At 46.5% G+C, this 90,944-nt stretch carries 75 protein-coding genes and 1 pseudogene; 50 read left to right on the top strand and 26 right to left on the bottom strand.

Annotated elements, in window-relative coordinates:
- The 5 genes and pseudogenes from E2B99_RS01730 to xth all read left to right on the top strand — a co-directional run.
- A pseudogene (locus tag E2B99_RS01730) lies at nucleotides 1-115 on the top strand (IS5/IS1182 family transposase); the annotation flags it as partial.
- Nucleotides 116-168: 53 nt separating this feature from the next.
- The gene (murB, locus tag E2B99_RS01725; RefSeq protein ID WP_430981435.1) at nucleotides 169-1,176 is read left to right on the top strand and encodes a UDP-N-acetylmuramate dehydrogenase; all 1,008 of its coding nucleotides are present in this window, start codon (nucleotides 169-171) and stop codon (nucleotides 1,174-1,176) included.
- A 114-nt stretch (nucleotides 1,177-1,290) separates the two neighbouring features.
- Nucleotides 1,291-2,244, top strand: coding sequence for a YdcF family protein (locus E2B99_RS01720; protein WP_240687688.1), 954 nt, complete (start codon nucleotides 1,291-1,293; stop codon nucleotides 2,242-2,244).
- The gene (locus E2B99_RS01715) at nucleotides 2,244-3,287 is read left to right on the top strand and encodes an alpha/beta hydrolase (RefSeq protein ID WP_134243269.1); all 1,044 of its coding nucleotides are present in this window, start codon (nucleotides 2,244-2,246) and stop codon (nucleotides 3,285-3,287) included. Before E2B99_RS01720 ends, E2B99_RS01715 begins: the two co-directional genes overlap by 1 nt.
- A 144-nt stretch (nucleotides 3,288-3,431) precedes the next feature.
- On the top strand, nucleotides 3,432-4,202 hold the full coding sequence (gene xth, locus E2B99_RS01710) for an exodeoxyribonuclease III (RefSeq protein ID WP_134243268.1): 771 nt from the start codon (nucleotides 3,432-3,434) through the stop codon (nucleotides 4,200-4,202).
- A 45-nt stretch (nucleotides 4,203-4,247) separates the two neighbouring features.
- Here the strand turns inward: xth and E2B99_RS01705 are convergent, their stop codons facing one another.
- The 3 genes from E2B99_RS01705 to E2B99_RS01695 all read right to left on the bottom strand — a co-directional run bounded on the left by E2B99_RS01705 (nucleotide 4,248) and on the right by E2B99_RS01695 (nucleotide 6,359).
- Complete coding sequence (locus tag E2B99_RS01705) at nucleotides 4,248-4,871, bottom strand: OB-fold-containig protein (protein WP_166738957.1); 624 nt, start codon at nucleotides 4,869-4,871, stop codon at nucleotides 4,248-4,250.
- Nucleotides 4,872-4,948: 77 nt separating this feature from the next.
- Entirely contained in the window at nucleotides 4,949-5,269 is a 321-nt protein-coding gene (locus E2B99_RS01700) for a Rieske (2Fe-2S) protein (protein WP_134243282.1), read from the bottom strand.
- Nucleotides 5,270-5,342: 73 nt separating this feature from the next.
- A complete protein-coding gene (locus E2B99_RS01695; protein ID WP_134243266.1) occupies nucleotides 5,343-6,359 on the bottom strand; it encodes an adenosine kinase in 1,017 nt (338 codons plus the stop codon).
- A 402-nt stretch (nucleotides 6,360-6,761) separates the two neighbouring features.
- Here E2B99_RS01695 and E2B99_RS01690 point away from each other — a divergent pair, with 402 nt between their 5' ends.
- The gene (locus E2B99_RS01690) at nucleotides 6,762-9,704 is read left to right on the top strand and encodes an insulinase family protein (RefSeq protein WP_134243265.1); all 2,943 of its coding nucleotides are present in this window, start codon (nucleotides 6,762-6,764) and stop codon (nucleotides 9,702-9,704) included.
- 214 nt (nucleotides 9,705-9,918) lie between these two features.
- The gene (locus tag E2B99_RS01685; protein ID WP_134243264.1) at nucleotides 9,919-11,127 is read left to right on the top strand and encodes a phospholipase A; all 1,209 of its coding nucleotides are present in this window, start codon (nucleotides 9,919-9,921) and stop codon (nucleotides 11,125-11,127) included.
- A 73-nt stretch (nucleotides 11,128-11,200) separates the two neighbouring features.
- Here the strand turns inward: E2B99_RS01685 and ilvA are convergent, their stop codons facing one another.
- A complete protein-coding gene (ilvA, locus tag E2B99_RS01680) occupies nucleotides 11,201-12,745 on the bottom strand; it encodes a threonine ammonia-lyase, biosynthetic (RefSeq protein ID WP_134243263.1) in 1,545 nt (514 codons plus the stop codon).
- 106 nt (nucleotides 12,746-12,851) lie between these two features.
- On the opposite strand from ilvA, the gene rpiA reads away from it, so the two are divergent.
- Together rpiA and E2B99_RS01670 are read left to right on the top strand one after the other, a co-directional pair.
- A complete protein-coding gene (gene rpiA, locus E2B99_RS01675) occupies nucleotides 12,852-13,523 on the top strand; it encodes a ribose-5-phosphate isomerase RpiA (protein WP_134243262.1) in 672 nt (223 codons plus the stop codon).
- A 6-nt stretch (nucleotides 13,524-13,529) separates the two neighbouring features.
- On the top strand, nucleotides 13,530-14,246 hold the full coding sequence (locus E2B99_RS01670) for a SprT family zinc-dependent metalloprotease (protein WP_134243261.1): 717 nt from the start codon (nucleotides 13,530-13,532) through the stop codon (nucleotides 14,244-14,246).
- Here the strand turns inward: E2B99_RS01670 and E2B99_RS01665 are convergent.
- Nucleotides 14,243-15,991: a hypothetical protein gene (locus E2B99_RS01665; protein WP_134243260.1), complete on the bottom strand. Its 1,749-nt coding sequence runs from the start codon at nucleotides 15,989-15,991 to the stop codon at nucleotides 14,243-14,245. The genes E2B99_RS01670 and E2B99_RS01665 overlap by 4 nt on opposite strands.
- A gap of 146 nt (nucleotides 15,992-16,137) precedes the next feature.
- Here E2B99_RS01665 and argC point away from each other — a divergent pair, with 146 nt between their 5' ends.
- The 6 genes from argC (at nucleotide 16,138) to E2B99_RS01635 (ending at nucleotide 22,015) form a co-directional block, all read left to right on the top strand.
- The gene (argC, locus tag E2B99_RS01660) at nucleotides 16,138-17,190 is read left to right on the top strand and encodes an N-acetyl-gamma-glutamyl-phosphate reductase (protein WP_134243259.1); all 1,053 of its coding nucleotides are present in this window, start codon (nucleotides 16,138-16,140) and stop codon (nucleotides 17,188-17,190) included.
- A gap of 188 nt (nucleotides 17,191-17,378) precedes the next feature.
- On the top strand, nucleotides 17,379-18,137 hold the full coding sequence (locus E2B99_RS01655) for a DUF6776 family protein (protein ID WP_134243258.1): 759 nt from the start codon (nucleotides 17,379-17,381) through the stop codon (nucleotides 18,135-18,137).
- A gap of 53 nt (nucleotides 18,138-18,190) precedes the next feature.
- On the top strand, nucleotides 18,191-18,733 hold the full coding sequence (clpS, locus tag E2B99_RS01650; protein WP_134243257.1) for an ATP-dependent Clp protease adapter ClpS: 543 nt from the start codon (nucleotides 18,191-18,193) through the stop codon (nucleotides 18,731-18,733).
- Between the two features lie 8 nt (nucleotides 18,734-18,741).
- On the top strand, nucleotides 18,742-21,036 hold the full coding sequence (clpA, locus tag E2B99_RS01645; protein ID WP_134243256.1) for an ATP-dependent Clp protease ATP-binding subunit ClpA: 2,295 nt from the start codon (nucleotides 18,742-18,744) through the stop codon (nucleotides 21,034-21,036).
- A 71-nt stretch (nucleotides 21,037-21,107) separates the two neighbouring features.
- Nucleotides 21,108-21,443, top strand: coding sequence for a YnfA family protein (locus tag E2B99_RS01640; RefSeq protein WP_134243255.1), 336 nt, complete (start codon nucleotides 21,108-21,110; stop codon nucleotides 21,441-21,443).
- Between the two features lie 92 nt (nucleotides 21,444-21,535).
- A complete protein-coding gene (locus tag E2B99_RS01635; RefSeq protein ID WP_134243254.1) occupies nucleotides 21,536-22,015 on the top strand; it encodes a DUF4265 domain-containing protein in 480 nt (159 codons plus the stop codon).
- Between the two features lie 82 nt (nucleotides 22,016-22,097).
- Here the strand turns inward: E2B99_RS01635 and E2B99_RS01630 are convergent, their stop codons facing one another.
- Together E2B99_RS01630 and E2B99_RS01625 are read right to left on the bottom strand one after the other, a co-directional pair.
- A complete protein-coding gene (locus E2B99_RS01630; protein ID WP_134243253.1) occupies nucleotides 22,098-22,847 on the bottom strand; it encodes a YebC/PmpR family DNA-binding transcriptional regulator in 750 nt (249 codons plus the stop codon).
- Nucleotides 22,848-23,056: 209 nt separating this feature from the next.
- The gene (locus E2B99_RS01625) at nucleotides 23,057-23,605 is read right to left on the bottom strand and encodes a DUF6231 family protein (RefSeq protein ID WP_240687687.1); all 549 of its coding nucleotides are present in this window, start codon (nucleotides 23,603-23,605) and stop codon (nucleotides 23,057-23,059) included.
- Nucleotides 23,606-23,643: 38 nt separating this feature from the next.
- On the opposite strand from E2B99_RS01625, the gene E2B99_RS01620 reads away from it, so the two are divergent.
- The 5 genes from E2B99_RS01620 to E2B99_RS01600 all read left to right on the top strand — a co-directional run bounded on the left by E2B99_RS01620 (nucleotide 23,644) and on the right by E2B99_RS01600 (nucleotide 27,944).
- Nucleotides 23,644-24,495, top strand: coding sequence for a DUF2797 domain-containing protein (locus tag E2B99_RS01620; protein WP_026470448.1), 852 nt, complete (start codon nucleotides 23,644-23,646; stop codon nucleotides 24,493-24,495).
- A 46-nt stretch (nucleotides 24,496-24,541) separates the two neighbouring features.
- A complete protein-coding gene (locus E2B99_RS01615; protein WP_134243252.1) occupies nucleotides 24,542-25,198 on the top strand; it encodes a potassium channel family protein in 657 nt (218 codons plus the stop codon).
- A gap of 271 nt (nucleotides 25,199-25,469) precedes the next feature.
- Nucleotides 25,470-26,759: a TrkH family potassium uptake protein gene (locus tag E2B99_RS01610; protein WP_134243280.1), complete on the top strand. Its 1,290-nt coding sequence runs from the start codon at nucleotides 25,470-25,472 to the stop codon at nucleotides 26,757-26,759.
- A gap of 163 nt (nucleotides 26,760-26,922) precedes the next feature.
- Nucleotides 26,923-27,153, top strand: a complete 231-nt coding sequence (locus E2B99_RS01605; RefSeq protein WP_134243251.1) for a hypothetical protein — start codon at nucleotides 26,923-26,925, stop codon at nucleotides 27,151-27,153.
- 200 nt (nucleotides 27,154-27,353) lie between these two features.
- Complete coding sequence (locus E2B99_RS01600) at nucleotides 27,354-27,944, top strand: zeta toxin family protein (protein ID WP_240687685.1); 591 nt, start codon at nucleotides 27,354-27,356, stop codon at nucleotides 27,942-27,944.
- 30 nt (nucleotides 27,945-27,974) lie between these two features.
- On the opposite strand, the gene E2B99_RS01595 is transcribed toward E2B99_RS01600, so the two are convergent.
- Complete coding sequence (locus tag E2B99_RS01595; protein ID WP_134243250.1) at nucleotides 27,975-28,775, bottom strand: class I SAM-dependent methyltransferase; 801 nt, start codon at nucleotides 28,773-28,775, stop codon at nucleotides 27,975-27,977.
- 380 nt (nucleotides 28,776-29,155) lie between these two features.
- Between E2B99_RS01595 and pepN the strand changes: the two genes are divergently transcribed.
- Nucleotides 29,156-31,789 carry an aminopeptidase N gene (gene pepN, locus E2B99_RS01590; protein WP_134243249.1) on the top strand — a complete coding sequence of 878 codons (2,634 nt, stop codon included), beginning with the start codon at nucleotides 29,156-29,158 and terminating at the stop codon, nucleotides 31,787-31,789.
- A 164-nt stretch (nucleotides 31,790-31,953) separates the two neighbouring features.
- A complete protein-coding gene (locus tag E2B99_RS01585; protein ID WP_134243248.1) occupies nucleotides 31,954-33,171 on the top strand; it encodes a low temperature requirement protein A in 1,218 nt (405 codons plus the stop codon).
- 102 nt (nucleotides 33,172-33,273) lie between these two features.
- Here the strand turns inward: E2B99_RS01585 and E2B99_RS01580 are convergent, their stop codons facing one another.
- Complete coding sequence (locus E2B99_RS01580; protein WP_134243247.1) at nucleotides 33,274-34,449, bottom strand: benzoate/H(+) symporter BenE family transporter; 1,176 nt, start codon at nucleotides 34,447-34,449, stop codon at nucleotides 33,274-33,276.
- Between the two features lie 86 nt (nucleotides 34,450-34,535).
- On the opposite strand from E2B99_RS01580, the gene E2B99_RS01575 reads away from it, so the two are divergent.
- Nucleotides 34,536-35,003: an RDD family protein gene (locus tag E2B99_RS01575; RefSeq protein ID WP_134243279.1), complete on the top strand. Its 468-nt coding sequence runs from the start codon at nucleotides 34,536-34,538 to the stop codon at nucleotides 35,001-35,003.
- A 96-nt stretch (nucleotides 35,004-35,099) separates the two neighbouring features.
- Here E2B99_RS01575 and tal read toward each other — a convergent pair whose 3' ends face one another.
- From tal to E2B99_RS01560, 3 genes are all read right to left on the bottom strand, one after another.
- Nucleotides 35,100-36,155 (bottom strand): transaldolase, encoded by a 1,056-nt coding sequence (tal, locus tag E2B99_RS01570; protein WP_134243246.1) that lies wholly within the window; start codon nucleotides 36,153-36,155, stop codon nucleotides 35,100-35,102.
- 377 nt (nucleotides 36,156-36,532) lie between these two features.
- Nucleotides 36,533-39,694, bottom strand: coding sequence for an efflux RND transporter permease subunit (locus E2B99_RS01565; protein WP_134243245.1), 3,162 nt, complete (start codon nucleotides 39,692-39,694; stop codon nucleotides 36,533-36,535).
- Nucleotides 39,694-40,938, bottom strand: a complete 1,245-nt coding sequence (locus tag E2B99_RS01560; protein WP_134243244.1) for an efflux RND transporter periplasmic adaptor subunit — start codon at nucleotides 40,936-40,938, stop codon at nucleotides 39,694-39,696. The genes E2B99_RS01565 and E2B99_RS01560 overlap by 1 nt, the downstream gene beginning before the upstream one ends.
- Nucleotides 40,939-41,076: 138 nt before the next feature.
- Here E2B99_RS01560 and pheA point away from each other — a divergent pair, with 138 nt between their 5' ends.
- The 12 genes from pheA (at nucleotide 41,077) to rnhB (ending at nucleotide 58,108) form a co-directional block, all read left to right on the top strand.
- Entirely contained in the window at nucleotides 41,077-42,198 is a 1,122-nt protein-coding gene (gene pheA, locus E2B99_RS01555) for a prephenate dehydratase (protein ID WP_134243243.1), read from the top strand.
- Between the two features lie 94 nt (nucleotides 42,199-42,292).
- Nucleotides 42,293-43,423 (top strand): histidinol-phosphate transaminase, encoded by a 1,131-nt coding sequence (gene hisC, locus E2B99_RS01550; protein WP_134243242.1) that lies wholly within the window; start codon nucleotides 42,293-42,295, stop codon nucleotides 43,421-43,423.
- Nucleotides 43,423-45,738: a bifunctional prephenate dehydrogenase/3-phosphoshikimate 1-carboxyvinyltransferase gene (locus E2B99_RS01545; protein WP_134243241.1), complete on the top strand. Its 2,316-nt coding sequence runs from the start codon at nucleotides 43,423-43,425 to the stop codon at nucleotides 45,736-45,738. The genes hisC and E2B99_RS01545 overlap by 1 nt, the downstream gene beginning before the upstream one ends.
- 149 nt (nucleotides 45,739-45,887) lie before the next feature.
- Complete coding sequence (locus tag E2B99_RS01540) at nucleotides 45,888-46,454, top strand: 1-acyl-sn-glycerol-3-phosphate acyltransferase (RefSeq protein ID WP_134243278.1); 567 nt, start codon at nucleotides 45,888-45,890, stop codon at nucleotides 46,452-46,454.
- Between the two features lie 499 nt (nucleotides 46,455-46,953).
- Nucleotides 46,954-48,732 (top strand): AAA family ATPase, encoded by a 1,779-nt coding sequence (locus E2B99_RS01535; protein WP_134243240.1) that lies wholly within the window; start codon nucleotides 46,954-46,956, stop codon nucleotides 48,730-48,732.
- Between the two features lie 18 nt (nucleotides 48,733-48,750).
- Complete coding sequence (locus E2B99_RS01530) at nucleotides 48,751-49,194, top strand: hypothetical protein (RefSeq protein ID WP_134243239.1); 444 nt, start codon at nucleotides 48,751-48,753, stop codon at nucleotides 49,192-49,194.
- A 243-nt stretch (nucleotides 49,195-49,437) separates the two neighbouring features.
- Nucleotides 49,438-53,370 (top strand): ATP-dependent RNA helicase HrpA, encoded by a 3,933-nt coding sequence (gene hrpA / locus E2B99_RS01525; RefSeq protein WP_205669621.1) that lies wholly within the window; start codon nucleotides 49,438-49,440, stop codon nucleotides 53,368-53,370.
- Between the two features lie 197 nt (nucleotides 53,371-53,567).
- Entirely contained in the window at nucleotides 53,568-54,683 is a 1,116-nt protein-coding gene (locus E2B99_RS01520; protein WP_134243238.1) for a beta-ketoacyl-ACP synthase III, read from the top strand.
- 210 nt (nucleotides 54,684-54,893) lie between these two features.
- Nucleotides 54,894-55,178, top strand: coding sequence for a hypothetical protein (locus E2B99_RS01515; protein ID WP_134243237.1), 285 nt, complete (start codon nucleotides 54,894-54,896; stop codon nucleotides 55,176-55,178).
- 330 nt (nucleotides 55,179-55,508) lie between these two features.
- Entirely contained in the window at nucleotides 55,509-56,681 is a 1,173-nt protein-coding gene (gene lpxB / locus E2B99_RS01510) for a lipid-A-disaccharide synthase (RefSeq protein WP_134243276.1), read from the top strand.
- Between the two features lie 90 nt (nucleotides 56,682-56,771).
- Complete coding sequence (locus tag E2B99_RS01505) at nucleotides 56,772-57,383, top strand: GNAT family N-acetyltransferase (RefSeq protein ID WP_134243236.1); 612 nt, start codon at nucleotides 56,772-56,774, stop codon at nucleotides 57,381-57,383.
- 152 nt (nucleotides 57,384-57,535) lie between these two features.
- Complete coding sequence (gene rnhB / locus E2B99_RS01500; protein WP_134243275.1) at nucleotides 57,536-58,108, top strand: ribonuclease HII; 573 nt, start codon at nucleotides 57,536-57,538, stop codon at nucleotides 58,106-58,108.
- 66 nt (nucleotides 58,109-58,174) lie between these two features.
- Here the strand turns inward: rnhB and E2B99_RS01495 are convergent, their stop codons facing one another.
- The 4 genes from E2B99_RS01495 to alaS all read right to left on the bottom strand — a co-directional run bounded on the left by E2B99_RS01495 (nucleotide 58,175) and on the right by alaS (nucleotide 63,438).
- Nucleotides 58,175-58,447, bottom strand: a complete 273-nt coding sequence (locus E2B99_RS01495; protein WP_134243235.1) for a hypothetical protein — start codon at nucleotides 58,445-58,447, stop codon at nucleotides 58,175-58,177.
- Nucleotides 58,448-58,909: 462 nt separating this feature from the next.
- Nucleotides 58,910-59,149: a carbon storage regulator CsrA gene (gene csrA, locus E2B99_RS01490; RefSeq protein ID WP_026470470.1), complete on the bottom strand. Its 240-nt coding sequence runs from the start codon at nucleotides 59,147-59,149 to the stop codon at nucleotides 58,910-58,912.
- A 249-nt stretch (nucleotides 59,150-59,398) separates the two neighbouring features.
- Nucleotides 59,399-60,679 (bottom strand): aspartate kinase, encoded by a 1,281-nt coding sequence (locus tag E2B99_RS01485; protein WP_134243234.1) that lies wholly within the window; start codon nucleotides 60,677-60,679, stop codon nucleotides 59,399-59,401.
- 110 nt (nucleotides 60,680-60,789) lie between these two features.
- Nucleotides 60,790-63,438 (bottom strand): alanine--tRNA ligase, encoded by a 2,649-nt coding sequence (gene alaS, locus E2B99_RS01480; protein WP_134243274.1) that lies wholly within the window; start codon nucleotides 63,436-63,438, stop codon nucleotides 60,790-60,792.
- Nucleotides 63,439-63,822: 384 nt separating this feature from the next.
- On the opposite strand from alaS, the gene prmB reads away from it, so the two are divergent.
- The 4 genes from prmB (at nucleotide 63,823) to E2B99_RS01460 (ending at nucleotide 68,103) form a co-directional block, all read left to right on the top strand.
- The gene (prmB, locus tag E2B99_RS01475; RefSeq protein WP_134243233.1) at nucleotides 63,823-64,833 is read left to right on the top strand and encodes a 50S ribosomal protein L3 N(5)-glutamine methyltransferase; all 1,011 of its coding nucleotides are present in this window, start codon (nucleotides 63,823-63,825) and stop codon (nucleotides 64,831-64,833) included.
- 15 nt (nucleotides 64,834-64,848) lie between these two features.
- The gene (gene aroC, locus E2B99_RS01470; protein ID WP_134243232.1) at nucleotides 64,849-65,940 is read left to right on the top strand and encodes a chorismate synthase; all 1,092 of its coding nucleotides are present in this window, start codon (nucleotides 64,849-64,851) and stop codon (nucleotides 65,938-65,940) included.
- Between the two features lie 226 nt (nucleotides 65,941-66,166).
- Nucleotides 66,167-67,339, top strand: coding sequence for an MFS transporter (locus tag E2B99_RS01465; RefSeq protein WP_134243231.1), 1,173 nt, complete (start codon nucleotides 66,167-66,169; stop codon nucleotides 67,337-67,339).
- 59 nt (nucleotides 67,340-67,398) lie between these two features.
- Complete coding sequence (locus E2B99_RS01460; RefSeq protein WP_134243230.1) at nucleotides 67,399-68,103, top strand: hypothetical protein; 705 nt, start codon at nucleotides 67,399-67,401, stop codon at nucleotides 68,101-68,103.
- Nucleotides 68,104-68,156: 53 nt separating this feature from the next.
- On the opposite strand, the gene accC is transcribed toward E2B99_RS01460, so the two are convergent.
- The 3 genes from accC to aroQ all read right to left on the bottom strand — a co-directional run bounded on the left by accC (nucleotide 68,157) and on the right by aroQ (nucleotide 70,541).
- Nucleotides 68,157-69,527 (bottom strand): acetyl-CoA carboxylase biotin carboxylase subunit, encoded by a 1,371-nt coding sequence (gene accC, locus E2B99_RS01455; protein WP_134243229.1) that lies wholly within the window; start codon nucleotides 69,525-69,527, stop codon nucleotides 68,157-68,159.
- A 53-nt stretch (nucleotides 69,528-69,580) separates the two neighbouring features.
- Nucleotides 69,581-69,991 carry an acetyl-CoA carboxylase biotin carboxyl carrier protein gene (locus E2B99_RS01450; RefSeq protein ID WP_134243228.1) on the bottom strand — a complete coding sequence of 137 codons (411 nt, stop codon included), beginning with the start codon at nucleotides 69,989-69,991 and terminating at the stop codon, nucleotides 69,581-69,583.
- 88 nt (nucleotides 69,992-70,079) lie between these two features.
- Nucleotides 70,080-70,541 (bottom strand): type II 3-dehydroquinate dehydratase, encoded by a 462-nt coding sequence (gene aroQ, locus E2B99_RS01445; protein ID WP_134243227.1) that lies wholly within the window; start codon nucleotides 70,539-70,541, stop codon nucleotides 70,080-70,082.
- A gap of 690 nt (nucleotides 70,542-71,231) precedes the next feature.
- On the opposite strand from aroQ, the gene E2B99_RS01440 reads away from it, so the two are divergent.
- Nucleotides 71,232-71,924 (top strand): MgtC/SapB family protein, encoded by a 693-nt coding sequence (locus tag E2B99_RS01440; protein ID WP_134243226.1) that lies wholly within the window; start codon nucleotides 71,232-71,234, stop codon nucleotides 71,922-71,924.
- Between the two features lie 95 nt (nucleotides 71,925-72,019).
- Here the strand turns inward: E2B99_RS01440 and E2B99_RS01435 are convergent, their stop codons facing one another.
- The 4 genes from E2B99_RS01435 to E2B99_RS01420 form a co-directional block, all read right to left on the bottom strand.
- Nucleotides 72,020-72,466 carry a hypothetical protein gene (locus E2B99_RS01435; RefSeq protein ID WP_134243225.1) on the bottom strand — a complete coding sequence of 149 codons (447 nt, stop codon included), beginning with the start codon at nucleotides 72,464-72,466 and terminating at the stop codon, nucleotides 72,020-72,022.
- Nucleotides 72,467-72,796: 330 nt separating this feature from the next.
- Nucleotides 72,797-73,714 carry an ornithine carbamoyltransferase gene (gene argF, locus E2B99_RS01430; RefSeq protein ID WP_134243224.1) on the bottom strand — a complete coding sequence of 306 codons (918 nt, stop codon included), beginning with the start codon at nucleotides 73,712-73,714 and terminating at the stop codon, nucleotides 72,797-72,799.
- Between the two features lie 228 nt (nucleotides 73,715-73,942).
- Complete coding sequence (locus tag E2B99_RS01425; RefSeq protein ID WP_134243223.1) at nucleotides 73,943-75,226, bottom strand: TolC family protein; 1,284 nt, start codon at nucleotides 75,224-75,226, stop codon at nucleotides 73,943-73,945.
- The gene (locus E2B99_RS01420) at nucleotides 75,223-75,876 is read right to left on the bottom strand and encodes a TetR/AcrR family transcriptional regulator (protein ID WP_134243222.1); all 654 of its coding nucleotides are present in this window, start codon (nucleotides 75,874-75,876) and stop codon (nucleotides 75,223-75,225) included. Before E2B99_RS01420 ends, E2B99_RS01425 begins: the two co-directional genes overlap by 4 nt.
- Before the next feature lie 193 nt (nucleotides 75,877-76,069).
- Here E2B99_RS01420 and E2B99_RS01415 point away from each other — a divergent pair, with 193 nt between their 5' ends.
- The 9 genes from E2B99_RS01415 to sohB all read left to right on the top strand — a co-directional run bounded on the left by E2B99_RS01415 (nucleotide 76,070) and on the right by sohB (nucleotide 86,654).
- Complete coding sequence (locus tag E2B99_RS01415) at nucleotides 76,070-77,236, top strand: HlyD family secretion protein (protein ID WP_134243273.1); 1,167 nt, start codon at nucleotides 76,070-76,072, stop codon at nucleotides 77,234-77,236.
- 174 nt (nucleotides 77,237-77,410) lie between these two features.
- On the top strand, nucleotides 77,411-78,955 hold the full coding sequence (locus tag E2B99_RS01410; protein ID WP_134243221.1) for a DHA2 family efflux MFS transporter permease subunit: 1,545 nt from the start codon (nucleotides 77,411-77,413) through the stop codon (nucleotides 78,953-78,955).
- 127 nt (nucleotides 78,956-79,082) lie between these two features.
- On the top strand, nucleotides 79,083-79,967 hold the full coding sequence (gene prpB / locus E2B99_RS01405; RefSeq protein WP_134243220.1) for a methylisocitrate lyase: 885 nt from the start codon (nucleotides 79,083-79,085) through the stop codon (nucleotides 79,965-79,967).
- 2 nt (nucleotides 79,968-79,969) lie between these two features.
- On the top strand, nucleotides 79,970-81,097 hold the full coding sequence (gene prpC, locus E2B99_RS01400) for a bifunctional 2-methylcitrate synthase/citrate synthase (RefSeq protein ID WP_134243219.1): 1,128 nt from the start codon (nucleotides 79,970-79,972) through the stop codon (nucleotides 81,095-81,097).
- A 239-nt stretch (nucleotides 81,098-81,336) separates the two neighbouring features.
- A complete protein-coding gene (locus tag E2B99_RS01395) occupies nucleotides 81,337-83,499 on the top strand; it encodes a malate synthase G (RefSeq protein WP_134243218.1) in 2,163 nt (720 codons plus the stop codon).
- A gap of 213 nt (nucleotides 83,500-83,712) precedes the next feature.
- Nucleotides 83,713-84,624, top strand: coding sequence for an NAD(+) kinase (locus E2B99_RS01390; protein WP_134243272.1), 912 nt, complete (start codon nucleotides 83,713-83,715; stop codon nucleotides 84,622-84,624).
- Nucleotides 84,625-84,675: 51 nt separating this feature from the next.
- Nucleotides 84,676-84,960, top strand: a complete 285-nt coding sequence (locus E2B99_RS01385) for a YeaC family protein (protein WP_134243217.1) — start codon at nucleotides 84,676-84,678, stop codon at nucleotides 84,958-84,960.
- Between the two features lie 199 nt (nucleotides 84,961-85,159).
- Nucleotides 85,160-85,585: a hypothetical protein gene (locus E2B99_RS01380; RefSeq protein ID WP_134243216.1), complete on the top strand. Its 426-nt coding sequence runs from the start codon at nucleotides 85,160-85,162 to the stop codon at nucleotides 85,583-85,585.
- A 103-nt stretch (nucleotides 85,586-85,688) separates the two neighbouring features.
- Nucleotides 85,689-86,654, top strand: coding sequence for a protease SohB (gene sohB / locus E2B99_RS01375; protein ID WP_026470491.1), 966 nt, complete (start codon nucleotides 85,689-85,691; stop codon nucleotides 86,652-86,654).
- A 422-nt stretch (nucleotides 86,655-87,076) separates the two neighbouring features.
- Here the strand turns inward: sohB and E2B99_RS01370 are convergent, their stop codons facing one another.
- Together E2B99_RS01370 and E2B99_RS01365 are read right to left on the bottom strand one after the other, a co-directional pair.
- Nucleotides 87,077-87,790, bottom strand: coding sequence for a type 1 glutamine amidotransferase domain-containing protein (locus E2B99_RS01370; RefSeq protein ID WP_134243215.1), 714 nt, complete (start codon nucleotides 87,788-87,790; stop codon nucleotides 87,077-87,079).
- 158 nt (nucleotides 87,791-87,948) lie between these two features.
- The gene (locus E2B99_RS01365) at nucleotides 87,949-88,965 is read right to left on the bottom strand and encodes a glycosyl transferase family protein (protein ID WP_134243214.1); all 1,017 of its coding nucleotides are present in this window, start codon (nucleotides 88,963-88,965) and stop codon (nucleotides 87,949-87,951) included.
- A 192-nt stretch (nucleotides 88,966-89,157) separates the two neighbouring features.
- On the opposite strand from E2B99_RS01365, the gene E2B99_RS01360 reads away from it, so the two are divergent.
- Nucleotides 89,158-90,300, top strand: coding sequence for an acyl-CoA dehydrogenase family protein (locus E2B99_RS01360; protein ID WP_134243213.1), 1,143 nt, complete (start codon nucleotides 89,158-89,160; stop codon nucleotides 90,298-90,300).
- A gap of 70 nt (nucleotides 90,301-90,370) precedes the next feature.
- On the opposite strand, the gene E2B99_RS01355 is transcribed toward E2B99_RS01360, so the two are convergent.
- Nucleotides 90,371-90,944, bottom strand: a 574-nt coding sequence (locus E2B99_RS01355; RefSeq protein ID WP_134243212.1) for an IS30 family transposase, incomplete at its 5' end; no start/stop codon positions are given.

Genomic DNA, 90,944 nt, shown 5'->3' with positions numbered 1-90,944 from the left:
TTTTGCGAGACTAAAACATTTCCGTGCTATTGCAACCCGATTTGATAAGCTTGCACGAAATTATCAGTCTATGATTTACATTGCTTGCATGTTGATTTGGTGTAAAGCCAAATGAGGACACGCCCTAGTTTTTTTGAATTGGTTTTTTTGAATTGAGTATCCCGAATGTTGCAGTGTGAACAAAACGCCAGTCTAAAACCGTTTAATACTTTAAGCCTAAACAGCACAGCACGGTATCTGGCCAGTGTAACCACAGAAGATGACTTGCTGGCTATTTTGCAATCAGTCACTGCAAAGCGGTTGCCGATTTTTGTTTTATCAGGTGGTAGCAATGTTCTGCTGTCCGAGTTTATAGATGCGCTGGTGATCCGGCCTTTGCTGCGCGGCATCCGGGTTATTGCCGAGAACCCACAGCAGGTACTGGTTGAGGTCATGGCGGGTGAGGAATGGCATCCGTTTGTGCAATATGCGCTGGCTCAGGGCTGGTACGGGCTCGAAAATCTGTCACTGATTCCGGGATATGTGGGGGCGTCACCCATTCAAAATATTGGTGCTTATGGGGTGGAAGTCAGCCAGTATATTCATCACATTAAAGCATGGCATCTGCCAACAAGGCGCTGGCATATCCTGCAGCCAGCGCAGTGCCAGTTTGGCTACCGTGATAGTATTTTCAAGCAACAGCCAGGTGACTGGATCATTAGCCGGGTAGTGTTTTGCTTAAGCAAGCAGCCCCATCTTGCGCTAAATTATGGCGATGTACGTGAACAGGCCGGGTTACATCCAACCCCGGAATCGGTAGCAAAAGTCATTATCCAGATTCGTCAGGCCAAATTGCCAGATCCTAAAAAGATTGCAAATGTGGGCAGTTTTTTTAAGAATCCGGTCATTGATATTGCCCACTATGAACAGTTAAAACATCATTATCCCTTGTTAGGTTCTTACCCGCAGCCCAATGGGCAGGTCAAGGTGGCAGCAGGCTGGCTGATTGATCAGGCTGGCTGGAAGGGCAAGAGTATTGGTAGTGTAGGAATGTATGAAAAGCAGGCGCTGGTACTGGTCAACCGGGATATTGCTTCGCTGGCTGATGTGCAGCAGGTAAGTAAAGCCGTTCAGGATTCGGTATTCCAGAAATTTTCAATCCGGCTCGAGCAGGAACCGGTTCTGGTTAACTTTTAAACGTTAATAATGATAAAATGAGGAACTATGACAACAGCAGTATCGTGGCCTAAACGAACAATAAAGCGGCTGGCAGCCCTTGCATTGTTGGTGGTTGCCGTTGTGCTATTTGTTATGAGCCCATTTTATGCGCGCGCTATTCTGTGGGGTCTGAACAAAATCCCGGTAACGGTCAATCAGGTGGCTGCGGCCAGCCAGAAAGGCGATGGCCGTATTGAGGAAGTGGATCAGCCTGAACCGGGCTCACCAGAATGGCAACAACAGCAGCAGCAAATTGCTGAGCAGCAGGCGCAACAGTTATTAAAGGAATTTGATAAGCAGGAAGCCGCACAAAAAGATCAGCAGTCTGAGGATTCTGCCAATGGCACAACAAGTGAGAGTGCAGATGACAATACAGATAAAGCACAGAATGTCCCCAGTCTGGCAGAAACACTGGCCAAATTGCAGGACGATTATTTACAAGATAGCAGTCAGGTGCAAAAACAGTCTCCAAATACAGCTAGCAACCATGTTGGCAGTAATAAAGCAGCAAAACAGAATACAGCAAAAAAATTAACTAAAAATCAGGCGCATGTGATTGTGGTACTAGGCGGTGGATTAGGTCGTGATGCCATGCATAATATTGTAGTCAATGCCTATACCCGCATGCGTCTTGAGAAAGCAGTGCGCCAGAAGCAGCATAATCCATTGCCTATCTTGCTAAGTGGTGTAGAAGCGCCCTATATGCAAAACTGGCTTAAGGTGCATCAGGTGGACGCTCGTTTGCTGGAAAACCGTAGCATGAACACCTGTGAAAACACACGCTTTAGTGCCCTGTTACTGCAAAAAAAAGGTGGTGCCCCGCGTGTTGAACTGATTACGGATGCCTACCATATGCCGCGTGCCAGACGCCTGTTTGCCATGAATGGCATTGATACCATTCCTGTCGTAGCACCATTACCAAATGCACCAACCCGATGGAAGCCCAGCAAAAGCAACCTGATGCATAGCCGCCGGGCAACCTATGAAGCCATTGCCAGTATCCGTGATTTATGGTTTGGTGAAACCAACTGCCGTGAGGTGCCCTGATGAATAAACCGTATCCTTTTCAGACGCCTGCGGTACTGCGTGCAACCCAGTTGCCCTTGCCGGATCGTGAAAGTACCCCGGATGCGCTGCCGTTATTAAGTATCAGCGAGCCAATGATGCTAAATCCGGTGCTCGAAGGCTATCAAACCCTGTACGGCCTAAACAAGATTGACGCCTTGCACTGGCAGGGTTACTTAAATGTGGCTCAGCATAAAACCCATATTCAGGTATTTCAGCCCAGGCAGCAGATTCATGGCACAGTCTGGCTGATCCATGGCTATCTGGAGCATAGCGGCATTTACCAGCCGATTATTGAGGAAATTATTGAGCAGGGTTTTAGCGTCATTACCTATGATTTGCCGGGACATGGTTTAACAGAAGGGCCTGTGGCCAGTATTCAGGAATTTGCGGTATATCAAGGCATATTGTCCGGGATTGGCGAGTGGGCTGCACCGCATAGTGACCAGTTGCCAAAACCATGGCTGGGCATTGGGCAAAGTACTGGTGGAGCCATCTGGATTGACCACACCTTAACAGCAGCATCTCAGCGTCGTTCGCCCATGATTGACCGCGCATTGCTATTGTCGCCGCTGGTACGGCCCGCCAAAAGTGCGTGGTGGCACAACAGCGTTGGCCTAACCCTGATCAAAAAAATCAAGCGCAACGTGCCGCGCAACTTCAGGCGCAACAACCACAACCCTGAATTTTTACGCTTTGTGCGACTAACAGACCCTTTGCAACCACGGGTGATGAGCCTTGAGTGGATTCTGGCGCTGGCCAAATGGATGGTAAGAATTGAGCAGTTGCCGCCCTGCCGGATTCCGGTTTGGGTGGCACAGGGCGCCAAGGATGAAACCGTAGACTGGCGTTACAACCTTGAATTTATCCGCAAGAAATTCCGCCTGCAAACCTTGCTCATTCTGGAAGAAGGTTCGCATCAGCTCATCAATGAACGGGCGGACATCCGTGCTGCCTTAACCGGCCTGATTCCAGCTTTCCTGCATTCCAATGAGATTAAGCGTTATTATTTTGATCCTGAATAAAATGCCTATTTATTCAATCGTTTTATCATTTTAAATCAAATAATTTTTATTTAAACGTTAAATGGAACACAGGAATTGTACAGCCTGTATTGCTCAGGCAGTCTATGATATTTCTATCTTTTTTCTTACGATTACTGCCTAACCATGAAAATTGCCACATGGAATGTCAATTCACTGAATGTCCGCGCGCCACAGGTTTTGGAGTGGCTTAACGCCGAAGCGGTGGATGTGTTATGCGTGCAGGAAACCAAGATTGAAGACCACAAATTTCCCTACGATGAATTTACCAATATTGGTTATCAGGCGGTGCATCTGGGGCAAAAAACCTATAATGGCGTTGCTATTATCAGCAAGCATCCTATTGAAGAGGTGCAGTTTGATATTCCCAATCTGGAAGACATCCAAAAGCGGGTAGTAGCGGCAACCATTTGTGGTATCCGGATAATCTGTGTTTATATTCCCAATGGGCAAAGCGTGGGTTCGGACAAATATCTATACAAGCTTCAATGGTTACAAGCACTTACCGCATACCTTGAGCAGCAGTTAAAGCAATATCCCAAGCTGGCCTTACTGGGTGATTACAATATTGCGCCCGAAGACCGCGATGTTTATGACCCGGAGCGATGGCAGGGTAGTGTGCTGGTGAGTGAACCTGAACGGGTCGCGTTTCGGCAACTGCAAGCACTTGGCCTGCATGACAGTTTTCGCCTGTTTGAGCAGCCTGAAAAACTCTATAGCTGGTGGGATTACCGCATGGTGGCCTTTCGGCGCAATCTGGGCTTGCGTATTGATCATATTTTAATTAGTTCGGCACTGGTGCCCGCTGCAAAAGCCAGCTGGATTGACCGTGCGCCGCGCAAGCTGGAACGTCCATCCGATCATACGCCTGTCGTTTTAGAGCTGGACATTGGCTAAACGTTATATCCCAGTTTTTATTGAATCGTCATTAGTCTGTTACGCTTATTGGTCCAGTAAATGATTATCCTTGGGCAAGGTTTTGGCCATGTATAAGTGTTTGTGCTTGGATACCAGAATCACTTCGCTGTGCAGTTCCAGCTCACCAAATTCCGGTTCAACTTCCACATAATGCAGGTGGCCATGCTGGTCACGCACCCGCGCTTGTGCACTAAAGCCGGGTCGGGCATCACCACGGCAAATGGTGGCAATCCGTCCCAGTAGCTCAGGCTGGCCAATCACCGGCATGGTGCGGTCACTATACATGAGCTGGCTCAGCCAGTGACTTAGAAAAGCAGTAAACAACAGGCTGATCAGCAATACTGGAAGAATAATCAGCCAGACCGACGCAAAGGCATCAGTCATGGCATAGCAGATAAACTGGAACAAATAGCCAAATACACCAGTGCTCAGCAAAAACAGGATAGACAGGATAAAAATAGGAAACTGATTGGCATGAAGGCGTTTAAGGATATAAACCACCACACGCGGCAGGCGGGCTTCAATCCAGGCAGACGGGCTAAATTTTAGTGAAGTACCCAGCGTTTCACTTAATGCCAGCAGCAGCATGCTGATTAGTGCAAGGGTAAACAGCAGGAAGGGTGCTGAAAAAAAGATTGAACCTGTCATGGCTGTCCTCGCCAAATTTACCAGCTTTATCCCCCATCGTTGACCCATGAGGAATTTATAAAAGCTGGATTATGTCCTTATTCGACCAGATAAATGCCACCATCGGAATGAACACTGATTTCTACTGGCGTTAGATGATCGCCCTGACAGGGGCCAAAAATGCAGGCTCCATCTTCAACCTGAAATAGCGCCCCATGCGTTGAACAAATAATGTATTCACGGTCCATATCCAGAAACTGGTTTTCCTGATATTCCAGCTCAGTGCCCAGATGTGGACAATTATTAAGATACGCATAAAATGCCCCATCACGCTGGGTAATAAAGATCGAGCCTTTATCGGTATCAAAGCCGCGGGCTTCGCGTTCCGGGATGTCTTCAGTATTACACAGTCGTTGCATGATGGGTTGCATGGGTCACACCTTTGCGAAAACTTTAAAACACTTAACGATGGGAAAATTAACCCATCGTAAATTAAATAGCAGCTACATCGCCTGTCAATGAACCAGCTTGCAAAATAGCCTGATATTGTTCAATGGATAAGCGTGGCCCATACTGGCTTACCACTTTAGACGCGGTAGCTGCAGCTAGCTTTCCACAGTTTTCTAGCGTATAGCCTTTGTTCATGCCATATAAAAATGCACCAGCAAAGGCATCTCCAGCACCTAACGTATCAATGGCATTACAGGGCACCGCTTCAATGGTGAGGCGTTTGCCAGAACGTGTTGCAATGATGGCGCCCTGTTCACTACGGGTGATAATGACAATATTGCCAAGGTTCAGCAAAGCAGCCACCGTATCGTCCAGTTGCTCAGTACCAGTATACATGCGAGCTTCATGCTCATTACAAAACAGGATGTCTACCCCGTCAGCGATCAGGTCATCCAGACCTTCACGCGCATATTGCACCATGGCGGGGTCGGACAGGGTAATTGCCGTTGCAATATTGCTGTCCTTGGCAATTTCACGGGCGTGTTTAACCGCAAGGCGTGCCGTAGGACTAGTGGCCAGATAGCCTTCAATATACAAATATTTGGCTGTTTTTAAAGGTTCAAAATCAATTTGCGCAGCACTTAATTCGGCGGTAATCCCCAGATAGGTTTGCATGGTACGCTCACTATCCGGCGTTACCAGTACCACGCAAGTGCCAGTTTCGCCTTCACTCATGGAACTGCTGGAAGTCTGCACATTCGCCTGTCTCAAACCATTGAGGTAAAACCGGCCAAAATCATCGTTGCCCACACGGCAGGCGTAAAATGCTGATCCACCCATTGCAGTAAATGCCACAGTAGAGTTGGCAGCCGAGCCACCACTGGCCTGTTCCTGCGCATGATGATTCTGATTTAAGTGGGCTAGTAATTGCTGCTGGGCAGTTTGTTCAGCCAGTTGCATGGTGCCTTTGAGCAGTTGATGCTGTTGTAAAAACTGATCGTCGACACTGTATTCGAGGTCAACCAGCGCATTTCCAATAACATACAAATCAACTGACATAAGCGTTATTTCCTTTTTTCCTGTGTTTTACCGAGCCCGCATTTCACTAAGCCCGTATTTTACTAAGTAAGCTGCCTAACCTGATTATAGTAACCAGCTATAGTAACAGGTGGTTTAAAGAGGCAAAGATTATCATGCAATTAGATGGATAAATATATTTTTGCCTTGAAATTTCTGCACCTCAGCTTAACTTAAACTAATGTCTGGCCTGTTTTAGCATGAATGATTTTATTCATGGCAATTTTGCTGATATTTCATAAATCAGGTTGGGCAATTCGGTACAGGATGCAGCATCATTGCGGATTAGCTGATATTCTTGACAAAATATTCGTTCTACCATTATCTGGCCTTGCATGGAGTGGTTTTGCCATTAAGCCGGATAGGTTAAAAATTGGAGTTTGCATGACAGCCGCGTTTTCAATCACTGATAAAAATCGGGTTCATCCTGCGTTTGAGTTAATTAACCAGCATTATATTCCTGCGCTGTCGGCCGAATTTTTACAGTACCGTCACCGGGCAACCGGCGCGCTGCACTACCATCTGGCAGCCGATAATGATGAAAACGTATTTCTGGTGGCATTTAGAACCCAGCCCATGGATTCACGTGGGGTAGCGCATATTCTGGAGCACACTGCGCTGTGCGGTTCGCAAAAATATCCGGTGCGTGATCCGTTCTTTTCCATGATCCGCCGTTCACTCAATACCTTTATGAATGCCTTTACGGCAGCCGACTGGACGGCTTATCCCTTTGCTACCCAGAACAAGACCGATTTTTATAACCTGTTGTCGGTATATCTGGATGCGGCATTTTTCGCCAATTTAAATGAGCTGGACTTTGCGCAGGAAGGTATCCGCATTGAGCTGGAAGATGATAAACCAGTATATAAAGGCATTGTCTTTAACGAAATGAAAGGCGCGATGAGTTCGCCATCCGACCAGCTTTATCACACGCTGGCGCATTATTTATATCCAGAAACCACCTATCACTACAACTCTGGCGGTAATCCAGCCGATATTCCTGACTTGTCGCATCACGATCTCATTGAGTTCTATAAGTCGCATTATCATCCGTCCAATGCGGTTTTTATGAGCTTTGGCAATTTAGCCCCGGTTGAACTGCAAACCCATTTTGAAGAGCAGGCACTGAAAAACTTTGGGCAAGGTGAAACGCTTAAATCGGTGCCTGAACGACGTCTGGCAGCGCCGGTTAAGGTTGAAGATGTTTATGCAGTCGATAGTGAGGAACTGGCCAAAAAAACCTACATTCAGTTTGCATGGCTGCTACCGCCCAGCACAGATATTAAAACCCGCTTGGCCTTGCGCCTGATAGAAGGCGTGCTGATGGAGCATTCAGCATCACCCCTGCGCCAATATCTGGAAACCTGTGGGCTGGGTGAATCCACATCGCCAATTATGGGACTGGATGACAGTAATTTTGAAATGACCTTTTTCTGTGGCTTGCAGGGCAGTGAGGCCGATAAGGCTGAGGAACTGGAAGCTGGCATCTTCAAGGTGCTTCAGGATATGGTTAATAATCCAATTGACAGCAACCAGATTGAAGCGGTGCTGCATCAGATTGAGCTGCACCAGCGTGAAATCAGTGGTGACGGCATGCCTTATGGCCTGACGCTGCTATTAAATGGTTTGGGTAGCGCTATTCATGGAGGTGATCCGCTGGATGTATGGCAAATTGAGCCGCACCTGGCTGAACTGCGTGAACAGCTAAAAGATCCAGCGTGGCTGCCACAACTGATCCGGCAATACCTGATTGATAATCCACATCGTGTGCGTCTGACCTTAAAACCTGACCCGGAAAAAAGTGCCCGTGACCAAGCAGCCGAGCAGGCGAGACTGGATGCCGTTGCCCAGCAACTGGATGATGACAAGCGCCAGCAATTAATTGAACAGGCCAAATTGCTGGAAGTTCGGCAGGCACAGGAAGATGACTTGTCCTTGTTACCCAAAGTCGGACTGGCTGATATTCCGGCAGAGCTTCATATTGTAAAAGGACAAACCACCAGCCTAAATGTGGCAGGTCAGGCTGCACCGTTTTATCAGTATGCAGCAGGAACCAATGGCTTGTATTACCAACAGGTGCTCATCCAGATTCCTGATGACGTGCTGCAATCCCCATTGCTGGGAATTTATACCTCGCTGGTGGGTGAGCTTGGTGCCAGTGAGATGAGTTATCTGGATATTCAGCAGGCTCAGGCGCTGGTGAGTGGTGGCCTGCATCTGGGCGCCAGTTTCCGTTCGGATATTCAGGATAGTAACAAAACCAGTAGTTATCTGGTATTGGCCACCAAGGCGCTAAATGAGAAAACTGAAGCGCTGGGTCTCTTAAGAACAGCCTTTGAGCAACTACGCTTTGATGAAAAAGACCGTATTTTAGAGCTACTGCAACAGCGTAAGGCTCGCTGGCAGTCGCGGCTGTCTGGCGCTGGCCATAGTTATGCGTTGCAAACCGCATCGCGGCACATGAGTGCGCTGGCCCGCCGGGATTACTACAATGCTGGCCTGCCTGCATTAGTGTGGCTTAAAAATCTGGTGCAAAACATTGAGCAGGACGATGTTGCGTTAAATCAGCTGATTGCTGATTTGCAACAGTTGCATGAGCGGGTACTTAGCCTGCCCAAGCAATTCCTGCTGGTTGCGGAACAGGAAAAAATGGCTGACTTAAGTGAGCAACTGGCGCAAGTCTGGCAGCAAAGCAATATTGAATTGTCTAACGAAGCAAAAGCTCTGGAGGTTGCGGATCATCCGGTTGAAAACAACGATCTTGCCTGGCTAATTCAGGCCAATGTCCAGTTTTGTGCCGCAGCGTATCCGGCTGTACCGGTCAATCATCCCGATGCCTGTCCCTTGATGGTGCTTGGCCCGTACCTGAAAAATGGCTTCCTGCACCGGGCATTGCGTGAGCAGGGCGGTGCATATGGTGGTGGCGCAAGCTATGATGGCAATGCTTGTGCTTTCCGGTTCCATAGTTACCGTGATCCGCGTTTGAGTGAAACCTTTAAGGATTTTGCAGGCAGCATTGACTGGCTGCTGAATGAAAAACAGGAGCCGCATCAACTGGAAGAAGCCATCATGGGCCTGATTGCCAGTATGGATAAACCGGGATCACCGGCTGGCGAAGCAATTACAGCCTGTCATGCTATGCTGCATGGCCGTACGCCGGAGTTTAGACAGCAAATGCGTAGCAAGTTGCTGGAGGTGACACTGGATGACCTTAAACGGGTAGCCAGACAGTATATTCAGGCCAAAACCCCGGTTCGTGCCGTGGTGGCACCCTATGCCAAGTCTGGTGAACTGCAAGAATTAAACTTTAATGTAGAACAAGTCTAGAGAATTCTTTCTAGCAAATCCTTCTGGTTGAATAGCTTAAATGAACCTTGTGAAAGTAAAAATTCGCAAGGTTTATTTGTTTTAGCACTGCAATAAAAATTTTGTCATATTCAGAATGGATTAGAACAAAGGACTTTGCTTTTTCATCTCAGGGTTAGTGCTTTTTTGCAAATGCCTGTTTATGCTATGGCCATCCGATAATGGCCTGTTTTTCATGTTTAAATCCATTCAAGTTTCTAAATTGAGCAAAAATAAGATTTACAGCGTACTGGCGATTTCATTCAGCGGCATGGCTCATGCCGAACCTGTGCTGAGTTTGCCCACTGCGCCCGCTTCTATTGCACAAGTAACGCCAGCCTATCAGCCGACCACGCCTGAAAGCTGCATTACTTTAGAAAGTAATGCCGAGCGTTTGGATTGTTATGATGCATTTTTTAAGCGTCCGGCAACGCCTATAGCACAACAGGCCGTGGTTGAAAAAATTCAAAGTGAAAATCAGGCAGCTGCTGCAACGCCAATCGCCAGCGATGCGCCAAAACCACTGACGTTTTTACAGGGAATTAATCCCCGCGAATGGTTTAGGGCAGCAGCACCTTATGATCCTACCATTTCCTTGCTGGATCGCCGCTGGGAGCTGAGCCATGCTGCCAAATTGGGTACTTTCCACCTGAAAAGCTATAAGCCCAGTTATGTTTTACCGGTCTTTATCACGGGTAATATTAATGACTTACCATCCAGCCCAAATCCTGAAAATCAGTTAAAGGAAGCTGAAGATATTAGCCGGGTTGAAGGGAAATTTCAGCTCAGCCTGAAGACCAAAGCCATGGAAGGGGTGTTTGGTGATTATGGTGACTTATGGTTGGGTTACACGCAGTCATCGCGCTGGCAGTTATATAATGCAGCCGATTCACGGCCATTTCGCGAAACCAATTATGAACCAGAAGCCAGCCTGATTTTTGGTACCAATTATAATTTGCTTGGATTGAATGGACGCCTGCTGGGGGTTAGTTTAAACCACCAGTCCAATGGTCGGGCACTGCCATTTTCCCGCAGCTGGAACAGGGCAATTGTTAATGTTGGCTTTGAGCGTGACAATTTTGCCTTAATGCTAAGACCCTGGTATCGCATTCCTGACAGTGATTCGCACAAAGATGATAATCCGGATATTGAGGATTATATGGGCCGTGGTGATTTACAAGCATTTTATCGCTATAAGGAACAGGAATTTTCGCTCATGCTACGCCATAGCTTAAAAGGTGGTAATGATAATCACGGTGCTGTGCAGCTTGACTGGGCATTTCCCATTAATGGAAGCCTGCGCGGTTATGTGCAGGTCTTTGATGGCTATGGTGAAAGCCTGATTGATTATAATCACAAAGCAACTTATGTTGGCTTTGGTGTGTCACTGCTTAATTGGTACTAAGGTTTAAGCCAATAAAAAAGCGCATGAATGCTAAAAAACATGCGCTTTTCTAAATCAAATAATCTTGAATTAATTACTTTAAAAACAGCTGATAACCTGTATTGGTTGTAATTTCCTCATAAGGATACCCAATGGCATCCAGCATAGCCGTTAATTCATGCGGCTGATGGTTGCCCAGTTGCAAGCCCATTAGCACACGGCCTTCTGCAGCGCCATGATTTCGATAATGGAATAGGGAAATATTAAACTGCTGGCCAAGTCGCTCAAGGAAAGTTAGCAGTGCACCGGGTCGCTCTGGAAATTCCACCCGAAACAAATGTTCGTCATCCAGACCTGCATGGCCACCAATCAGGTAACGGATATGTAGCTTGGCCACTTCATCGTCGGTTAAGTCAGTCACCTGATAACCCTGTAAATCTTTTAAAATAGCCTGATGCTCAACCGCACCATTTTTAAGGCCAATACCTACAAAAATATGCGCTGTGCCATTTTCCTGCCCTGATGCAGCCTGATAACGATAGTTAAATTCGGTAATGGCTCGACCTTTTAGCGCACGGCAAAAATCCAGATAAGCCCCTTTTTCTTCTGGAATAGTCACCGCAAAAATGGCTTCACGTTTTTCACCAATTTCAGTGCGTTCGGCAATATAGCGCAAGCGGTCAAAGTTCATATTGGCACCACAAACAATGGCCACCATATTTTTATTTTCAATACCGTGCTCAGCGATATATTTCTTGATACCCGCTAAGGCCAGTGCACCGGATGGCTCTACAATCGTGCGGTTTTCCTCAAATACATCCTTAATGGCTGCGCAGATTTCATCGGTGGAACACGTCACCACTTCTGGCTCAATAATCGCGCCTGAACCATCTGATTTTTGTAGGCGTAAAACGTCAAAGGGCAGTGCACCAATTTGAGCGACGGCTGTGCCATCAGCAAACAGACCCACTTGCGGCAGCTTGGCGCGCTCGTTACATTGCAGTGCCAGTTTCAGGCAGGCTGACTCATCAGATTCCACAGCCACCACTTTAACATGCGGCGCCACTTCACCCAGATAAGCTGCAACTCCGGCAATCAAACCACCACCACCCACAGCCACAAACACATACTCAACCTGTCGCCACTGCTTTAGGATTTCGGTGGCAATAGTGCCTTGTCCGGCAATCACCAGTTCATCATCATAAGGCGGTACATACGCCAGACCTTCTTGCTGGGCACGTTGCATGGCATACTGGTTGGCCACATCAAAGCTGTCACCATGCAAGACTACATTACCACCTAAGCGCTTGACGGCATTGACCTTAATATCAGGCGTAGTGCTGGGCATCACAATAATGGTATCAATGCCCATTTTCTGGCCCGAATAAGCCACCCCCTGCGCATGATTACCCGCAGAAGCACAAATTACACCACGCTTTAACTGATCGCTTGGCATCTGGCTAATGCGGTTATAAGCACCACGTAACTTAAAGGAAAAAACTGGTTGCAGGTCTTCGCGTTTCAGGCGAATGTTGTTATTCAGGCGCTCAGAAATTCGTGGAGCCAGGTCAAGTGGACTTTCAATAGCCACGTCGTACACAGTGGCTTGTAAAATTTGTCTGACCCAACGTGAGAGCATGCTGATTTCACCTGTATAATGTAGACCCAACAGAGTATTGCAGCAGTGCCTGTGTTTCAAGGTTTAGCGGCAACAAATTGATTTTTTAAACCAAAGAGAGTGAATTATGGCAATACTGTCAGCTCAGGATCAAAAAAAACGTGCTGTCGCAGAAGCTGCTGTAGCACATTTGCCTAAAGGCGGCATTCTAGGCGTTGGCACAGGCAGTACTGTAAATTTCCTGATTGATATGTTGCCTACCCTTCAGCTTGAAGGCGCGGTAGCCAGCTCCAAAGCGACAGAAGAACGTCTTAAGGCGGTCGGTATTGAAGTGATTGAGTTGAACCATGTGGCTAGCCTGGATGCCTATGTAGATGGGGCCGATGAAATTAACCGCCATTTACACATGATTAAAGGTGGTGGTGCTGCGCTAACCCGTGAAAAAATTGTGGCTTCTGTAGCCAAAGAATTTATTTGTATTGTGGATGAATCCAAATGGGTGACTCAGCTTGGCCGCGCCTTTCCGGTTCCAGTGGAAGTGATTCCAATGGCGCGTTCCAGCGTGGCACGCAAGATTGTGGCACTGGGCGGCGATCCTGTATACCGGCAAGGCGTTGTCACTGATAACGGTAATGTAATCCTGGACGTGTTTAACCTGAATATCCTAAATTCTATTGAAATGGAAACCTTAATCAACAATATTCCCGGCGTCGTGACTAATGGTATTTTTGCGCAACGAGGCGCAAGTCTGGCTTTGATTGCCAGTGATCAGGGCGTTCGTACCGTTAAGCCTGAGTAAAAATATTTGTCATTCCAGGTGCAGGCTATTCCTGATATTCAGCGGCGGGTAAACAATAATGCCCGCCGCCTAAAGCTGCGTATTGAACATCATCAGGTGTATTTGACTGTACCGCCAAACACACCTGAGAAAAAAATTCAGGCTTTTTTAAAAGAATCAGAAAACTGGCTAACTACAACATGGAATACTAACTATGCAGGAACAGCAGCCAATTTAGCACCTGTCCATGGTGAGATACTTAATCTACCCTTATTACAGAAAAGTTATCAGCTTCAATTAATAAAAACGTCAGGCACACATTCACCTGAGTTGGCGACGCATAGCCAGAAATTAATTATACAAGACAATCTGTTGAGTGTAGATGTGCATCATGCTGGAAGGTCAATCAAAACCTGGATTCGCCAGCAGGCCAGTACTTTTTTACCAAAGCAACTTGATCAACTGGCAATACAGCATAGTTTTATTTATCAAGGTTGTCAGGTCAGGCATGCCAAAACCCGCTGGGGTAGTTGTTCCAGCCAAAAAACCATCAGCTTAAATGCAGCTTTATTACTGTTACCAGTAGAACTGGTGAATTATGTCCTGCTACATGAATTATGTCATACCAGACAGCTTAATCACTCAGCAAGATTCTGGCAGGAAATGTTGAAAGTGGATTCTAATTATTTGCAGCACCGCCAACAGCTTAAACATTTTAAGCTACCGGCATGGTGGCATGTTTAAGGCTTATTAAATACAGGCTTAAATTCTGTGCAAACCATATCTGGGCGATTTAATTCCTTGGGAAACGGATTTTGGCTATCTAAAATACCAGTTGTTGCTGAAATGATATTTTGATTGGTAATCCGAAGCTGCATGATTTCAGGTTTGTTACGCTCGGCAGAGGCAACGTTAAGCACATAATCCTGTGTATCAGGCTGCAGTCGGATGACGGAATCGGACTGATCCCGGTTGATACTACTGCTAAAGGTTTTTTGGCCATTGGTGAGTTTAATATCACCATTAAAATAAATGTCCAGTTTGCATTGATCATTGGCTGTGGTATAGAAACCAATCAGGTTTTCAATGACATTGTAGTTACCCAAAGCACCATCTGCATTGGCACCAATTTCACAGTCAATATTTTGCGTTCTGGCAACATGATCCTTGACCTCAGCATCTGGATCACTGTAGCTAACGAATTCACAATTGGAATTTCTGATTTTCTGCGGCTCTTTGGTAAGTTTTATACTGCCCAGACCAAATGCATGCTTGTAATTGCCTGCCCCAAAGCTACGGGGTGAGGGGACGGAAAAAGCCTCATTAATAGTAGGATGTAGGCCTGTTACAAAATCTACTTTGGCAAAGTAATCACGTCCGGCCGCATCCGGATTGGACAAAGAGTCAAACAGTACAGCCATGGCACCACCTAGTTTGTCTTTATGAGCAGCATCTTCAGCGCCGCCCAAGCGTGCTGCATAGCTTTCACGTGCTGCTTTTTGGGTAATGGCCAAAGCGTCTTTTAGTTCAGCAATATTGGTGCGGTTATTAAAGGTAGGGTCAGTATTGACAATTTGCTGGGTAATAATTGGGTTTTCCAGAAAAACTGTTCCATTTACCCCGTCACCCGCCAATGTCATGCCGTCCAGACTACCATCGCGCATATCTGCACCCGCCCGTTTGGCAAACGTGAGCATAGGCGTCGGATCGTTAGGATTTTCTGTTTGCTGTAATTTAATGTGGCCTGCGGCAAAAAAAATATTGAGATATTGGGAAATGGTATTGGGCGGATTAATGACATCTTTGGTATCAATAATAAATTTGCTTAAATCGGCCAAGCTACTAATTGCAGGTACTAGTGCAACTGGATTAACGCGAAAAGTGCTGGAAACTTCCTGGTTGGAGAATGCCAGTGCCTGCACCAGATCGTCTGCTTTGATTTTCCCCAGATCAGTCTTGCTGGCATTCAGGTTGTTGGCGCGAACCAGAAGGCGCTGATAGGCAATTTCAGTGAATGGACCAACAATAGTGCTGCTGGCTACAGGAAGCATGATAAATGTGCTGTGTAGCGGCATGTCCAGTTTTGCCATGTCACCTACAGCAGGATCAAAATAAGTACTACTATTGTCTTTACCGGCAATCTCTGCAACCAGTACGCGCCCACCTTTGGCAAAAGCTTCTTTAATGTCAAAACTGACTTCGCTACCGTCATTAATGGTTTTTTGGTCAATTTGCTTGCCAGTGGTAGAGTCGATAATGGTGACAACTGCATTATGTAACTTAACTGGAGAAGTTACCGTTAGCTTATAGGTGGTTTCAGGCGTTGTGGTGTCATCATTGCTGGTTCGGGTAGTTGGCGAATCGCCACCACAGCCACTAAATAATAAAGCGGAACTAAGGCCCAAAATAATGGCCTGAGTGAGCTTGGTTAAACGGTACTTTGCTAAATGCTGCTTTGCCAAAGAAGTATGATTTGATAACGAGGGCATCCACGCGCTCCTAAGTTATTGTGTCTTTTGTCCTAGCCGCTATTTAAGAACAAAAAAAGCCCTGCGTCTACAACAATCGGTGGTTTTGTCAGGACAATCTTCCTGTCATACTATATGCCGATCAGATTTGCATGTGGAGTGATTGAATGATCTCGGTTGGTATTGTAGGTGGAACAGGCTATACAGGTGTTGAACTCGTTCGGATTTTACTGCGCCACCCGAATGTACAAATCAAGGCACTCACTTCCCGCACTGAGGCTGGTATGCGTGTGGATGCCATGTTCCCCAGCCTGCGTGGGCTGACTGATCTTGAGTTTTCCAATGTGGATCAGGATGTCCTAAACCAGTGTGATGTCGTCTTTTTTGCCACACCGCATGGCGTTGCCATGAAGCAGGCACGTGATTTGGTGGATGCTGGCGTAAAAGTGATTGATCTGGCAGCAGATTTTCGCCTGAAAAATACAACAGAATTTGAAAAATGGTATGGCATGCCACATGCTTGTCCTGATTTACTGGAAGAGTCGGTTTATGGCTTGCCGGAAATCAATCGTGAAGCGATAAAAACGGCGCGAATTATTGGCAATCCTGGTTGCTATCCCACCACGGTGCAATTAGGGCTGTTGCCTTTATTAAAAGCGCAGGAGCAACTGGTTCAGTTTGATACCCTGATTGTGGATGCAAAATCCGGGGTTTCAGGGGCAGGCCGTAAAGCAGAAACCAGTTTATTGTTTTCAGAATCATCAGATAATTTTAAGGCTTATGGGGTCAAAGGCCATCGTCATCATCCTGAAATTGTGCAAGGGCTGGATGCTATCAGTCAGCAGAAAGGCTGGTTTGACCAGATGATTTTTGTGCCGCATCTGGTGCCCATGATTCGTGGCATGTTTACCACCATGTATCTAAAGCTCACCGAGCAGGGTAAGCAGGCTGATCTACAAGCGTTATTTGAATCAGCTTATGCCACAGAGTCTTTTGTTGACGTGATGCCTGCTGGCAGTTTGCCTGAAACCCGCTCTGTGCGAGGAGCCAACCAATTGCGTATTGCCCTGTATCGCCCCAATAACGGTGACACCTTGGTTATTCTGGTTGTGCAGGATAATCTTGTAAAAGGTGCATCTGGTCAGGCTGTACAAAATATGAACCTGATGTTTGGCTTAGCCGAAACTACCGGGCTTGAAGTTGTGCCTTTATTGCCTTGATTAGAAGGCTTTCCTAACATGGGTTTAGAAAAATCCTAAGCCATTATGTGTTTGAATAGTTATTGATTTTCTGGTTTGCCGGAATATCTTTTTTACAAACAGGCATTGATCAGTTGTGCATAACACGCTTCAATGCCTGCTGTATTTTTGTTTAACCCTGTTTTTGCTGGACTATTGAGTAACCCAAGATGAGTGATGTAGAGCAACCTATAACAGCGGAACACAAATCGCCTTCGGGTTTTAAACGGTTTATCCATTCAAATTTACCCATTGTACTGGGTGGCGTCATTGTAGGTGGCGGCAGCTTGTTACTTGGCTACGCGGTTGGTCACCAGCAAGGGCTTACTGCGGTTGGCTTTGCAGCGGACGCCGAGCAGCTCAACGAAGTGGTTCAGGAACAAAAGCAGGAAATCAACATCTTAAACAAGACCTTGAACACCACCGTTCAGGAACGTGATGTTGGATTAACCAATTTAAAGGAAATTACGGAAAGCTACCGCAAGGAAACTGATTTGCGTGAGCAGGCTGAACAGCAACGGGATATTTATCGTGAAATCCTGCGCCTACGTGGTGGCGTGGCGTTGACGGTACAAAATATTGATATTAAGCCTTTACCTGACCGGGCTTATGAATACCGGCTTGATTTAATGCAGTTGCAGCCCAATAAACGCAGAGCCAGTGGTACAGCCCAGATTCGCCTGATCGGTGGAGATAACAACATTCTGGTGGTGCCAATGGCTGATAATTCTTATGGATTTGACAGTTTTCAGCGCTTGACTGGGCGCTGGACCATGCCTTCTGGTTTTAGCCCTGAGTTTGTTGAGGTAAGGTTGCAGGGTAATGGCAGCCCGGTCATCAAGCGCTATGCCTGGGAACGCGGCGCGCCTGTCAAGGATATGCCTGCCATTTTATCTGAAATTCCACAAGCTGAAGCCAATACCGACTAGGCAGCACTTGGCACTGTTATTTTAACTTTACCTGTATATATGAGGTTCAATGAATGCTGGATGCGCAAAAACTGTTCAGACGCTCATCACGCAGCAAAACTCAGCGAGACGTTTTGCGTAGTGCCAAAGACAAGTTGCGTGCCAAAAATCTGCGTGATAGCAAGCAGGCATTTTTACAGCAGGGACTGGTTGACTGGCATTTGGCAAGCTGTGAGCAGAAGTCCAATGTCAATGTTCATCAGCATTTGATTGTAAAAGCCGTAGATGAAAATGACGATCAGCATCTGGATGGTGCGCAGGATAACCTTGATGTCATGACTGCACCACCCCAGCTAAAAAAGCCTCCTTTTTACGCTGTGGTCTTGTTTAATGATGACTACACCCCCATGGAGTTTGTAATAGAAATATTACAACTTTATTTTGCTCTTGATCTTGACCGCGCTACCGAGGTAATGCTAACTGTGCATTATAGAGGTAAAGGGGTTGCAGGCATTTATCCCCGTGATATTGCCGAGACCAAGGCACAGCAGGTGAACAACTATGCGCGCTCGCAAGGCCATCCTTTACTTTGCCAGATCGAGCCGCAACCAGAATAGAGGTCAACATGCTCAGTCGTCATCTAGAAGTATCGTTACGCCTGGCCGTCAGCATGGCGCGCCAGAAACGCCATGAGTTTTTAACGGTAGAGCATCTGCTACTATCGCTGCTGGAGAATGATTCAGCAGTCAGCGCCCTGAAAGCCTGTGGTGCAGACATTGCCAGCCTAAGACGCGAGCTAGAAGATTACGTTGAGCAACACACGCCAAAACTTGGCGAAAATAATGATCAGGCCCCACATCCCACCGAAAGCTTTGATCGTATTTTGCAACGCGCTATTTTCCACGTGCAGTCTTCCGGTGGTGGTGACCGCCCGGTTGAAGGTGCTGATGTGCTGGTCGCCATGTATTCCGAACGCGACAGCTTTGCCGTTTATTTACTTAAAAAACAGCAAATCAACCGTCTTGATCTTACGCAGTACCTGTCGCATGGTACGCGCAAAGATGAAGAAATGAACATCAATGAAGAAGAATTGTCTGATGATGAAGGCAAGGAAGATGGTGAAGAGGGCGGCATTAAGCGCGCTCAGGGGCCCCTTGAGCTTTATGCGGTTAACCTGAACAAGGAAGCGCAAAAAGGCCGCACCGATCCCTTAATTGGCCGTGAAAAGGAAATTGAGCGCACTGCCCAGATTCTGTGCCGGCGCCGCAAGAATAATCCGCTGCTGGTAGGTGATCCCGGTGTAGGTAAAACATCTATTGCAGAAGGGCTGGCCTGGTTGATCGTTAACCAGAAAGCACCTGAACCTTTGCATGATGCAGAAATTTTCAGCCTTGATATTGGTGCACTGGTTGCAGGCACCAAGTACCGGGGGGATTTTGAAAAACGCATCAAACAACTGCTGGTGGCGTTAAAGAAAAAGCCCAATGCCATTTTGTTCATTGATGAAATTCACATGATTATTGGTGCGGGTTCCAGCATGGGCAGTACCATGGATGCATCCAATCTCATCAAACCTGCATTGGCCAACGGTAGTCTGCGTTGCATTGGTTCAACCACCTACACCGAATATCGCTCTGTGTTTGAAAAAGACCATGCGCTGTCACGTCGTTTCCAGAAAATTGATGTGAATGAACCGAGCGTGCAGGACACTATTGAAATCCTGCATGGCTTGCGTAGCCGCTTTGAAGAGTTTCATGGCGTAACTTACACTGATGCAGCCCTGACTTCAGCAGCTGAACTTTCAGCCAAGCATATTCATGAGCGTTTCTTGCCGGATAAAGCCATTGATGTGATTGATGAAGCAGGTGCCCGTCAGCGTCTATTGGTTGATAGCGACAAGGTGATTGCCGTACCGGAAATTGAAGATATTGTGGCGCGCATTGCCCGTATTCCGCCCAAGACTGTATCCAAGGATGACAAGAGCACGCTTGAGCATCTAGAGCGTGACTTGAAACGGGTGGTATTTGGACAGGACGAAGCCATCAGTACACTGGCGTCCGCTATCAAGCTGTCGCGTGCTGGTTTAAAAGCGCCAGAAAAACCAGTTGGCTGCTTCATGTTTGCTGGCCCAACGGGTGTGGGCAAAACCGAAGTCACCCGTCAGCTGGCGCGCTTACTGGGTATTGAACTGGTTCGCTTTGACATGTCTGAATATATGGAACGGCATACCGTATCACGCCTGATTGGTGCACCGCCGGGATATGTGGGTTTTGATCAGGGTGGTTTGCTTACCGATGCAATTAACAAGCAACCGTATTGTGTATTGCTACTGGATGAAATTGAAAAAGCCCATCCCGATGTGTTTAATATCCTGTTGCAGGTGATGGATCATGGCACGTTGACTGATAACAACGGCCGTAAGAGTGACTTTCGTCATGTGATTCTGGTAATGACCACCAATATTGGTGCAGAAAGTATTGCCCGTGCCAGCATTGGCTTTACCCTGCAGGATCATAGTAATGACAACAAGGAAGCCATGAAGCGGGCATTCTCGCCAGAATTCCGTAACCGTCTGGATGGTATTATTCAGTTTAAACCATTGCCAGCAAGCATTATCGACTCTGTGGTTGACAAGTTCCTGATTGAACTTCAGGCGCAGCTTGATGACAAGAAAGTGGTGCTTGAGGTGGATGATGATGCCAGAAAATGGCTGGGCGAGCGCGGTTACGACCAGTACATGGGAGCGCGTCCAATGCAGCGCCTGATTCAGGATGAGCTGAAAAAACCACTGGCTGAAATGATCCTGTTTGGTTCACTGGCTGAAAATGGTGGTTTTGTCCATGTGTCAGTGGGTGATAAAAAAGATGGTGAAACTGGCTTGATACTGGAAGTGGAAGACCAGACTGCTGAACCTGCCTAATCCTGTCCGGTAAAAAAGCCAGCACTATGCTGGCTTTTTTATATGTTAATTTTTATGGGTAGCAAAACTGCATGCTGATTTTAAAAACTTTTGGTTTATATATCCTGACTGCGCTGGCAGAAATTATAGGCTGCTATTTGCCTTATCTGGTGATTAAGCAAAACAAGTCTGTTTATTTACTCATTCCGGCAATACTGAGCTTAATGGCTTTTGTCTGGTTATTAAGCTTGCATCCAGCTGCGGCGGGTCGAGTGTATGCGGCTTATGGCGGGGTTTATATTGTAGTGGCATTTGGCTGGTTATTTCTGGTAGACCGCGTCAATCTAACAACATGGGATATTACAGGCGCGCTAATTATTACATTAGGTGCTGCTGTCATCATGCTACAACCTGATTTTTCAACGTAGTGTAGACAATTATTAATTAATGCATTGTTTTAAATAAAATTAAGCTGATAAGCTATAAATTAGCTAACTATGATAAAAATGGATTAAATCAGATGAACAAGGCTGTAGTACAGGATAAACTGATTAAGGTAGTGCTGGTACAGGAATATGAAGATAGTGATGAGGTAGATACAGAATCTCCATGGGCGCTGGATCTGGGAAATGATCAGTATCAACTTAAAAATTTTCCATTCTTTTTTTATGGCCTATCCTATGATGATATTTTTGAGGCCAAGCCTTCAACAGAATATGAAGACGATCCACGGCCTTATTTTACCCGAGTCATTGAAAAATCAGGCCACCGAACTGTTCGCATTTTCTTGAAAAATTCGATTCAGGATTCGGATGAGGCAAGGCAGCTATTGGATCGACTTAAAGCAGTCAATTGTGGTTATGAGGGCAATGGCAGAACATTTTTTGTAGTGAATATTCAACCGCATTGTGATTTTGAAGCAGCCATAAACCTGATTGAAAACAGTACAGAAGTTGAAATGTGGGCAATGGCTGATCCAGTCGATGAAGATACAAATTGATTTACTTCAAACGATAACGATAAAAAAGCGCGGCCTACTTAAACCAGTGAAGCTACGCTTTTGTTATGACTAATGTTTGATGCTATGCATCCAGTGCAGCCATCGCTTCATCAGAAATATTGGCGTTTGTATAGACGTTTTGCACGTCATCCAGTTCTTCCAGCATATCAATCATCTTGATAATCTGCTTGGCCATGTCAGGGTCATTAATATCAGCTTGTGTGGATGGATGCATGGTCACTTCGGCATTGTCAGACTTTAACCCTGCGTTCGTTAAGGCATCCTGTACATCACCAAAGCTTTCTGGTGTGGTAATGACCAGAATTCCATCGTCACTTACATCAATGTCTTCAGCGCCAGCTTCCAGCGCCACTTCCATAATTTTGTCTTCCAGCGCTATATCATCAAAACGGATTTCACCACGCTTGGTAAACAGGTAAGCCACTGAGCCGGATGTGCCCAGATTGCCGCCAGTTTTGGTAAAGCAGTGACGCACGTCCGGTACAGTGCGGTTGATATTGTCGGTCATGGTTTCAACCAGCACGGCCACACCGCCAACGCCATAACCTTCATAGGTGATTTCTTTGAGGTTATCCGATTCTTCATTACCGTTGCCACGCTGAATGGCACGGTTAATGGTGTCACGGGTCATATTCACTGACAGGGCTTTTTCTACCACCGCACGCAGACGCGGGTTTTTGGCTGGATCAGGATCGCCTTGCTTGGCAGCGCTCACCAGTTCACGAATGTACTTGGTAAACAGTTTGCCGCGTGAGGCATCGACACGTGCCTTGCGGTGTTTAATGTTGGCCCATTTGGAATGTCCAGCCATGGTTGAGCTCCTGAAATTTCGACAAGCAATACTTAAAAGCGCAAATGCGTTTTTGGGTTTAAGCTGATTTAATTGGAAAAATAAAAACTGTAAACATGCTGGCAAGTTTAGCATAGGCACAATTTGCTCGGGAATTGCAATTGCAACACAAGTGCAAAATTTACCAGCGCAACATTCAATTAGTTTTTTGCAGAATTTCTATAAAGTTTTTACCAGCGGTATTTATTCCAGTTTTCCGGGTTGGCCCAGTATTTGGAGTTCAGCCAGTCTGGCACCTGCTTATAGGACAAAATATTAAACTGCCAGATCACCAGATTTTGTGAGAGTTGCTCAATCTGGCTAAAGCCCAGCGCATGCAACGTTGCACCAAACTCAGGGCTAGCCAGCACCAGTACACGACGCGCCAGCAGGTCACGCAAGCGGGTAATACCTTGCACCAGTAACTGCTGGTTTTTACTGCCGATGATACTATCTGGCTGATTTATGGGCGGCACAGGGTTGTTTGCAGCTAAATTGCCTTCATAATAACTGTGATAAAGGGCAATGACCGCGAGATCATAGCGCTGGGTAAATGCCAGCGTTGTCAGTTCATGTAATGCAATGGATTGCCATGTGCCGGGCCAGTGTGATGTGGTCTGCTGACTGTCCGGTAGACAGTTACCTAACAGTAAATCACCCACCAGTAATCCCTGGGCAATAGGTTTTTCCTGTGCCAGACGATCAATTAACGGCAAAATATCGATTGGCCAGTCAGTCACGGCTTATCCTTAACTAAAATCAACAGAAGTGTGTATCGATGGAATATCAGGGTATTTGCCATAAAATGCGGGCCAAGCTGGGTCAGGCATTACCGACCAGCACTGGCGCGATGGCAGCAGCGGTTGAGTATAATCTGGTTTTAAACCCATTTGAATCGCCCTTTACGCAACTGGTGGGTAATTCGGTAGAGTTACAGTGGACGGGTAAAATTAACTGCGTGTCCTGTGGTGCCAAAACTAGCAAATCATTTGCACAGGGTCATTGCTATAAATGCTTTAGCACTAAAGCCTCCTGTGATATGTGCATGATGAAGCCAGAAACCTGTCATCATCATTTAGGCACTTGCCGTGAGCCAGACTGGGCAGAAAAAGTCTGTTTTAACGCGCATATCGTGTATTTGGCCAATTCCAGTGGACTAAAAGTAGGCATTACCCGGCATAACCAGATGCCAACTCGCTGGCTCGATCAGGGCGCAACGCAGGCCATTCCTATTTTTCAAACCCAGAGCCGTTTTTTATCTGGGGTGGTGGAAGTCTTGCTGGCGCAGCATATGTCGGATAAAACCGACTGGCGCAAGCTGTTAAAAGGTGAGGCTGAACCATTAAACCTGCTGCAAATTCGTGATGATATTTTTAACCGTTATGAAATGGATTTGCAAAAACTCCAGCATGCTTATCCTGAACAGGTCGCATTATTGCAGGATGAGGTGGTGCGTGAGTTTATTTATCCGGTAGAAAAATATCCTGTTAAAGTGAGTACACATAATTTTGATAAAACGCCACTGATTAAAGGGCGATTAAATGGCATTAAGGGACAATATCTGCTGCTGGATACTGGCGTGTTAAATATTCGCAAGTTTAGTGGCTATGAACTGGTGGTTCGTTTTTAGCTTGATTCATTACAATAGCTCTTAAAACAAGGATTAAAACAGGCACATGGCGCAATTTGCAATTATTGGACTGGGTAGTTTTGGTGGATCAACCGCGCGCGAGCTGATGCGCCTGAAGCATGAAGTAATTGGGATTGACAGGGAGGCCAAGCATGTTAACCGCATGGCATCTGTGATTACTTTTGCTGCGATTGCAGATGCAACTGATGAGCAGGTGCTCAAAGAGTTGAATATCCAGAACTGTGATGCCGTGGTGGTGGCCATTGGTGAAGATATTGAAGCCAGTATTTTGTGTGTGGTGCATTTAAAAAATCTTGGGGTCAAACAGATTCTAGTGAAGGCTAAAACCGATGCGCACCATATGATTTTGTCCCATTTGCAAGTAACCCGCATTATTCACCCTGAGGAGCAAATGGGTATCCGGGTGGCACAGGCACTGAATTATCCAATGGTAGACCAGTACATGTCGCTGGGAGACCAGCATTTTATCGTATCGGTTGAGATAAAAAGCCAGTTGCATCAGGTGAATGCAGCCCAGTTAATGGCAGCGTATGCACCCGTGCGACTGTTGATGATCAAGCGGCAGGGCAAGATTATCAAGGATGTGGATGCAGGACTCATGCTGATGCAGAACGATATTATGGTACTGGAAGGGCATATTAATGAGCTTAACCGGCTGGCCCGCAAATTTGAAAATGACTAATTAGACTTCTTTTGATGATCTTGCCTTAGGCTATGTCGATACGCTCAATGATCGTCCCTGAGCTTGTCGAGCTAGATCAGCAGGCTTAGGGAAGAGGTTAAAAGCGGGTTGGTGTGCTTTGACAGGCTAGGCTCAGGAACCATGGCTGGCGAGCTGGAAAAACCATGCGCAACCATAAATTTGCACATAATCTAAAACAGGCGACATTCATAAGAGGCATGGCACAGGTTTGAAAGTATTTAACCGCTTTACCATTGATTTAAGCCCTCCCATGGTTTTAGCGGTTGGCTTCTTGAGTCTGATTATTATTGGTACTCTACTGCTTAAGTTGCCTTTTGTGAGCCATCATTCCATTTCATGGATGGATGCATGGTTTACTGCCAGCTCGGCAGTGACTATTACTGGTCTCAGCGCCATTGATATTGGCAGTAGTTTTAATCTGGCGGGCCAGCTCATTGTTGCAATCCTGATCCAGCTGGGTGGCCTTGGCTTTATGACCTTTGCTGTAGTGGCTGCATTAGGCCTTCGCTCAAAGATGGGGTTGGGGCATCAGTTGCTGGCACAGGAAGCCCTAGGGCAAACCAGTCTGGCCAGAGTAGGGCAAGTGGCGCGGGCAGTGGTTATTTACAGCCTTTTTTTTGAGCTAATTGGTTTTGTATTGCTGACGCTGGCATGGCAAGGCCAGTTTGGCTGGGGACAATCGGCATATCTGGCATTTTTTCACTGTATTTCAGCTTTTAATAATGCCGGTTTTGCCCTGTTTCCCGATAGCCTAATGAGTTTTGCCCATCATACAGCCATTAATTTTATCATTAGCGGCCTGTTTATTATTGGTGGGATTGGCTTTGTGGTACTCATGGATGTGCGCCAGCACAGAAAGTGGAACTTGTTGTCACCCAATACCAGAATTGTGCTGATTGCTACACTGATCATCAATGTGGTGGCATTTTTGCTGGTATGGCTACTCGAAGCCCGTAACCCCGCCACACTGGCACAGCTCAGCACCAGCGACCAGATGCTCACCGCATGGTTTCAGGCCACGGTACCGCGTTCGTCCGGTTTTAATACATTGCCCATTCATGAGCTTAATGATGCCACCACAGTGCTCATGCTATTGCTGATGTTTATTGGGGGTGGTTCGCTAAGCACAGCAGGTGGCATCAAGCTGGGAACTTTTGTGGTGCTGCTGTTTTCAACCTATACCTTTTTGCGTCGGCAGGAAGAAGTACGTATTTTAAAGCGTAGCATTAGCCAGCAAACTGTCATGAAGGCCCTGGCGCTGACCGTCATTACCATGATGATTATTTTTATGGGCATCTTTTTACTGGCTGCTCTGGAGCACAAAAAAAGTTTTATTGATATTGCCTTTGAGGTGGTGTCAGCAGTGTGCACTGTAGGTTTGTCGCGCGGGATTACGCCCGAACTCGGTGATGTCAGCAAGTTTTTACTCACCTGTATGATGTATACCGGCCGACTCGGGCCACTGACACTGGCATATTTTATTGCCGTTCCAACCAAAAGCCAGTTACGCTATCCGGTAACCAATATTCCAGTTGGCTGATATTCATCGGGTTAAAAGTGTTGATTAGCTGCCTAAACACCGCCAGAAATTCGTGCTGTATTTTTGTGCTATAGTAAAGGCGGCTGGACTTGTTGACTGTGTTAAATAAGCCAGTTGATGTTTGATTGCACGCTACATCACTGTACAAGTGGAGAGTACCTGAATGAGTCAGATCACTGAAAAAGAGCTGCGTCATTTTGAAGAAGAAATTCCGCAGCATGCCCGCGAAGCACTAAAAAAAGCCCAGCAGGCTGCATTGGCGCGTGGTAGCCGCGTAATGATTGCCCGCCAGGGTCAACTGGTAGAAATTGATGCCTACGGCCATGAATCACTGGTGAAAGAAATTGAACAACCGCTGCATTTTACGATTGGGCAAAAATTTAGCCGTGTCTGAATAAGTACATGAACGCCATGATTCCGCGATTGCGTATGTTTGCCGGGCCAAATGGTTGAGGAAAAAGTACCGTCATCAAGGAAGTCCTGCACCCAAAACTTTTAGGCATTTACTTAAATGCTGACGACATCGAAAAACAAATCAGGCAAAACCCTATTTTTGAACTGGCGGATTATCCGTTTGACATACAGGCCCGTGAGTTGATTGCCCATTTTACGCAGTCTGATTTTCTGGCCAGTGCCGGACTAACCGCAGTAATTCCCCTGATTAAAATTAGTCATCACACCGCGCTTGATTTTAGCCAGATTCAGTTTAATTCTTATTTTGCCTCGGTGCTGGTGGAATTCTTGCGCCTTCAATGCCTTAAGCATCAGGCGTCTTTTACCTTTGAAACCGTGATGTCGTCCAAAGACAAGGTGCGTTTTCTGGCACGGGCACAAGCGCTAGGTTATCGTACCTATCTGTATTTTGTGGCGACGGCTGACCCAGAAATTAATATTTCGCGTGTTAATTACCGCGTCCAAACTGGTGGGCATCCAGTGCCGGAAGATAAAATCCGTTCCCGTTATTATAAAACCCTGCATCACCTGATAGATGCTATCAACTACAGCAATCGTGCCTATATATTTGACAACTCAGCGGTTTTTGACAGGCTTGCGGTGCTGGATAAAACTGGCTTGGTGGAACAGCATAGCTTTATTGCTGAAATTACCGAGGGCAAGGAACTGGAAATAAAATCAGCTCAAGTACCCGGCTGGTTTAAAACCTATGTGCTGGATCGCTTTATTTAGATTTTTTCATCCTGAAAATATTTTTGGGTATTAATCCTGAGGCATTTTTTCAAAGGCGTAGGCATGAGTGCGATAGGGCACGCGAATGATTGCTTCTTTGTCGTCCAGTTTAATATCCGGAAAAAGCAGGATTTTTAGTTCATCCAGAAAATGATGCTGCTGGTTTTCATCCAGTTGGGCAATAAAACTGGTAGAAAGTGCCCGGTTAATGATCACATCCTGAATACTGCCCTGATGCTCATGATGAAAAATGGTCTGGTCTTTCATGCGAAAAATAGAATCTTCCAGCACTTTTTTCCACTCACCGGATTGATGGCGCGGCGTGTCATTTTCATAGGTATTAATCAGTTGCACCATACGCGCAACCCAGTCCACTGAATCATCGCGACTGTTCCAGATGAGTCCAAGCTTGCCGTTGGGCTTAAGCACGCGTGCAATTTCATCCAGTGATTGCTGGTTGGCAAACCAGTGAAAGGATTGGGCACAAATCACCGCATCAATACTGTGGTCCTCAAATGGAAGACTGGCTGCAGAAGCCTGATGGGCATTGACCTGTGGAAACTGCTGGCGCAATTGTTCCAGCATGCCAGGTGAAGGTTCTACGGCATGAATCTGAGTCGTTAAGGACAAAAGCTGGGGTAAAAATTTACCTGTACCCGATCCCAGATCAATAACAGTGCTGCTGGCATCAATGCCAAGCGTATCTGCCAGCCATGCCTGAGTTTGTACGGGATAATCAGGACGACCCTGTCGATAAACTGGTGCGCCTGTTTCAAAGCCTGATGCTGCGGTAGGATGCACAGCAGAAAAAGAGTCGCTAGAAGTTGTCATGACTGAAGCCCAGCCTTAAATTGAATCAACAATGAGTAGTTACTGTATAACGATAAGCCATTTAAGCATGGGCACCAGAGGGGTTTTGCAAAACCGCGTATGCTTATGTAATTTATCAATAGTGCAGGGAGCGTGGTGCAAAGATAAGCAAATTCTACTGATGACTAGGGGCGGTTTTGGGTAACTTAAAACACGTAGATGTTATTAGAAACAGGTAACCTGAAGGCGTATGTTCATAATTTGGGCTAAAGAACAGCGACCTTGATTGTATTCACAAAACTTAACCTCAAGTATCGGTTTATACCCTCTACAAACAAGACCAGTGGCGCTATATTTTTCCCATATTTTCCATTGGTAAAATGCCAAATAAGGATTTTTAAATGAATATTGCAGTTAATCCAGAGCTAAATGAAAACAGCCATCAAACCATTTACCTGAAGGATTACACTCCGCCAAGTTTCGAGGTGCTGAGCATTGATTTATCCATTCAGGTTTTTGATGATCATACACTGGTGCATAGTAAACTGGTGATGCAGCGTTTAACTAGCGGTGACTTGATCTTGTGTGGTCGTGATCTGGAACTATTGAACATTAGTCTCAATGGCAATGCCTTAACGCCTCAGGATTATGAGATTGATCCTGAACAGCTCATTATTAAAAATGCGCCAGATCAGGCAGAATTTGCAATTAGCGTTAAGATTCATCCAGAAAGCAATACGCAACTGGAAGGACTATATCAGGCAGGCAATCTGTTTGTGACCCAGAACGAACCGGAAGGCTTCCGCAAGATTACCTTTTTCCCTGATCGTCCGGACATCCTAACGGTGTTTACCACCCGTATTGAAGCTGATAAAAAATACCCAACCTTGCTGGCCAATGGCAATCTGGTGGAAAAAGGTGAGTTAAGCGACAACCGTCATTTTGCCGTCTGGCATGATCCGACCAAAAAACCAAGCTATCTGTTTGCAGCAGTAATTGGTGATCTGGCGGTTTTAAAAGACAGCTTTACCACAATGGAAGGGCGTCATGTTTCGCTGGAAATTTATGCGCTGGCACAGGATTTACCTAAGTGTCATGTGGCCATGCAGGCGCTTAAGGATTCCATGAAATGGGATGAAGACGTGTATGGCCGTCCCTATGATCTGGATAATTACATGATTGTGGCGGTAAGCCAGTTCAACATGGGCGCGATGGAAAACAAGGGACTGAATATTTTCAATACTGTGTGTGTGCTGGCTGATCCAGAAGTGACTACCGACCCAGCCATGTTTTATGTGAAATCTACCATTGCCCATGAATATTTTCATAACTGGACTGGCAACCGGATTACTTGTCGGGACTGGTTCCAGTTGTGCTTAAAAGAAGGCTTTACCGTATTTCGTGACCAGAGTTTTTCGACCACCCTGCAATCTCCAGCCGTACAGCGCATTGATGATGTGTCCAGTCTGAAATCGGTACAGTTTGCAGAAGACGCCGGGCCACTGTCACATCCGCCGCGTCCTGATCATTTTGTGGAAATTAATAATTTTTATACGGCTACGGTGTATGACAAGGGTGCGGAAATTGCCCGCATGATGGCCAATCTGCTGGGGCCAGAAAAGTTCCGTCAGGGCACTGATGAATATTTCCGTCGCCACGATGGACAAGCGGTTACTGTTGAGGATTTGGTAGACAGCTTAAGTGATGGCTCGGGTGTGGATCTGCGCAATTTCCTGCCGTGGTATAGCCAGCCGGGCACCCCTTGTGTCAAAGGCAGGGGCAGTTACGATGCCGATGCTAAAACCTATACTTTAACCCTGAGTCAGAGTACAGCAAAACGTCATAATTATCCGGAACCGCAGCCATTGCCAATTCCTGTTGGCGTTGCACTGTTTGATAAGGAAACTGGCGAGCAGCTAACCTTAAACAGTACCGTGCTTAAACAAAGTGAAGTGGCTGAAAACAACATTAAAGATGGCATCTTTGTGCTGGATCAGGCAGAACAGACCGTTGTGTTTGAGCAGGTGAATGCAGAACCCGTAGTGTCACTGTTGCGTAATTTTTCTGCGCCCGTATTGCTGGATTTTGATTATAGTGATGAAGATCTGGCATTCCTGCTGGAGCATGAAACCAATGGATTTAACCAGTGGCAAGCAGCGCAGATGCTGCTGGAGCGGGTTTTATTGCAGGATCATAACCCCGCTGTTTACCTGAACGCCATTGCCAAAGCGCTGCCGCAAGTGGCCAAAGACGATGCGCTACTGGCCACCCGTTTACTGGATATTCCTTCAGAGAATTATCTGGCTAGCCGCATTGATCAGGAGTATGACCCGGCTGTCGTGCATCAAAAACGTGATGCTGTTCTAAATGCACTGGCAGACAGATTAAAAGACTACTGGGCGGACGCTTATCAGTCACTGCCGATTGTGGAATTTAAAGATAATAGTGTGGAAATGGGCAAGCGTGCCTATCGCAATATGGTACTGGGTTTTGCCATTCGTGCTGGTGTTGAAGGTGCGCTGGACTGGGCAAGCGAGCAGTATGACAATGCGGTGTGCATGACCGAGCGTCTGGGCGCATTACGCCATCTGGTATGGAATAAGGCAAACAACGCACAGGATAAGCTGGATGATTTTTACAAGCGTTTTAAACATGAAGACCTGGCACTGGATCAATGGTTTGCGGTGCAGGCTGGTAACCCGCAAGGGAGTGTGCAAGTAGCACGCGAGCTGATGGAGCATCCTGAGTTTGACTGGGGTACACCAAACCGTATTCGTTCAGTGACAGGTAATTTTTCAGGTAATCCTGTATTGGTCTGGACCACTGAAGGCATGCAGTTTTATACCGAAATTGCCAAACGGCTGGATCAGCAAAATCCAGTGCTGGGTTCGCGGATTTTACAGTTCCTGAGCCGCTGGTATACCTTAAAGGAACCCTTACGCAGCGAAGCTAAAAATATCCTGCAAGGGCTTAAAGGTGAGGTGAACTCAACCAGCGTGTGTGAAACCTTAAATAATGTGCTTAAGGCAGGTTAGGGTTTTGATTTAAATAACCTGAGTGCTAAATTTATTAAAAGCTTATGTTTCGGCATAAGCTTTTTTATACAGCAACTTTTCATATTACTACAAGAATTCAACGACATCTGAAATAGTGTCCAGTTTATCTTCAAAGGCATAAATTAAAGAATTGAAGATTATTTATGTCGAATAATAGCCATAGCCAGCAGGACTATGAAGTTGAAATTGAGAAAACATCACATGCCTGGCTAAAAGCAATGCGTCCCCGGCAGCCTTCTGAGCAGGATCGCGGGGCGACACCACTGGAGCTGCTGTTTGATCTGGTGTTTGTGGTTGCGGTTTCAATTGCCAGTAGCCAGTTGCACCATGGCTTAAGTGAGCATCATTTTTCAGAAGTCCTGCCCTTATATTTTATGGTGTTTTTTACCATCTGGTGGGCTTGGATGAATTTTACCTGGTTTGCCTCGGCCTATGACAATGATGACATTGCCTACCGAATGATTACCTTTATGCAAATGATTGGTTCACTGGTGCTGGCTGCCGGGGTGAATCAGGTATTCACTAAGCATGATTTTTCAGTTTGTGTACTGGGCTACCTGATCATGCGTTTTGGACTCGTAATCCAGTGGCTGCGTGCTGGTTTTTCCGATCCCAAGCATCGTAAAACAGCATTTCGCTATGCCAAGGGTATTGTGCTGGTGCAAATTGGCTGGATTTTTTATCAGTTCAAACTGGTCACGTTTACCCAGCTTGAGTTTGTGGCACTGGCATTAATGGAGCTGTGCGTGCCGATCTGGGCTGAAAAAGCCAATGCCACCACCTGGCACGCCGAGCATATTGCCGAGCGTTATGGCCTGTTAACCATTATTGTATTGGGTGAAACCATCATGGCTTCGTTTACGGCCATTCACACGGCCATTGCTGACCCCAAAATTAATGTAGATAGGCCGCTAATTTGCCTGATGATTGGTGGCATGATCATGATGTTTAGCATCTGGTGGAGCTATTTTGACCGTGAGGCTCCTGAGGTACTGACTAGCTCAAAAAAAGCATTTTACTGGGGCTATGGCCATTTTTTTATTTTCTTGAGTATTGCAGCAATTGGGGCGGGTCTTGCCGTCGGCGTCGAGGTGATTACTGGCCATGCAAAAATCAGCAACCAGCAGGCTGAGTATGCAATTGCTATTCCGTTAAGTATTTATAGTTTGGTAGTGTGGTTAATTCATGACCTGCAAACAGATCACGGCTGGCGCAAACTCTGGCATCCTCTGACGGTTTTACTAATTTTACTGTTTCCCTTATGGGGAAATATTGGCTATGCCACGCTGGCCATTGGTATTTTTTATGCGTTATGCATTCTGTTCCGGCAGGTGTTCTTGGTAGAAAAACAATCTGGCTAAATACATTTTCATCCACCAGAGATGATACAAACCAATCTGGTTAGAAGGCAGCCTGACCGTTAAAAGCCCTATGTTATTTTTTCAATAAAACCTATGAATGCTTTAACGCTTGCCTGTATTTAAGATTAACAGGCTAACAATACCAGCCACCAAACCCCAGAACGCTGAACCAATGCCTGCCAGTGTCAGACCAGAAGCGGTGACCAGAAAAGTAACTAGCGCAGCTTCACGTTCACGCTCTACAGACAGTGCACTGGACAGGCTGGAAGCAATAGTTCCAAATAACGCAAGCCCGGCAATGGCCAGCACCAGTGCTTTTGGAAAGGCCATGAACAGCGTGGTCACTGTGGCGCCAAATAGCCCAATCAGCAGGTAGAAAAAACCGGCAGATACTGCAGCCACATAGCGTCTGGCTGGATTGGCATGGGCTTCTGGGCCTAATGAAATGGCAGCGCTAATGGCCGCCAGATTAATGGCAAATGCCCCAAATGGTGCCAGCAGGGTAGTGGTGGTCCCTGTCCAGCCTACCACCGATGAGGTGGGTGAGCGGTAACCAGCCGCCTGAATCATAGCAATGCCAGGCAGGTTTTGTGATGCCATGGTCACTACAAACAGGGGCAACGCCAGACTAATGATGGACTGCATTGACCATTGTGGTGAAATCCAGACAGGCTGGGTGAGTCGTAAAGAAACCTGGGTACTGTGCAGCTCACCCTGCATCAGGCTAATGACCAGACCTGCCAATAGCGCCAGTAAAATGGCATAGCGTGGCATCAGGCGCTTGGCCAACAGATAAACCAGTAGCATGGACAACACCAGCATCGAATTATCTTGCAGTGCTGTAAATACATTTAAGCCAAATTGCAGCAAAATACCTGCAAGCATGGCAGCGGCAAGGCTCACCGGAATGTGTTTTAAGGCACGTTCAAACCAGCCGGTAAAGCCTGCAATGGCAACGAAAATGCCTGCAAGCAAAAAAGCGCCCACGGCCTGATGAATATTAAATCCATTGGCCCCGGCAATTAAAATGGCAGCCCCCGGCGTAGACCATGCCGTCGCTACTGGAATTTTATAATATAGCGATAGCAACATGCCGGAAACACCAATGCCCACCCCCAGAGCCCATAGCCATGATCCCATTTGCTCCGGGGTGGCTGCAAAACCTTGCGCGGCCTGAAACACCAGTACGGCTGAGCTGGTAAAACCCACCAGTACCGTCACAAATCCGGCCACCAGTGCAGATAGGGAAACATCCTTGAACAGGGAAAAATAAGGCATCAAATAACAAATATCTGTTTCAAAACAAGGCGCAATCATCGCATAATTTTGTCAGGCTCAACAGGGACAAATACAGGAAAACAATGATGACTGGGCGTTATGAATATGCAGGGTTCTGGATAAGACTTGGGGCATCACTGGTTGATACGCTATTGATGGTGCTCATTACCATTCCGTTGCTGATTATATATTATGGCTTTGACACATACTGGCAAGCGGCACAAAGTGGTGAATTTCTGGGTTTGGGTGAGGTGATTATTTCGTGGCTGTTTCCAATTGTGGCCACCATCTGGTTTTGGCTGAAAATGCAGGCAACGCCGGGAAAGATTTTATTTTCGCTTAAAGTGCTGGATGAAAAAACCGGTCAACCCCTTACACTAAACCAGTCTGTCATTCGTTATCTGGGTTATTTTGCATCAACCATTGTGCTGGGCCTGGGATTTATCTGGATTGCCTTTGATGGCAAAAAGCAGGGCTGGCATGACAAAATGGCTGGTAGCGTGGTGGTACGGGACTACGGCATGGATGTGATGCCACTGTTGGTGGAAGAATAAGGCGGCTATAAAATCTGGTTTTAACCATTATCCAATGGCTGTACAAAAAAAGACGCTGTCAATGAGCGTCTTTTTTTATGGTCTGGCTTGAGCAAATCAAGGCTTGATGTCACCAATGCCAAAACTTTCGCGCAACTGGTGAGAGAGCTGGTCGCGTGCCTTGATAAAGCCATCAATACCAGCCTGTAACAGTGCATAGGCCATTTCATCACGGTTTAAAAATTCTTCAAAACGCCCTTCATCCAGTTCTACATAATCGACCGGTTCAGCTTGTTGGGCCAGTGCTTCAGACAGCTGGGGCTGAACTTGTTCATGGCGCTGCTGGAGTTCCTGCAGGATAGACGGCGCAATGGTGAGTAAATCACAGCCTGCCAGTGCCAGTACCTGTTCACTACTTCTAAAGCTGGCACCCATCACCTGTGTTTTTAAGCCATGCTGCTTGTAGTAGTTGTAAATCTGTTTAACCGAATTAACACCGGGGTCTTGTTCAATCGGGTAGGCATCACGGTTTTCCTTTTTCTTGTACCAGTCCAGAATGCGGCCTACAAACGGCGAAATCAGAGTGACTTTTGCATCAGCACAGGCAGATGCCTGATGCAAATTGAAAATCAGGGTCAGGTTACAATGAATGCCCTGTTCCTCCAGGTATTTTGCAGCCTGAATGCCCTGCCAGGTTGCGGCAATCTTGATCAGCACCCGGTCTTTATTAATGCCTTCCGTTTCATACAGCTTGATCAGTTCAAGAGCGCGGCTAATGGTAGCTTCAGTATTAAAGGAAAAATTGGGATCTACTTCGGTTGATACACGGCCATCAATCAGCTTTAAAATTTCAATCCCCAGCTTGACCGTTAAAATATCAATGGTGCGATTGAGCAGCGGCTCACCATCAAGGCCTTCTTGGCGAGCCTGTTCAAAGGCCGCTTCAATCAGGTGCGTATTTTCTGGCAGGCTTGCCGCAGCAGTAATTAGTGATGGATTGGTGGTGGCATCCAATGGCCGAAATTGTTTAATGGCATTTAAATCGCCGGTATCAGCCACAACGGTGGTGAGCTGGCACAGTTGTTGTAGTGCATTACCGGGCTGTGAATGGTTGACCGGGGCGCTGCTGATCTGATCCGGGCCAGAAGCTGGCGTAGCAAGTAAGTTATTCATTTTAAGTTGTTAGCCTGTGTGACAAATAAAAGGGGGCCATGCATCAATGGACTTATATTGAATGGCTTATCGGTTCATACTGAATGTAACAAATGCAGTTTAAGTCAGTATAGGCTTTTTTACGTATCCACAAACAATCGCGTACTATTTAGCAGTTAAACCCGGTTAAACACGCGCCAATCTTCAGAATATTGAATCAATCAATGCTAGATGCGATTGTAAACATGCCACTGGTCTAGTAGTTGCTTAAAAATAATGCAGAAATCCTCCATGCCTTAAGAAAAACTTTCAATAAAAAGCCGTCCAGCTTTGTGCAATCCTCAACAGTCTGAGGCCTGGTAAACGGGACGGCTTGATGATTAAGCCCTGACGTCTGGCTATGGGTTGGTTACAGGTTTGGGTTTTCCTCTTAGACGGTACATGAGCCGATGCAGGTCATCAATTAAGGTATACACCACCGGAATCACCAGCAAGGATAAAAACGTACTGGTAATCAGGCCACCAATTACCGCGATGGCCATTGGTGAGCGAAAGCTGGGATCAGTACCAATGCCCAATGCAATAGGCAACATGCCAGCGCCCATGGCAATGGTGGTCATGATGATCGGACGGGCGCGCTTGTGACAGGCATCCAGCAACGCATTGAAGCGTGACATGCCTTGTTCCTTGCGGGCCAGAATGGCGTAATCCACCAGCAGAATCGAGTTTTTACAGGCAATGCCCATCAGCATAATCAGGCCAATCAAGCTGGGCATGGAAAAGCTACTTTTGGTCAATAGCAGTAACACAAAAGCACCACCTAGCGATAGCGGCAGCGCCATCAAGATGGTAATAGGCTGTAAGAAATCCTTAAACAGCAGCACCAGCACCACATAAATGCATAGTACGCCAGTCAGCATGGCCAGGCCAAAACTGGAAAACAGTTCTGCCATGACTTCGGCATCACCCACATCCGCACGGCTAACAGAAGGCGGCAGATTTTTCAGAATCGGCAACTGGTCAATTTTGGCGGCAACTTCGCCAAGCTGCTGGTCATTGAGTTCAATATTAAAATTGATATTACGCAAGCGGTTACGCCGTTCAATCTGGGATGGGCCGCTTTCCAGATTAATGTCTGCAATACTACCCAGCATCACTGGCCCGCGACTGCCATTCACCACCAGACGACTCAGCAAATTAATATCCTGCCGGGCAGAAACCGGCAGCTTGATGACAATGGGAATCTGGCGCTGCGACAGGTTTAGCTTGGCCAGATTCTGATCAAAGTCCCCGGCGGTGGCCACACGCAGGGTTTCCGCAATGGCTGCGGAAGTTACCCCCAGATCGGCGGCTTTGGCAAAATCGGGCCGGATCACCACTTCGGGGCGAATCAGTGCCGTACTGGAAGTAATGCTGCCAAGGCCGGGAATGGTACGCAACTGGCGTTCCAGCGTGCGGGCCGTACTCATTAAGGTATCCGGATCGTCACCAGACAGCGCAAGCTGGTATTTACTGTTGGCACCTGCCAACCCCACCTGAATTCGCATGCCCGGCAACACGCTCAAGCGTTCGCGCAGGTCTTTTTCAATGGCTTGCAGACTCACATCGCGCTCATTGCGTTCGCTGGTCTGAATGGTGAGCGTGGCTTTACGTGCTTCGGCAGTGCTGGGTGAAAACGGGTCAGAACCGGCTGCACCGCCACCAATGGTGGTGTAAATGCTGCGGATTTGCGGATTGTCCCTAATCAGGTTGCGTGCATATTCTGCCGCTGCCAGTGTTTCAGAAAACTCCGAACCGGGCACCAGTTCCAGCTGAACCTGGGTTTGGCCGGTATCGGCTGCTGGAATAAAACCAGTGGGCAATAGCGGAATCAGCATGATAGAACCAATAAAAAACAAAATGGCTGCAGCCAGTGTGGTTTTTCGATGATGAATGCACCATGCTACGGTACGCAAATAATGCCGCATCACATAACCATTATTGGTACTATCCTGATGCCCATTATTGCCCAGATGCACTGGATCACCTTGTGCGGGATGATCCAACAGTGCAGGCAGGTCTTGTACAGCATCTTGATCTTTCTTTACCCAGGGTTTAAGCAAATAAGCCGACATCATTGGCGTAAGCAAGCGCGCCACAATTAGCGACGCAAAAATTGCCAGTGCTGCCGTCCAGCCAAATTGTACAAAAAATTTGCCGGCCACACCGCTCATAAAGGCTGTAGGCAGGAACACGGCAATTAAGGTAAAGGTAGTAGCAATGACTGCAAGGCCAATTTCATCGGCAGCTTCCATGGCAGCTTCATAAGGCGTTTTGCCCATGCGCAGGTGACGGATAATATTTTCAATTTCAACAATGGCATCATCCACCAGAATCCCTACTACCAGGGAAAGCGCCAGTAGGGTGACGGTATTTAAGGTAAAGCCAAGGTAATACATACCAATCATGGCAGGCAAAATCGACAAGGGCAGTGCGGTGGCAGCAATCAGGGTAGCCCGCCAGTCACGCAGGAACAGCCAAACCACCAAAATGGCCAGAATCGCCCCTTCATACAGTAGTGACATGGAGCCTTCGTAGTTATCCTGTACCGGCTTAACAAAGTTAAAGGCCTGCGTGATTTTCAGGTCTGGATGTTCGGCTTTAAGTTTTTCAAGTGCAGCCTTAACGCCTTGTTCAACATCAACTTCACTGGCGCCCTTGCTGCGGGTAATTTCAAAGCCCACCACAGGCTGGCCATTCAGCAGGGCAGCCGAGCGGCGTTCGGCAATACCATCGCGCACTGTAGCCACATCGGCCAGCCGGATGCGTCGTCCATCGCTTAATGGAATTTCCATTTGGGCAATGTCCTGTGCACTTTTGACAGTTGCAATGGTGCGAATGGACTGCTCATTGCTGCCAATTTTGGTTTGGCCACCCGATGCTTCCTGCTGCACCTGCCGCAACTGGCGTGAAATATCCGCAGCCGAGGCATTCAGCGCGAGAAGGCGGGTGGGGTCAAGCTCAACATTGACCTGCCGGGTGACCCCGCCCACACGGGCTACTGCACCCACACCCGGCACTTTGAGCATGCTGCGGGTAATGTCGTAATCCACAAACCAGGATAAGGTTTCCTCATCCATACGGGGCGATTGCACGGTATAAGTTAAAATAGGCGAGCCTGAAAGGTTAATCTTGCTGACAATCGGATCACGCACATCCGCAGGTAGGTCACTACGCACTTGCGACACCGCATTGCGCACATCGTCCAGTGCTTCCTGCAACGGTTTTTCAAGACGAAATTCGGCAGTTACTGTGACCATGCCATCCTGAATGGTGGTGTACTGGTTTTTCAAGCTTTGTATGGTGGCAATTGAATTTTCAATCTTGCGCGCCACTTCGGTTTCCAGTTGTGGCGGTGCCGCGCCCGGCAATGCGGCCGTCACGGTAATCATGGGCAGTTCAATGTCTGGAAACTGCTGAATTTTCATCCAGTGAAAACACAGCAAACCGGTTAAGCCCAGCATGATAAACAGCAAAATACTGGGAATCGGGTTGCGAATAGACCATGCGGAAAAATTCATCAATCATCCCCTGCGGCAAACTGGCGGTTTAACGGCGTCTGCGGAATGGCTGCTGCCACTTTTACCGTATCGCCGTCAGTCAGAAATGCGGTGCCACTCGCCACCACCCGGACATTGGCTGGTAATCCCATCACTTCCACACGGTCACCCACGCGACGGCCAGTTTCAATTTTTTGCTGATGCACGCGGTTTTGGCTGTCCAGAATAAACACATAGGCAAAACCATCGCGCAATAACAGGCTGCTTTGTGGCAGGGTCACTGCTTGTTGTGCGCCCAACTGGAAAGTACCCTTAACAAACATGCCCATACGCAAGGCATTGCTGCGTGGCAAGTCCACATACACCAGCCCGTAGCGGGTATCATTGTTAATAGTGGGTGCAATCATGCGCACTGTACCGCTAATGGGTGGCTGGTTTGGATCAGCCGAAATCATACTGACTTTCATGCTGGGTTTTAAGCGGTACAGTTCCGAGGTAGTGACCTCAGCGCGCCATTCCAGCCGGTTATCACGAATCATACGGAATAATTCCTGTCCAGCCTGTGCCAGCGAGCCAACTGTTGCGGTACGGCCAGAAATCACGCCATCATCTGGAGCTACAACTCGGGTCTGGGCAAGACGGATATTGCTGGATTCAATTTGTGCGCGTGCCAGATCCAGCCGGGCCTGTGCAGTTTGCTGCGTGGTTAAGTATTGTGCGGCTTCCTGTGCTGAAATAGCACCCGTATTTTTCAGCGCTTGAATGCGCCGTGCATCGGCAATTGCGTCATTCAGCACGGCTTGCGCTTCCGCAATTGTTGCTTTTGACTGTGCCAGTTCGGCCTGAATGGTGTCCGCGTTAATTTGCGCCAGTAACTGACCGCGCTTGACCACATCACCCACATTTACATTGACTTGGGTAATACGCAAACCGGACAGCTCACTACCAATTACCACTTCCTGCCAGGCTGCAATATTGCCGTTAGCTTCGAGCGTTTTTTCCCAGTTCCTGTTTTCTGGCTGGGTTACCGTCACGGTGAGCGCAGATTGCGGTTGGCCATTTTGAGTGCTATGAGTTTGTGAAGTATTGGCCGTTTCTAACGTGTTTTTATTCTTTTTCGAAAAAACCACAAGCAAAATAATAATCAGGGCTGTTACGAGCAGCGCTGCCAGAATTATCCAGCGTCTGTTGTTTTTTACACGCTGGCTAGGGGTGCCGGGTTGCGGTTTGGCTGGATCAAAACCTGAATTGGGGATAGATGACATTATAAGGCCTTTCAACCGGATATGGGACTGAGTGATTTTTATAAGACCTTGGCCTGTAATGCAACTCTTTATCAACTATCTGTGATAAACCGTGTATACTTTGGCGCTTGATACAATGTGGCAAGAGCAAAAAATACCATGGCAACAACGGATGATAATGACTGGCAAAACTCAGGGTTAAGCCCTTCGCTAGACCAGTTACGACAGGATATTGATCAGGTTGATCAGCAAATTCACCAGCTTTTAAACCAGCGTGCCCGGCTTGCCGAAGGCGTGGCAAAAGCCAAGTTTGCAACCGATTCAAATCCAGTCTTTTATCGTCCTGAACGGGAAGCCCAGGTGTTGCGCAATGTGATGGCGCGCAACGAAGGCCCGCTGGAAAATGAAACTGTAGCGCGAATTTTTCGTGAAATCATGTCGGCCTGTCTGGCTCTTGAAGCCCCGCAAACCATTGCCTTTTTGGGGCCGGAAGGGACATTTACCCATGCGGCAGCGCTCAAGCATTTTGGCCATCAGGCAGTGGTTCGACCACTGGCTACCATTGATGAAGTGTTCCGTGAAGTAGAGTCTGGCAGTGCGCATTATGGCGTGGTGCCGGTTGAAAACTCGTCTGAAGGTGTGGTCAATCATACGCTGGATTGTTTTATTGGTTCCCACCTGCATGTGATTGGTGAAGTCGAGCTACGGATTCATCACCAGTTTCTGGTATCGCCAACCACCAAGCAGGACAGCATCACCAAGATTTATGCACATCAGCAAACGCTGGCGCAATGCCGCAAGTGGCTGGATGCCCATTATCCGGCTGCCGAGCGGGTTGCCCTCACCAGTAATGGTGAAGCCGCCAAGCGTATTCGCAGTGAATGGCACTCAGCTGCCATTGCTGGGGAAACGGCTGCCGAGCTTTATAACCTTACTGTGCTGCACAAAAATATTGAAGATAATCCTAGCAATACCACGCGCTTTTTAATTATTGGCCGTGAAGCCATTGCCGCCAGCGGACAGGATAAAACTTCGTTACTGGTTGCAGCACATGACCGTGCCGGTGCCTTAATTGAAATTCTGGCGCCGTTTGCTAAGCATAATATTAGCCTGACCAGCATTGAAACCCGTCCGGCCTTGCCTGAAAAATGGGCCTATGTGTTCTTTATTGATTTAAATGGTCATGTATCTGACAGCAATGTGGCTGCTGCACTGGAAGAAATCCGCCCATTGGTGAAGGAAGTGCGCGTGCTGGGTTCTTATCCCAAGGCTGTGCTTTAGTTTTATTTTTCATTTATGCATTGTTAATGGGTCAGTTTTGACCGTTAGTGATTTTTGATTTACTGGTTTAACCTGTTTTGCAAGAGAGCGTGCCATGTCTACCCAGTCCAGCTTTTTAATTCCACCGGCCAATGACGGTATTTGCCGCATTGCGCCGTATCAGCCGGGCAAGCCTATTGATGAATTAAAACGCGAGCTGGGTCTGGATGATGTGATCAAGCTGGCCAGTAATGAAAACCCGCTCGGGTGTTCGCCAAAAGCTAAAGCGGCCATTCAGCAGGCAATTGAGGAAGTGGGCCGTTATCCGGATGGCAATGGCTTTGCGCTCAAGCAGCAAATTAGCCAGCAGTTTGCCGTTGAGATGAACCAGATTACGCTGGGCAATGGTTCTAACGATATTCTGGAACTGGTGGCGCGTACTTTTGTTGCAGCACAGGATGAAGTGATTTATAGCCAGCATGCTTTTGCAGTGTATGCACTGGCAACGCAAGCCGTGGGTGCTATTGGTGTAGAAGTGCCTGCAAAAAACTTTGGGCATGATCTGGCAGCCATGGCCAATGCTGTAACGGACAAAACCCGGGTTATTTTTATTGCCAATCCCAATAATCCAACCGGCACATGGTTTGAAGAGGGCGAATTTAGCCAGTTTATGCAGCAAATCCCAGCAAAGGTGCTGGTGGTGCTGGATGAAGCCTATGTGGAATATTTCCCGGAAAACTTTAACAGTCTGAAATTTCTGGCGCAGTATCCCAACCTGTTGATTAGCCGCACCCTGTCCAAGGCCTTTGGATTGGCGTCCTTACGCGTGGGCTTTGGATTGGCAAGTAGCGAAGTCACAAATCTGCTCAACCGGGTACGCCAGCCGTTTAATGTCAGCTCATTTGCCTTGGCTGCGGCCGTTGCAGCATTAAAAGATACTGATTTTATCGAGCAAAGCCGTGAGCTGAACAAGCAGGGGATGGCGCAACTGGAGCAGGGATTTGCCAGGCTGGGCTTACACTGGATTGCATCACGCGCCAATTTTATTGCCGTTGACGTGCAACGTGATGGCGGGCAGGTATTTGCTGCGCTACTTAAAAAAGGCGTGATTGTGCGTCCAGTGGGTGGTGGTTATGCCATGCCGCGTCATATTCGGGTGTCAATTGGATTGCCTGAGGAAAATGCACGCTTTCTGGATGCATTAGCGCAGGTTCTGGCTGAAATTCCAGCCACTGAGGCTGCCTGATGCACAAGCCTGTTGAGCAGGGTAGCAATGATGAGCCTGCCTTTTTATTTAACAAAGTTGCTTTTATTGGTCTTGGATTAATTGGCTCCAGCCTGTGTAGGGTCATTTGGGATAAAAAACTGGCCAAAACCGTGGTGGCCAGTACACGCTCACTCCAAACCTTACAAGATGCTCAGGATTTAGGCCTGATTGATGCCGGGTTTACCAGTCCGCAAGATGCTGTCCGCGACGCTGATCTGATTATGCTGGCCCTGCCGGTACGTGCAACTGAAAAAGTGCTACAAGCGATTCAGCCCGTGCTCAAACCGGATGCCATTATTAGTGATGTGGGCAGTACCAAATGCAATGTGGTGGATGCTGCCAAGGCTGTATTTGGTGAAAATTTGCCGACTGGATTTGTGCCTGGGCATCCGATTGCAGGCAGTGAGCATACCGGAGTACATGCAGGTCGGGCAGACCTGTTTGCACATCACAAGGTGATTCTAACGCCGTTACCCAGCAGCAATCCGCAAGCGGTTAAAAAGCTCATTACATTATGGCAGGCTACGCAAGCCGAAGTCATTTGTATGAGCGTGGCCGAGCATGATGAAATTCTGGCGCAAACCAGCCATTTACCCCATTTGCTGGCATTTAATCTGATTGAGCAATTGGCTGCCAGCCGCAATAATCTGGATATTTTTCGCTATGCAGCAGGTGGATTGCGTGACTTTAGCCGGATTGCCGCCAGCGACCCGCAGATGTGGCATGACATTTTTCTAGCCAATAAAGTATCGGTGCTCAAGGCCATTGATGCGTTTGAACAACAGCTCACCCAGCTAAAAAAACTCATCGAGCAGGAAAATTCTGAGCAACTCATTGGTTTGCTAGGACGTGCCCAGGCTGCACGCCAGCACTTTAGCCATATGCTGGCAAAAACTCCTTACATGCAAAAAAGCATGCAAAATCATCGTCAAAATCTGGACAGGAACAGCAACGTGACCGAACAATTTATTATTCAGGCGGGTGGAAAATTAACTGGTACTTTTACGGTTGCTGGTGATAAATCGGTATCGCATCGCTCCATTATGCTGGGCGCACTGGCCACTGGCACCACGCACGTGACTGGATTTTTAGAAGGTGAAGACGCGCTGGCTACCCTGCAAGCTTTCCGTGATATGGGCGTCAATATTGAAGGCCCAAAAAATGGTGAAGTGACTATTCATGGTGTTGGCCTGCATGGCTTAAAAGAGCCAGCGGGTGCGCTTTATATGGGTAATTCCGGCACCAGCATGCGTCTGCTGTCTGGCATTTTATCGGCCCAGAAATTTGATAGTGTGATGACTGGTGACCCATCCCTGTCCAAGCGTCCTATGGAACGCATTGCCAAGCCCCTGCGTCTGATGGGTGCCAAAATCCAGACGACTGGTGAGCGTGGTACACCGCCAGTAAGTATTAGCGGTAATCAGCAGTTGCAAGGCATTCACTATGACTTACCGATGGCATCAGCACAGGTGAAATCCGGTATTTTACTGGCTGGCTTATGGGCACAGGGCACTACATCGGTCACTGAGCCGGAACCCACCCGTGACCATAGCGAGCGTATGTTGCGTGCCTTTGGCTATGAGGTAAAAACTGAAGGTAATACCATCAGCCTAACGGGTGGCGGCACGCTTACTGGCACGCATATTCAGGTGCCTGCAGATATTTCCTCAGCGGCTTTCTTTATGGTGGGCGCTGCGATTGCTCAGGGTTCTGATGTTACGCTGGAGCAGGTTGGCATTAATCCAACCCGGACTGGTGTGATTGAAATTCTTAAACAAATGGGCGCAGACATTAGTCTGTCCAATGAAAAAATGGCAGGCGGTGAGCCAGTGGCCGATATCCGTATTCGTGCCAATACCTTAAAAGGCATTCATATTCCTGAAGATCAGGTGCCACTGGCGATTGATGAATTCCCAGCTATTTTTATTGCCGCAGCCTGTGCGGAAGGCCAAACTGTGCTGACTGGTGCAGCAGAGCTGCGGGTTAAGGAATCTGACCGGATTCAGGTGATGGCTGATGGCCTAAAAACACTGGGCATTGATTGTACGCCAACGCCAGACGGCATCATTATTGAAGGCAAGGGCAAAGCCAATGAATGGCAACCCGTATTTGGCGGTGGCGTGATTGAAAGCCACCATGATCACCGGATTGCCATGAGTTTTGCAATTGCTGGTTTGCGCGCCAGCCAACCGATTACGATTCATGGCACTGAAACTGTCGCCACCAGTTTTCCCAACTTTACCCAGTTGGCAAAGCAGTCAGGTTTGCAGCTTGAAGTCAATACAAATGGCTAATGCTTTTTAAACAGTAACAATGCTAAATTGCCGTCGCTCAAACTGGTTTTGGGCGGCGTTATTTTTTGATTTTTCTGGACTGATTTCTGGTTCTGGCTTTTCTGCTTTAATCTTTTTTGGTTCATCTGATGTTAGGTGTCGTAAATCCCATGCTCAAACAACTTGGCAAAGCAACGTTTAAACTCTATGGCTGGACATATCAGAATGATGTGTCAGTGCTGTCTGATAAGCAGGTCGTCATTGGCTTTGAGCATACCTCAAACCGCGATGCAATTTTATCGCTGGCCTTGTTTCAGATTGTGGGCCTAAAAGTGCATACACTCATCAAGAAAGAGCTATTTAAAGGTCCGTTAAAGCCTGTATTGGAAGCACTGGGGGGCATTCCTGTCGATCGTCAGGCCTCCAAGGATATTGTCAGCCAGATGGCACAGGAGTTTGCCAACCGCGACCAATTTACGCTGGTTATTGCGCCTGAAGCTACCCGTGCAAAAAATGGTGAAAGCCGCAAACCCATTCGGACTGGATTCTGGCATATTGCCAAAAAAGCAAATGTCCCCATTGTGCTGATGTATGCCAATCCAGCCACCAAGCATGGTGGAATTTTTGCCCGTATTGTGCCGACAAATCTGGAGCAGGATTTAAAGCAAATCCAGCAGTTGTATAAGGAAAAAGGCATCGATGTCCTAATTCCTGAAGCGCGAAGTAGCAACGATTGAGAATCGTTGCCGCGCTGTAAGTTCGAGGGCTACGCCCGAGATGTAAATGAAAGAATGATTTCTAAGTGTAAGAGAAAATCTGTGATTTTCTGCGCGAAGTAGCAACGATTAACCTTGCGGAACAAAAAAAAGCCATCCTTATTTTGTTTCTCATGCCGCGCCGTAAGACGAGAGCTACGCTTGAGTGGTAAGGATAAAGCAGACTTAAAGTACTCCTTTAAGACTCTGCCATAAAGAGACCTTTCGGAATTACGTAGTGTCCGCCTTCTTTGCAAGGTTTTATATTGCTGCGCTATCTAATGAGAGTTAAGTTGAGAGTATGGCTTAAATTCTAGGCAACCAAAACGCGCCAGTCCTTGTCGCGTTTTCTTGCCATCAAATGCTTTAAAAAGGCAGCACAGGAAAAAAGCTGCTAAAATATCAAACCTGAAAATACTTTCTTCTTGACGTTACAACGTCTATTTCATGCAGCAAATCTTTCCATGCAGCACATTTTTTTATGAAGCAATCCACCGCACTTAATATTTTAAAATCCGGCAAAAATGTATTCCTGACGGGTTCTGCCGGGGCAGGCAAAACCTACACGCTTAATCAGTACATTGAATATTTAAAAGCCCGCAAAGTGCCTGTTGCTGTCACGGCTTCCACAGGAATTGCCGCTACCCACATGAATGGCATGACCATTCACACCTGGTCGGGCATTGGCATCAAGGATGTGCTGACGGATCATGATTTAAAAAATTTAAAAGACCGTAAATATCTGCGCGACCATATTGAAAAGGCACAGGTACTAATTATTGATGAAATTTCAATGCTGCATGCGCGACAACTGGATCTGGTCAATCAGGTTTTAAAATATATCAAGGATACCGATGAGCCATTTGGCGGCATGCAGGTTATTGTTGCAGGTGACTTTTTTCAGTTACCGCCTGTGGGTAAATCCGGTGAAAGCAATCGTGAAAAGTTTGCCTTCATGTCCGCAGCATGGCTGGAAGCAGGGTTTAGTATTTGCTATTTAAGCGAGCAGCACCGCCAGCAGGATAATCAGCTTAATATTATTTTAAATGAAATCCGTCTGGGACAGATTAGCCAGCACAGTATTAAAACCTTGCAAAGTACGCAGCAGCAGGCATTAGACAGTGATATTACTCGCTTGTTCACCCATAACGTGGATGTCGACCAAATTAATGAACAGCATCTGGATGGGCTAAAAGGCAAGGCACATCATTTTCACGCGCAAACTGATGGCAATGAAAAACTGGTGATGACTCTGACCAGTTCAGTGCGCGCGCCACAAGACTTAATGCTTAAAAAAGGCGCCAAAGTCATGTTTGTGAAGAATAACTTTGAAGAAGGTTATATTAATGGCAGTCTGGGTGAGGTGATTGGTTTTAGTAAAGATGATGAATTTGGCGAACTGCCTGAAGTCAAACTGCGTGATGGCACAAAGATGGTGGTGTCGCCTGCCGAGTGGTCGATTAATAATGAACAAGGTAAGGCGATTGCCAGCTTCAAGCAAATTCCATTGCGACATGCATGGGCGATTACCGTGCATAAAAGCCAGGGCATGACATTGGAAGCTGCCGAAATTGACTTGAGCCAGACTTTTGAAAAAGGGCAAGGCTATGTGGCCTTATCACGGCTAAAATCACTGGAAGGCTTGCGTTTACTGGGCTTTAATCAAAAGGCGCTGGAACTGGACAGTCTGGCGATGAAAGCGGACCAGCGTTTTCAGCAGTTATCGGCCGAGGCAGAAAGCATCTGGCAGGATCGCGATACCACGCTGGTGCACGACGATTTTATTAAAAAATGCGGCGGTACGACCAATCCTAAGGACATTGCCCGTTATGAAAAACGACTGAAGCAAAAGGCTGGAACAGGTATTTCGGCCAGCACGCTGGAGCAAACCCGCGAACTGTATGAAAAAGGTCTGGATATTGAAGAAATTGCCTTGGCGCGTAGTCTAACCATTGCCACGGTGATTAATCACCTGGCCAAGTTATATGAGCAGGCCAACACTAAATCCGGCGGCAGTAAATCCAATAGCAAAGAAACGAACGTTACAGAAACAGAAAATGTTGGTGAACTGAATTTTGAGCGGATTAAGCCACAAAAAGAAGTGTTGCAGGCCGTGAGCCGTGCTGTGAAACAGGTAAAAAAACAAAATCTGCCGGAAAGCTTTAATGAAGATGGCAGTATTCGGCTAAGGTCGTTAGTGGATGCCTTGAATAATGAAATGGGCTATAACGACGTGCGGCTGGCGCTGATGTTTATTTAAGAAAGGCAGCGACTTCTAATGGCATTAAAAGCTGAAATACGTTCTTTATTAATTCAGGAAAGTGTCGGTTTACTCTCTAAAGAAGAGTTAATTGTTAAGGTGGATGAGAGATTGAATTATATTTCAACACCACCAAGTTGGCTTCTTGATTTATCATTTGGAGAATATCCTCATTACGAAAGCGATTTAGATATCATTAATTTTCCTATTCAATATGATGAATTATTGGCATTGATTCCTGATATAACCCAATGCTTTAAGACAGCACAGTTAACTTTTGATTTATTGATTCAAAGTGCATATTTAATTTTAGATCTACTTTCTGAAGATACAGCTTTATATGAGTTACTAAGCTGGCTTACAGATGAAGCTGAGTTTTACTATACAGGTATGATGAAAAAACAGGATGTGATTGAGAAAATTAGCGAGGCATTAACAGAATTTATTGATGCTAATAATTAATATAGATTTTACATTTTAATTAATAAGTAAATGAATTGAAATTTGGTAAGTAGATCATATATATATTCTCCAAATACTCATAATTCCATGCATTAAGATAATAGCTTGGGAAGTTTGTAAAACTCGGTTTAAGCATTTGTTATTTTAGGTCGAAATAAATTCTAGGCATTAAATTAGTGCAATCGCTACAATACCCAGACTCTGGTTTGCGGCACGAATGAAACTGCTGTTTTAGGAAAAATTATGTCTGTAGCTGAACAATTTGGGCAACCTGATCACCTTGTCATGGCGCGTGACCGCTATAAATTGTCACGCCTAAAGCAGGGCAAATTTAAGGATGAGCAGGATTATCAGCAACTTTTTGAAAAATCCCAACAAGCAGTGCAGGCACGTGTTGAACGCTTGCCGGATATTAAGCTCAATGAAGACCTGCCGGTTTCGCAAAATGCTGAACGGCTAATTCAGGCTATTAAAGATCATCAGGTCATCATTGTGGCAGGTGAAACCGGCTCTGGTAAAACCACACAATTACCGAAAATTGCCATGCTGGCGGGTCGTGGTTTAACCGGAATTATTGGCCATACCCAGCCACGTCGTCTGGCGGCCCGTAGTGTGTCACAGCGTATTGCCGAGGAGCTGGGTGAGCCACTGGGCAAATCCGTGGGCTTTAAGGTCCGTTTTAATGAAACCGGTGATAACAACGCCTTCATTCGCCTGATGACTGACGGGATTTTGCTGGCCGAACTCGGCAATGACCGTTTCTTAAATAAATATGACACCATTATTATTGATGAAGCGCATGAACGCTCGTTAAACATTGATTTCTTGCTGGGCTATATTCGCCAGATTTTGCCCAAGCGCCCTGATTTAAAGGTTATTGTCACTTCCGCTACATTAGACGTAAACCGCTTTAGCCAGTATTTCGCTAATGCTTCTGGTCAAGGCGCCCCCATATTTGAAGTGGAAGGGCGTAGTTATCCGGTAGAAGTGCGTTATCGTCCAGTATCTGAGCTTGCAGTGGCGGGCAGTGAAGATGATGCCTTTGATGATGTGGAAGAAAATCTACCGCGTGCTGTAGTAGCCGCTGTAGAAGAATGCTATCAGGATGCGATTAATAAAGGCCATCCAGAGCATGCTGATATTCTGGTGTTTGCCAGTACCGAGCAGGAAATCCGTGACCTACAGGAAATCTTGTATAAGTTTGGCCCCAAACACACCGAAATTTTGCCACTGTATGCACGTCTGGCATTAAGCGAACAACAAAAGATTTTTAATCCATCCGGTAAAGGTCGTCGCATTATTATTGCCACCAACGTGGCAGAAACGGCACTGACTGTTCCAAATATCCGTTATGTGATTGATAGCGGTTTTGCCCGGATTTCACGCTATTCGTATCGCTCGCGCGTGCAACGTTTACCGATTGAAGCCATTAGTCAGGCCGCTGCCAATCAGCGTAAAGGACGCTGTGGCCGTATTGCGCCCGGTGTTTGTATTCGCCTTTATAGTGAAGAGGATTTTTTAGGCCGCCCAGAATTTACAGAACCGGAAATCAAGCGCACCAATCTGGCATCGGTAATTTTACAAATGGAAAGTCTAGGTCTGGGTGATCTGGACAACTTTAATTTTATTGAGCCACCTGATCATCGCTTGGTCAATGATGGTAAAAAGCTGCTGGTTGAACTGGGCGCGCTATCTGAAAAAGGTAATGAGAAAAAACAGGGCAGTAAGCTCACCAAAATTGGTCAAATGATGGCAAAAATGCCGATTGACCCGCGGCTGGCTCGTATGATTCTGGGTGGTGCGCATTTTGGAGTATTGAATGAAGCCCTGATTGTGGTGAGTGCGCTGGCAGTGCAAGATCCGCGCGAGCGGCCAGCCGACAAACAAACACAGGCTGACCAGAAACATGCCTTGTTTAAAGAGCCGGATTCTGATTTCCTGTTTTATATCAAGCTTTGGAACACCATTGCAGCGCAAAAAGGCCAATTAACGGAAAATCAGAGACGCAGCTTTGCCAAACAGCATTTTTTAAGCTGGTTACGCTTGCGTGAGTGGCGGCAAACGCATCAACAATTGGTGGAGCTGGCCGAGCAACTTAAATTGTCTTTTGACCGTCCAAATGGTAAGGATCAGCCCGCCAGCTATGAAAACCTGCATAAAGCATTGCTCACCGGCCTATTGTCCTTTATTGCGCAAAAAACCGATGAAAAAAATATTTATCAGGCTGTGCGTCAGCAAAAAGCGCGGATTTTTCCGGCCAGTACCTTGCATAAGCAGGGCGCTGCATGGCTAATGGCGTTTGAAATGGTGGAAACGTCACAGGTGTATTTGCGCACACTGGCCAAGATTGAGCCGGAATGGATTTTGCTGGCCGCCCGTGATTTGCTCAAGTATCACTATTTTGAACCACACTGGTCAAAGAAATCCGGCACCGTAAATGCTTATGCGCAAATTTCCCTGTTTGGCTTGATTGTTCAGCCCAAGCAGCCAGTACAGTATGAAAAAGTAAATCTCATAGAAGCGCATGAAATTTTCTTGCGTGATGCATTGGTGACTGGTGAGCTGGGCATAGCGCCGCCATTTTTAAAGCACAACCTGCAAAAAATTGAAGAAGTCGAACGTATTGAGGATAAGTTGCGCCGCCGTGATTTGCTGGTGGATGAGGAAACCCTGTACCAGTTTTATGCAGGTCGGGTGCCTTCGCATATTGCCAGCCGTCGTGCCTTTGAGGACTGGCGCGCCGAAGTTGAAGCCAAGAATTCACGTATCCTGTTTTTAACTGAAGAGGATGTCCTCCTTGATTCAGCACCGACCACTCAGCAATTTCCGGATTACTGGCAAGTTGGCGCTTTACGTCTGGCAACCCGTTATGTATTTGACCCCAGCCGTGAAGACGATGGCGCAACGGTTAGCATTCCTATTCAGGCTTTACCGCAAGTCGATGGCAATGCATTGTCATGGAGCGTGCCCGGCTGGCGGCAACCTTTGGTGGAAGCTTTGTTAAAATCACTGCCAAAAGACAAGCGTCGTTTGTTTGTGCCTATTCCTGATACGGCCAAAAAACTGCTTACCCAGCTTGATCCACAAAAAGGCAACAGCCTGATGGAGCAATTGGCCTTTTTGCTACGCGGTGAGCAAATTCAGGCCAAGGATTTTGATCTCAATAGCGTGCCCAATTATTTGCGCCCAATGATTCAGGTCATTGATGACAAAAAACGTGTCATTGCACAGGGACGTGACCTTGAGGAATTACAGGCAAGGTGTCGTGTTGCCACTCATCAACCGGTCAAGCAACAGCAAGGTGAGTTACTGGAGTTTCCAGCCAGCTTCGAGTTTCAAACCCAGAAGAAAGTGACGGGTTTGCTGGTCAATCAATATCATGCACTGGTTCCGGTAAGCGCCAACTCAAAGCAAACTGATGATCCTAAAAAGCAAAACCAGCAAGGCGTCGTGATTCATACCTATAATGATGAAAACGAGGCCAAACGGCATCATCGGCAGGGTTTGCTGCGTCTGGCCAGTTTGCAGTTGGGTGATTTGAGCCGACAACTCAAAAAGCAGTTGCCCAAATCGTTAATTCTGGCGTTTGCACCTTTGGGCGATAAAACCCAGCTGGAAGACATGCTGATTTATGCCACGCTGGACGTGTCTTTTGAAGGGCTGGCGCTTGATCAGGGCACCTTTTTGCATAAACTTAGTGCTGCTAAGGCGCAGTTTTTAACTCAGGGGCAAAAGGTGCTGACAAACCTCACTGAAATTTTTACCTTGTGGCAAACCATCCGCCGCCAGATGCTGACCATTGATGCTGATATTTTTGGTCGTAATCTGGATGATATTGAAGACCAGCTGGATGGACTGCAACTGGCAAATTTTGTGTATCAGGTCGATGTACAAGCCTGGCAGGAATATCCGCGCTATTTAAAGGCCCTGAATATACGTCTGGAACGCTTGCCCAATAACCTGAAGCGTGATACCGAAGCGGTTGCACAAATTGATCCCTATATGGAGCGCCTGCTCAAGTATGACGCACATAAAGCCATGGAAAGCAGTGCATTTCAGGAGTTCCGCTGGCTAATGGAAGAGTGGCGGGTGTCCTTGTTTGCCCAGCCGATGAAAACTAAAGTCCCGGTATCGGTAAAACGGCTGGAAAAAGCATGGCTGGACATTACAGGTTAAATTCGGGCTCAAAGAAGTCGGTACCTTAGCCTTTTCGCTACTGGACAAGCGCAAGCGATGGGTAGACACTATCGCTGCTTTCCAGCATTGATTTTAGGCTAATAATTTTAGGCTAATTTTTTAAAGCCAAATTTGAAATATTCATTTACTATGGGATGCAATGTAAGCAGCACCATAATAAATGACAGGAGTGATTCATGAGCATTCGTATTACAGGAACCGGGCTGTACACCCCACCAGATTCAATCAGCAATGAAGAACTGGTGACTAGCCTGAATGCGCATGTTGAACACTACAATCAGGAAAATGCGGCGGCCATTGAGGCGGGTACTCTAACAGCCAAGCGTGGTTCATCTGCGCCCTTTATTGAAAAAGTATCTGGCATCAAATCACGCTATGTGGTGAATAAAGAAGGGGTACTTGACCCCAAGCGCATGGCTCCCATTATTCCAGAGCGTTCCAATGAAGAATGGTCAATTCAGGCAGAAATGGGCACGGCAGCAGCACGTGAGGCGATTGCCAATGCCGGTTTAACCCCCGATGACATTGATGCCGTTATTCTGGCATGTTCAAATATGCAGCGTGCCTATCCGGCTGTTGCCATTGAAATTCAGGCAGCGCTGGGAATGACCCGTGGTTATGCCTTTGATATGAATGTGGCTTGTAGTGCGGCCACTTTTGGTTTGCAACAGGCGGTTGATGCGATTAAAGCGGGTTCTGCCAAGCGCGTTCTGGTGGTAAATGCTGAAATTACTTCTGGCCATTTAAACTGGACTGATTACAGTAGCCACTTTATTTTTGGTGATGTAGCCACTGCCATTGTGGTTGAAGAAACTGAGAACAAACCCGGTTTTGAGGTATTGGGCACACAGTTACTCACCCAGTTTTCCAATAATATCCGCAACAATTTTGGCTTCTTGAATCGTGGTGATGAGTCCGGTGTTGGGAAACCAGACAAGCTGTTTGTGCAAAATGGCCAAAAGGTGTACCGCGAAGTTTCACCACTGGTTGCCAAAACCATCACTGAACATCTGGGCAAGCTGGGTTTAACCGTTGAAGATGTAAAACGCTACTGGTTGCATCAGGCCAATGAAAACATGAACCAGTTTATTTTAAAGATGATGCTGGGCAAGGATGCCGAACGTGAACGTGCGCCGATTATTCTGGATGAATATGCCAACACCAGTTCAGCCGGTTCTATTATTGCCTTTCACAAGCATTCCAAAGACTTGCAGGATGGTGATTTAGGGGTGATTTGTTCTTTTGGTGCCGGTTATTCGATTGGCTCAATTATTGTGAAAAAAGTCAGTTAATAGAATCCTTATTTATCTTAAATCAGCGTCCGTCAGGGCGCTTTTTTTATGGCAAGTTTTATTAAACTTTTCTGCTAGAGTGCTATTAAAAAGCTAACTAAAAATTACTGAATCGCAGCTTGAATAGGAACAAATGCCAACCAAGCCTTCAAGAACCAGCCAATAAATCTGCCACACTAAGCGCATAATATTTTTTTTGAGGAAAACGCCATGCAAAATCCAATGCAGCGCTATCTCATTGCGACAGCAACCGGCATTCTGGTATTAACACTGGGTGGCTGTGCTGTTACACCCATTGATAATCATTCTAACGGTTATCACCGTCATGATGGCTGGGATAAAAAAGGCTGGAACAATGATCGCAATGATGATCGTAGAAATTCGGATCGCAACTGGAATCGCAACGGTGATGGCGACAGGTCGCGCTGGGATCGTAGGCATGATCATGATGACGACTATGATAACCATGACGACTGGCGTAATGACCGTCGTTAAGCAGTAAAACAGTAGCAAAGTTCAAAGCTATTGCGCTGGATTGATAGCTATTTTTGTATCTTTCTAAATTTCTAATGGTTCTATACTTGCTGTTCAGCCATATTGTGTATCCAAGGGCTGGATAGCTTTTTCATCACTAGAATTTTAAAAACCTTGGACTTTTAAAATCCCCGGACTTTTAAAAAAACAAATAATTAATGCTACACTGCCGCCATTACAGGTTCAGGTTAGTCGTACTAAGTGACCACGCCCCATATTATTTCCAATCCATACAATAGCCAAGATCAGAAAACCATGACTTCAACGGGAGAGCAGGCCATGCAGCATCAATTGTCTGGCAAGCCTTTACGTATTGGTATTGTGGTGGGTGAGGTATCTGGCGATACATTAGGTGTGGCATTGATTAGAGCTTTTAAAGCACAGGAAATCGATGCAACCTTTGAAGGGATTGGCGGCCCACAAATGATTGCAGAGGGTTTTCACAGTATCTATCCCATGGAACGGCTCGCTGTTATGGGGCTGGTGGAAGTCATGGGGAGGTTAAAGGAGCTGTTTGCTATTCGGGATGATCTGGTGGCGCGCTGGAAAGACAGTCCGGTGGATATTTTTGTAGGGATTGATGCCCCTGATTTTAACCTGCGTTTGTCCAGTCAGCTCAAGCCATTAGGCATTAAAACTGTACAGTATGTCAGTCCATCGGTATGGGCGTGGCGGCAGGGACGTGTGCATGGTATTCGTGCGGCGGTTGATCTGGTGCTGTGCCTGTTTCCGTTTGAGGTGGATTTTTATTTAAAGCATCAGGTTCCAGCGGTATTTGTTGGTCATCCACTGGCACAGGAAATTCCCGTGCAACATGATCTTGCACCGGCCAGGCAACAATTAGGGCTTGATCCAGCGCAAACTATAGTTGGTATTCTACCGGGAAGCCGTTCTGGTGAAGTATCGCGACTTGCTCCGGTGTTGTTTGATGGCGCTTTTAAGCTCTTGCAAAGCAAGCCAGCACTCAGGTTTTTGGTGCCTGCCATTAATCAGGCGCGTTTTGAGCAAATCCAGCAGATTCTGGCCAGTTATCCTGCATCCTTTAGCCAGGCTGTACAGGTGATTCATGCGCAGGAAAGCAACAGTAAAATCGGACGTGATGTGATGGCGGCCAGCGATCTGGTGCTACTGGCATCAGGAACGGCCACACTGGAATGCCTGCTATTTGGCCGGCCTATGGTGGTGGTATACAAACTGCACTGGCTTACTTATTTGATTGCCAGCTTTATGGTCAGGATTCCGTATAAATCATTGCCAAATATTCTGGCTAATCGTGAAGTGGTGCCAGAGCTGATCCAGTACGATGCGACGCCGGACAAGGTCTATCAGGCTGCCAAGGCGTTATTACAAACGCCGCAAGGCAAAACCCAGCAGGACGCATTGGTTGCTATTCATCAGCAACTGCAAGGGCAACAAGCTGTTAATCCGGCGCTGGCAATACTAGGCGTATTAAATAAAACATGATAAAACAGTCTATAGAAAAACTATCACCAGTAATCAGGCTTTAAAGACTGATTTTATTCAATAATTTGCAATAATAAAATTGAGAACAAAATGAAGATTACTACAGCAACTCCCCAAATGCAGGGCAATGGTGCCGAACTCATGTATAGCGCTGGCCCTGAGCTTTATGATTTTATTTATAAAACAGCAAAGCACCGGGCACAGGATTTTATTCAGTTTGAGTTTGAATCCGGGCAGGGTTTTTGTGGCTATCGTAATGTCACTGTAGCGTTAGTAGATAATAAGATCGTTGCCACAGGCTGTTTTTTTGATGGCAAGGTGTATTCCAGGCTAACACTGGGTACCTTAAAAAACATGATTCGTTTTTATGGTCCACTCAATATATGGCCTATACTTTTACGCCTGCGCCATATTGAAAGTGTGATGCAGCAGCCTAAAAAGAGCGAGCTTTACCTGTCAAATTTTGGCGTGGAACCTGATTTACAGGGCAAAGGCATTGGCAAAGCGATGCTGGAATATAAAATAGCCGGGGCTCGCCAGCAGCATTACCAGATTTTTTCACTGGATGTAGCGCACACTAATCCACGTGCGCAGGCTTTATATGAACGCATGGGGTTAAGGGCAGGCCAGCCTAAAAAATTCTCAGGCAAAAGGTCAGGTATAGAAGTTCCCAATGCGATCAAGATGGAACTGGTTTTATAATATGCTTAAATTGATGGCATAACATACTAGCCAGTATTTAAGAAACTTATTAAGGAATCATTATGCCGCTGCTGGCCAATCTGGATCATCATTCATCGCGTATTCTGGCACGTTCTGAAATCAACCCTAATCTAATCCTGCCAGATTCTTCCGTGCTGGTTGCCGGTGTTGATGAAGCAGGACGTGGGCCTTTAATTGGTTCTGTGGTCACGGCAGCAGTCATTTTAAATCCTGAGCAGCCCATTGCCGGGCTTAATGACTCTAAAAAGCTGTCGGAAAAAAAGCGTGAGCTATTGTTTGCACAAATCCAGCAACATGCGCTGGCCTGGTGTATTGCAGAAGCAACCCATGAAGAAATTGACCAGTTCAATATTTTGCAGGCCACCATGCTGGCCATGAAGCGTGCCATTGAGGGATTAAGAATAACGCCGAGTACTGCACTTATTGATGGCAATAGATGCCCTGATACGGGTATTTCCTGTCGGGCAATTGTTGGTGGGGATGCTTTGGAGCAAAATATTGGCGCTGCCAGTATTCTGGCTAAGGTCACACGTGACCGACAATTACAAGAGCTAGACCGCCAGTATCCGCAATATGGTTTGGCAAAGCATAAAGGCTACCCTACTAAAGCACATCTGGAAGCCATTGCATTACATGGGATTTTGCCCGAGCATCGTAGAAGCTATGGGCCAGTAAAGAAATATTGTGAAGCTACTTCTGTTTAATTGAAAGCAGCTTTATTCTAAAAATAGCCTGCTTTTAAAAAACAGGCTATAGGGTGTGTGAACAATTTACACTTGCGGTTCTGCTGGTGCTGAGCCATACAAACGCGCCATATCATCAAAGCTTCGGGTCTCATGCAGCCATAGCTCCTTGAAGTATTCAATACGTTTTACCTGCGCCTGTGCAGACGGACTATCGTCTTCACCATGAAAGGTAAATAGTAGCGGATCGCCAACTTCTTCGCCATTTTCAACCAGAGTCATAAAATAAGCATTTAACAGCGGATCAATACCAATAATGGCATCACGCCGATGCTGGTGGGAGTGTTTGCTTGTCATCATTTATTCCTTCTCTCCATTTTCGACAAAACATTAAGGTTTGCTTAGTGCAAGCCTTACCTATAATCATTGCTAACATTGTATTAACAACATATTGTGCCCAGTCATAGAGACTGGGCGACATAATCCATCATGCATGAGCCAATCGTATAGCATGAAAAATAGCCAAGCTTTTTAGCAGTTTTATTGCCGGGAAAATTTTAAAGAGATTTTTAAAGAAAATTATAAATATGCAACTGTTTTTATTGGACTTTTAATGAAATAATTTGTTGCGCTTTGTTTTTTATAAAGTAGAACTAAGTGTAAAAATTAATGTATTTTATCATTAAAACTGATTATTCTGCTTCACTGATGCTTGAATTTATAATCAGGCAGAGCACAAAATAAAAGCGGCCTAAGCCGCTTATAAGACACCTGCATATAAACCTAAACGCTTACATCAGGATTAATCACTGGAATCAACACCTAGCGATTATAGTTATCATCATCAAATGATGGTTGGTAATCCTGTTCCAGATGCTGCAAATGTTCATGCATGGCACGCTCATGCTGAATACGCTGGTAAATCTCTTCGCGATGTACCGACACTTCTTTGGGTGCATTAACACCAATACGCACCTGATTACCTTTAACGCCCAACACTGTGACGCTAACTTCATCCCCAATCATCAGGGTTTCCCCGACGCGGCGGGTCAGAATAAGCATTCTCTTCTCCTTGTATCAACCTTTCCAGCTACCTGATTTATATAATCAGTATCGCTTAAAGTTATTTTTCCGAATAGCACTATCTACATTTTTTTGTAAAACAAACAATGGCTGTTGTATTCCGTTTATCTTACATGGAATGACTTTGCAGCCGTTGCAAGCAACTGTGATCAATTTAACATGAAACAGTTGCTTTTGCTGCATGCTTTTATGCAAATATTCTGTGCTTATTCGCTGATCTAATCAGGTTCAGGCACGGGCACTGCTTTCGCCAGTGGCACGATCAAGATCAAAGGCAGTGTGCAGGCTGCGTACCGCCAGCTCCAGATATTTTTCATCAACCACAACAGAGATTTTGATCTCAGAGGTCGAAATCATCTGGATATTAATGCCATCTTTGGCCAGAGCAGTAAACATCTTGCTGGCCACACCAGCATGAGAACGCATGCCAACACCCACAATGGACACTTTAACAATGCTGTCATCGCCAATGACCTGACCCGCACCAATGTCCTTGCCAATGGTTTCTAGCAGGTTTAACGCCTTTTTGAAGTCAGTACGATTAACGGTAAACGTGAAATCAGTCGTGCCATCAGCAGCAATGTTTTGCACAATCATGTCAATTTCAATATTGGCATCACCAATCGGTGACAGGATACGTGATGCAACGCCCGGCTGATCAGGTACACCGCGAATGGTTAATTTTGCTTCGTCACGGTTGAAGGCAATACCAGAGATAATAGGCTGTTCCATTGTATGTTCCGATTCGGTGGTGATTAAAGTACCAACATTATTTTTAAAGTCTTCGTCAAAGGCGCCATCAGTATCATTGTCAAAACTGGACAGTACACGCAAAGGCACCTGATATTTGCCTGCAAATTCAACAGAACGGATTTGCAAGACTTTTGAACCCAGACTGGCCATTTCCAGCATTTCCTCAAAGGTAATGCGATCGAGTTTTTTGGCTTTGGGCGCAACGCGTGGATCAGTGGTATAAACACCATCCACATCGGTATAAATCTGGCATTCGTCAGCTTTTAATGCCGCTGCCAATGCAACGCCTGTGGTATCAGAACCGCCACGGCCCAATGTGGTGGTATGGCCTTCAGGATCAACACCCTGAAAACCGGCAACGACCAGTACTTTGCCGGAGTTTAAATCTTTATGCATTAAATCTGCATCAATGCTTTGAATACGTGCCTTGTTAAACGAGCTGTCAGTCAGAATGCCAACCTGACGCCCAGTGTAGGAGCACGCATCCACATCAATGGATCTTAAAGCCATAGCCAGCATCGCGATGGTGACTTGCTCACCCGTTGATACCATCTGGTCCAGCTCACGCGGATCAGGATTATCACAAATGGATTTTGCCAGACCCAGCAGACGGTTGGTTTCACCGCTCATGGCAGAAACCACCACCACCACACGATGACCGTGATCATGCCAGCGTTTTACCCGACGCGCTACATTTAAAATGCGCTCGGGTGTACCCATTGAGGTACCCCCATATTTTTGTACGATCAAAGCCATAATTATTCCATCTGTTTTTAAATTCGCATGCCTGGGTCATTGCTTTGCCAGACATGGGTGCTCATCAATAATACGGTTGGGCAGGTGTTATCACTGCCAACCCTAAGGAATCAACGGGTATATTGCGTAGCCAGCCAGTCCGGCAAGCTACCCATAACGTCAGCATAGTTGGGTGCAATGGGCGCGCCGCCTTGCGCCAGATCAGGCTTGCCACCACCTTTACCACCCAGTTGTTCAGTCAGGTGCTTGATAATGTCGCCTGCTTTTACTTTCGCTGTGTACTCTTTAGCGACAGACGCCAGTAAGCTCACTTTGCCAGCACCATCGGTGGCAGCCAGCACAATCACCCCATCAGACAGGCGTGATTTCACGCTATCAAGCAGGTTGCGCAGGGTTTTGCCATCCATATTGTCCAGCTCAGCAATCAGGGTTTTGATCCCTGCAATTTCTTGTGCTTGTTCAACCAGCTCGGCACTTTGGCTGCTGGCCAGTTTCTGGTTTAGGCGTTCAATCTGTTTTTCAAGTAAACGGCTGTTTTCGGCCATGGCTTCAACACGGCTAAAGACCTGATCACGCTGGGCCTTAATCAAGCTGCTGATTTGTGCCAGTTGCTGGTCAGCCTGCTGTACCACAGCCAGTGCCGCAGTACCGGTAACGGCTTCAATCCGGCGAATACCTGCGGCAATACCACCCTCAGAAATAATCTTAAACAGGCCAATATCACCGGTGCGGTTCACGTGAATGCCACCACACAGCTCAATTGAAAAGTGGCGGTCATCTTTCTGGCTACCCATACTGAGCACGCGCACCTTGTCACCGTATTTTTCACCAAACAGCATCATTGCGCCTTTGTTTTTGGCGGATTCAATATCCAGTTCTTCAGTAGATACTGGCGTATTGGCAATCACCTCGGCATTCACCAGACGCTCGATTTCCTGTAATTGAGCAAAGCTTACCGGCTGGTCATTGGCAAAGTCAAAACGCAATACGGATGCAGATACCAGCGAACCCTTCTGGCTCACATGGGTGCCCAGTACCTGACGCAGTGCAGCATGCAGCAGGTGAGTGGCCGAGTGATTGCGTGCAGTTGCGGCGCGCATATCAGCCTTGACGGTTGCCTGTACCGCTTGGGACACGCTCACGCTACCCATGGTCACCAAGCCTTGATGCACAATGGCTGAGCCTGATTTTTTGGTATCCTGAACTTCAAAAATACCATTTTCGCCCGTCAGTAAGCCGGTATCGCCAACCTGACCACCGCTTTCGGCATAAAACGGGGTTTGATCCAGCACAATCAGGCCTTCATCACCTTCAGATAATGAATCAACGGCTTGCCCATCTTTATATAGCGCAATGATATTGCCTTGAGCATCAGTCCCAGCATAGCCATGGAAAACTGATTCCTGATCAACTTTAACGATACTGTTGTAATCAATATTGAACTTGCCGGCATCACGCGCGCGCTGGCGTTGTTGAGCCATTTCAGCTTCAAAACCCGCTTCATCAATTTGCAGGTTACGCTCGCGGGCAATGTCAGCCGTCAGGTCAACCGGAAAGCCATAGGTGTCGTACAACTTAAATACCATGCTACCCGCAATCGTATTACCCTGTAGCTGTGCCAGTTCAGTTTCCAGCAAACGCAGACCTTGTTCCAGTGTGCGGGCAAACTGTTCTTCTTCTTTCAATAGTGTGGCTTCAACCACTTCACGGCGATTAACCAGTTCAGGATAGGCTTCACCCATCACATCAATCAAAGGTTGTACCATCTTGTGGAAAAAGCTACCTGTTGCACCCAGCTTGTTGCCATGACGTACCGCACGGCGAATAATCCGGCGCAGGACATAACCACGACCTTCATTGCTGGGAATTACACCATCCGCAATTAAAAACGAGCAGGAGCGGGCATGGTCAGCCAATACACGTAGCGAAGGCTGGTTCTGATTTTCAATACCAATAATTTGTGCCGCAGATTTAATCAGATGCTGGAACAGGTCAATTTCATAATTGGAATGCACATGCTGCATCACCGCGCTAATACGCTCCAGACCCATACCAGTATCCACGCTTGGCGCAGGTAATGGATGCAAAACGCCATCAGCCGTGCGGTTAAACTGCATAAACACGTTGTTCCAGATTTCAATAAAGCGGTCACCGTCTTCTTCAGGCGTGCCCGGCAAGCCCCCTGCAATGTCAGCGCCATGATCATAGAAAATTTCAGTACATGGCCCACATGGCCCAGTGTCACCCATGGCCCAGAAGTTATCCGAGGCATAAGGTGCGCCTTTATTGTCACCAATACGAATGATTCGATCAGCACTTAGGCCAATATCCTTGTTCCAGATATCAAAGGCTTCGTCATCCGTGGCATAAACCGTGACATAGAGACGATCAGTTGGTAAAGCTAACCACTCGGCGCTGGTTAAAAATTCCCATGCAAAACGAATGGCGTCCTGTTTGAAATAATCGCCAAAGGAAAAATTGCCCAGCATTTCAAAGAAAGTATGGTGACGTGCCGTGTAGCCGACGTTATCCAGATCGTTATGCTTGCCGCCAGCGCGAACACATTTCTGGCTTGAGGTAGCCCGCACATAATGACGCTTATCCAGCCCTAAAAAGCAGTCCTTGAACTGGTTCATGCCGGCATTGGTAAACAGCAGGGTCGGGTCATTGGCAGGAATCAGGGAACTGGACGCAACACGCGTGTGGCCTTGCGTTTCAAAATAACGCAAAAACGCTTCACGAATTTCGTTGGATGTCATCATACGGCTCACAAATCAGCTCCCAGACCAATAACCACACAGAAAAAAGCCAGATCATTTTATGGTTTGATCTAACCTGAAAACATTTGCCAGCCATCATTGCCTGTCAAAACCCGGAACTAATTAAACCAATCATGCCTAACACTGGTTTATCAGCTTAAACCACAGGCTGTGGCCGCCATGCTTTTGAATCATTCAAAGCAGGCAAGGGTTTGGCTGGTTTAAAAGCCGCAAAGTATAGCTGATTTTACAGTTTGCTCAAAATCATTCTGTCGTGCTTTTAACCAGCTTGCGAAAAAAAACCCGTAAAAGCAAAAAGGATAGGCTACAGGTATAAAAACGGTTAAAATAGCGCTCTTTTTTTGCGGTTGTTGAGGCGCGTGCGTGGATAATTTAACCATCGAACAAGAAACATTAAATGAGGCAGTGCAGCATTTACAGACGATTCGTGATTTTATCCGGTTTGGTGTCACTGCCTTGCGCAGCTATGAAGTGCATCTGGGACAGGGCACAGAGGATTTTTTTGCTGAAAGTGCCGCCATGGTCTTGCAAAGCCTGTCGATGGAATGGTCTGCCGATGAGCAGATTCTGGATGCCAAGCTATTACCTTCTGAAAAGCAGCGCATTATTGAGGTGCTGGAAAAACGCATTAACCAGCGTATTCCACTGGGCTATTTGCTGAATTTATCCTATTTTGCCGGACAGCCGTATTATGTGGATGAACGTGTGCTCATTCCACGCTCGCCGGTTGCCGAGCTGATTGAAAACCAGTTTAACCCGTTCTTTAGCAATGGGTTGGCCAATGCACAGGGCGGTGTGAACCAGTTGCCGCATACCGATCATCCGATTGAACCCACCCGTATGCTGGATTTGTGCACCGGTTCTGGCTGTATTGCCATTGCACTGGCCTATGCGTTTCCGGATGCCACAGTGGATGCTGTGGATATTTCCCGTGATGCGCTGGAAGTCGCGGCCATTAATGTGGACTATCACACCAAGGAAGATCAGGTTTCCCTGATTGAATCCAACTTGCTGGAAAAAATTCCGGCCCAGCGCCAGTATGATCTGATTATCAGCAATCCACCTTATGTGGATGCTGCCGATATGGCAGACCTGCCGCAGGAATTTCTGCATGAGCCTGAGCTGGCATTGGCTGCCGGCCGCGATGGACTGGATCTGGTACGTCATATCTTGGCACAGGCCGCTGATTACCTGACCGACAATGGCTTACTGGTGATTGAAGTGGGCAATAGTGAATGGGCATTGCGTCAGGCATTCCCAAAAATCAAATTCCACTGGCTGCACTTTAATCGTGGCGGTGCTGGTGTGTTTGCACTCACTGCGCAGGAATGCCGCCAGCATCAGGCAGAATTCAAAGACGCTTTACAGGGTTAACAGGAGCAATAAACCATGGCAGGCAATAGTATTGGTCAATTGTTCCGGGTAACCACATGTGGTGAATCACATGGGCCGGGTTTGATGGCAATTGTGGATGGTGTGCCACCGGGTCTGGAACTTAGTGAGGCTGATCTGCAAATTGATCTGGATCGCCGCAAACCCGGCACATCCAGCTTTGCGACCCAGCGCAAGGAAGAAGACATTGTTGAAATTATTTCCGGTGTGTTTGAAGGCAAAACCACAGGCACACCGATTGGTTTATTGATTCGCAATACCGACCAGAAATCCAAGGATTATGGCAATATTGCGCAGACCTTCCGTCCGGGGCATGCCGATTATACCTATACTCAAAAATACGGTTTTCGGGATTATCGCGGAGGCGGCCGTTCCAGTGCGCGCGAAACCGCCATGCGGGTCGCGGCAGGTGCAATTGCCAAAAAATACCTGAAAGAAAAATTCGGTATGCTGATTCGTGGTCATGTCAACCAGATTGGCAATGAATTTGCCAGTAAGCTGGACTGGAACGAAGTACCCAATAACCCGTTTTTCTGTGGTGATGCTGATGCTGTGCCACGCTTTGAAGCATTAGTGACCAGCTTGCGCCGTGATGGCACCAGTTGTGGCGCTAGGCTTGAAATTCTGGCAGAACATGTACCAGTCGGCTTGGGCGAACCGGTATTTGACCGTCTGGATGCTGATATTGCCCATGCCATGATGAGCATTAATGCCGTTAAAGGTGTGGAAATTGGCGATGGCTTTGCTGTGGCGGGCCAGTTTGGCCATGAATCGCGTGATGAACTGACTCCACAAGGCTTTACTGCCAATCATTCGGGTGGCATTTTAGGAGGCATTTCCAGCGGACAAACCATTCGGGTGGCTATTGCACTTAAACCCACTGCCAGTATTACCACACCCGGTAAAACCATTAATCTACAAGGTGAGGCAACTGATGTCATCACCAAAGGCCGCCATGATCCATGTGTAGGCGTGCGGGCAACACCGATTGCCGAAGCCATGCTGGCCATTGTATTGATGGATCATTATCTGCGTCATCGTGCGCAAAATGCCGACGTGATTGCGCCTTTGGCTGCAATTGGTTATTAAAAAAATTTGCGGGCCGAAACTGGCTTCATGTATTAAAGACATAAAAAAGCCCGAACCTTGCGGAACGGGCTTTTAGTCGCTTGTTCTAAATCCATGCGTGAGCATAGATAACAAGCTCATTGAGGCTCATCTCAAACTGTCGGGGATTTAACCATAGTCAGTGTATTACGTCAATATGAGCTTCCTTACTACACTTTTTGCATCACATTTCTAATAGATAGCAATAATGACCTCCCCAATTTCAGGCCTGTATAAAATCTCCGGCTTTTACTTTTTGTATTATGCTGTTGTTGGCGCATTTATGCCGTACTGGAGCCTGTATCTAGAGGATCAGGGCTTTAATCGTGTCACAATCGGCCTATTGGCATCCATTACAGTACTGACGCGAATTTTTGCACCAATTGCATGGGGCTGGCTGGCCGATCGCACGGGTAAACGCATGCGCTGGGTGCGTCTGGCCACCCTGATGGAATGTATTATCTGGCTAAGTATTTTCCTATTGCCCAATACCTTGGGTCATCTGGCTATTTTAATGTTTGTGTTCAGCTTTTTTCAAAATGCGATTCTGGCACAGTTTGAAGCAGTTACCTTATTCTGGCTGGGCACACAACGAGAAAGCCTGTATGGCAAGGTGCGGCGTTGGGGATCTGTGGGTTTTATTGCCGCTGTTTTCATACTGGGCAAAGTATTTGATCTGATCAGCATTCATTATTTGCCCATGCTGTTGATGGTGATTGCTGCCTTCACATGGGCATGGTCATGGCAGATTCATGAGCCACAGCAGGCACCAACTGCGCAAAAACAGCTCAGCTCTATTTTTCCGATACTCAAGCAGCCGCAGGTGTGGCGTTTTTTTAGTATTGAATTTTTACTGCTCTTATCCCATGCACCGTTTTACAGTTTTTATTCCAATTATTTAAAGGATTATGGCTACAGTACAGGCACAACAGGTCTGTTATGGTCATTGGGGGTGGTGGCTGAAATTGTAATGTTTAGCCAGAGCCGTCATTTGCTGGCGCGTTTTAAACAGAATTACCTGATTGCTTTATGTCTCATTCTTACTTCGTTGCGCTGGCTACTGGTGGCCAGTTTTCCGCAGTTTTTGAGTGTCCAGATTATTGCCCAGTGCCTGCATGCCTTTAGTTTTGGCCTGTTTCACGTGATTGCAATGCGGGTTATTTTTAATAATTTCCTGCCAGCACAACAGGGGCGTGCACAGGCCTTTTATAGCACCATGTGGGGCTTGGGGGTTGCATCAGGTTCATTGCTTGCAGGGCATTACTGGCAGGCTTATGGCGGCAGTGCCATGTTTTATGCGGCTACACTGGTGGTATTGCTGGGTCTGTTTTTTTTGTCTCCCCGATATGTTGTGAAAACGCAATCAGCACTTGACCTTTAAGTAAAACGCCTGCACGATCAAAAGCAGGGTTTTTAGTTGATTTTAGAAGATAATTGTTAATGAATAGCATCAAAATGAACAGCAAGGCGCGCTTGCCATCAGGCCATAAAACCAGTTTTTTTAAAACCACATCAGCAACAGGTATGCCGTCATTATTAAAACCTTTATGGGTTGTACCGTTAGGTTTTGGGTTGTTCTTAAGCTGTTCATTCACCCATGCAGCCGATCAGTCTGCCCAGCCCGAACAGGTTACTGCTGCAACGGCTAGCAGCAATACGCCCTTACATGAACATTCCAGTGTGGAACCACAAGCCCCGGCTGTGCAACCTTCGCCTAATCAACCTGCACCAACCTCTGTGCCAGAACAATCTGAAAGTGTGGAAGGACCCGAACAGGACAACAAGATTGTGATTGTGAGCCGCCCTCAGGTGACAGGCTTATGGGCAATGACAATTCCAGGCGCCCAGTGTATTGAATACTATAATTTTATGGAAAAAGGCGATGTAATTATAAAAAGTGGCGCAGAGTGGACCTATGGCAAATATGTCTATCAGGTGCCTGCTGTAGCCGAGCCAGGTTCGCCTGTACTGGCATTACGTATTCAATATGATAACTTGCAAACAGATTGCTCAGGCAATGCGATAGACCAGCGTGGTGAAGACCAGCAGCAATATGTCAAATGGACTGGGCCGTCAAGCATGGAGTTCTGCACCACACAGGATGGTGCGCAGTGCTTTGCTTCACTACGCCGCATATTGCCCTAAAACTTAAGCCGGTAAAATTTTTAAAATTAAAAGCTGGATAATTAATATTTGAATCAGGCCGAAGCAGATGTTTCGGCGTATTCCTGACGTTTGAGCAGATTTTTTTCCAGATAGTGAATATCCATTGCCTGCCGGTTAAAGTCAGCGTCACACAAAATGACATTACGGTGCAGGCTAATGTTGGTTTTTACGCCATCAATAATGGTTTCATCCAGTGCCTGACGCAAGCGGGCCAGGGCAGTAGGCCGGTCTTTGGCGTGGGCAATCAGCTTGCCAATCATGGAGTCATAATAGGGTGGAATGCTATAGCCGCTATAAATGTGTGAATCAAAGCGAATACCAGCACCCCCGGGTGCATGAAAATACTTGATAGTACCCGGTGAAGGCATAAAGGTTTTTGGGTCTTCGGCATTGATACGGCATTCAATCGCATGACCGCAAATCTTGATATCATCCTGAGTAATATCCAGCCCAAGCCCGGCTGCAATCCGGATTTGCTGTTCAATAATATCAATGCCGGTAATGCATTCAGTGACCGGATGTTCCACCTGAACCCGGGTATTCATTTCAATAAAAAAGAACTGGTCATCTTCAAACAAAAATTCAAAGGTGCCTGCACCGCGATACTGCATCAGCTCGCAGGCATTCACGCAGGCTTGCAAAATATCGGCACGCGCCTGTTCCGGCAGGTCAGGTGCTGGCGCTTCCTCAATGACTTTCTGGTGACGCCGTTGTAATGAACAATCGCGGTCAAACAGGTGAATCGCACGGCCCATGCCATCACCCAGCACTTGTACTTCCACATGACGCGGCTTTTGTAAGAAACGCTCCATATAGACCGTATCGTCACCAAACCACATTTCCGCATCACGCTGGGCAGCTTGAACCGATTCCAGCAGCATGTCTACACGTTCAACAATACGCATGCCACGACCACCACCACCTGCTGCTGCTTTTACAATTAGGGGGAAACCAATATTTTTGGCTTCATTCAAGGCATTATGTGTGGTTACCGCACGGGTAGAACCTGGAACAGTAGGCACACCAGCTTTTTTCATAGCCAAAATGGCAGAAACTTTGTTCCCCATTAGGCGAATGTGTTCTGGGCGCGGGCCAATGAAAGTAAAGCCCGAGTTTTCAACCAGCTCTGCAAACTCTGCATTTTCGGACAAAAAGCCGTAGCCCGGATGAATGGCATCGGCTCCTGTGACCTCAGCCGCACTAATTAATGCAGGAATATTCAGGTAGCTTTCACTACTGGCACCTGCACCAATACAGACAGCTTCATCCACAAAGCGCAAATGCATTAAATCCTTATCAGCATCGGAATATACGCCAACGGTTTTGATCCCAAGTGCCTTGCAGGCCCGGGTAATACGCAGTGCAATTTCACCACGGTTGGCGATAAGGATTTTTTGTAGCATAACTGGTTATTCCAAGATCATTCCATTGCAAAAGCAGCGACAGCGTCTGTATTTCAGGCACGGAACCGGAAAAGGGGCTGGCCATACTGAACCACGTCAGCATTCTTCACCAGAATTTCTTCAATCACACCGCTATGCGTTGCCTCAATTGGATTCATGATTTTCATGGCTTCAATAATGCCTAACGTGTCACCGGCCTGCACGGTTTGGCCAACCTTTACAAAAGGCGCCTCACCAGGATTTGGTGCCGCATAAAACACACCTACCATGGGTGATGTTTCAATGGCCCCACGCTGGGTACGAACCTGAGGAGCAGGTTCAGGCATTGTTGCCATGGCAGCTGCCGCAATTACAGGCGTACGACGTGTAAGAGAAATGGATTGATCGCCTTCTTTTACTTCCAGCGCCTGCAAATCTGATTCAATCATAAGATCAATCAGCTTCTTGATTTTTCGGATGTCCATGCGGCGTGTTCCAGACTGTGTTGCAATAAAAATTTAATGGGTTGCCTGTATTTGGTATCATACAGGCGGTAGGTACAAGGTTAGCTGCCTACACTGTAGCTTGAGCTGAATCAAGCCGGTTAATGACATGGCTTAAGGCAAAATAATAGCCATCAGCGCCCAAACCGCAAATAACAGCCTGAGCTTTATCCGATAAATAAGAATGATGACGAAATGCTTCGCGGGCATGCACATTGGATAAATGCACTTCAATAAAGGGAATTGCCACGCCGAGCAAGGCATCGCGCAGTGTAACCGATGTATGGGTAAATGCTGCAGGATTAATAATGATAAAACGGATGTGTTCCGCATAGGCCTGCTGAATACGGTCAACCAAAGCGCCTTCCCAGTTACTTTGAAAACTATCCAGTTGAAAGCCAGCCTGATTCGCTTGTTGTACAAGTTTTTGATTAATATCGGCTAGTGTAGTACTACCGTAGATTTCTGGTTCGCGTTGCCCAAGTAGGTTTAAGTTGGGTCCATGTAAAACCAGAATATCCGTCAAGGGCATTGTGAGGCTGCTCCAAGTTTACCGTATTACATCACTGTGCAGGATAGGGCAATCAAGTGACTCATATCATTGAAAAGTAAGCAATATAATTTTTTAAACTGCAGTTTGAAACATTTACACGGCTGTGCTTAATATTTCTTTCAACTTTGCCAGTTCGCTACAAAAAATGAAATATTCGCGTTACTTCGCAGCAAGATACGCAAAAAAAATAATTTTGGCAATGCCAAATTTGACCATTTATCTAAAAAATTATAATTATCTTGTGATGAAAAAGAGCTATTTTGCGTGTATTTTCGGCGAACTGGCAAAAAAACGCCAGCTTTTGGTTAAGAAAGTGAGATAGGTATAAAGACATTTAATGTAAGGGATAGATTTTATAAAACCAGTAAAGCTGTCACTAAATCCTTTTAAAGTTAAGCCAGCTATTATTGAATTTATGCTTAATTATTCCACTCCCAATATGTCACCTTGAATTTCTTTGACTTTGCAAAGGGGCAGCAATTTTATCACATTTAATCATAGCTTACTCAAGCAGATTTTTAATGACCATTTGTAAAAACATAGAGCTCTGGCAGCACTGCATTGCGATTGATTTTTCTCCATTGTTGAAAATAATATGCAGTTCTTAGACAAACTAAAAATTCATTGTGGTTTATGCTACCAGCAGATGACAGGAGGCAACATAATCAAATGAATGAAAGTGAATATATTAATATTCTGGTGCACTTGATTAGCGCATTGGTGGCGGGCGCTGCTATTGGACTTGAGCGTAGTTTTCATGGACGGCCTGCGGGTTTTCGTACCCATACACTGGTTTGCCTTACCTCGAGTTTGTTGATGCTGGTGACACTATACCAGAGCCAGTGGATGCCCGGTATTACCCACGATATGATCCGTATTGATCCTACCCGAACTGCCCAAGGCATCATGACGGGGATTGGTTTTCTGGGAGCGGGTGTAATTTTCAAGGAGGGGCTGAGTGTACGCGGTTTGACCACGGCTGCTTCAATCTGGATTACGGCAGCGATTGGAATTTTAATGGGAATTGGTTTTTTCTTTCCAGCGATTATTGCAACTGTGCTGACCGTGGGAATCCTTTCAGTTTTCCGCCGCATTGAATCATTGATGCCATCACAGATTTATGCCCACCACTGGATACGCTTTGCACGGCATCAGGTGCTGGATGAAACTGAGCTGCGCACTATGCTTAAAAATTACGGCTTTAGTGTTAATGCCATGAGCTATCATGCGGATCAGGATGATTCATTTCGCTACCAGATGACGGTGAGTACTCTGAAGGCAGAAAACTTGAATCTCTTGAGTCATGCCTTGCTAAAAATGGAGAATGTGGAAGGTTTTGGCTTATCACCCACAGGTGACTAACAGCCAGTGATCACTATCTAATAAAAAACCTGCTGATAGTTACAACTTATTATCAGGCAGGTTTTTTATTAATGATCAATCAACACACAAGCAGGTTATTTGCTTTTTTTATCGGTTGATTTCTTTTCTGTCGATTTTTTAGCACTATCCTTTTTACGAGAGGCTTTTTTATCGTCAGTTTTTTTACTGCTGGACTTGGAGCTGGCTGATTTCTTGCTATCCGCAGCTTTGCTATCAGACTTCTTACTGGTAGCTTTTTTGCTCTCAGTTTTAGAAGCTGGCTTAGCTTTAGTATCTGACTTGGCTTTAGAGTCTGTTTTGGGTTTTTCAGATTTGGTACTAGCAGACTTGCTGCTTGTAGTCTTGGAATCTGACTTACTGGCTGCCTTTTTCTTGCCACCGCCATCTTGCTTGTTTACGGTAGCCCAGGCAATGCGCTCGGCATCATCGGTTGAGCGCCCCTGTTTTTTTTCGCTGTCCTCAATGTGTTCAGCCTGACGTTTTTGCTTGTCGGTATATGCTGATTTATCTCCACGAGCCATGATGAGTTCCTCACTAAGATTAACGACTTTACTGTTTTAACATGGCATAAAACTGTGTCGGTAAATAACTGTCATTGTGTGTTGAGCAACTGCAAAGCGTGTAAAGGGAAAATCACTCACAAGGGTTTTAAGCGGAAAATAAGCAGAAAATGGAGTAAAAAAGTAGCGGTGGTCTACTTGTAAAGCACTTTAACCAGAGTGATGCTATAGGCTTAAAGAACCAGATAAAAGCGAAAGGGCTGGTATTTAAAAAAAAGCTTAGGCAAAAAAGGGAACCGAAGTTCCCTGAATTGTCTGGCAAAAAACACCTGATTTAAGTCATCTGAATTTTTATTTTTTCTGCAATTCAAATAGTAAAAACTCAATCAGTGCTTTTTGCGCATGTAGGCGATTTTCTGCTTCATCCCAAACTACAGCACGCGGATCATCCAGCATATCTTCTGAAATTTCCTCACCACGATGGGCAGGCAGGCAATGCATAAACAGGGCATCCGGGCTGGCCAGATCCATTAATGGCGGTGAAATCTGGAAAGGTGCAAACCGGCGTTTGCGAGTATTCTGCTCATTTTCCTGTCCCATACTGGCCCAGACGTCAGTCGTGAGTAGGTGAGAACCTTCTGCAGCTTCCTCAGCACTTTTTACCAGCTCTACACAGTGTGCATACTCTTCCAGTAGCTCAGGTTCCGGCTCAAAACCATACGGGGTGGCAATACGTAGCTTAAAATCCAGCATATGCGCCGCATGTACGTATGAGTTGCACATATTATTGCCATCACCAATCCAGGATACGGTCTTACCGGCAATTTCACCACGATGTTCCTTGAAAGTTTGCAGGTCGGCCAGCAACTGGCAAGGGTGATGGGTATCTGTCAGACCGTTTATCACTGGAACTCTGGAGTACTGGGCAAAGCGTTCTACTGTGGCATGTGCAAAGGTTCGGATCATGACTACATCCAGCATACTGGAAATAACCCGGGCAGAATCTTCAATGGGTTCGCCACGACCCAGCTGAGTATCGCGTGGTGACAGAAAAATGGCACCGCCACCAAACTGGATCATGCCTGCTTCAAAGGAAACACGGGTACGGGTACTGGACTTCTCAAAAATCATGCCCAGTACTTTACCGACAAATGGCTGATACACTTCGCCTTTGTGCTGCATGGCTTTGAGTTCAATGGCACGATCAATAATTGCTTTAAGTTCTGTACTACTAAGATCGGTTAAGGTTAAAAAATGCCGCAGGGCCATAATGTCTCCGCAAAAACAATGAGCACCTTAAATGGTGCTCACAGCCAATGTCATCTGTTTAATAGGTAAGACTGTCCCGAGTATAAGCCATTGCGGGGCAAGCCTGCAAAGGCTATCCTGATTTGATGCAGCGAATGCATTACTCTATACAAGCGTTTTAAAGAAAAAACAGCTCATCTTTTTCAACATCGTTCAGAAAGTAATGCAATTGTCATTACATATTGTCGGTTACAGGCGATTAAGCTGAGCCAGAATCTGATAGGCATTTAAGGCCTGATCTTCCTGATTTAAAATGAGCTGGGTATTGGCATCCAGCAGGGTTTGCTCGGCAGTGAGCAGGTCATAGGTGGTACGTGTGCCTAGTTCCAGCTCACGGCGAATGGTTTGTAGCGCCAGTTGTGCCGCATCGCGTGCCTTGATTAGGGCCGGATACTGATTCTGGCTGGTTTGCAGCATGGCATAGTTTTCAGTCAGGCGCTGCTGGAGCTGGCGACGGTTACTGTCGAGCTGTTCCTGTGCCATAGCAACCCGTGCCTGTGAGCGCTGCACTTCTGCCTTTCGTGTGCCGCCATCCAGAATGGGTAAGCTGGCTTGCAAACTTACACCATACGCGCCCAGTCGAGTGGTTGAAAAGTCGCTATCATCCTGAGTATTTGCACGGCCAGCCAGTTGAATACTGGGATAGTTTTCCCGGTGACTCAGCGCCAATTGTTGCTGTGCTGCTTTTAATTGCAGGCGTGCATTTTCAATCAAGGGAGTACTTTCAATCATGGTGAGTGCCTCAGTTAAGCTGGGCACTGTGGGCACCTGTTGCAATGGCTCAAGGTTTTGCGGACTTTGGCCAGTGAGCTGAACATAGCGTGATTGATCGACCAATAATGTGGCTTCAGCACGGCTTTGACTGGCAGCTCCCTGTGCCTGTCGCGCATTGGCCTGTGCCAGATCGGTTTTAGTAACTTCACCTGCTTTTAAGCGTAGGCTTGCATCACGGGCAGCCTGATCCAGCGAACGCTGATTGTCCTGTTCCAGTTGAATAAGTGCCAAATCACGGGTAATGGCCGCATGTAAGCTAATCGCTGCCAGTGCAGCCTGTGTATCGACATAACCGACATTGGCTTCAGCAGCTTCAATGCCGGTTTGTGCTGCCTGAACTGCCAGTTGCTGACGGCCAGCGGTATATAAAGGATAACTAAACTGCACGCCTACAGTTTGTGGAAAGCGTTTGCCTTCTTCAGGAAACAGTGCATTTTTTTCTGTGGTGATATAGCCTGCACCAATTTCGGCATTGGCACTGAGCTTAAAGCCATATTGAGCGCGGATTTGTGCCAGTTGGGCAGCCTGATCTTGTACCTGTAAACCGGCCAGACGACGCTCTGACTGATAGTTTTTGGCCAGTGCAATACTTTCCTGTAAGGTTTGGGCATAAACTGCCACAGGGGTCGTAATCATTGCGCATAACAAAACCGAAGCCCGAACCGATAAGGCAGGCGCACGAAAATAAGAAAGGTTCATGATGAAAGACGATGTCCTGCTAAAAAACGTTCAACCAGATATTTAAGGTAATGATCAGCATCCAGATGGTCTTCCAGTGGAGAAAGGCCCACCAGCAAGCGCCATTGGGCATGTCGCAACATGCCAAAGAATAGTGTCGCCGATTCATAAGGGTGAGGGCAGTCAATTTCGCCCTGTGCATGGGCACGTTCCAGCAGATTGGCCACAATGAGCAAGCCACGCCGTGGACCGGAATCGTATGCCAGTTGTGCCAGTTCAGGATCACGCTGTGACTCCTCAACCACCAGCCGCATAAACGCAATATTGTCCGCATCGGTAAAGGCAATATACACAGACTTGGCCGTTAGCAGCATGATTTCATGCAGGGACTGGCTAGGTTGCCATTGCGGTGGTGGATTGGATTTAAAAAACTTCTCGCAGCGATATTCAAACAGGGCAGCCAGCAATCCTTTTTTATTGCCAAAATACTGATAAATCGCTGCTTTTGAACCACCACAAAACTGTACAATATCGTCAAGGCTAACGGCATTAAAGCCTTTTTCCAGAAAAAGTGTATTGGCTGCCTGCAACAATGACGCCCGTCGCTCAATGCCACGACGGGTCAGGGCCGCGGTACAGCCTGACTGCGGCGTGTCTTGCACGTTACTCATCGAAAAAACCCATAGAAAATTAACCGCCCTGGTAGATTCCACGCAAAAAAAGTGCAAACTGCTCTTGCCAGCAAAATGTACTGTTCGGTACAGTACAATATCATTCACCTTGATGCTGCGCAAGGAGCATAAAATGTCGGCCAATGCCACAAATGTTCAATCGCCTGATGCTGTTCATCATGCCCAGAGCAATATGACAGAGGAAAGCGTGTCATCTCATGCGGATGCACAGACTCAGGATGCTTCTGCAATCAATAAGAGAAAGCGTTTACCCAAGATTATTTTAGCAATTTTTTTAGTCCTTGCCGTACTGGGGATCATTTATTATTTTCTGGTTTACCGGTTTTATGAATCCACTGATAACGCCTATCTAAAGGCTGATGTTACCTGGGTTAGTCCACGTGTTGCTGGCGAAATTACCCAGCTAAACGTCAAAAATAACCAGGAAGTCAAAGCCGGTCAGGTTCTAATGAAACTGGACGACCGTGATACACAGGCACGTTATGAGCAGGCACAGGCAATCACCCAGCTTAAAGAAGCCGCTCTTAGTGTGCAGCAGCAAAATGCAGCCAGTCAGAACGCGGTAATTCTGGAAGCGCAGGCTGGACTTGATCAGGCATATGCTGGACTCAAGCAGGCACAGGCTGGCGTGAATCAGGCACAGGCCGAAGTAGCAAGAACACAAAAAGATGCAGCGCGTTATAATGCCTTATTACGGGAAGGGGTGACTACAAACCAGCGTGTTGAATCGGTACAGGCGCAATATCAATCGGCACAGGCACAATATCAATCCGCGCAAGCGCAATATCAGGCCGCACAGGCGCAAGTTAAACGTGCAGAAGCAGGTATTGGAGGTGCCAAAGCCCAGTTTGGCAGCATCCAAGCCAGCCGTGAGCAATTGGTGGCAGATGTGAACAGTGCCAAGGCCAATGTTAACCTGATTGGCGTAGATGCCTCATCTGCTCAGGTCGTTGCCCCGGTTTCTGGCACCATTGGTGATCTGGCGGTGCGTCTGGGTAGCCGGGTTAATCCGCAAACCCGCTTATTGGCCATTGTACCTCTGGAAAAAACCTTTGTAGAAGCCAACTTCAAGGAAACCCAGATTACTGATATGCATGTTGGCCAGAAAGTAACAGTAGAACTGGATGCCTATCCTGATCATGAGTTTACCGGGCATATTGATAGCTTTTCACCAGCTTCCGGTGCCGAATTTTCCCTGATGCCACCTGAAAATGCTACTGGTAACTTTAACAAGGTTGTCCAGCGTGTGCCGGTAAAAATCCTTTTGGATCGCAAAGCAGCTGATCCGGTATTGCGTCCGGGTTTGTCAGCCACAGTGAAAGTTGATTTGCGGACCTAATCATCCTAATAAATCATTACTTAAATTCGATGGCATGATTTTGTCATTACATTGCCACTGCTTTTGGGTGTTTTAAACCAATAGTAAAACTGTCCAGATCATGTTTATTTGGGCAGTTGCTATTGTGGTTAAAGTTGTTGTTTTTAAAAATAGTGGTCAGCACTGGAATTGAGTATGAAAATTAGTCCTGCTGCGGCATGGGCCATGTTTGGTGCCATGGTCTTTGGCAACTTTATGGCAATTCTGGATATTCAGATTGTAGCCAGTTCAATCAATGAAATTCAGGCAGGCCTTGGGGCAAGTCAGAGTGAAGTTGCATGGGTACAAACCATTTACCTGATTGCCGAAGTTATTGCCATTCCACTGTCAGCCTTGCTGTCCAATTTGTTGTCGACCCGAGTGTATTTTACCATTTCAGCACTGGGTTTTTCGCTGGCTTCTTTAATGTGCGGTTTCTCATGGAATCTGGAATCCATGCTGGTATTTCGCGCCTTTCAGGGTTTTCTGGGCGGTGGCATGATTCCCACCACCATGGCAGCGCTATTTGTATTGTTCCCCAAGGAAAAACAAGCCTTGCCCATGGTTGTGGTAGGAATGGTGAGTACACTTGGCCCGGCTATTGGCCCGACACTGGGCGGCTGGCTCACCACGCATTTTTCGTGGCACTGGATGTTTTTCATCAATATCATGCCGGGGCTGCTGATTGCCTCATTTGTGTATTCAGCGCAGGATCTGGATAAACCCAATCCGGAATTGTTTGCCCAGATTGACTGGCTGGGACTGGCCAGTATGGCTATTTTTCTGGGTGGGCTTGAGTTTGTGCTGGATGAAGGCCCACGGAATGACTGGTTTTCCGACCATGCGATTTTATATACCGCCATTGCCTGTTTGCTTTCGGCAATTATTTTTTTCTACCGCTGCCTGACAGTGCGCCAGCCAATTGTTGATCTTAGTGTTTTCAATAACCGTAATTTCAGCTTAAGTTCCATGATGACCTTTGTATTGGGCATGGCGCTGTATGGCATGGTGTATATCGTTCCGGTATTTCTGGGTCAGGTTCGTGGCATGAACAGTAGCCAGATTGGCCATATCATGCTGGTGATGGGCATTACCATGTTCCTGTTTGCGCCTTTTGTGGGTTCGGTGATGTCCAAGTTTGATGCGCGCAAGGTGATTTTTGCAGGCCTTTCAATTGCAGCACTGGGCGTTGCGCTAAACGCCAATCTGACTACCCAAAGCGATTTTGGAGAGTTTTTTTGGCCACAGGTGTTGCGCGGCATTGGCATGATGATGGGCCTGATTATTATGTCGCAACTGGCGATGTCGACCTTGCCGCTTAATAAGATCAAAAGTGCTAGCGGCGTATACAACCTGACCCGTAATATTGGCGGGGCAATTGGTCTGGCTATTATTAACACGCTGATTGACCAGCGCATGGCAGTGCATGTCACTGGCCTAAGCAGCTACCTGATTCCATCACGTCCTGAAGTGGTGGATTATGTGGCGCAATTAACCGCCAAGTATCAGACGATGGCTGGCGATCAGGCGGAACAACTGGCGATTACCATGCTGAGTCGACAAATGCATTTGCAAGCACTGACCTTAACCTTTAACGACATCCTAAAAATGCTGGCTGCACTCATGTTTGCCACGGCCTTTATTGTCTTTTTTGTGAAGAAACCCAGCAATAGTTCTGTAGATAACATGGCGGTTCACTAGAATTGGCAGAAAACATCATGATTGCGCCGTTAAATTAGAGTTTTTATTCAATTTAACGGTGCAAGCTTGGTTAAAGCTTTATATACTCGGCAACCATTATCACGTTGCAACGCTAATGGATATTTTTATGAGTCAGTCAAATTCCGCAGGCCGTCGTTTCCGCGATGCGCTCGCTGTAGAAAAACCATTACAAATCCTCGGTACGGTGAATGCCTATGCCGCCATGATGGCAACGCAAGTCGGCTATAAGGCCATTTACCTGTCCGGTGCCGGTGTTGCCAACTACTCTTACGGCTTGCCAGACCTTGGCATGACCAGTCTGGATGACGTACTGACCGATGTGCGCCGTATTACCAGTCAGGTTGATACCCCGTTGCTGGTGGATATTGATACTGGCTGGGGTGGTGCATTCAATATTTCCCGTACCATTAAGGAAATGATTCGTGCTGGTGCTGCTGCCGTGCATATTGAAGATCAGGTCGCACAAAAACGCTGTGGTCACCGTCCTAACAAGGAAATCGTGACTCAGGCAGAAATGGTTGATCGCATTAAAGCGGCAGCTGATGCCAAAACTGATCCCGATTTTGTACTGATGGCCCGCACCGATGCGCTGCAACAGGAAGGCTTGCAGGGTGTGATTGACCGTGCCTGTGCTTGCGTAGAAGCGGGCGCTGATGCCATTTTTGCCGAAGCCATGACTGACATTACCATGTACCGCAAAGTGGTTGATGCTGTTGGTGTTCCGGTTCTGGCTAATATTACCGAATTTGGTACAACCCCGTATTACACCGTGGATGAATTGGGTGAGCAAGGTATTGGCATGGTGCTGTATCCGCTATCTGCCACCCGTGCCATGCAAAAAGCGGCACTGGAAGTCATGCAGGCCATTCGCAAGGAAGGCACGCAGGTCAATGTACTGGACAACATGCAAAAGCGCAGCGAGCTGTACGAGTTCCTGAACTATCATTCTTTTGAAGACAAATTAGATCAACTCTTTAAACAGGAGAAATAACAATGGCAGAAGGTAAAGTATTGTCTGGTGCGGGGCTGCGTGGTCAGGTAGCGGGTAAAACAGCACTGTCTACTGTAGGAAAATCTGGCGCGGGTTTAACCTATCGCGGTTACGATGTCAAAGACCTTGCGGAACATTGTGAGTTTGAAGAAGTTGCTTACCTGATTTTCTTTGGTGAACTGCCGAATGCTGAACAACTGGCTGCCTACAAGGCCAAGTTAAAAGGCCTGCGTAGCCTGCCTCAGGCATTAAAAGACGTGCTGGAACGCATTCCTGCCGATTCTCATCCCATGGATGTGATGCGTACTGGCTGCTCGATGCTGGGTAACCTTGAAACAGAACAATCATTTGATCAGCAGCAGGACGTGGCTGACCGCCTGCTGGCTGCATTCCCGTCCATCATTACCTATTGGTATCGCTTTAGCCATGACGGCGTGCGTATTGATGAAAACACCGATGATGATTCCATCGGCGCGCATTTCCTGCATTTGTTAAAAGGCGAGAAGCCGAATGAATTACATGCCAAGGTAATGAATGTATCGCTGATTTTGTACGCAGAGCATGAGTTCAATGCCTCTACATTCACTGCGCGTGTGTGTGCGTCAACCCTGTCTGACATGCATTCCTGCGTGACTGGCGCGATTGGCTCCCTGCGTGGCCCATTGCATGGTGGCGCCAACGAAGCCGCGATGGACATGATTGAAAAATTCACTGATCCTGATCATGCCGAAAGCGAAATGATGGCCATGCTGGCACGCAAAGACAAGATCATGGGCTTTGGTCATGCCATCTATAAGGACAACGATCCACGTAATGGCATTATCAAGCAATGGTCAGAAAAACTGGCGGCTGATGTAGGCGATACCGTACTGTATCCAGTGTCTGTGCGCTGTGAAGAAGTGATGTGGCGCGAGAAAAAACTGTTCTGTAATGCAGACTTTTTCCATGCGTCGGCTTATCACTTCATGGGGATTCCTACCAAGCTGTTCACACCAATTTTTGTGATGAGCCGTCTGACTGGCTGGGCTGCCCATGTGATGGAACAGCGTGCCGATAACCGTATTATTCGCCCAAGTGCAGAATATACTGGCCCAGAACTGCGCAGTGTAACGCCTATTGCTCAGCGTTAATTTGCTATCGTAAGACAAAAGCAGGTTTTAAGGCCTGCTTTTTTTTATATTTAGAGTTATATGCCTAGTTTAATATCCTAGTGTAATTTTTAAACCTATTAAATAATTCTTAATTTTAAAACGCTTACTTTTTCCCTTTGAAACAATGAAACACTTTAAGACTATAGATTCATGCAAAGTGGCTGACAAAACAGTATAATGTCGCCTTTCTTAATTTTAGTAGCGCATTAGGATAGACAATGACTGCACGTATTCAACAAGGCAACTTAAGCATTGCCAAAGAATTGTACGATTTTATTGAAAACGAAGCCTTGGCGGGTACAGGCGTCGACAGCGCAACCTACTGGAAAAACTTTGAGCAGGTCGTTAGTGATCTAACACCAAAAAATAAAGAATTACTGGCCAAGCGTGAAGAACTTCAAGCTCAAATTGATGAATGGCATCGCAATAATCCTGGCTTTGACAAAACCGCCTATCAGGCTTTCCTGCGTGAAATTGGTTATATCGTGCCGGAAGGCGAAGACTTTCAAATTACTACTGAAAATGTTGATGAAGAAATTGCAACTCTGGCAGGTGCCCAGTTGGTTGTACCTGTACGCAATGCCCGTTATGCATTAAATGCGGCCAATGCACGCTGGGGTTCACTGTACGATGCCTTGTATGGCACCGATGTGATTTCTGAAGCTGACGGCGCTGAAAAAGGCAAAGGCTATAATCCGGTTCGTGGTAATCAGGTGATTGCATTTGCTAAAAATTTCCTCGACAAGACCTTTGCATTGGAAAATGGCTCACATAGCGACGCCACCAAATATGCAATTGATGGCAACAAGCTGGTTGTGAGCCTGAAAGATGGCAGCACAACAAGCCTGAAAAATACCGACCAATTGGTAGGTTATAATGGTGATACTGCTCAGCCTAACGAAGTCTTGCTGAAAAATAATGGCCTGCATGTTGTTATTCAAATTGATGCCACTAGCCCAATTGGCCAGACTGATGCTGCTGGCGTAAAAGACCTGCTGGTTGAAGCAGCCGTAACCACCATTCAGGATCTTGAAGATTCGGTTGCTGCTGTTGACGCAGAAGAAAAAGTAGAAGGCTACCGCAACTGGCTGGGCCTGATTAAAGGTGACCTGCAAGAGTCTTTCCAGAAAGGCGGCAAAACCGTTACCCGTCAAATGAATTCTGATCTGACATTCAAGGATTTAAACGGTGGCGAGTTAAAGCTGCATGGCCGTTCACTCATGCTGTTGCGTAATGTGGGCCATTTGATGACTAACCCAGCCATCCTTGTAGATGGTGAAGAAGTCTTTGAGGGCATCATGGATGCGCTGGTGACTTCACTGCTGACTATCCATGACATCAAAGGTACCAACACGCTGCGTAATTCACGCACCGGTTCCATGTATATTGTTAAGCCAAAAATGCATGGCCCAGAAGAAGTGAAATTTGCAGTTGAGCTGTTTGAGCGTGCTGAACAAGCGGTTGGCCTGCCACCGAAATCCCTGAAAATCGGGATCATGGATGAAGAGCGCCGCACTTCAGTTAACTTAAAAGAGTGTATCCGTGCTGCGGCTGACCGCACGATCTTTATTAATACGGGCTTTATGGATCGTACTGGTGACGAAATCCATACGTCTATGGAAGCTGGCCCGGTTGTGCGTAAGGAAGAAGTCAAAACCCAGAAATGGCTGGCGGCTTACGAAAACCGTAACGTGGCGATTGGTCTAGCCTGTGGTCTGCAGGGCAAAGCCCAGATTGGTAAAGGCATGTGGCCAAAACCAGACATGATGAAAGACATGCTGGCCACTAAAACGGCGCATCCTAAAGCGGGTGCGTCCTGTGCATGGGTTCCATCACCAACTGGTGCGGCTTTGCATGCGCTGCACTACCATGAAATTAACGTCAAAGCACGTCAGGATGAACTGAAGTCCCAGCCAGCAGCTTCACTGGAAGACCTGTTAACCCCGCCTTTGGCTGCTGATACCAACTGGTCTCAGGACGAGCTGACTAACGAACTGGAAAATAACTGTCAGGGTATTCTGGGTTATGTGGTTCGCTGGGTTGATCTGGGGGTTGGTTGTTCCAAAGTACCCGATATCAACAACGTTGGCCTGATGGAAGATCGTGCAACCCTGCGTATTTCCAGCCAGCATGTTGCCAACTGGCTGCGTCACAATATTGTGAGCAAAGAGCAGGTACAGGAAGTGCTGGAGCGTATGGCTGTGATTGTTGACCAGCAAAATGCCAATGATCCATTCTATAAGCCAATGGCGCCAAACTTTGCTGATAGCATTGCTTTTCAGGCTGCCAGCGATCTTATTTTCAAGGGAACAGTACAGCCAAGTGGCTACACTGAGCCATTGCTGCATGCTGCACGCCTACAGCTAAAAGCTGCACAGTAAGTTTTAAACATTAAAAAGACCGCTCTAAATCAGGGCGGTTTTTTTTATTGAGATTTTTATACAAACGTAATTTTTTTAGGGTTGTACAATGTCTAAACAGCAAATGCTAAAAACCAGCAAAAACCAGTCTGGTTTTTAAGACAGATTTTATTTTAATGTTATGATGGATTTGCAGGTTTGGCGGAGTATTAGCGGGTGAAGGATAAACAATCCATCAGTTTTCGTGGCGGTTCTCGTAGTGACTTTCGCAATGTTGGCCTGGTCGGACGTACTGGAAAAGCAGCTGTCGTCGATACCTTGTGCCTGTTGTATGAGCATTTGATTGCTAAAGGCTTGCATCCCATCTTTGATGAGGAAACAGCTACACTCGTGCCAATGGAAGCAGTACAAATAGTTTCACGCGCTTTGCTGGGTGAAGCTTGTGATCTGGTGATTGTCGTCGGGGGCGATGGCTCACTACTGCATGCGGCACGCGATTTGGTGCGTTATAAAACGCCGGTGATTGGTATCAACCGTGGTCGACTGGGTTTTTTAACCGATATTTCACCGCATGAGGTGTTGTTTAAACTTGATCAGGTTTTAGCAGGTCATTATCACATTGACCGCCGGTTTTTGCTTCAGCTGGAAGTGCGGTCAGGCACTCAGGTGAAATATGAAGCCATTGCCTTGAACGATATTGTGCTGCACGCTGGTAAATCGGTACACATGATTGACTTTGAGCTAAGCATTGATGGTCATTATGTCTATCGTCAACATAGTGACGGGCTGATTATCTCAACGCCTACTGGCTCTACGGCCTATGCATTGTCTGCGGGTGGCCCAATTATGTATCCCACCATGGATGCCGTGGTGATTGTGCCCATGCATCCACATACCTTGTCCAGCCGGCCGATCGTGGTAGGCGGGGAAAGCGAAATCAAGATTTATATTCGTGATAACCGGGTTTTGCCGATGGTGAGTGCTGATGGTCAAACCAGTGTCTCCCTGCAAATTGGTGACTGGTTGCATATTCGCAAACATCCCTTCAAACTAAGTCTGCTCCATCCACCCGGCTATGACTTTTATGCAGCCTGCCGTACCAAGCTGGGCTGGAACCAGGATTTTGATAAATTCCATGAGGATTAAGTTTGCTGTCAGCATACTTTTTGGAAAACTGGCTTTTAAGAGAAATGACACATGAATATTGATCAAGTACTGGCTGCATTAACACCAGAAATTGTAGAACGGTTTAAGACAGCAATTGAAATAGGCAAATGGCCAGATGGGCGTCTGCTAACACCGGAACAGCGGGAAACCTGTATGCAGGCTGTGGTAGCCTGGGAACACAAACATTTACCGGAAGAGCAGCGCACTGGCTATATTGACCGCGGTAGCAAGAAAAAAGATGAAAGTTGTGATTCACACAGCCATGATTCATCTGATAATAATCCCGATGAAGAACGCCCACTGCGTCTGGTATAAAGCTGGGCTATTATAAAATAGTAGTTATAAAACAGTATTAACAGGCTAATTAATTGGCCTGTTTATTTTTAGAAAGTTTATTCGATTTATTGCTGGTCAGTCCTATTTACTTATTTTTTGATCATTATCCCAATCAATGAAAACTTACTTGCACTCAATCTTGTACTCAGTGTTAAAGGGCAGCCTGATTAGCATTTTCATGCTCACTGCACCAGCTGGTTATGCACAAGAAATTAATTCTCAAGAACTTATAATTGAACATAATAGTCAGGAAGGCGAGAGTGATCTTGCCTATGACTTTTTTACTGGTACTTTACAACTCATTGTGCCTGTACAGGCAAACCCTGATCAAGGTGCTAAGCAACCTGTGCCGCAATTGCAGCTTAACCGTTGTGATCTGGGGCAAAATCAGTACATGCTGATAGAAAGTCATGATCATGCCGTGCAACAGTTTATCCAACACTATAATAAACAGCTTCAGACTGCCGAAAGTGAAGGTCATAAAATTCAGGCCACTGTTATTGGTGCTTATAAGGAAAGGGACGGTAAAAACTATTTACGGGTAAAAAGCATTGAGAATGTAAAAACGGATACAAGCTGCCATTTAATGGACATGTTTCCCTAAAGGGCCTGTCAGAACATTTTCATGCTGCAAAATGCCAGTTGAAATTCAGGCCAGCGACCCCTATGTTATTAAAGTTATTTTTCAAAAAATTCAGAGAACATTTATGCTATTTCATATTCCCAAATTGCCATCGGAAATGCAGATTACCCACTTGAATGGCAAGCTGGAAGATCAGCAGCTCAAACTGGCAGAATCCCTGATGGGCTGGAGCGAGCAGCGTGAGCTGAAAAAGCGTATTGAGCGTGACCAGAAACAGCGTAAAAAAGACAATCAGCGTATTTTTGTACTGGACTTTAAAGGTGATATTCAGGCCAGTAGCGTTGAGCATTTGCGTGAAGAAATCACAATGATTTTATCTACTGCCAAGGCAGGCCGTGACCGGGTTATTTTGCGTCTTGAAAGTCCAGGTGGACTGGTGCATGGCTATGGTCTTGCAGCAGCACAACTGGCGCGCCTGCGGGATGCCGGATTTAATCTCACCATTTGTGTGGACAAGGTTGCAGCCAGCGGTGGCTATATGATGGCCTGTCTGGCGCATGAAATTATTGCAGCGCCTTTTGCTGTGGTGGGTTCTATTGGTGTGGTTGCCCAGATGCCCAACTTTCACAAATTGTTGAAGCAGCATAATATTGATTTTGATGTGTATACGGCAGGTGAATACAAGCGCACAGTGACTGTATTTGGTGAAAATACCGATGAAGACCGTGCCAAGTTCGAATCCGAATTGCAGCAAACCCATGCGCTGTTTAAGCACTTTGTTGAAAAATATCGCCCCAAGCTGAATGTATCTGAAGTTGCCACAGGTGAGCACTGGTATGGTGAAGATGCACTAAAGCTGAATCTGGTGGATAAACTTGAAACCTCGGATGCTTATTTGCTGTCCTTGCTGCCCAAGCATGATGTATATGTCCTGCATTCACGCAAGAAGCCAACACTTGGTGAAAAGCTTGGTTTGCAAGCTGCCCAGCTAAGCAGTGAGCTTGCGCCAGTATTAACCAATGTATTGCGTGAAAGCCTGATGAAACTGAGCAGCAAGGTTGTCATGCTAAAAGATAGCCGTTTAGGTTAAAGCGCTGGATGATTAGGCTGTAGTTATAAAAAAACGTCTGATGGTATCAGGCGTTTTTTTTATAGATGATTAAAACCACGATGTTAGCGGTATACCAGAGTCCATTTGTGTTAAATAATCCAAAAAATAATCTTTGGTCTGGGTTTCGAGTGCAGTCAGCACCTGCCACTTTTTACGCTGATTTGCATTGGTACTCAACCGTGCTGCAACCTTAATAATTGCTTGCCTAGAATTTCAGAAGTTAACAGCTTGTTTAAATCTTTTTGCCGAGCTTTTTTAGAGTAAATTTTAGAATTGGTCATATTTGTAGCTTTAAAATTGATAGGCAAAAAATAAATTAGCAAATAAATAGAGTAATTGCTCTAATTATTTGCCAAGAGTTTGTATTTTTAAACAGTGAGATCTACTGATGAATTAATACATTAGCTATCTAACCTGCTAAGGACTGCCTGACCTACCGCATGCGCACTTTTAGGGTTTTGCCCCGTAATGAGCAAGCCGTCTTCTACCACATTTTCAGTAAAGGGAATCAGTGCTTTTTCATAGTAAGCACCGCGCTGAGTCAGTTCATCTTGCAGGCTAAATGGCACAGCATGGTCCCGTTTGGCCAACTGTTCTTCCCTCCATGAAAAACCCGTGAGTTTTTTATCTTTAATTAAATAATTTCCGTTGGAGAGTTTTACATTCAGCAAGCCACAAGGCCCGTGGCAAACCGCAGAAACGATTTTATTATTTTCATAAAACTCGGCAATCAGTTGGCCAAGGGGTTCATTGTTGGCAAAGTCAAACATCACGCCATGACCGCCCGTTAGATAAATGGCATCATATTGATCCACATCAACATCAGCCACACTTCGCGTGTTTTTAAGCTGGTCCATAAAAGCCCGGTCTTCATAGCGCTTATTAACAGCATCTTTTAAACCTGTCATTTGAATGAGTTCGGGCATTAACAGGCTTTCCGGGTCGATGGGCACATAACCACCTGCTGGACTGGCAATATCCATGGACAAGCCAGCTTTTTCCAAAACATCCCAAAAGTGAGTAAGTTCACTAAGCCATAAGCCAGTTCTATAACCAACTTTTTCAAATTCTTCGGTGTTAGTTACCACAATCAGGACTTTTTTGCTTTGGGTCATGCTGGCAATCTCTTGGAAAGGATGTGCCAGCAGTGTAGAGCTTTTAAAATCTAATATGCTGATAGTTAACCAATTTTAACAGCACTTCAAACAAAGCACTGTGCTTGTATACCTAACACAACACTAAAAAATGAGAGATTAGCTTATTTACTAATAGGTTATTTTTCATGACGTTGTTGCCATAGTTGCTGGGCAAGATTCAATGCGTCTTCAATCGAATCTGCCTTTTGCAGGCTATAAAGTGCCAGCGCCAGCGTGCCAGTAATGGCCTGATAACCATAAGCATGTTCAGCCGTGCCTTGCCAGACAGCAATAAAATGATCAAGGTCGAAAGCTTCCTCAGCATCAGAGCGGGCAGGATTGAGCATTGGCCATTCCAGCTCATAACCCGTGCTATTTTGAATACCGACCACCAGCGTGCGCGCATCCGGATTACGTTCAAACTCACCACCTTCACCTTTAATCACGGCGGTGTTCTGATAACCCAGTCGCAGGGCTGCCTGCTGATGTGAGGCACGATAAGCCGGATGAAAAATGGCTTGCAGGGTAACCGGGGCATTTAAAGGATTAATCAGGCGGGCAAGTGTATGCACGGGTGAACGCAGGCCCATCAGGTTGCGCATTTCAATAATATCGCCCAGTTTTGGTGAGAATGCGGCCAGCGGCATGTAGGCAAAATTATGTTGTAAGAGTGCCTGTTCTACCTGCTGACTATTGTGGCAAATCTCATGGCCCAGTTTTGGCAGCACATCTTCAGTGTACAGGCGGTTAATGGTGTGACCTGCTGCACCGTGCACAAAAATCCGATAGCCATGTTTAGCCAGTGTTAAGGCAGCTAGCAAAAACCACGGATAATGCTTGCGCTTGCCTGCATAGCTTGACCAGTCCAGATCTATTTGCAGCGCTGGAAGTTGAATCCGGTCTTTAGTGGCCTGTACAAAACCAGCCAGTTCATCGACCGATTCTTCCTTAACCCGTAGCAGCATTAAGAATGCACCAAGCTGCACATCTTCTACTTCATCATCCAGAATCATGCCAAAAGCGTGCAGCGCTTCCTCATAGGTGAGCGAGCGACTACCACGTTTTCCTTTACCCAAAATACGTACATACTGGGCAAACGGATGTTCATTATCCTTATAAATATTGGCTTGGGGACGGGGGCGGGAAGTCGTCATGATTTAATATCTTATAAGCTGAAGTGATACTGGCCAGAAGAATAGCAAAATGCGCGCCACAATGGCTTGATGGTATTGCACCAAAGTGTTCAATTGTTTTGGTATTAATCAGTATTAATACTGCAAAAACTGTCCTGTATAATGGCATAATCACTGCCGTTGTTTTTAGATCAATTTTGAAAGGAATTTTTTATGTTGGCACATGATGCTGATTTAGAATTGTTTCGCGACAATTTCCGCCGCTTTCTGGCTGAAAACATCAAGCCTCATTATGAGCAATGGGAAAAAGAAGGCATCATGCCACGCTCCGTCTGGAATCAGTTGGGTGAAAATGGTTTTCTGTGTGTCGACATGCCGGAAGAATACGGTGGTTATGGTGTACCAACCAATTATTCCCTGATGCTGGTTGAAGAAGCGGCGCGTGCTGGTTATGGCTCACTGTCTACCGCCATTTCCGTACACTCTGAGATTGTTGCGCCTTATATTTTGCACATTGCCAACGAAGAGCAAAAACAGCAGTGGATTCCAAAAATGGTGTCCGGTGAAGTGGTTGGCGCGATTGGCATGACCGAGCCAGGTGCTGGTTCTGATCTGCAATCGCTGCGCAGTAGTGCCATTTTGCAGGGTGACCATTATGTGCTCAATGGTTCCAAAACCTTTATTTCTAACGGTCAACATGCTGACTTAGTGATTATTGCGGCCAAAACTGATCCGGCTGCGCGCGCCAAGGGTGTATCCCTATTGCTGGTAGACACGCATCTGGAAGGTTTCAAGAAAGGCACTAACCTAGACAAGATCGGCCTGCACTCACAGGACACCTCTGAGCTGTTCTATGACAACGTAAAAGTACCTGCCAATCAGTTGCTGGGTAATGCCGGTCAGGGCTTTGCCTACATGATGCAAGAACTGCCACGTGAGCGTCTGGGTATTGCCGTTACTGCGCTGGGTTCTATTCTGGGTGCGATTGACGTAACGCTGCAATATGTGAATGAGCGTCAGGCATTTGGTCAGCCGATTGCCAAATTCCAGAATACCCGCTTTGTATTGGCACAAGCCAAGATCGAAGCACAGGCCACTCAGGCATTTGTGAACCAGTGTATTGAGCAATACATGGCAGGACAGCTGGATGTACCTACCGCTGCGGCTGCAAAAGCCTATACCACTGACATGCAGTGCAAAGTTGCCGATAACCTGCTGCAATTGTTTGGTGGCTATGGTTATATGACTGAATATCCAATTTCACGTTTCTATGTAGATGCTCGTATTCAGCGCATTTACGGCGGCACCAACGAGATCATGAAAGAAATCGTTGCCCGTGAAATTCTGGGCCGTTAATTAGTCTACTAATCTGCATGGCGTTAAACTGGGCAAAGGTCTGGTTTAGCGCTTTTTGTTTTTATCGGACTTAGATTAGCATTTGAAGTGCAACACCATGTTCTTGGAATAATACCTGACTCGGACTTTTAAATCCGAGTCTTTTTCTTGGACGATGGTTCAATCGTTGAGTGATTTCTGCAATATATGCATCCGTATAGTCATTCAAGTCACTGCCTTTTGTAACATATTGTCTGATCAATCCATTTGTATGTTCATTCGTGCCTCGCTGCCAGGCGCTATAAGGATCAGCGAAATACCAGTCGACCTCTAATTCCTGAGCAGCATACTCATGCAGGCTGAACTCCTTACCATTGTCCGCGGTAATCGTCTTGAGCTGTGCTTTGATGGGTTCCAATAATCTGATCGTGGCTTGGCAAATTTCCTCAGCCTTTCGCGTGCTACACTTTTTTAGCCAAAGATAACCTGTCTTCCGGTCTACAATTGAAACCAGGGATTGTTGGTGATTCTTGCCAACAATCGTATCTATTTCCAGATCACCGAAGCGAGAGCGCTGCTCAATCTCAGCAGGTCTGTCGTGAATGCTTTTGCGGTTAGTCAGCTGACCACGAGTCTCAATAGAGCCATACTTTCTTTTACGTTGG

It is taken from the genome of Alkanindiges illinoisensis, from assembly GCF_004377485.1.
GTDB classification, from domain to species: Bacteria; Pseudomonadota; Gammaproteobacteria; order Pseudomonadales; family Moraxellaceae; genus Alkanindiges; species Alkanindiges illinoisensis_A.
This window is presented reverse-complemented; position numbering and strand designations above follow the sequence as displayed.

Bases quoted from the DNA above. Each gene is read 5' to 3' on its own strand.
- E2B99_RS01415 (WP_134243273.1), top strand. From the start codon at position 76,070: ATGACAGAGGAAAGCGTGTCATCTCATGCGGATGCACAGACTCAGGAT.
- alaS (WP_134243274.1), bottom strand. From the start codon at position 63,438: ATGACATCCAACGAAATTCGTGAAGCGTTTTTGCGTTATTTTGAAACG.
- E2B99_RS01605 (WP_134243251.1), top strand. From the start codon at position 26,923: ATGAGTCAGATCACTGAAAAAGAGCTGCGTCATTTTGAAGAAGAAATT.
- E2B99_RS01450 (WP_134243228.1), bottom strand. From the start codon at position 69,991: ATGGACATCCGAAAAATCAAGAAGCTGATTGATCTTATGATTGAATCA.
- E2B99_RS01585 (WP_134243248.1), top strand. From the start codon at position 31,954: ATGTCGAATAATAGCCATAGCCAGCAGGACTATGAAGTTGAAATTGAG.
- E2B99_RS01460 (WP_134243230.1), top strand. From the start codon at position 67,399: ATGAATAGCATCAAAATGAACAGCAAGGCGCGCTTGCCATCAGGCCAT.
- E2B99_RS01700 (WP_134243282.1), bottom strand. From the start codon at position 5,269: ATGCAACGACTGTGTAATACTGAAGACATCCCGGAACGCGAAGCCCGC.
- clpA (WP_134243256.1), top strand. From the start codon at position 18,742: ATGCTCAGTCGTCATCTAGAAGTATCGTTACGCCTGGCCGTCAGCATG.
- pepN (WP_134243249.1), top strand. From the start codon at position 29,156: ATGAATATTGCAGTTAATCCAGAGCTAAATGAAAACAGCCATCAAACC.
- tal (WP_134243246.1), bottom strand. From the start codon at position 36,155: ATGAATAACTTACTTGCTACGCCAGCTTCTGGCCCGGATCAGATCAGC.
- argC (WP_134243259.1), top strand. From the start codon at position 16,138: ATGATCTCGGTTGGTATTGTAGGTGGAACAGGCTATACAGGTGTTGAA.
- aroQ (WP_134243227.1), bottom strand. From the start codon at position 70,541: ATGCCCTTGACGGATATTCTGGTTTTACATGGACCCAACTTAAACCTA.
- E2B99_RS01365 (WP_134243214.1), bottom strand. From the start codon at position 88,965: ATGACGACTTCCCGCCCCCGTCCCCAAGCCAATATTTATAAGGATAAT.
- pheA (WP_134243243.1), top strand. From the start codon at position 41,077: ATGGCAACAACGGATGATAATGACTGGCAAAACTCAGGGTTAAGCCCT.
- E2B99_RS01695 (WP_134243266.1), bottom strand. From the start codon at position 6,359: ATGTCAGTTGATTTGTATGTTATTGGAAATGCGCTGGTTGACCTCGAA.
- E2B99_RS01610 (WP_134243280.1), top strand. From the start codon at position 25,470: ATGGTTTTAGCGGTTGGCTTCTTGAGTCTGATTATTATTGGTACTCTA.
- clpS (WP_134243257.1), top strand. From the start codon at position 18,191: ATGCTGGATGCGCAAAAACTGTTCAGACGCTCATCACGCAGCAAAACT.
- rpiA (WP_134243262.1), top strand. From the start codon at position 12,852: ATGGCAATACTGTCAGCTCAGGATCAAAAAAAACGTGCTGTCGCAGAA.
- E2B99_RS01505 (WP_134243236.1), top strand. From the start codon at position 56,772: ATGAAGATTACTACAGCAACTCCCCAAATGCAGGGCAATGGTGCCGAA.
- E2B99_RS01485 (WP_134243234.1), bottom strand. From the start codon at position 60,679: ATGGCTTTGATCGTACAAAAATATGGGGGTACCTCAATGGGTACACCC.
- csrA (WP_026470470.1), bottom strand. From the start codon at position 59,149: ATGCTTATTCTGACCCGCCGCGTCGGGGAAACCCTGATGATTGGGGAT.
- E2B99_RS01655 (WP_134243258.1), top strand. From the start codon at position 17,379: ATGAGTGATGTAGAGCAACCTATAACAGCGGAACACAAATCGCCTTCG.
- aroC (WP_134243232.1), top strand. From the start codon at position 64,849: ATGGCAGGCAATAGTATTGGTCAATTGTTCCGGGTAACCACATGTGGT.
- E2B99_RS01495 (WP_134243235.1), bottom strand. From the start codon at position 58,447: ATGATGACAAGCAAACACTCCCACCAGCATCGGCGTGATGCCATTATT.
- E2B99_RS01380 (WP_134243216.1), top strand. From the start codon at position 85,160: ATGCTCACTGCACCAGCTGGTTATGCACAAGAAATTAATTCTCAAGAA.
- ilvA (WP_134243263.1), bottom strand. From the start codon at position 12,745: ATGCTCTCACGTTGGGTCAGACAAATTTTACAAGCCACTGTGTACGAC.
- E2B99_RS01575 (WP_134243279.1), top strand. From the start codon at position 34,536: ATGACTGGGCGTTATGAATATGCAGGGTTCTGGATAAGACTTGGGGCA.
- E2B99_RS01395 (WP_134243218.1), top strand. From the start codon at position 81,337: ATGACTGCACGTATTCAACAAGGCAACTTAAGCATTGCCAAAGAATTG.
- E2B99_RS01410 (WP_134243221.1), top strand. From the start codon at position 77,411: ATGAAAATTAGTCCTGCTGCGGCATGGGCCATGTTTGGTGCCATGGTC.
- E2B99_RS01465 (WP_134243231.1), top strand. From the start codon at position 66,167: ATGACCTCCCCAATTTCAGGCCTGTATAAAATCTCCGGCTTTTACTTT.
- E2B99_RS01520 (WP_134243238.1), top strand. From the start codon at position 53,568: ATGAGCATTCGTATTACAGGAACCGGGCTGTACACCCCACCAGATTCA.
- sohB (WP_026470491.1), top strand. From the start codon at position 85,689: ATGCTATTTCATATTCCCAAATTGCCATCGGAAATGCAGATTACCCAC.
- E2B99_RS01515 (WP_134243237.1), top strand. From the start codon at position 54,894: ATGCAAAATCCAATGCAGCGCTATCTCATTGCGACAGCAACCGGCATT.
- prpC (WP_134243219.1), top strand. From the start codon at position 79,970: ATGGCAGAAGGTAAAGTATTGTCTGGTGCGGGGCTGCGTGGTCAGGTA.
- E2B99_RS01580 (WP_134243247.1), bottom strand. From the start codon at position 34,449: ATGCCTTATTTTTCCCTGTTCAAGGATGTTTCCCTATCTGCACTGGTG.
- E2B99_RS01530 (WP_134243239.1), top strand. From the start codon at position 48,751: ATGGCATTAAAAGCTGAAATACGTTCTTTATTAATTCAGGAAAGTGTC.
- hrpA (WP_205669621.1), top strand. From the start codon at position 49,438: ATGTCTGTAGCTGAACAATTTGGGCAACCTGATCACCTTGTCATGGCG.
- E2B99_RS01440 (WP_134243226.1), top strand. From the start codon at position 71,232: ATGAATGAAAGTGAATATATTAATATTCTGGTGCACTTGATTAGCGCA.
- E2B99_RS01635 (WP_134243254.1), top strand. From the start codon at position 21,536: ATGAACAAGGCTGTAGTACAGGATAAACTGATTAAGGTAGTGCTGGTA.
- hisC (WP_134243242.1), top strand. From the start codon at position 42,293: ATGTCTACCCAGTCCAGCTTTTTAATTCCACCGGCCAATGACGGTATT.
- E2B99_RS01640 (WP_134243255.1), top strand. From the start codon at position 21,108: ATGCTGATTTTAAAAACTTTTGGTTTATATATCCTGACTGCGCTGGCA.
- E2B99_RS01715 (WP_134243269.1), top strand. From the start codon at position 2,244: ATGAATAAACCGTATCCTTTTCAGACGCCTGCGGTACTGCGTGCAACC.
- prpB (WP_134243220.1), top strand. From the start codon at position 79,083: ATGAGTCAGTCAAATTCCGCAGGCCGTCGTTTCCGCGATGCGCTCGCT.
- E2B99_RS01535 (WP_134243240.1), top strand. From the start codon at position 46,954: ATGAAGCAATCCACCGCACTTAATATTTTAAAATCCGGCAAAAATGTA.
- E2B99_RS01385 (WP_134243217.1), top strand. From the start codon at position 84,676: ATGAATATTGATCAAGTACTGGCTGCATTAACACCAGAAATTGTAGAA.
- E2B99_RS01690 (WP_134243265.1), top strand. From the start codon at position 6,762: ATGACAGCCGCGTTTTCAATCACTGATAAAAATCGGGTTCATCCTGCG.
- E2B99_RS01560 (WP_134243244.1), bottom strand. From the start codon at position 40,938: ATGTCATCTATCCCCAATTCAGGTTTTGATCCAGCCAAACCGCAACCC.
- E2B99_RS01620 (WP_026470448.1), top strand. From the start codon at position 23,644: ATGGAATATCAGGGTATTTGCCATAAAATGCGGGCCAAGCTGGGTCAG.
- E2B99_RS01685 (WP_134243264.1), top strand. From the start codon at position 9,919: ATGTTTAAATCCATTCAAGTTTCTAAATTGAGCAAAAATAAGATTTAC.
- E2B99_RS01720 (WP_240687688.1), top strand. From the start codon at position 1,291: ATGAGCCCATTTTATGCGCGCGCTATTCTGTGGGGTCTGAACAAAATC.
- E2B99_RS01665 (WP_134243260.1), bottom strand. From the start codon at position 15,991: ATGCCCTCGTTATCAAATCATACTTCTTTGGCAAAGCAGCATTTAGCA.
- xth (WP_134243268.1), top strand. From the start codon at position 3,432: ATGAAAATTGCCACATGGAATGTCAATTCACTGAATGTCCGCGCGCCA.
- E2B99_RS01615 (WP_134243252.1), top strand. From the start codon at position 24,542: ATGGCGCAATTTGCAATTATTGGACTGGGTAGTTTTGGTGGATCAACC.
- E2B99_RS01565 (WP_134243245.1), bottom strand. From the start codon at position 39,694: ATGAATTTTTCCGCATGGTCTATTCGCAACCCGATTCCCAGTATTTTG.
- E2B99_RS01540 (WP_134243278.1), top strand. From the start codon at position 45,888: ATGCTCAAACAACTTGGCAAAGCAACGTTTAAACTCTATGGCTGGACA.
- accC (WP_134243229.1), bottom strand. From the start codon at position 69,527: ATGCTACAAAAAATCCTTATCGCCAACCGTGGTGAAATTGCACTGCGT.
- E2B99_RS01595 (WP_134243250.1), bottom strand. From the start codon at position 28,775: ATGACAACTTCTAGCGACTCTTTTTCTGCTGTGCATCCTACCGCAGCA.
- E2B99_RS01435 (WP_134243225.1), bottom strand. From the start codon at position 72,466: ATGGCTCGTGGAGATAAATCAGCATATACCGACAAGCAAAAACGTCAG.
- E2B99_RS01630 (WP_134243253.1), bottom strand. From the start codon at position 22,847: ATGGCTGGACATTCCAAATGGGCCAACATTAAACACCGCAAGGCACGT.
- E2B99_RS01420 (WP_134243222.1), bottom strand. From the start codon at position 75,876: ATGAGTAACGTGCAAGACACGCCGCAGTCAGGCTGTACCGCGGCCCTG.
- argF (WP_134243224.1), bottom strand. From the start codon at position 73,714: ATGGCCCTGCGGCATTTTTTAACCTTAACCGATCTTAGTAGTACAGAA.
- E2B99_RS01360 (WP_134243213.1), top strand. From the start codon at position 89,158: ATGTTGGCACATGATGCTGATTTAGAATTGTTTCGCGACAATTTCCGC.
- E2B99_RS01370 (WP_134243215.1), bottom strand. From the start codon at position 87,790: ATGACCCAAAGCAAAAAAGTCCTGATTGTGGTAACTAACACCGAAGAA.
- E2B99_RS01425 (WP_134243223.1), bottom strand. From the start codon at position 75,226: ATGAACCTTTCTTATTTTCGTGCGCCTGCCTTATCGGTTCGGGCTTCG.
- E2B99_RS01705 (WP_166738957.1), bottom strand. From the start codon at position 4,871: ATGACAGGTTCAATCTTTTTTTCAGCACCCTTCCTGCTGTTTACCCTT.
- E2B99_RS01545 (WP_134243241.1), top strand. From the start codon at position 43,423: ATGCACAAGCCTGTTGAGCAGGGTAGCAATGATGAGCCTGCCTTTTTA.